Raw genomic sequence first — 113958 nt, 5'->3', positions numbered from 1 at the left:
TCCCGATGACGGTGTCCGGCAAGATCCGCAAGATCGAACTCCGGGAGAACTACGGGGGTTGAGCCGTCGTGGTCGACCGCCGGGGGCCGGTCTACGGTCCGCCGCGCGGCTGACCACCTCGGGCGCCGCCCGCGCCGCCCGCGCCCCCGGCGTCCAGCGCTGCCGCCGGGGTGTTGAGGGGGCGCGGTGTGCCCGTGGGGTCCAGCAGGAACAGTGGGACGGGCAGCCGGTCGGCGCCGGCGCGGGCCTCGGGGGCGTACCCGGCGAGGGAGAAGTACACGCACCGCGCCGACTCCGTCATGGCCGTGAGCCACAGGCACTCCACGTCCCGCAGCGTGGCCGGGCGGGCGCTCGGGTCCACCTGGGCCAGCAGTCCGCGCGCGGCGAGCCCGATCCCGGAGGTGGGCCGCTGGTCGGCCCGGCGGACGTCGTCGTGGCCGAGCCAGCGCAGATAGAGCGCGGCGGCCGTGACCGCGTCGAGCGCGCTGCGGATGGCGACGGACCGGAAGCCGCGCCGCCCGGCGTCGCCCGCCTCGCCGTCCTTCACCCCGCCGCCGTTCGCGCCGGTCACCGGTATGTGCAGCACCGTCCCGCAGGGGCAGCCCAGTTCGGGCCGCGGCCACTGGTCGCGGCGCCCGCAGGCCCCGCAGCGCAGGGTGATCCACTCCTCGTCCCACACCCGGCGGACGACGGCCGCCGGTGCCGTACGGCGGTCGAGCACCGGGGTGACGGGGGCACCGCACGCGCACGGATAGGACGGCGCGGTGTAGAGGCGCTCGCGCCGGCAGGCCGGGCAGCGCACCGGCACGCTCTCGGACATGGCCCCCATCGTCCTCCTCCGGCCCCCGCTTGTCCGTCTCTTGACGACCTTCGCGCACCCTCTTACATTGCTTCCAGATAGCAGAAACTAAATTCCGCGATACGGAAAACAACTAAGGGAGGGTGGGAGTACGCGATGGCTCGCATGACCGCTGCCCGCGCGGCAGTCGAGATCCTCAGGCGCGAGGGCGTCACCGCCGCGTTCGGGGTGCCCGGCGCGGCGATCAACCCCTTCTACGCGGCGCTCAAGGCGTCCGGCGGTATCCATCACACCCTGGCCCGCCATGTCGAGGGCGCCTCGCACATGGCGGAGGGCTACACCCGCGCCCACCCGGGCAACATCGGTGTCTGCGTGGGCACTTCGGGCCCGGCCGGCACCGACATGATCACCGGCCTGTACTCGGCGATCGGCGACTCGATCCCGATCCTGTGCATCACGGGCCAGGCGCCGACCGCCGTGATCCACAAGGAGGACTTCCAGGCCGTCGACATCGCCTCGATCGCGGCCCCGGTCACCAAGATGGCGGTCACCGTCCTGGAGGCGGCCCAGGTCCCCGGCGTCCTCCAGCAGGCGTTCCACGTGATGCGCTCGGGGCGCCCGGGGCCGGTGCTGATCGACCTGCCGGTCGACGTCCAGCAGACGGAGATCGAGTTCGACCCCGACACCTACGCGCCGCTGCCGGTCTTCAAACCGGCCGCGACCCGCGCCCAGATCGACAAGGCGCTCGGCATGCTGGGCGCCGCCGAGCGCCCTCTGATCGTCGCCGGCGGCGGGGTCATCGGCGCCGACGCCTGCGAACTCCTCGTCGAATTCGCCGAGTTGACCGGCGTCCCGGTGATCCCCACCCTGATGGGCTGGGGCGCGATCCCCGACGGCCACGAGCTGAACGCCGGGATGGTCGGCCTCCAGACCGCGCACCGCTACGGCAACGCCACCTTCCTGGAGTCCGACTTCGTCCTCGGCATCGGCAACCGCTGGGCCAACCGCCACACCGGCCGCCTCGACGTCTACACGGCGGGCCGCACCTTCGTGCACGTCGACGTCGAACCCACCCAGATCGGCCGCATCTTCGCCCCCGACTACGGCATCGCCTCCGACGCGAAGGCGGCGCTGACCCTCTTCGTGGAGGCGGCGAGGGAACTGCGGGCGGCGGGCCGGCTCCCCGACCGCTCCGCCTGGGCGGCCGCCGCGCAGGAGAGGCGGGCCACGCTCCAGCGCCGTACGCACTTCGACGACGTCCCGATCAAACCGCAGCGCGTCTACGAGGAGATGAACAAGGCGTTCGGACCGGAGACCCGGTACGTCACCACCATCGGCCTCTCCCAGATCGCCGGCGCCCAGATGCTGCACGTCCACCGGCCCCGGCACTGGATCAACTGCGGCCAGGCGGGCCCGCTCGGCTGGACGATCCCGGCGGCCCTCGGCGTGGCCAAGGCGGACCCGGGGGGCCAAGTCGTCGCACTCTCCGGCGACTACGACTTCCAGTTCATGATCGAGGAGTTGGCGGTCGGCGCGCAGCACCGGATCCCGTACATCCACGTCCTCGTGAACAACTCCTACCTCGGCCTGATCCGCCAGGCACAGCGCGCCTTCGACATCGACTTCCAGGTCAAGCTGGAGTTCGAGAACATCAACTCACCCGAACTGGGCGCCTACGGCGTCGACCACGTCAAGGTGGCCGAGGGCCTCGGCTGCAAGGCGATCCGGGTCACCGACCCCGCCGACCTGGGCGCCGCCTTCGAACGCGCGAAGAAGCTGGCCGCCGAGTTCCAGGTGCCGGTCGTCGTCGAGGCGATCCTGGAACGGGTCACGAACATCGCGATGTCCACGACCAACGACATAGGGAACGTCGTGGAGTTCGAGGAAACGGCGACCGAACCGTGGCACGCGCCGACATCGATCAGAACACTGAAGGTGTGACGGCGGCGTCCTCAGGACGACCCTCCGCAGGACGCCGCCCCGCCGCAGGAGAAGCCCGAACCGCCGCTGCTCCCGTTCCCCCGGGGAGCGCGGCGGTGGAAGGGCTTGTCCGACACCTCGACACGGGGGAGCAGTCCGGCCCGCAGCGCGAAGCGCGGCACGAGGAGACGCAGCGCCTCCTCGCCGTACAGGGCCACGACGAGCGTCACGTCCCCCTCGGGCACCTCGCCCCGGCCGGCGGGCAGCGGATGCGCGGCACGCAGGGCCCGCAGGGCGGTGCGGGCGGCCCGGCCGCGGTGCGGCGGCAGCGTGCGCAGCAGCCCCGCGGACCGCACTTCCCGCACCAGCCCGGTCAGCGCCCGGCCGACCCCCGGATCGGCGAGCAGCTCCGGCAGCCCGGCGGGCCGGTCGAGGGCCGCGCGCACGGCCGCGGCGAGCGGGGGAAGGGGAGACGATGCCGGTCCGGCCTCCTCGGGGGACGATCCCGAGGTCCGCAGTCGGCCGGGCCGGCCCGCCTCCACGACGCCCCGCAGATACAGCTCGACGACAGCCGTCGCGACGGCCGCGCGGGGACCTCCCCGCAACAGCGCGACCTCGTACGGACCGATCCCGGCCGAGCCGTCTCCGCCCATGGCGCACCCCCGTGACGGAGGCCCGCCGCCCCCGTGCCGGCGGGCCCCGCCTGACCACAATGTGCCCCGGGGCAGCGCCGGTTGAAGCCTGCTGACCGATGTTCAGAGGTTGATTTGAGGTTGGGGCGGGGTGGCTACGGTTCCGGTTGGTCGTGGTGTTCGGAGAGGCCGGGCCAGTCGTCCGGGCCGCCGCCCTGCCAGTCGATGAGGTCGCTCACCTCCACCTCGATCCGGTCCAGGTCGGCCAGCCGGAGGATCTCGACGACGTCGTCGAGGTGGGAGGCCACCCCGAGGACCGTGTCGCCGGAGGTGACGCGCCGGGAGCCGTCCAGCGCCGGCGGGTGGACCACGATGTGCGGAAACCGTGTCGGATTGCCCATGCCCTCAGCGTCCTGCGGGCGCCGCGGATCCGCATGTGGAGCGCCGGGAGAGGGGAGGGTGGCTGGGACCGCGGCGGGTGCGGGGCCGGTTCCGTCGTCCCTCAGGTCGGGAAGCGGGCCGGGCCCTCGCCACCGCACTGGCGTGCACTCCGCCGCGGTCCTTGCCCGGTCCGCACCGCGCGGGTCGTTCCGGCGGTGCGGACGGATTGGGGGAGGTGGTGACGTGGTGCTCCGGGCGGCGCTCCCGCCTTGGCGCGACAGGGCAGGTGTCGGCGGGGGCGCCGCCCGGAGGTGTGGTGGGGGGCGTCAGGCCCCGGCGCCGGAGAGGCGTTCGACCGTGCGCAGGAGTGCTGAGTGGTCGAGGCCGCCGTCGCCCTGGGCGCGCAGGCTCGCGACCAACTGGGCCACGACCGCGCCGACGGGCAGCGCGGCGCCGACGGTGCGGGCCGCGTCGGTGACGATGCCCATGTCCTTGTGGTGCAGGTCGATCCGGAAGCCGGGCCGGAAGTCCCGGCGCAGGAAGTTGTCCTTCTTCCTGGTCAGTACGGTCGACCCCGCGAGGCCGCCCGCCAGGACGTCGAGCGCGGCCGCGAGGTCCACGCCCGACTTCTCCAGGAAGACCACGGCCTCCGCGCACGCCTGGATGTTCACGGCGACGATCAGTTGGTTGGCGGCCTTCACGGTCTGGCCCGAACCGTGCGGACCGCACCGTACGACGGTCCGGCCCAGCGCCTCGAAGAGCGGCCGAGCCTCGTCGAAGTCGGCCTGGTCGCCGCCGACCATGATGGACAGGACGGCCTCGATCGCGCCGGCCTCGCCGCCCGACACCGGGGCGTCCAGGACCCGGATGCCCTTGTCCCGCGCGGCCGCCGCCAGGTCGACGGAGGTCTGCGGGGTGATGGAGGACATGTCGATCAGCAGGGCGCCGGCCCGGGCGTTCTCCAGGATGCCGCCGGGGCCGTACGCGACGGCCTCGACCTGCGGTGAGGCGGGCACCATCGTGATGATCACATCGGCGTCGGCGACCGCCTCGGCGACCGACGAGGCCGCGGTGCCGCCGGCGGCGGTGAGCCGGTCCAGCTTGTCCTGTTCCAGGGTGTGGCCGGTGACGTCGTAGCCCGCCTTGAGCAGGTTCTCGGACATGGGGGAGCCCATGATGCCGAGACCTATCCAGGCGATCTTGGGGAGTGCGTGGGTCATCGCGGGATGCCTCTCGGGAGTGGGATCAGCGGGGCAGCCAGTCGAAGGCTTCGGCGCTCGGACGGTCGCCCGGCTTGTACTCCAGGCCGACCCGGCCGTCGTAGCCCGCCTTCCGCAGCCGGTCGAGGAGGTCCGCGAGCGGGAGCGAGCCGGTGCCCGGTGCGCCGCGGCCGGGGTTGTCGGCGATCTGGACGTGGCCGGTGCGGTGGGCGTACGTGTCGATCACCCGCGGCAGGTCCTCGCCGTTCATCGACAGGTGGTAGAGGTCCATCAGGAACGTGGCGTTGCCGAGCCCCGTCACCTCGTTGACCCGGTCCGCGACCGCGACCGCGGCCGGTGCGCTGACCAGCGGATAGTGCGGTGACTCGGTCCGGTTCAGCGCCTCGATCAGCAGGATCGCGCCGATCCGGTCGGCGGCCCGGGTGGCCAGGACCAGGTTCTCCAGGGCGAGCGCGTCCTGCGCTGCCGGGTCGACGCCCGGGACGCGGTTGCCGTAGAGCGCGTTGAGCGCGGTGCAGCCCAGGGACTCGGCGAAACCGGCGGTCACCTCGACGTTGGCGCGGAAGCGCTCCGACTCCTCACCGGGCAGCGACAGGGCGCCGCGGGCGGGGCCCGGAAGCTGTCCCGCGTAGAAGTTCAGGCCGGTGAGCCGCACGCCCGCGTCCTCGATCGCCCGCCTCAGCGCGTCCAGCGCGGAGGGGGCGGGGGTGGGGGAGTCGGGCCACGGCCACCACAGCTCGACCGCGTCGAAGCCGGCCGCGGCGGCTGCCGCGGGGCGCTCCAGGAGCGGGAGTTCGGTGAAGAGGATCGACAGGTTGACGCTGAAGCGGTGGTCTTCGGCGGTGCCTGAGGCGAAGGTGCCCGATGCGAAGAGTGGCATACCGGGACGCGCTCCCTTCCGGGGCGAGCGGCTTACGTCGGAAACTTCCGTCATGCGGAAGTTGAATTCTGCTTATTGGAAGATTGCCGCCGGGGTTCCGGGCTTGTCAAGAGGGCTCGGCGGAAGGGTGCGGTGGGCGTTAGGTTGAGCGGGTGCGATTGAGAGTGGAGTTCACGACCGAGCCCTTCGATCTCGACGAGGCGCCCGCGCACGCGCTGGCCGCCCGGGCGGTGATCGAGGCGGCCGACCTGGACGCGGTGGACGTCGGACCGTTCGGCAACACCGTGGAGGGCGGCGCCGATGTCGTGCTCGCGGCCGTGGACACCCTGCTGCGCGAGTCCCTCGGCGCCGGCGCCACCCGGATCTCGCTCCAGGTCAACGTCCTGGGCGAGGGCGAGTGAGCCCCGCGGGCGACGAGCCCTTCATCGCGGCCGTCAAACCCCTGGTCGACGCGATGGGCGGCGAGCTGCTCCCGCCCGACGAGGCCGGCCCGGACGACGTCGTGCTCGTCTGGGAGGGTGCGGACGCCGTCGCCGTACGCCTGCCGCAGCTCGCCGACTCCCTCGATCACATCCTCGCCGCGATGGAGCGCAAGAGGGGCAAGCCGCTCGCCGACCTCGACCGCAAGGCCAAGCAGGAGGTCGTACGGATACTCGAGGCGCGCGGCGCCTTCTCCGTACGGCACGGCGTGGAGACCGTGGCGAGCGCGCTCGGGGTGTCCCGCTTCACCGTCTACAACTACCTGAATCGGGAGAAAGGGAGCTGAGTGACGGGGCTTGGCCCCGGCTCGGCGGCTCCCACGGCCCCGTAACCCGGAATTTTCAACAAAGTGTTGACGTGGTGTCGCGGGGAGGCGTTAGCTGACCCCGTGACGTCGACTTCCACGCCCGAAGGTCCGGCCCGGTTCAACGGCCTGGAGGAGTCCGCGGCCCGCGCCGCCCTCCTGGACGCCTGCGCCGCCACGGCCTGGGCGGACCGGCTGCTCGCGGCCCGCCCGTACGCCACCGTCGAGGACCTGTACGCCGCGAGCGACGCCGCCATGGCCGAGCTGACCGCGGCCGATCTGGCCGAGGCGATGGCCGGACATCCGCCGATCGGCCGCCCGAAGCCGGGCGACCCGGCCTCGGCCCGCGAACAGCGCGGGATGGCCGGCGCCTCCGAGGAACTGCGGGCGGAGATGCTGGAACTGAACCTGGCCTACCAGGACCGGTTCGGCCATGTCTTCCTCATCTGCGCCACCGGCAGGACCGGCGAGCAGATGCGCGACGCGCTCCGGGAACGGCTCGGGAACCCGCCCGAGCGGGAACGCGAGATCGTCCGCGCCGAGCTGGGAAAGATCAACCGTATCCGGCTCGCCCGTCTCGCCGGCCCCGTCGAAGAGGACCGAACGCAGGAGGTCTGAGAGCACCATGAGCACCGGCACCAGCACCGGCACCCCGGCCACCACCGCCTCCGTGTCCACCCACATCCTCGACACCAGCGTCGGCCGCCCCGCCCGCGGCGTCGCCGTCCGGCTCGCCGCCCGCGCCGGACGGGACGCGCCCTGGCAGCCGCTCGGCGGCTCCGCGACCGACGCGGACGGCCGCTGCAAGGACCTCCCGGCCCCGCCGGAGGGCACCACCCATGTACGCCTCGACTTCGACACCGAGCCGTATCTCCAGACGTCTCTCCAGACATCCGCGAAGAATCAAGCCGATGCGCAGCAGGACGCCCCCGCGAACCGGGACAGCGGTGCCGTGTTCTTCCCCGAGGTGACCGTCACCTTCGCGGTGACGGCCGGCGAGCACTATCACGTACCGCTGCTGCTCAACCCGTTCGGCTACTCCGTTTACCGAGGGAGCTAGCTATGGCAGACACTTCCCGCCCCGCCCGCCCGGTGCTGGGACAGAACCAGTACGGCAAGGCCGAGAACCGGGTCGTCAGGATCACGCGGCAGGGCGCCACCCACCACATCAAGGACCTCAACGTCTCGGTCTCGCTGAGCGGCGACATGGAGGAGGTCCACTACTCCGGCTCCAACGCCAACGTCCTGCCGACCGACACCACCAAGAACACGGTGTACGCGTTCGCCAAGGAGCACGGCATCGAGTCCGCCGAGCAGTTCGGCATCCATCTCGCCCGGCACTTCGTGACCTCGCAGGAGCCCATCCACCGGGCCCGGATCCGGATCGAGGAGTACGGATGGGAGCGGATCGAGCACGGCGGTGAGGGCGCGCACTCCTTCGCCCGCACCGGCCAGGAGACCCGGCTGACGCAGATCACCTACGACGGCACCTCGTGGGAGGTCGTCTCCGGGCTGAAGGACCTCGTCGTGCTGAACTCGACGGACTCCGAGTTCTTCGGGTACGTCAAGGACAAGTACACGACGCTCCCCGAGGCGCACGACCGGATCCTCGCCACCGAGGTCTCCGCGCGCTGGCGCTTCAACTGGTCCGACGACACAGGGCCGATGCCCGACTGGGAGACCTCCTACCGGGAGACGCGGCGGCATCTGCTCGCGGCGTTCGCCGAGACGTACTCGCTCTCCCTCCAGCAGACCCTGTACGCGATGGGCTCGCGCATCGTCGAACGGCGCGACGAGATCGACGAGGTCCGCTTCTCCCTCCCCAACAAGCACCATTTCCTGGTGGATCTGGCGCCGTTCGGCCTGAAGAACGACAACGAGGTCTACTTCGCCGCCGACCGCCCCTACGGCCTGATCGAGGCCACCGTCCTGCGGGACGGCTGCGAGGCGCGGATCCCCGCCGACCTCACCAACCTCTGAGCCGGACCCGGAAAGAAGAGGACGCACGATGACCCAGCGCATCGTCATCGAGAACTGTGCGATCGCGACCGTGGACGCCGACGACACCGAGTACGCGAACGGGTACGTCGTCATCGCCGGCAACCGCATCGAGTCGCTCGGCGCGGGCCCGGCGCCCGGCCAACTGGCCGACGTCGTACGGCGGATCGACGCCACCGGGCATCTGGTCACCCCGGGTCTGGTCAACACCCACCACCACTTCTACCAGTGGATCACCCGGGGTCTGGCCACCGACCACAACCTGTTCGACTGGCTCGTCGCGCTCTACCCGACCTGGGCGCGCATCGACGAGCGGATGGTCCACGCGGCCGCCCAGGGCTCGCTCGCGATGATGGCCCGGGGCGGGGTCACCACCGCCATGGACCACCACTACGTCTTCCCGCGCGGGGCCGGCGACCTCTCCGGCACGATCATCGGCGCGGCCCGTGACATGGGCGTGCGTTTCACCCTCGCCCGGGGCTCCATGGACCGGGGCGAGTCGGACGGCGGACTGCCCCCGGACTTCGCCGTGGAGACCCTGGACGACGCCCTCGCCGCCACCGAGGAGACGGTACGGCGACACCACGACGCCTCCTTCGACGCGATGACGCAGGTCGCCGTCGCGCCCTGCTCGCCCTTCTCGGTCTCCACCGAACTCATGAGCCAGGGAGCCGAGTTGGCCCGTCGGCTCGGGGTGCGGCTGCACACCCACGGCTCGGAGACGGTCGAGGAGGAGAAGTTCTGCCACGAGCTGTTCGGCATGGGCCCCACCGACTACTTCGAGTCCACCGGCTGGCTCGGCGAGGACGTGTGGATGGCGCACTGCGTCCACATGAACGACTCCGACATCGACGCCTTCGCCCGGACGCGGACGGGGGTCGCCCACTGCCCCTCCTCCAACGCCCGCCTCGCGGCCGGTATCGCGCGCGTCCCCGACCTGCTCGCGGCCGGCGTCCCGGTCGGCCTCGGCGTCGACGGCACGGCGTCCAACGAGTCCGGCGAACTCCACACCGAACTGCGCAACGCCCTGCTCATCAACCGCCTCGGCGCACATCGCGAGGCCGCCCTGAACGCCCGTCAGGCCCTGCGCCTCGGCACCTACGGCGGCGCCCAAGTCCTGGGCCGGGCCCGCGAGATCGGCTCCCTCGAACCGGGCAAGCTGGCCGACCTCGTCCTGTGGAGGATGGACACCCTGGCCCACGCCTCCATCGCCGACCCGGTCACCGCCCTCGTCTTCGGCGCGGCCGCCCCGGTCACGGCGTCCTTCGTCAACGGCCGCCAGATCGTCGCCGACAGCCACCTGACCCTCGCCGACGAGGACACCATCGCTCGCGCGACGCGGGAAGAGGCGCGACGGCTGGCGGGGCTCGCGGCGGGGGCGTGACGGCGGCTGGGCACCTGGCTTGAGCGGCTGGGGCCCGAGCTGAGGAGCGGGGGCTGAGCTGAGGAGCGGGGGCCGAGCCGAGGGGCTGGGTGGTCGGCTCAGTTCATGACGCCGGATTCGAGGGGCTTCGACGGGCGCCGGCGCTGATTCGCCTGGTCGGAGCTGGGCGGCTGGGCCGCCCGGTCCGAGAAGGCCCGGCTCGGGGCGCCGTGTCCGGGCCGCCTGGCTCGCGGTCGGCCCCGCTTGCCCGGGCTCACGCGCCCGGAGCGACCGTATGACTCCGATCGAGGGGGACGGCCCTCGGTCGGTGGCCGGGGTTCCCGTGCAGGGGGCCGCGGCGGCCGTGGCCGGGGTGCGTGCGTTCCGCGTGCGCACCCCGGGGCGGTCATCCTTCGGCGTCTCGTCGGCTTTCTCGGTCCCGCAGGACCGCCGCCGCCAGGAGCAGTGCCGCCGTCGCGATCACCGCTGCCGTGCGGAAGGCCAGGCGGTAGCCCTCCGCCGTCGCGGGGAGCAGTTCCGTGCCCGCGGTCAGCGCGTCGTTCGTGCGGCTCGCGGCCAGGGTGGTCAGGACCGCCAGGCCCAGTGAACCGCCCACCACCTGGGTGGTGTTGAAGAGACCCGAGGCCAGGCCGCCGTCCTCCGCGCGGACCCCGGACATCGCGAGCCCGGTCAGCGCGGGCATCGCCGCGGCGAAGCCGACGGACATCAGCAGCATGGCCGGCAGGAAGTCGACGGCGTAGGAACCCTCCGCCGGTGCGCGGCCGAGCAGTGCCATGCCCACGGCGATCAGCGCCAGCCCGGCGAGCAGCACCCGGTACGGTCCGAACCGGCCGACGGTCCGGGCCGACAGCCCGAGCATCAGCACGCCGATCACCACCGGTGCGGGGAGGAAGGCCGTACCCGTCGCCAACTCGCCGTACCCCAGCACGCGTTGCAGGTACAGCGCGCCGATGAACTGGAAGCCGTACATCGTCGCGATCATCAGGATCTGGACCGCGTTCGCCCCGCTGAGCAGCCGGGAGCCGAAGAGGCGCAGCCGCAGCAGCGGACGGGCGGCCCGGGCCTGGCGCAGCACGAACCCCGTGAACAGCGCGGCGGCGAGCAGCGCGAGGAGCGCGGTGGCAGTGCCGTCGCGGTCTCCGGCGCCCACGATGACGTACACCGTGAGCATGAGCGCCCCGGTGACCAGCGCCGCGCCCGGGTAGTCGGCGCCGCGGCCGAGCCCGGAGCCCTGTTCCGGGGCGAGGACACGCACGGCCGCCCACAGGGCCACCGCGCCGATCGGCAGGTTGATGAGGAAGATCCAGTGCCAGCCGACGAGTTGGGTGAGCGCCCCGCCGAGGAAGGTGCCGAGCGCACCGCCCGCCGCGCCGACCGCGCTGAACACCGCGATGGCGCGGGCCTGTTCGCGCGGTTCGGGGAAGAGCGTGACCAGCATGCCCAGCACCACCGCCGAGGTCATCGCACCGCCCACCCCCTGGAGGGCCCGCGCGGCGACGAGCATGCCCTGACCGGTGGCGACCCCGCACAGCACGGACGCGACCGTGAACACGGCGAGGCCCGCCGTGAACATCCGCTTGCGTCCGACCAGGTCGCCGAGCCGGCCGGCCAGCAGGAGCAGACCGCCGAAGGCGATCAGGTAGGCGTTGACGACCCAGGCCAGGCCCGCACCGCTGAACCCCAGGTCGTTCTGGATGGCCGGCATCGCCACGGTGACGATGTTGCCGTCCAGGATCGTCATGAGCGTCCCCGCGCACAGCACGGCGAGGGACGCCCGGCGGGAGCGGTCCCCCTCGGGGACGGATGTCGGTGTTCCGGCGAGGGCCGTCATGGCGGCGTGGCCTCCGTGTTTTCCATTGGTGCACGACTTGTAACGGGGAACATCGTGAGTGACCATGGAGACCGGCGTAAGGAGGCAGTCGGATGTCCCAGGGGAACACCGGTGTAACCGCCCAGGTCGTGAACGCGCACGCCTGCCCGGTCCGCGAAGTTCTTGACAGGGTCTCCGGCAAATGGAGCGTGCAGATCCTGGTCGCCGCCGCGCAGGGGCCGATCCGCTTCACGGAGCTGGAGCGCAGCATCGAGGGCATCAGCCGCCGCATGCTGACCCTGACCCTGCGCAATCTGGAGCGCGACGGGCTGGTCACCCGTACCGTGCACGCGACGGTGCCGCCCAAGGTGGAGTACGAACTGACGCCGGTGGCCGAGGAGTTGCACAAGACCTTGCAGCAACTCACGGACTGGGCCGAGCGCAACAGGGTCTATGTCGCCGAGGCCCGGGCCGCCTATGACGAGCGGCGCGAGAACGGCTGAGCCGTCGGGGCCGGCCCCGCGGCGCCTACAGCCCGAACAGGCCCGGCTCCGAGGCCAGTTCCTTGAAGTGCTCCCGAGGGTCGGTCAGCAGGCGCCGCTCCTTCAGGTCCAGCAGACCGCCGACCGCGGTGATCTCGGCGGACACCGTGCCGTCCGCCCTGCGTATCGTCTGCTCGATCCGGAACGTCTTCCCCTCGCCCCACAGGAAGGCACAGGTGATGTCGACCTCGTCACCGGCGAGCAGTTCACGGCGGTAGCGGATGGTCGTCTCCAGGGCGACCGGGCCCACCCCGCGGGCTTGCAGAGCGGTCTGGGTGATGCCCGCGGCGTGCAGCAGGGACCAGCGGGCGTGCTCGGCGTAGTTGAGGTACACGCTCTGGTTCACATGGCCCTGGGTGTCGGTCTCGTACCCCCGGACGGTGACCCGGACCGAGAACGGCTCCTGCATGGCTGTCCCTCCTGGACGGCGACTGGTGCGGACGATTGACGCGGACGACTGGTGTAGCGGACACCGATCTTGGCATGTCGCCTCATCTGCGGCGTGGGGAGGCCAGCAGATAGCGCGCCCTCGTCCGGGGCTCGGTGTGCGCGCCGGTCTGCCAGCCCGCCTTCTCCAGTGTCGCCGCGCAGGCGGCGAGTGTCCCGTCGTCCGGCGCGGACACGGCGACCGCCTCGGGCTGCGGGGTGGCGCGCACCCGGTAGCCCTCTGAGCCGTCCGGCCCGGCGGGCCGGTGCCCGGCCGCCTCCAGGGCCAGCGCCGCCGCCCGCACCAGATGCGTACGCTCCCAGCCGCACGGGCGGTCCGCCGCGCCGTCCGGATTGGTCATCCGGCGCAGCTCGAGGAGCCCCTGCCAGGCGCTGTGCACCTCCCGCGCGCGGGCGGGGCCGTCCGCGCCCGCCTCCGCCTCACCGCCGACCCGCGCGGCGAACACTCCGGTGTCGGCACTGTCCGGCGTCTCTGCGGCGGGCTCGGGTTCAGGGGGCGCCTCGCGTATCCGGTGCCCCGCCGGCGTCAGGAAGTGGTCGTGCGGCGGCCGCGGGTGCCGGAAGGCGAGCCCCCGTTTCACCAGCGCCGCGAGCTGCGCGGGCGTGCCCCGCAGTCGCCCGGTGACCGGTTCGGCGTCGTCGATCACACGCCGCTGCGCGGCGGTCGGCGGTCGGCTCACGGCGTGCCCCCTTCGTGCGTTCGGTTGCCCACTCGAAGGCTACGGCCCGGGTCTGACATTCCAGGCGGCGATCACCGGCCGCCCGTGCTCGGTGCCCAGCCGGGACAGGGTCCCGGTGGCGAGCTGGAAGTGCGCGCCCTCGGAGGCGGGCAGCCCGAGCCGCCGGGCGGTCAGCACCCGCAGGAAGTGCCCGTGCGCCACCAGCACCACGCACCCCTCGGTGTTGGCGTGCGCCGCGTCGACCTTGGCCAGTATCCGGTCGGCCCGCTCCCCGACCTCGTCCGGGCTCTCCCCGGGATGCTCGGGCGGCCCGGGCGCGACCCCGTCCGTGAACAGGAACCAGTCGGGCCGCTCCCGGTGGATCTGTACGGTCGTGACGCCCTCGTAGCCGCCGTAGTCCCACTCGTGCAGGTCGGCGTCGATCCGGAAGTCGCGCAGCCCGATCAGCTCGGCCGTCTCCCGCGCGCGCTGGAGCGGGCTGACGAACGCGGCCCCGATCCGGTGCGAGCGGATCATCGGCACCAGCCGCCGCGCCTCCTCCCGGCCGTGTTCGGTCAGCGGGACGTCCGTCCACCCGGTGTGCCGCCCGGACCGCGACCACTCGGTCTCACCGTGCCGCACGAGAAAGAGATCACCCATGCGGTCACCGTAAGCGCTCCTACTGCCGGTATCCGCTCAGGAACCTGCCGATCCGTCCGATGGCCGCCTCCAGGTCGTCCGCGTGGGGGAGGGTCAGGACGCGGAAGTGGTCGGGCGTCGGCCAGTTGAAGCCGGTGCCCTGCACCACCTGGATCTTCTCGCGCAGCAGCAGATCGAGGACGAACTTCTCGTCGTCGTGGATCGGATGCACCTTGGGATCGATGCGCGGGAACGCGTACAGCGCGCCCTTGGGCTTCACACAGGACACGCCGGGGATCTCGTTGAGCTTCTCCCAGGCCACGTCGCGCTGTTCATGGAGCCTGCCGCCCGGCGCGGTGAGGTCGCGGATGGACTGCCGGCCGCCGAGCGCGGCCTGGATGGCGTACTGGGCGGGCGCGTTGGCGCACAGGCGCATGGAGGCCAGCATGGTCAGGCCCTCCAGATAGTCGCGCGCGTGCTGCCGGGGCCCGGTCACCACCAGCCAGCCGGAACGGAAGCCCGCCACCCGGTAGGTCTTCGACAGACCGCAGAAGGTCAGCACCACCAGGTCGGGGGCGAGGGCGGCGGCCGAGTGGTGGACGGCGTCGTCGTACAGGATCTGGTCGTAGATCTCGTCGGCGAACACCATCAGGCCGTGCCGGCGGGCCAGATCGAGGATGCCCTCGACGATCTCCTTCGGATACACCGCCCCGGTGGGGTTGTTGGGGTTGATGATGACGACGGCCTTGGTGCGGTCGGTGATCTTCGCCGCCATGTCGTCCAGGTCGGGGTACCAGTCGGCCTGTTCGTCGCACAGGTAGTGGACCGCCTTGCCGCCCGCGAGGGTGGTGACCGCCGTCCAGAGGGGGAAGTCGGGGGCGGGGATGAGGATTTCGTCGCCGTCCTCCACCAGCGCCTGTACGGCCATGGAGACCAGCTCGGACACGCCGTTGCCGAGGAACACGTCGTCGACGCCGACCTCCAGGCCCAGGTCCTGGTAGCGCTGGGCCACCGCGCGGCGGGCGGAGAGGATGCCGCGCGAGTCGGTGTAGCCGTGCGCCTGCGGCAGCATGCGGATCATGTCCTGGAGGATCTCCTCCGGCGCCTCGAACCCGAAGAGCGCGGGGTTGCCCGTGTTGAGGCGGAGCACGCTGTGGCCCGCCGCCTCCAGCGCGTCGGCGTGCTCGATCACCGGGCCGCGGATCTCGTAACAGACCTCGCTCAGCTTGTTGGACTGCCGGAACTCCATGCGCGCTCGCCCCTCCGGTTCGTGGTGTCGCTTGGTTTTACCAAGTTCGAGCTTGGAAAGTCCAACAACATGTCTAGACTGCGTCGCATGTCACCGCGCCGAAGCTACGACCAGTACTGTTCCGCCGCCCGCGCCCTCGACGTCGTGGGCGACCGCTGGACCCTGCTGATCGTCCGGGAGCTGCTCGCCGGCCCGCGCCGCTACACGGATCTGCACGCCGACCTGCCGGGCGTCAGCACGGACGTGCTCGCCGGACGGCTGAAGGACATGGAACGCGACGGCCTGGCCACCCGGCGCCGGCTGCCCCCTCCCGGCGCGGCCTACGTGTACGAACTCACCGCCCGCGGCCGGGAGTTGCTGCCGGTGCTGCAAGCGCTGGGGGCGTGGGGCGAGGCGGAACTCGGCGAGCGCCGGCCCACCGACGCGCTGCGCGCCCACTGGTTCGCGCTGCCGCTGCTGCGCGCCCTGGAGGGGGAGGGGCTGGTCGAAGTCCGGCTGGAGGAAGGGGACTTCCATCTGTGGGTCGGGGCGCTGGAGGGGCCGGTCCACGGCGACGGCCGTGCGCCCCGGGAGCCCGACGCCCTGCTCACGCTCGACGCCGACACCGCGGCGGCCGTCGCCCGCGGGGAACTCGCCGTCCCGGACGCCGTACGCGCGGGGCGGATCGAGGTCACGGGCGACGGGACGCTGGCGAAGGAACTGCGCGAGATCTGACACCTGGTCATCCGGCGTGCGGCGCAAGAGGGGAGGCCCATCGCGCGGTCGCGCGACGGGCCTCCCGAGGCTCACGCCCTACGGGCGGTCACGCTCCCGGCGGCACCTGCCGGGGCCGGCCCGAGCCGCGGGTCAGGGTGTAGCCGCCGATGCCCGCCAGCGCGGCCAGCACCGCGCCGATCCCGGACCACACCCAGCGGTCGGACCACCAGCCGGACGCCCAGCCGTCGTCGGGCTCCAGGCTCGACAGCACGGCGGACGCCGACGAGTCGTCGTCCTCGTCCTGCGCGGCCGCCCGCACCGCCACGCCGGGGATCAGCGGCTCCGCCAGCGAGCCGTCGACCGCCGCCGCGCCGCCGATGTGCTTGGACTCCACGCGGAGTTCGGCGTTCATCGGCAGGCCCAGGTCGGACGCCTTCAGGCCGGTGGCCGTCAGCCGGACGTAGTACGTGCCCGGCAGCGGGTCGTTCGCCCACGGCTCCGACCAGGCGCGGACCGTGCGCAGCACACAGGTCAGCTCGACGGACGCGGTGCCCTCCGCGGCGGTGCGGGTCTGGGCGCCGTACTGGCACGCCTGACGGCGCCGCAGACCGTCGTACACGTCGACCTGCCAGGTCTGGGACGCGTGCTGCTCCGGCAGCTTCACCGTCGCCTGCACGGTGGGCCGTCCGCCCGAGTCGGCCGGGAACGACCAGTACAGGTAGTCACCCGTGGACGCGCTCGCGGTCGCCGTCCGGCCCTGCTCGACCTCCGTCGCCGTACGGAACGACGTGCCGGCCGAGGTGGGGCCCGAGGCGTCCTCGGACGGGCTCGCGGACGGGGTGGAGTCGGCGGCGGCGGGACCGGCCGCGAGCCCCAGCGCCAGCAGGGCGCCGCTCAACACTCGTGTGATTCGCATCAGTTGGTCCTCCAGACCGCGACACGCCAGCGGGACACCCAGCCCCAGACGACTCCGGCGAGGAAACCGACCAGCACCAGCAGGGCGAGCAGCCACCAGCCGCGGCCGAGACCGAAGGAGGCCACGTCGGACGCCGGGGACGGGGAGTCGACCACGTCCACGGTCAGCTCCACCGGCATGCCCGGCGTGGTCTTCACACCGGCCGCGGCCGAGTAGGAGTTGGTGACCTGGAGGCAGACCGCCTCGGCCGCCGCCTCGTCGTCGTCGCTCTCCGCCTTCGGATAGCGCAGACCGGTCGAGACGACGTCCGTACGGCCGATGCCCGACGCCTCGCCGCGCACGATCTCCCGGCCGTGCACGGTGACCGCCCGCAGCAGCACGCCGTAGTGGGGGTTCATGGCCCGGTCCGACGACACGCTGACCGAGGCGCGCAGTTCCTGGCCCGGCTCGACGTCGACCCGGTACCAGCGCTCCTGGCCGAACTCCTCACGGTCGGTGTAGAGACCGGACTTCAGGGTGGGCGCCTCGGCGCAGGAGTCCGCGCCCTCGGTGGCGACCGGGGTCACCACCGGGTCGGCCGCACGGTCCACCAACTGGTTGACCTTGTCGGTGAGTTCGTCGGTGTGCTCGACCGAGGTGTAGGTGCCGCCGGTGGCCTCGGCGATGCAACTGAGCTGCTGCCGCATCTTGGTGTTGGGCACCAGGCCGAGGGTGTCGATGGTCAGGCCGATGCCCTTGGCGGCGATCTCGCGGGCCACCTCGCACGGGTCGAGCGGGGCGCAGGTGTCCTCGCCGTCGCTGATCAGCACGATCCGCTTGGAGCCGGAGCCGCCGTCGAGGTCGTCGGCCGCCTTCAGCAGGGCCGGGCCGATCGGGGTCCAGCCCGTCGGCGACAGGGTGGCCACCGCCGCCTTCGCCTCGGTCCGGTCCAGCGGGCCCACCGGGTAGAGCTGGGCGGTGTCCTTGCAGCCCGTCTTCTGGTCGTCGCCGGGGTAGTTGGCGCCCAGCGTGCGGATGCCGAGCTGGACCTCCTCGGGGGTCGCGTCCAGCACCTCGTTGAACGCCTGCTTGGCCGCTGCCATGCGGGTCCCGCCGTCGATGTCCTTGGTCCGCATGGACCCGCTGACATCGAGAACCAGGTCGACCTTGGGCGCGAGGGCGGATATCTCGTCGGCGGCGGCCCCGGCCGGGAACGCGAGTCCCGCCGTGAGCGCGGCGAGCAGGGCACAGACGCCCGCCGCCAGCCGTTGTGTTCTGATCATCGGCGGATCCTAGTGATCAGGAGTGTCCGGCCACAAAACGGGGTCGGCCATGGAGGTCAACCCGTCTTCCCGTTCAGCGGGTTGGGCAGGTTCGTCCACTGATCGCCGGGGCTGCCGGGGGACAGACGCATCAGCGTCAGTGCCTTCACCGGGAGGGGTTCCTCGCGCAGGGCCGCCAGATCGGGGCCGGGCGGCAGATCCCGCACCGCCGCCTCCAGGGCCGTCGCGAGACGCGCGCCGCTGCCCAGGGTGGCCGCGAGCGCGCCGCAGACCAGGGAGCCGAAGAGCTTGCGCCGCAAGGCCGTCACCTCGTCGGTGCGGATACGGGCGGGGAGTTCGTCGGACAGGGGGATCCCGGCGGCGGCCAGCCGGGCCGGACCGACCCGGATGTCGGCCAGGTCGCGGTAGACCAGACGCAGGGGAGCGCCGGACGGGGACAGGACGACCAGCAGGTTCTGCCCGTGCGCTTCCAGCGCCACGCCCAGCTCCAGCAGCCGCAGCCCGACCGTGAGACACAGCCGCGCGAAGTCGGCCGACCAGGCAGAGGAGTCGGGCAGACCGGTGGTGGCGAGGGCGGCCACCGGGACGACATGCTCGCCCGGACCGCCGTAGACCGCGGGGGACTCGCGCAACACCGCCGCCAGGTCGGGGGAGTCGGCCGTGGCCGCACCCAGCGTCCGGGTCACGTGCAGCAGTCCGTCCGAACGGGCGGCCAGGATCTCCCCGAACGCCGACAGGGCCGCCGAGGCGGCCACCGAGCCCACGGAGATGTCCCGGACCGAGGACGTCAGACGCGTGCTCAGGGCCGTCTTCACATGCGGTCCGTCCGGCAGTGCGAGCGTACGCAACGACATCAACGGGTGTGCGGAGAGGCCCTGTTCGCAGGTGCGCTTGAGGACGTGCGCCGCCTGCCACGGATGCACCGGGAGCACCAGCCGCCGTCCGTCCCGCAGTTCGGCGGGCCACTCGCCCGACACCAGACACTCCGCCGCCGGCACCGGCAGCAGCCCCAGCCGTACGACGGGCCCGTGCTCCGGACCGTAGGCCAGCTCCTCCGCCACCGTGAAACCGGGCCGGGAACGGCAGTTGGGGTGGTAGGGGTGCCCGTCGACGACCCTGCGCTCCCACTCCCAGTCGTGCACCGGCCACTCCTTCGAGTGAACCTCGGCGGCCGAGTGCTCGGCCCGATCCCGCTGCCCGGCTCGATCCGGCTCCCCCGCCTGTTCCGGCTGCCCGGCCCGTGACAGTGCCAAGGACGCCACACTGTGGCCGAGTTCGACCCCGAAGCCGTCGCCGTGCGGCACCCCCAGCGCCGCCGTCAGCCGGGCGGGATCGTCGTACGCCACCTCGTCCAGCCGCACTCGGTCCACGTACGCGGTGGTGGCGTACGGGTCGGACAGCGGGCCGTGCAGCCGGCGGCCGTCGCGCAGCCGCAGCGTGAGGCCCTCCGCGCTCCGCTCCCGCTCCGTGATCCAGGGGAGCGGCTCATGCGCCAGGGCCCGCCACAGCCGGGTCAGCACGGCCGCCCGGGCACCGGGCAGCGCGGCCGTGTACCGGGGGCCGAGGCCGGGCCGTACGACGGCGAGTTCGGCGGCCACCTCGGCCTCGGCGGCGGTGGGGGGACGGTGCACAGGCGGACTCCTCGGTGCGGAGGTGGAATCAGACACGGACGCGGATACGGCGACGGATCAGGGTACGAATACAGGCACAAGTCGGGTACGGACCGTTAAGGCCATCCCGCCACGGCGAGGTCGCGACGGCAGCGATACTGATCGTCTCCGCACGAATGAACCGTAGGGAACCGTGGACCGCGCCGATCTCAGCCCCCCGTCCGCCGAGGCCGCAGCACCCGCGGCGGCTCCCGCAGAGGACGGCGCGGCCGACGCCTACGCGGCCGCGCCGCTGCTCAACTGCCTGCTGCGGGAGGTCGCCGAGCCCCTGCCGGAACATCCGGAAGGGCACGGCCGGTTCGTGTACCGGCTCCCCGGCACCGGCCGATTGCTGCGGGTGCGCGGCACCCGGCGCCCCGCCGACCCCGAGGTGAACGCGGACGGCACCTGGCACCCGCTCGGGCATCACGCCCTGGTCGAGCTGATCGCCGAGGAACTGTGCCGCCGCACCGGCCTGTCCAACGACGAACTGCCCACCGAGATCATCGACAGCAGGGACGTGGTCGCCGCCCTGCTCGCCGCACGCGCGCGTGCCGTCCCGCCCGCCGACCCGTACCGGCGCTCCGAGCAGTCCCTGGTCACCGGCCACCCCCACCACCCCGCCCCCAAGGCGCGTGGCGGCGCACCGGCCGCCCGCCGGCTGCCGTACGCGCCGGAGGCGTACGCCCGCTTCCCGCTCGTGCTGCTGGGGGTGCGCGAGGACACGGTCGTCGAGGAGGGCGACACGTCCGCCCTGGACGCGCTCGGCGCGGCCCCGCCCGGCTACCGGCTGCTGCCCGCCCACCCCTGGCAGCTCGACCTGACGGGCGCCCGGCTGGCCCCCGCCCTCGCCGACGGCCGGCTGATCCGGCTCGGCACCACCGCCTTCGACACCTGGCCGACCGCCGCCGTCCGCACGCTGTACGCGCCCGAGCGGGACCTGTTCCTGAAGTTCAGCCTCGACGTGCGCATCACCAATGACATCCGCCGACTCTGGCGGCACGACCTGCTGCGCCTGCGCCGTACCGACGAGGCCGTCGCGAAGGCGTTCGAGGCGGGCGGCGGTCCCGCGGCCTGGCTGAGCGACCGCGGCTACCGCACCGCCGGATTCGCCTTCGAGGAGCTGGCCGTCCTGGTCCGCGACGGACTGCGCGGCCACCTCCGCCCCGGCACGACCCCGCTGCTCGCCGCCGGGCTCGCGGAGGGCTTCGACGGCAGCCCGCTCGCCGCGACGACGGACCCGGCCGCCTGGTGGGAGGCGTACCTGGCCGCCGTCGTCCCGCCGGTGCTCGCGGCCTTCGCCGACCACGGTGTCGTCCTGGAGGCGCATGTCCAGAACACGCTGGTCGCCGTCGGCCCGGACGGTACGCCGGAGCAGGCGCTGTTCCGGGACGCCGAGGGCGTGAAGCTGCTGCCGGAGGTGGACCGTGCCGCGGGCTGGGAGCGGCTGGTGTACTGCCTGGTCGTCAACCACCTCCTGGAGATCGCCGCCGCCCTCGCCGAACGGCACCCCGGGTTCGACCCCTGGCCGGCCGTCCGCCGCGAGCTGGTCCGTCACGACCTGCCCGAGGCGCACGCCCTGCTCACCGCGCCCACCCTGCCCGGCAAGACGAACCTGCTGCTGCGCTGGACCGGCGCGGACGGGGCGGACGCGCGCTATGTGCCACTGCCGAATCCGTTGGTCGGTGCATGACACACCTTCCGGTGCATGACACATCTACAGGAGCCGGCGCCCGGTTGCGCCACCCGGCCCACACCCCGTCACCCGCCCGGGGCTTCCTCCCCTGACGTCACCCCCCTCCCCGTGTCGATTACCCGATGATCGCGGCGCGGCTGGCACGCTCACTGCTCGTCCTCACCAGGTCACGGACAGCAGGGGAGTTCACACATGTGGAGCAAGGTGCACTGGGGTGTGGCGGGGGTCGTCGCGATCGCGTCCCTCCAGGCGTTCCTGCCGTCGGCCCACGGCCAGGACCGCCCTCGGACACCGGCCTCGGCAGGGGCGCGCAGCGAGGAGCGGGCCGTCGTGGTCACGCCCGACAAGCGCGGTGCCGTCCTGCGCGCCGCCGCCACCCGGCCGTTCAGCATGCTCGGCGTCACCTGGGACGATCCGGCGGTGCGCCTCGTCGGGACCGTGGAGGTGCGCACCCGCGCCGCCGACACGGGCGAGTGGTCGGAGTGGCGCACGCTGGACAGCGAGGAGGGCCAGGGCGACGAGACGGCACTGCGCGGCGGCACCGACCCCCTGTGGGTGGGGCTCTCCGACGGCGCGGAGGTCCGGGTCGCCGCGTCCGCCGACGACGTGTCCGCCCTGCCCGCCGGGCTGCAACTCGACCTGATCGACCCCGGGCGGGACGCGCCCGCCCCGCAGTCGGCCCGGCTCCCGGCCGCTCCCGCGCAGGGCGCCCCCGGTACGGCGTCCGCGCCCCGCCCGGCGATCGTCCTGCGCGCCGGATGGGGCGCGGACGAGTCGATCAGCCCGGCGGCCCCCGCCTATCTCGCGGGCGGCAAGGTCAAGGCGGTGGTCGTCCACCACACCGCCGACTCCAACAGCTTCACCTGCGCCCAGGCGCCGGCCGTGCTGCGGGGCATCTACGCCTACCACGTACAGCAGTTGGGCTGGAAGGACATCGGCTACAACTTCCTCGTCGACCCCTGCGGCACGATCTACGAGGGCCGCAAGGGCGGCGTCGACCGCCCGGTGCTCGCCGCCCACGCGTACGGCTTCAACTCCCAGACCACCGGCGTCGCCGTCCTCGGCACGTACACCACCGCCGCGCCCAGCGAGGCGGTCCTCAGCTCGGTGGCCCGGCTCGCGGCCTGGAAACTCGGCCAGTACGGCGTCGACCCGACCGGCACCACCACGCTCACCGCCGGGGCGGACGGCACCAACTACTTCCGCAAGTCCTGGAAGCTGGGCGCCCAGTTGAACTTCTCCACCATCCACGGCCACCGCGACGGCTACAACACCCTGTGCCCCGGCGACCAGCTCTACGCCGAACTCCCCACGATCCGCGCCCTGGCCGCGAGCAGCACGGTCAAGACGGCGGACGAGCAGCCGGTGCCGACGCCGGTCCCGGGGAGCGGTGACTGACGACGGCGTTCCGCACCGGGGCCCGCCCCTGGTTACGATGGTCGCCCAGCGACGAGATCGGCCTGAGGACATGCTGAGAGAGGTCACCGCGACCCGGTACATCGCACCCCTGCGGTCGGGCGGCTCCGTGCCCGCGGTGGTCGAGGCGGACGACCTGGGGACGTACGTCGTCAAGTTCACCGGGTCGGCGCAGGGGCGGAAGGCGCTGGTCGCCGAGGTGATCGTCGGGGAGCTGGCGCGGGCGCTCGGGCTGCGCTTTCCCGAACTGGTGTTCGTGGAGTTCGATCCGGCCGTCGCCGACGAGGAGCCGCACCAGGAGGTGCGCGACCTGCACGGCGCGAGCGCGGGACGCAATCTCGGCATGGACTTCCTGCCGGGAGCCCGTGACTTCACCCCCGAGGTCGCGAAGACGTTCCCGGTGGACCCGCTGGAGGCCGGCCGGATCGTCTGGCTCGACGCCCTCACCGTGAACGTCGACCGGACGGTCCACAGCTCCAACCTGATGATCTGGCCGACCTTCGGGACCGTGCCCCCGCGCCTGTGGCTCATCGACCACGGCGCGGCGCTGGTCTTCCACCACCGCTGGGACGCCTCCGACCCCGCGAAGTCCTACGACTTCCGCCATCACGCCCTCGGCCACTACGGCCCCGACGTGCGCGCCGCCGACGCGGAACTCGCGCCGAAGGTCACCGAGGAACTGCTGCGCGGGATCGTCGCCGAGGTCCCGGACGCCTGGCTCACCGACTTCGCGACGCCCGACGAGGCCCGGGAGGCGTACGTGACGTACCTCCACGCGCGCGTGCGGGCCTCCGCGGAGTGGCTGCCCACCGACTTCCCCAGCCGGGAGGAACTCGCCGCCGAGCAGGCCCGGCGTGCGGCGCGGACGGAACGAGAACGGCCGGACTGGCTCAAGCGGGTCCCCGACCTGCACGGCAAGCCGGCCGCCGAACAGGATTGGTCGGTGCACCTCACATGACGGACGAGCGGCGGGTCGAGATCGAGTACTGCACCCAGTGCCGCTGGCTGCCGCGTGCCGCCTGGCTGGCCCAGGAGCTGCTGACGACCTTCGAGGCCGAGCTGACCGAGCTGTCGCTGAAGCCGGGCAAGGGCGGTGTCTTCGTCGTCCGGGTCGGCGACGAGGTGGTCTGGGACCGCCGCGAGCAGGGCTTTCCGGAGCCGACGGCGGTCAAGCGCCTGGTCCGCGACCGAGTGGCCCCGGGGAAGTCCCTGGGCCACTCGGACACACCCGCGTGAGTGCCTTTCGGCGTCAGCCGCGCAGCAGGCGGTAGGCGGGCAGGGTGAGGAAGTCGGCGTAGTCCTCGTCGAGCGCCACCTCCAGCAGCAGATCGTGCGCCTGCTGCCAGTGCCCGGCGGCGAACGCCTCCTCGCCCAACTCCGCGCGAATGTTGGCCAGTTCGTCGGCGGCGACCTCGCGGGCCAGCTCGGGGGTGGCCTTCAGGCCGTTCTCGAACTCCACCCCGGCGTTGATCCACTGCCAGATCTGCGAGCGGGAGATCTCGGCGGTGGCCGCGTCCTCCATGAGGTTGAAGATGGCGACCGCGCCGAGACCGCGCAGCCACGCCTCGATGTAACGGATGCCGACCTGAACGGCGTTGACCAGGCCCGGGTACGTGGGCTTCGCGTCCAGCGAGTCGACCGCGATCAGGTCGGCCGCCTCGACGTGGACGTCCTCGCGCAGCCGGTCCTTCTGGTTCGGCCGCTCGCCCAGGACCCGGTCGAAGGACTCCAGGGCGATCGGCACCAGGTCGGGGTGGGCGACCCAGGAGCCGTCGAAACCGTCGTTCGCCTCACGGTCCTTGTCGGCGCGGACCTTCTCGAAGGCGACCTTGTTGACCTCGGCGTCCCGGCGGGAGGGGATGAAGGCCGCCATGCCGCCGATGGCGTGCGCGCCCCGCTTGTGGCAGGTGCGCACGAGGAGTTCGGTGTACGCGCGCATGAACGGCGCCGTCATCGTGACGGCGTTGCGGTCGGGGAGGACGAACCGGGTGCCGCCGTCCCGGAAGTTCTTCACGATGGAGAACAGGTAGTCCCAGCGGCCCGCGTTCAACCCCGAGGCGTGGTCGCGGAGTTCGTAGAGGATCTCCTCCATCTCGTAGGCGGCTGTGATGGTCTCGATCAGGACGGTCGCGCGGATCGTGCCCTGCGGGATGCCGAGGTGGTCCTGCGCGAAGACGAACACGTCGTTCCACAGGCGGGCTTCGAGGTGCGACTCGGTCTTGGGCAGGTAGAAATAGGGGCCCTTGCCGAGGTCGAGCAGCCGCCGGGCGTTGTGGAAGAAGTACAGCCCGAAGTCGACCAGGGCGCCGGGCACTTCCTCGCCGTCCACCTGGAGGTGGCGCTCGTCCAGGTGCCAGCCGCGCGGCCGCATCACGACGGTGGCGAGTTCGCCGGCGTCCTTCAGGGCGTACGACTTGCCGGAGACCGGGTCCGTGAAGTCGATACGGCGGGTGTAGGCGTCGGTCAGGTTGAGCTGACCGAGGATCACGTTCTCCCAGGTCGGCGCGGAGGCGTCCTCGAAGTCCGCGAGCCAGACCCGGGCGCCCGAGTTGAGGGCGTTCACGGTCATCTTGCGGTCGGTCGGGCCGGTGATCTCCACCCGGCGGTCCTCCAGCGCCGCCGGGGAGGGCGCCACCCGCCAGGAGTCGTCGGCGCGGATCGCTGCCGTCTCCGGGAGGAAGTCCAGGGTGGAGGTGCGGGCGATCTCCGCGCGGCGCTCGGCGCGGCGGGCGAGCAGCTCGTCACGGCGCGGGGTGAAACGCCGGTGCAGCGCGGCCACGAAGGCCAGGGCCTCCTCGGTGAGGACCTCTTCCTGCCGGGGCAGGGGCTCGGCGTCGACGATGGCCAGCGGGGACGGCGCTGGTGCGGACATGAGCGGTCACTTCCTTCAGCGAGCGTGGCACCGGGTGCCGGGAGGTTCCGTGCTTCCGATCGGTGGATGTTTGTGGATAGTAGTTTCCTCATCGTGGAAGATCAATGGTCTGTCGATGTCGAGAGACCTGCCGGGACGCCCGGGTTCACTCCAGGCGGGCGAGGTCCGCGGGCGTGTCGATGTCGTACGGCCGGGCCACGTCCCCGCACTCCACGAGCGTGATCGCCGCCTCCCGCGCCCGGAGGTAGGCGCGCGCCCCCTGGTCGCCGGTCGCGCTCGCCGCGACCCCCGCCCAGTGCGCGGCGCCGAACAGCACCGGATGCCCGCGCACCCCGTCGTAGGCGGCCGACGCGAGGGTCTCCTCGCCCCGGAACGCGGCCCGCACCCGGGCCGCCGCCTCCGCGCCGATGCCCGGCTGGTCGACCAGCGACACCAGCGCCGCCTGCGCGCCCGACCCGGTGACGGAATCGAGCCCGCACCGCAGTGACGTGCCCATTCCCTCCTCCCACTCCGGGTTCTCCACCACCACCCACCCCTCCTCTTCGAGCCGGGCGGCCTCCCGTACGACGCCGGCGGCCGCCCCCAGGACCACATGCACCCGGGTGCAGCCGGCGGCGCGCAGCACCCCGGCCGCGTGCTCCACCAGCGGCCGCCCCCGGTACGTCAGCAGCGCCTTGGGCCGCCCGCCGAGCCGCCGGCCCCCGCCGGCCGCGAGCAGCAGTCCGACGACTTCGTCCTCCGTGTAGGTCATGGCTCCTGCATACCGCACCCGGCGCACTCACGATCACTCAGCGCAGCAAGGCGATGACGCAGCGGACTGGCGCAGGGGGCCCGAAGTGGCGTTAACTGGGCGCCTGAGGGGGAGGCGCACAACGGCGTGCGAGGGGGAGGGGACACGTTGCGGAGCGTGGAGCAGAGAGCTGTCGCCGACGGTGGTGAGGACCGGCGGGCGTCGGAGTTGTGGCACGCGGTGTCCCGGCTGCGTCGTGAACTCGCCGCGCACCCGGCCGAGTTCGCGGACCGGGACATCGCCGAGGAGGAACTCGCCGCGCTGGCCGCCATGGCCGCCGGCGGCGCACCCGAGATACCGCGCCTGCGCCGCTCCCTGCTGCTCGTCGCGGGCGCGATCGGCTCGGTCAGCGCCCTGACGCGAGGTCTGGCGGAGGTGCGCCGGGCGGTGGAGCTGTTCGGGGGCTCGCCGCGGCCGACCGACTGAGCGCCGCCGTAAGGACAGGTCCTGGCCGGCGAGGGCCTCAGTGCCGCCGTCAGGAGGGGTTCTGGCTGGCGAGGGCCTCGGAGAGTTCCGCCGCGACCTGCTTCAGCACCGGCACGATCTTGTCGGTGGCCGCCTCCGTGACCCGTCCCGCCGGGCCCGAGATGGAGATGGCCGCCGCCGTGGGGGAGTCGGGCACCGACACCGCGAGGCAGCGCACGCCGATCTCCTGTTCGTTGTCGTCCACGGCGTAGCCCGTCCGCCGCACCTCGGCGAGCGCCGCGAGGAACTCCTCCGGGGTGGTGAGGGTCTTCTCGGTCGCGGCGGGCATGCCGGTGCGCTGGAGCAGGGCGCGCACCTCGGCGTCGGGGAAGCCGGCGAGCAGGGCCTTGCCGACGCCCGTGGAGTGCGGCAGCACCCGCCGGCCGACCTCGGTGAACATCCGCATCGAGTGTTTGGACGGCACCTGCGCCACGTACACGATCTCGTCGCCGTCGAGCAGCGCCATGTTCGCCGTCTCGCCGGTCACCTCGACCAGCCGGGCCAGATACGGCCGGGCCCACGTGCCGAGCAGCCGGGACGCCGACTCGCCGAGCCGGATCAGCCGGGGGCCCAGCGCGTACCGCCGGTTGGGCTGCTGACGGACGTACCCGCAGGAGACCAGGGTGCGCATCAGCCGGTGGATGGTCGGCAGCGGCAGCCCGCTGTGCGCGGACAGCTCGCTCAGGCCGACCTCGCCGCCCGCGTCGGCCATGCGCTCCAGGAGATCGAAGGCGCGCTCGAGGGACTGGACGCCTCCGCCGGTGGACTTGGCGGAGTCGGTGGTGCTGGCGCTCGACCTCGGCACGGCGCGTTCCCTTCGGACCTGGCAGGACTCGGAACTGGCGGAATGACTGGCTGAATCACTGGCGGAAGAGCTGAAGCGTACCCGGCGGCCCCCGGGCACCCTGGTGGCGCGTTATCCGCCTTCTGCCCCGCTTCTGCTCTGCGGAATCATAATTTCACTGCACGGAAACATCCAGTGTGGCGACGGTGGGGCACTCTGGAGAAGTGTGCTCTTGACGGGGTGAGAGCCGGAGATGAAGACTTCTTCAACAGAACGTTGAACGAGAGGGGGTCCCCGGTGTCCGACGCCGAACTGGTGCTGCGCTCGACGCGGGTCGTCACCCCGGAGGGGACACGCGCCGCGTCGGTCGCCGTCTCCGCCGGACGCATCACGGCCGTCCTGCCGTACGACGCACCCGTCCCCGAGGGCGCCCGGCGCGAGGACTTCGGCGACGACGTCCTGCTGCCCGGCCTGGTCGACACGCACGTCCACGTCAACGACCCCGGCCGCACCCACTGGGAGGGCTTCTGGACCGCGACGCGCGCGGCGGCGGCCGGCGGCATCACCACCCTGGTCGACATGCCGCTCAACTCCCTGCCGCCGACCACCACGGCCCGACACCTGGGCGTGAAGCGGGAGGTCGCCGCCGACAAGGCGCACATCGACGTCGGCTTCTGGGGCGGCGCCCTGCCCGACAACGTCAAGGACCTGCGCCCGCTGCACGACGCCGGGGTCTTCGGCTTCAAGGCGTTCCTGTCGCCCTCCGGCGTGGACGAGTTCCCGCACCTCGGACGGGACGAACTGGCCCGCTCCCTCGCCGAGATCGCCGGTTTCGGCGGTCTGCTGATCGTGCACGCGGAGGACCCGGACCACCTGAACGCCGCACCGCAGCACGGCGGTTCGAAGTACGCCGACTTCCTCGCCTCCCGGCCGAGGGACGCCGAGGACACCGCGATCGCCGCGCTGATCGCCGAGGCCGCCCGACTGCACGCGCGCGTGCACGTCCTGCACCTGTCCTCCGCCGACGCGCTGCCGCTGATCCGCGCGGCGAAGGCCGAGGGCGTGCGCCTCACCGTCGAGACCTGCCCGCACTACCTCACCCTCACCGCCGAGGAAGTCCCGGACGGCGCCAGCGAGTTCAAGTGCTGCCCGCCCATCCGCGAGGCCGCCAACCAGGATCTGCTCTGGCAGGCACTGGCCGACGGGACGATCGACTGCGTGGTCACCGACCACTCCCCGTCCACCGCCGACCTCAAGACCCCCGACTTCGCGACCGCCTGGGGTGGCATCTCCGGCCTCCAACTGAGCCTGTCCGCCGTCTGGACGGCGGCCCGCGCACGCGGACACGGCCTGGAGGACGTGGTCCGCTGGATGTCGGCGCGCACGGCGGAACTCGTCGGCCTCGACGGCCGCAAGGGTGCCGTCGCACCGGGCCACGACGCCGACTTCGCCGTCCTGGCGCCCGACGCGGCCTTCACCGTCGACCCGGCCGCCCTCCACCACCGTAACCCTGTCACCGCGTACGCCGGCCGCACCCTGTACGGCGTCGTGCGGTCGACCTGGCTGCGCGGTGAACGCGTCTACGCGGACGGCGAGTTCACGGCGCCGCGGGGCGAACTCCTCACCCGCACCGTCCCCTCTCGCTCCGGCCGACCCCTGGAAAGGAAGACCTGATCACCGTGGCAGCGATCCCGCACTTCACCGGCGACGCGAACCCCTACGGCGGCGGCGACCCGTACGCGGACTACCGCACGGCCGACTTCCCCTTCACCCACCACGCCGATCTCGCCGACCGGCGGCTCGGCGCGGCCGTCGTCGCCGCCGGGGACGAGTTCTTCGCCCAGCGCGAGAACCTGCTGCTGCCCGGACGCGCCGAGTTCGACCCCGAGCACTTCGGCCACAAGGGCAAGATCATGGACGGCTGGGAGACCCGCCGCCGCCGGGGCGTCTCCGCCGACCACCCGTGGCCCGCCGACGACGACCACGACTGGGCCCTGGTCCGGCTGGGCGCGCCCGGTGTGGTCCGCGGGATCGTCGTCGACACGGCCCACTTCCGCGGCAACTACCCGCAGGCGGTCTCCGTCGAGGGCACCTCGGTCGCCGGCACCCCCTCCGAGCGGGAACTGCTGGGCGGCGACGTCAAGTGGACGACCCTGGTCCCGCGCACGCCCGTCGGCGGGCACGCGGCGAACGGTTTCGCCGTCTCCGTGGAGGAGCGCTTCACCCACCTGCGGGTCAACCAGCACCCGGACGGCGGCATCGCCCGGCTGCGCGTGTACGGCGAGGTCGTCCCCGATCCCGCCTGGCTGGCGGTCCTCGGCACCTTCGACGTGGTCGCCCTGGAGAACGGCGGCCGGGCCGAGGACGCGTCCAACCTCTTCTACTCCCCGGCGTCGAACACCATCCAGCCCGGCCGCTCCCGCAAGATGGACGACGGCTGGGAGACCCGGCGCCGCCGCGACCGGGGCCACGACTGGATCCGCTACCGGCTGGCGGCGCAGGCCGAGATCCGCGCCCTGGAGATCGACACGGCGTATCTGAAGGGCAACAGCGCGGGCTGGGCGTCGGTCTCGGTCCGGGACGGCGGGGACGACGCGGGCGGTGAGTGGGAGGAGATCCTTCCGCGCACCCGCCTCCAGCCCGACACCAACCACCGTTTCGTGCTCCCGGCCCCGGTCGTCGGCACCCACGCGCGCGTGGACATCTACCCCGACGGCGGCATCTCGCGGCTGCGGCTGTTCGGTTCGCTCACCGAGGAGGGCGCGGCCCGGCTGGCGGCGAGGCACCAGGAGCTGGGCGGCTGACCCGCGCGGGCCGGCCGTCTCCCGACGCGCACCGGCCGGACCGATGAGTTGCGGGGCCGGGCGGGGTCTGAGCTGATGACAGACGACCCCGCATCCGGAAGCAGGCGATCACCATGGGCAAGCTCGTCTCCCAGATCTTCGTGACACTCGACGGCGTCTACCAGGCACCCGGCGGCCCCGGAGAGGACACCCGCGGCGGCTTCGAGCACGGCGGCTGGAGCTTCCCGTACGGCGACGAGGACTTCGGCCGGTTCGTGGACGAGGTCTTCGGCAGGGTCGGCGCGTTCCTCCTGGGCCGCCGCACCTACGACATCTTCGCCTCCTACTGGCCCAAGGTGACCGACCCCGACAACCCCGTCGCCACGAAGCTGAACGCGCTGCCGAAGTACGTCGTCTCGACCACCCTCACCGACCCGGAGTGGAACGCCACCACGGTCGTGGACGGCGACCTCGTCAAGGAGATCACGGCGCTCAAGGAACGCACCGACGGCGAACTCCAGGTCCACGGCAGCGGCGCCCTCGTCCGCTCCCTGCTGGACCTGGGGCTCCTCGACACCATCCATGTGCTGACGTTCCCGGTGGTGCTGGGCTCCGGCCTGCGCCTGTTCCCCGAGGGCACCGTGCCGACGGCCTTCCGGCGCACGTCCGGCCGCGTCACCCCCGCCGGTGTCTCCCTCCAGACGTACGACACGGACGGCAGTCCGCGGTACGGCACGTACGCGCTGCCGGACGACGAGTGACGTTCGGCGGGCCGTCGGCCGTCACCGCGCGTCGAGGGCGGCGGCGACCCGGTCCATGACGTGCTGCCAGTGCGTCCGCCGCCGTTCGCGCTCCTCGGCGCTCGTCAGATGCTCCTGGTGGAAGCGGAGCATGGTGCGGGCCCCGTCGGCGGCGGGGGCCAGGGCGACCTGGACCGTGGTGGTGCCGTGGGTGACCCGGATGCGGTCGGCGGGGCGGTAGCCGCGCACCTCGCCCGTGACCCCGTCGGCCGTCCGGTACGGCGTGCCGCGTTCCGGCGTGAGGTCCGCGCCGGGGCCGAGCCAGAGGGCGAGTCCCTCGGGGCCGCTGACGAACTCCCAGACGACGGCCACGGGGTGGGGCAGGGTGCGGGACACGCCGATCTGCCAGCCGGCGTCCTTGGTGAGTCCTGTGGGCATGACGGTCATCCTTCCTCGGTGTGACGGGCGCGCAGGGCCCTGACCTTGTGGCGGTTGCCGCAGTGCTCCATCGAGCACCAGCGGCGGCGGCCGGGGCGCGAGGTGTCGACGTAGATCAGATGGCAGTCCTCGGCGGCGCAGGTGCGGATCCGGTGCGCGAAGGGTCCGGTCAGCAGCTCGACGGCGTCCCGTGCGACGGTCGCCGCGAGCTGCGTCCCGGTGGGAGTGCCGGCCCACTCCCGGCTGCCGTCCGGCGCGATCGCGGGGGCCAGGGCCGGACGGGCGGCCGCCGCGTTGAGGATCTCCAGGTCGCGGGGCGGATACGGCTCACCGCGCGTATGGGCGTCGACCACCCGGAACAGCGCGTCGCGCAGCTCGCGCAGACCGGCCACCTCCGCCTCGGACACCTCCGGCACGGGCGTCGGCTCCAGCCGAGACCGCTCCGCCCACGCACCCACGTCCACGGGCGTGTGCAGCACCTCGTACCGCCGGTACGGACCGGGTCCGCCGGTGGTCAGCAGCTCCAGACACAGCGCGCCGGGATCGAAGCGATAGGCGACGCCTGTGTGGGAGCGGAGGGTGAGGCCCTTGGCGGCGGAGTCCATGTAACCACTATAACCGGTTACGTGAGGGCAGGGCAGGGGAACATCGGAAGGGGAGGTGACCGTGGTGCCGCTCAGGCGCCCCGGTTCCAGTCGAGGCGGAGGACCGCGAGGTCGTCGGAGTGGCGGCCGGCGTTGAGTTCGTGGGTTCTGCGGATGAGGTGGTCGACGTGGGTGACCGGGTCGGTGTGGGGGAGGTCCTCGATCAGGGCCAGGAGTCCTTCGACGCCGAGCCGGCGGGTCGTCTCGCCGTCGTGGCCCTCGGTGAGGCCGTCGGTGTACAGGGTGAGGGCGCCGCTCGCCGGGAGCGGGACGACGGTGGCGGGCCAGTGGCGCTGTTCGGGGAGGATGCCGAGCGCGATGCCGTGCGCGGCGCTCAGTTCCCGGGTGCCGTCGGCCGTCGTGAGGAGGGGTTCGTGGTGGCCGGCGAGATGGAAGGTGGCGCTGGGGGAGTCCTGGTCGAGGGTGAGGAGGGTGCAGGTGGCGAAGAGCTGCTGGCTGCCGCGTTCGGCGATCAGGATGCGTTCCATCAGGTGCAGCAGGTCCTCGCCGCGGTGTCCGCCGAGCACGAGGGAGCGCCAGGCGATGCGCAGGCAGACGCCGAGCGCGGCGGCGTCGGGGCCGTGTCCGCTGACGTCGCCGACGACGGCGTGCAGCAGACCGTCGTCGCCCTCCACCACGTCGAGGAAGTCGCCGCCCAGCAGGGCGAGCGCGGTGCCGGGCAGATAGCGGGAGGTGACGCGCACCGTGGAGGTGCCGAGGATCGGCTGCGGCAGCAGACCGCGCTCCAGTCGGGCGTTCTCCTCCGCGCGCAGCCGCGCGGCCTGCGCCTCGGCGCCCGCGCGTTCGGTCTGGCTGCGGTAGACGGCGTAGCGCAGGGTGCGGTGCAGCAGGTCCGCCTCGACCTTGCCCTTGACCAGGAAGTCCTGGGCGCCGGCGGCCATGGCGTCGGTGCCCGCCTGGGCCTCGGAGAGCCCGGTCAGGACGATGACCGCGGTGTGCGGGGCCATGCCGCGGACGGCGGCGACCGCGTCGATGCCCGACACGTCCGGCAGGTGCAGGTCGAGCAGGACGCAGTCGATGGGCGCGCCGGCGAGCGCGGAGCGGGCCGCGGCCAGCGTGGTGCGGACGGTCAGCTCGAACCGCATCCCGGTGTCGTGCAGGAGTTCCTCCACGAGCAGGGCGTCGCCGTCGTCGTCCTCGATCAGAAGGATGCGGTACACCGGTTCGTCGGGCGCCGCCTCGGGGCCCGTCCTCATGACCGCGGTCTGCGCGTCTGCTCCGCGCCGGGGCCCTCGGCCTCCGGCAGGACCGGGCGTACGGGGCTCTCCGGCGGCTCGGGGGCCAGGGTGAACCCGATCCGGGTGCCCTCCCGGTACTCCGTGTCGACGGCGATGGTGCCGCCGTGGAACTCGACGATCTTCTTGCACATCGCGAGCCCGATGCCGCTGCCGGTGAAGGAGTCCTTCGTGTGCAGCCGCTGGAAGATCACGAAGACCTTGTCGGCGTACTCGGGCGCGATGCCGATGCCGTTGTCGGTGACGGAGAACCGCCACAGGTCGCCGTCCCGTTCCGCCGTCACATGGATCGCGGGCGCCCGGTCGGGGCGGCGGAACTTGACGGCGTTGCCTATCAGGTTCTGCCAGAGCATGCCCATCTGGGTCGGGTCGGCGACCAGGGTCGGCAGCGGATCGTGGGTGATCGTCGCGCCGGCCTCCTCGATGCCGATGCTCAGCGCGGACACGGTCCGCTCGAAGACCTTCTCCAGGTCCACACTCTGATGGGTGTTGTGCATCCGCCCGACCCGGGAGAAGTCCAGCAGGTCGTTGATCAGGGTCTGCATCCGGTTGGCGCCGTCGACCGCGAACTCGATGTACTGGTCGGCCCGGGTGTCGAGTTGGCCGCCGTAGCGCCGCTGGAGGAGCTGGGTGAAGCTGGACACCTTGCGCAGCGGCTCCTGGAGGTCGTGCGAGGCGACATACGCGAACTGCTCCAACTCGGCGTTGGACCGCTGGAGTTCCGCGGCCTGCGCGTCCAGCCGCTGCCGTGCCTCCTCGGTGAAGGCCAGCTCCCGTACGAGACGGCGGCGCATGGAGTCGATCTCACCGCTGAGGCGCCGCAGGTCGGCGGGGCCGGTCGGGGAGATGGGGTGGCCGAAGTCGCCGTCGGTGATCACCCGTGCGTCCGCGGCGAGTTGCTCCAGCGGCCGGTTGATGCCGCGCCGCAGCCCCTCGAAGACGAAGGCCGTCAGCACCACGATGAGGACGGCGATGGCGCCGAACACGCCGTTGCGCAACGCCGTGACGGACATCAGGTCGTCCCGGGCCTGGACCCGGTCCGCGCGGAGCCGCTCCTGCTGTTCGCCCAGGGCAGCCCGGACGTCGTCGAAGGCGCTCTTGCCCTCCGCCGCCCGCTCGGTGGCCAGCGGCGACGGCGCACCCGGCGGCGCGGCCGCGATCGGCCGCGCGATCCGCTCCTGCCACCGCTCCACGGCGTCCTGTACGGCCTCCAGGTCCGCCAGCCGGGCCTTGTCGCCCTGGAGCAGCCCGGCGAGCTGCGCCGTGCGCGTCTTCTCCTCGGCGAGGCCCTCGGTGTAGGGGACCTTGAACGCCGGTGTGCCGGTGGCGCCGTAACCGCGGATGCCCGTCTCCTGGTTGAGCAGCGCCGACTCCAGACGGATCGCCGCGGTCAGCGCGGGGGAGCGGACGTCGACGAGGTCGTTGCTGATCGTCTCGGTCCGCGCCAGGACCCATGCTCCCGCCGTGCCGAGGGCGGCCAGGACCGCCAGGGACACGGCCGCCCCGACACGAAGCCATCGCCGGGTCGTCCACCTGGCGAGCCACGGTGCACGCGGTGGTCTGGTGTTGCCGGTCATCCTGGGAGGGCTCCTCGCTGCGACAGCCGCCCGAAGGCGCGGCCAGCACACTCTAGAGGGCGACAACGGTTGTTGTCGCGGGTGGTCCCGGGAGCCTAGAGTGCCGGGCATGCCTGGCAAGAACTTCCACCTGCGGACCACCCCGCAGGAGACGGCCGTCGTCGCCGACGACGCGGTCGGCGACCTTGTGCGGCGCCTCTCCGACCAGCTCCTCAAGGCTCCCGGGGACCCGCCGACGGACGACCCGGCCCAGGCCCTGGCCCTGCTCCACCTGCTGGACCACGTACGGCGGGCCGCCGAGCGGCTCCAGCGGGAAGCGGCCGTGGCCGCCGCCCGCGCCGGCGCTGGCTACCCGCAGCTCGGCGCCGCCTGCGGCATGACCCGGCAAGGAGCCCGGCGCCGCTGGCCGGGACTCTTCCACCACTCCGACGAACAGCCCACGGAGCTTCCGATGATGACCACCCCTGCCCGCCCGTTCGACGTCCTGCTCGTCGAGGACGACGTGGCCGACGCCATGCTCATCGAGGAAGCCCTCGCGGAGCGGGGAGCCCGCAACCTGGTCCAGGTCACCGACGGAGTCGCCGCGCTGGAGCACCTGCGCGGCGACGGCAACGCGCGCCCCGACCTGATCGTCCTCGACCTCAACATGCCGCGCATGAACGGCCGTGAGCTGCTGAAGATCCTCAAGTCGGACGAGGACCTCCAGACCATCCCGGTGGTCGTCCTCACCACGTCCACCGCCCCGGACGACGTCACCGGCGCCTACAGCAGCCACGCCAACGCGTACGTCACCAAGCCGGTCAACCTGGAGGAGTTCGAGCAGGCGGTGCAGAGCATCGACGCGTTCTACCTGGACACGGTGACGCGGCCGCGGCCCTGACGGGACGCTCATCCGCGGGCCAACCTCAGGAACCGCTCAAATCTCTTTCGATCCGTACTCCGGCTGATGAACAATCGTCGAAAACACTGGCAGGTGCGGAGAATTCTCGGCGAGATGACGATGCAATCCGTGCGTTATGACCGCGAGCAGAAGAGATTTCATCTGCTCCAGTGGGCGGCCGGGTGGAACGGTGATGCGACAGGTGAAAGCCTGTGGTCCTATTCGCTCAGGCTGGGCGGCTCGCACGCCCTTCTGAACGGCTGGGTGAAGAACGCCGGAATAAGGAACATCCTCACCGTCGAAGAGAACAGATCCCTGGAGGCGGCGCTCGCCAAGTCGATGCGTGCGCGCGCTGACGGCCCGAAAAGGCGACAGGAGCCGCGCCGAAAGTAGGTCCCCACTGCGACCTTCGGCCACGTCCCCGCTCCTTCGGTAGGCGATCCGGTCCACGGGGAGGTGGCGGGGCCCTTCGCTGCGTAGATTTGTCGACCATGAGGGACCGCCATGAGGGTTGACGACAGCGCGATGCGTACGGCGCCGAGGTTCGCGCGGCACCGGTGGCTGCTGCCGTCCGCCGTGGTCGCGGAGCTGGATCCGGACGCCGGGCGTCCCGGCCGGCCGCCCCGGCGTACGGCCCGGGACTGGGTGGTCGACCTCACCTGCTTCCTGATCGCCGTCGGCATCGCTCTGGCCGCCGCCGAGCCGCTCACCAGCGACCAGGACCTGCCCCAGGCGCTCGTCGCGGTCGACCTGCTGCTCGGCGCCCTGTCCTGCGGCGCGGTCTGGCTGCGCCGCCGCTGGCCGCTCGGTCTGGCCGTCGCCACGCTGCCCCTCGCCTTCGTCTCGACCACCTCGGCCGGGCTCGGCGCGGTCGCCCTGTTCACCCTCGCCGTGCACCGGCCCTTCCGGTACGTGGCCTGGGTCGGCGGCGTACAGATCGCCCTGCTCCCGCTCCTGATGTGGGTCCGCCCCGACCCCGAGCTGGGCTACGGCCCCGCCGTGGTGTTCAGCGCCGTCCTCTGTGTCGCGGTCATCGGCTGGGGGATGGTCGTACGGTCCAAACGGCTGCTCATGGTCAGCCTGCGCGACCGTGCGCGGCGGGCCGAGACCGAGGCGCGGCTGCGGGCCGAGCAGGCGCAGCGGCTGGCCCGGGAGGCCATCGCGCGCGAGATGCACGACGTGCTCGCCCACCGGCTGACCCTGCTCAGCGTGCACGCGGGCGCGCTGGAGTTCCGGCCGGACGCGCCCCGCGAGGAGATCGCGCGGGCCGCCGGGGTGATCCGGGAGAGCGCCCACGAGGCGCTCCAGGACCTCCGCGAGATCATCGGCGTCCTGCGGGCCGGCGAACCCGACGAGCAGGGCGGCCGGCCGCAGCCCACCCTGGCCGCCCTGGACGCCCTCGTCGGCGAGTCCCGCGAGGCCGGCGCCAAGGTCACCCTCGACCAGCGGATCACCGACCCGGGCTCCGTGCCCGCCTCCGTCGGACGCACCGCCTACCGCATCGCGCAGGAGTGCCTCACCAACGCCCGCAAGCACGCGCCGGGCGCCGAGGTCGCCGTGACCGTCACCGGCGGGCCCGGCGAGGGCCTCTCCCTGACCGTGCGCAACCCGGCCCCCGAGGGCCACGTCCCGCACGTGCCCGGCTCCGGCCAGGGCCTCATCGGGCTGACCGAACGCGCCACGCTCACCGGCGGCAGCCTGGAGCACGGCCCGCGCGCGGACGGCGGGTTCGAGGTACGGGCCTGGCTGCCCTGGCCCGCGGCGGCGCCGTAGCCGTCCCGGGCTCAACTCGGCGGCCGCAACCGTGATTACGTAAGGCACATGACTGCGATCAGACTTCTGCTCGTCGACGACGATCCGCTGGTGCGGGCCGGTCTGTCCTTCATGATGGGCGGCGCCGAGGACATCGAGATCGTCGGCGAGGCCGCGGACGGCGGCGAGGTCGAGGCGCTCGTCGAACGCACCCGGCCCGACGTCGTCCTCATGGACATCCGGATGCCGGCCGTGGACGGCATCGTCGCCACGGAGCGGGTACGGGCCCGGCCGGACGCCCCGCAGGTCGTCGTCCTCACCACCTTCCACGCCGACGAACAGGTGCTGCGGGCGCTGCGCGCGGGCGCCGCCGGGTTCGTCCTCAAGGACACCCCGCCCGCCGAGATCCTCGACGCGGTGCGCCGGGTCGCGGGCGGCGACCCCGTCCTGTCACCGACCGTCACCCGTCAGTTGATGGCGCACGCGGCCGGCACGGCGGCCGACACCCGCCACGCACGCGCGCGTGAACGGCTCGCCGGCCTGGGGGAGCGCGAACGCGAGGTCGCCGTCGCCGTCGGCCGGGGACTGTCCAACGCCGAGATCGCCGCGGCCCTGTTCATGAGCGTCGCCACCGTCAAGGCCCACGTCTCCCGCGTCCTGGCCAAACTCGACCTCAACAACCGCGTCCAGATCGCCCTGCTCGCCTACGACGCGGGCCTCCTCGACGAGGACGGGCACTAGGCCGGGACGTTGGGGCGAACGGCGCGGTGGCCCGCGCGCACGGCACCTCGCCCGCGCCCCGGCTCACCCGATCCCGGCTCACCCGATCCCGGCCGTCGCCCCCGGGATCTCCGCCATCGCCACCGCCCGGCGCTCCCGGCGGGACGTCTCGCACGCCTCGGCGATCCGCAGCGCGTGCAGCGCCTCGCGGCCGTCGCACGGGTTGGGGCGCTGGCCGTGCAGCACCTCCACGAACGCGATCAGCTCCGCCTCGTACGCGGGCGCGAAGCGCTCCAGGAAGCCCGTCCAGGGCTTGTCGGCGGCCGGTGGGCCGGTGGGCTCGGTGGAGGCGATCGGGGTGCGGTCGTCCAAGCCGACGACGATCTGGTCCAGCTCACCGGCCAGCTCCATGCGCACGTCGTAGCCGGCGCCGTTCAGCCGGGTCGCCGTGGCCGTGGCGAGCGTGCCGTCGTCCAGCGTGAGGACCACGGCCGCCGTGTCGACGTCCCGCGCCGCGCGGAACATCGCGGGCCCCGCGTCGGACCCGGTCGCGTACACGTCCCGCACCTCGCGCCCGGTGACCCAGCGCAGACAGTCGAAGTCGTGGATGAGGGCGTCCCGGAAGATGCCGCCGGAGACCGGCAGCCAGTCGGCCGGCGGCGGCGACTGGTCCGAGGTCAGCGCCCGTACGGTGTGCAGCCGCCCGAGCCGTCCGGACCGCACCGCCTCCCGCGCCCCGGCGTACCCCTTGTCGAAGCGGCGCTGGTAGCCCATCTGGAGGATCGTTCCCGCGGCCTCCACCTCGGCGATCGCCTGGAGCGTGCCCGTCAGGTCCAGGGCGATGGGCTGCTCGCAGAACACCGGGAGCCCGCTGCGCGCCGCCCGGCCGATCAGTTCGGCGTGCGCCGCGGTGGAGGCCGTGATCACCACCGCGTCCACGCCCCAGCGGAAGATCTCCTCCACCCCGGGGGCGGCCGTCTCGCCGAGCCGCAGCGCGAGCGCCTGCGCCCGCGCGGGGTCCGAGTCCGTGAGGATCAGGGACCCGACCTCGCGGTGACGGCTGAGCGTGTTCGCATGAATGGTGCCGATGCGGCCCGTCCCGATGACCCCGATGCGCATGAGAACAAAGTGACCTCGCAGACGGGGCTGTGTCAATGTGTATGTCCGGACAATCGAACTACACAACTTCCCGTCAACAGCGCCCGGAGCTACGCTCGGCGGGTGCAGAAACCAGAAGTGGACCCGACCGTGACGCTCGACCTGCGTGTGGACCGTAGCTCACCGGTCCCCCTGTACTTCCAGCTCTCCCAGCAGTTGGAGGCGGCGATCGAGCACGGATCGCTCACCCCGGGCAGCCTGCTGGGCAACGAGATCGAGCTGGCGGGCCGGCTCGGCCTGTCCCGCCCGACCGTGCGCCAGGCGATCCAGTCCCTCGTCGACAAGGGCCTGCTGGTGCGCCGCCGCGGTGTCGGCACCCAGGTCGTGCACAGCCAGGTCAAGCGGCCCCTGGAGCTGAGCAGCCTCTTCGACGACCTGGAGGCGGCCGGCCAGCGCCCCGCGACCACCGTCGTGGTCAACACCGTCGAGCCCGCGTCCGCCGAGGTCGCCGCCGCGCTGTCGGTCGCCGAGGGCAGCGAGGTGCACCGGGTGGAGCGGCTGCGCCTCGCGCACGGCGAACCCATGGCCTACCTGTGCAACCACCTCCCCGCCGGCCTGCTCGAACTGGACACCGGCCGGCTGGAGGCGACCGGCCTGTACCGGCTGATGCGCGCCGCCGGGATCACCCTGCACAGCGCCCGCCAGTCCATCGGCGCCCGCGCCGCCACCGCCGCCGAGGCCGAGCGGCTCACCGAGGCGGAGGGCGCCCCGCTGCTCACCATGCAGCGCACGACCTTCGACGACACCGGGCGCGCCGTGGAGTTCGGCGACCACATCTACCGGCCGAGCCGCTACTCGTTCGAGTTCCAGCTTCTCGTACGGTCCTGAGCGCGCCGGGCCGCCTCCGGGGCTCGCCTTGATCGTCGTATTGTCCGGACAATGCGACCGGAAGGGGCCTTCCTCCCCTGTACGGCACCCGCCGTACGCGTGAGGCAGAATTTGGCCTTGATGAGCACCTACGGCAACTTCACCGCCCCCATCGGCTCCCGTCGCGCCCCCGCCCTGCGCACGGTGGGCACCAGGGAGCGCCGCTCGCACCTGACCGCACCCCGGGTGCCCACGGTCGGCATCGACATCGGCGGCACCAAGGTGATGGCCGGTGTCGTCGACGCCGACGGCAACATCCTGGAGAAGGTCCGCGCGGAGACCCCGGACAAGTCCAAGAGCCCGAAGGTCGTCGAGGACACGATCGTCGAACTCGTCCTGGACCTCTCCGACCGCCACGACGTGCACGCGGTCGGCGTCGGCGCCGCCGGGTGGGTCGACGCCGACCGCAACCGCGTGCTGTTCGCGCCCCATCTGTCCTGGCGCAACGAGCCCCTCAGGGACCGGCTCTCCGACCGGCTCGCGGTGCCCGTGCTGGTCGACAACGACGCCAACACCGCCGCCTGGGCCGAGTGGCGCTTCGGCGCCGGCCGCGGCGAGGACCACCTGGTCATGATCACCCTCGGTACCGGCATCGGCGGCGCCATCCTCGAAGAGGGCCAGGTCAAGCGCGGCAAGTACGGTGTCGCCGGCGAGTTCGGCCATATGCAGGTCGTCCCCGGCGGCCACCGCTGCCCGTGCGGCAACCGCGGCTGCTGGGAGCAGTACAGCTCCGGCAACGCGCTGGTCCGCGAGGCCAAGGAGCTGGCCGCCGCCGACTCCCCGGTGGCCTACGGGATCATCGAGCACGTCAAGGGGCAGATCGGCGACATCACCGGGCCGATGATCACGGAACTCGCCCGCGAGGGCGACGCGATGTGCATCGAGCTGCTCCAGGACATCGGCCAGTGGCTCGGCGTCGGCATCGCCAACCTCGCCGCCGCCCTGGACCCCTCCTGCTTCGTCATCGGCGGCGGGGTCTCGGCCGCCGACGACCTCCTCATCGCGCCCGCGCGGGACGCCTTCAAACGCCAGCTCACCGGCCGCGGCTACCGCCCCGAGGCCCGGATCGTGCGCGCCCAGCTCGGCCCCGAGGCCGGCATGGTCGGCGCAGCCGATCTGTCCCGGCTGGTCGCCCGCCGCTTCCGGCGCGCCAAGCGCCGCCGCGTGGAGCGCTACGAGCGCTTCGAACGGTTCACCGAGGCGGCCCGCCGCGCCCGGGACACCGCGTGACCGCCGCGCTGCCCCGCCAGGCCACACCGCCCGACGAACCGCCCCGCCCGCCCGAGGACCGCCGCCATGTGATCCGCCGCAGGGCGCTCACCCTGCTGATCATCGTGCTGCTCATCGGCGTCCCGGCCGGCTACCTGGTGATCTCCGCCAACCAGAGCCGCGACAGCGGCAAGGACAAGGAGGCCAAGTACTCGGCGACCGGGCTGACCGAGGGCTGGCCGTCCAAGGTCCAGCGCCGCCTCTACCAGGTGCCGGTCCCGCACCCCTCGAACCAGGTCGCCTACTACGAGACGAACAACTGGAAGACCAGCCGGCTCTACGTGCAGTTCCAGACCACGCACGCCGGACTCGACCAGTTCCTCTCCGACATCGGCGTCAGCCGCGACGACCTGCGCAAGGACGACATCACGATCAGCGCCCGCGACCGGGACATCACCGGCTGGCGGTTCTCCGGACCCGGCGCGCGCACCGGCGAGTACTACGGCCTGGTCCGCGAGCGGAAGAACCCGACGCCGACCCTGGACGTCGTCGTGAACCACCAGAACCCGATATACCCGATGGTGTACGTCGTCTCGCGCACCGTGCCCTGACCGGCCGCCGGGGCCGGGCGCGCGCCGCTCGGACAGGCCGCCGGGGCCGATTGTCGGACCCCGCCCGTAGAGTCGGAGACGAGTGATCCGACAGGAGGGCGGGAGGTGGACGATGCGTACGACAGAGCGCGGTGCGGCCGTACCCGTGGCCGCGCACGCCGCCGCCGTACGGCTCGCCGCCGTCTTCCTGCCCGCGCCCCTCCCGCGCGACGGCCGGATCGCCCTGTGGGACCCCGACGGCGGCCCGCTGCCCGACACCCCGCACGCGGAGCCCACCGAACTGACCGTCGTCCGCCCGCACGGCGCGTCCGTGCGCCGCAGGGCGGCGCCCGCCCTGTCGCTGCCCCTCGACAAGGCGCTCCCGCTGCTCGTGCACGCCCGCCGCGACCCCGCCGCTCATCCCGCCACCGCCTGCTGGGGCGCCGCCGCGCTGCACGCCCTGCGGCTCACCGCGCGCGGGCGTCTGCTGCCCGGTCTGACCCCGGCGGGGCACGACGCCTGGCGGGCCGGCCCGCTCGACCCGCAGGACATCGCACACCTGCGCGCCGTCGCCGCCGCCCTGCCCCCCGAGGGGCACGCCGTTCCGCTGCCCGGCCCCGGCGCGCTCCGGCTGCCGCAGCCCGAGGCCCTGATGCGCTCCTTCCTGGACGCCGTCGCGGACACCCTGCCCCGGACCCCCGCGGCGCCGCACGCGTGCGGGAAGCCCTTCGCGGACCGCCCGCCCCAGCGGCTGCCCGGCCCCGCCGCCCACGACTGGGCCGCCGAGGTCGCCGCCGGCATGGACGCGGGCGTGCGGATCTCGCTCCGCCTGGACCTCTCGGCCTACGACCTCTTCGACGACGGGGAGTCGGCGCGCCGCGCGGGCGCCGCGATCGTCCAGGTGCACAGCCTCGCCGACCCCACCCTGGTGACGGACGCGGCGACCCTGTGGGCGGGCGCCGCCGACGCCGCCTTCGGGCCCCGCGCGCGGGTCGACGCCGCGCTCGCCGTGCGCCGCGCGGCCCGCGTCTGGCCGCCGCTCGCCCGGCTCGCCGACCAGGACGCCCCCGACGTCCTCGCCCTGTCCGAGGAGGAACTGGGCGATCTGCTCGGCGTGGCCGCGACCCGCCTCGCGGCCGCCGGGGTCGCCGTGCACTGGCCGCGCGACCTCGCCCAGGACCTGAGCGCCGCCGCCGTCGTACGGCCCGCTCCCGGCTCGGCGACCGACGGCACCGGCTTCTTCGAGAGCGACGAACTCCTCCAGTTCCGCTGGCAGTTGGCGCTCGGCGGCGATCCGCTCAGCGAAGCCGAGATGGACATGCTCGCCGAGGCCCACCGGCCCGTCGTCCGCCTCCGGGACCAGTGGGTCCTGGTCGACCCCGCGCTCGTCCGCAAGGCGCGCAAACGCGAACTGGGCCTGCTGGACCCGGTCGACGCCCTGTCCGCCGCGCTCACCGGCACCGCCGAGGTCGACGGCGAACCGGTCGAGGCGGTGCCCGTCGGCGCGCTGGCCACCCTGCGCGACCGGCTCACCGCGGGCGTCCGCCCCGCCGAGCCACCGCCCGGCCTCCAGGCCACCCTGCGCGACTACCAACTCCGGGGCCTGGCCTGGCTGGACCTCATGACCTCCCTCGGCCTCGGCGGCTGCCTCGCCGACGACATGGGCCTCGGCAAGACCGTCACCGTGATCGCCCTCCATCTGCGCCGGGCCCGCACCGAACCGACCCTGGTGGTCTGCCCCGCCTCCCTCCTCGGCAACTGGCAGCGCGAGATCCACCGCTTCGCGCCCGGCGTCCCCGTCCGCCGCTTCCACGGCACCGACCGCAGCCTCGACGACCTGACCGGCGGTTTCGTCCTCACCACCTACGGCACCATGCGCTCCGCGGCGCCCGCGCTCGCCGAACAGCCGTGGGGCATGGTCGTCGCCGACGAGGCCCAGCACGTGAAGAACCCCTACTCGGCGACCGCCAAGGCGCTGCGCACGATCCCGACGCCCGCGCGCGTGGCGCTCACCGGTACACCCGTCGAGAACAACCTGTCCGAACTGTGGGCCCTGCTCGACTGGACGACGCCCGGACTCCTCGGCCCCCTGAAGTCCTTCCGCGCCCGCCATGCGCGTGCCGTCGAGAACGGCGAGGATGCGGAGGCGGTGGAGCGGCTCTCGCGGCTGGTCCGCCCGTTCCTGCTGCGCCGCAAGAAGTCCGACCCCGGGATCGTGCCCGAGCTGCCGCCCAAGACCGAGACCGACCATCCGGTCCCGCTCACCCGTGAACAGGCGGCGCTCTACGAGGCGGTGGTGCGCGAGTCGCTGCTCGCCATCGAGACGGCGGACGGCATCGCCCGCCGGGGCCTGGTGCTCAAGCTGCTCGGCGCGCTCAAGCAGATCTGCGACCACCCGGCGCTGTACCTCAAGGAGGAGGCGACCGCCGTGGGCGACGCCCTCGCCGCCCGCTCCGGCAAACTCGCCCTGCTCGACGAACTCCTCGACACGCTGCTCGCCGAGGACGGGTCCGCGCTCGTGTTCACCCAGTACGTCGGCATGGCCCGCCTGATCACCGCGCACCTCGCCGCCCGCGCGATCCCCGTCGACCTGCTCCACGGCGGCACACCCGTGCCCGAACGGGAACGCATGGTGGACCGCTTCCAGAGCGGCGCCACGCCGGTCCTCGTCCTCTCCCTCAAGGCCGCCGGCACCGGCCTCAACCTCACCCGCGCGGGCCATGTCGTCCACTTCGACCGCTGGTGGAACCCGGCCGTGGAGGAACAGGCCACCGACCGCGCCTACCGCATCGGCCAGACCCAGCCCGTCCAGGTCCACCGCCTCATCACCGAGGGCACCGTCGAGGACCGCATCGCCGACATGCTCCAGGCCAAGCGCGCCTTGGCCGACGCGATCCTCGGCTCCGGAGAATCCGCCCTCACGGAACTGACGGACCGCGAACTGACCGATCTGGTCCGCCTGAGGAGGGAGGCGTGATGCGGGACCACTCGGACCCCGGCCCCCGCCCCGCGGACGAGGCCCGCCGTGCCCTGCGCGCCGCGCGCGACCGCGGGCGCCCTTCGACGGCGCCACCCGAGGAGGGAGCCTCCCGCCCCGAGCCCGGCCCGGGGGATGCGGTGCGTGCGGCGTTGCGGGGCGACTCGACGCCCGCCGACGCCGACGGCACGGCGGTTCCGGTGCCGAGTGTTGGCGGTGCGACGGACCCGGTGCCGGGTGTTGGTGGTGCGACGGACCCGGTGCCTGGTGAGGGTGGTGCGATGGGCACGGTGTCGGGCGCCGATCGTGCGACGGATCCGGTGCCGGGCACCGAGGCGGCGGACGAGTCCCGGCTGCCGGGCGAGTCCGGTGCGCCGGGCGGGCCCCGCGCGCCGAGGCCGGGTGATGCGGTGCGCGCGCCCTTGGGCGGCTTGGCGGGCTCCACCCCGGGTGCCGAGGCCGTGGACGGGCCTCAGCAGTCGGATGTGTCCCGAGAGTTGGGTGAGCCCCGGGCGCCGAAGCCGGGCGACGCGGTGCGCGAGGCCCTGCGCGGCCCGTCGGGCTCCGCCCCGGGAATCGAGGCCGTGGACGAGCCTCGGCAGTCGGACGCGCCCCGGGCTGCGAGGCCGGGCGACGTGGCGCGTGCCGCCCTGCGCGGCGTCGCGGCCTCTGCCCCCGGTATCGAGGCGGGGGACGGGTCTCCACAGCCGGATGTGCCCCACGAGCCGACCCCGCCCCGGACGCCCAGGCCGGGCGACGCTGCGCGCGCGGCCTTGCACGGCCCGACGGGCTCCGCCCCAGGGACCGGGGCCGCGGACGAGTCCCGCACGCCGGACGAGCCCCGCGCGCCGAGGCCGGGTGACGCGGCGCGTGCCGCCCTGCGGCGTCGGATGGCCTTGGCCAACAGTGGCGTGGCGGATGCCGTACCTTCCGGCGAGGTCCTGGACGCGTCCCAGGGGGCGGGCGAGACGAGGCCAGGGGACGCCGTGCGGGCGGCCCTGCGGCGCCCCGCCGGTTCCGTGTCGGCGGACGGTCACTCGGCCGAGTTTGTCCCACCCACCGGTCGTCCCGTGGACCCGGCTGCGGACGGGACCCCGGCGTCCGGTGAGCGTCCGTCGGAGAACCAACCCGCGGAGTCGGACGGTGCGCGGCCCGGGGATCTGGCTCGGGAGGCGTTGCGGGCGGCTCGGGCCCAGGCTCGTAGCGGGGAGGTGTCTGTTCCGCGGGTGGGGCGGACGCCCGCCGAGCGGGCCGTCGACGCCGTCGCGCGTGCCGGGGCCGGGGACGTTTCCCGGGAGCGGGCCCGGGCCGTGCGGCAGGTGCTCGCCGGGGCGTTCCGTATGCCGTCGGACGCCTCCGAGCCCGAGCATCTGCCCGAGCCCGAGCCGGACGTGGAGTCCGGGGTGGCGGCCCACGTTCCCCGTTCCATGGCCGCCCCCGCCCGGGACGGCGATCATCGGCGTACCTTCGCCGCCTTCGCGCCCCGGCCCGCCGCGTCACGGTTCGCCGAGACCTGGTGGGGGAACGCCTGGGTCGCCGCCCTGGAGGAAGGGGCGTTGGACGCCAAGCGGCTGGCGCGCGGGCGGAGTTACGCCGAGCAGGGCAGCGTGGACGCCATCACGGTCACCCCGGGGCTGGTCCTCGCGTACGTGCGGGGGAGCCGTCCCCGGCCCTACCGCGTACAGGTGCGGCTGCGTACGTTCGGCGCCGACGACTGGGAGCGGTTCCTGGACGCCGCCGTGGAGCGCCCCGCGCACATCGCCGCGCTGCTCGACAAGGAGATGCCGGAGTCGCTCGCCGAGTGCGGGGTGCCGTTGCTGCCCGGCCCCGGCGACCTCGATCCGCACTGCACCTGCCCCGACCGCGGCCACCCCTGCAAGCACGCCGCCGCCCTGTGCTACCAGACCGCACGTCTCCTGGACGCCGACCCGTTCGTCCTGCTCCTGCTGCGCGGCCGGGGCGAACGGGAACTGCTGGACGCCCTGTCCCGCCGTAACGCCACGCGGGCCGCCCGCGCCGCCCAGGAACAGGACCCGGCACCGCTGCCGGGCGTCCGCGCCACCGAGGCCCTCGCCGCGCGCCGACTCCCGCCGCTCCCGCCCCCGTTGCCCGCGCCCGCGCACCCCGAGCAGCCCCCGGCCTACCCCTCCGCGCCCGGCGGACCCGACGCCTTCCAGCTCGACCAGCTCGCCACCGACGCCGCCGCCCGCGCCCACGCCCTGCTGGCCACCGGCCACGACGAGATCGGCGAACTCACCCTGTGGCAGGACGCGGTACGGCTCGCCGCCGCTCGCCCCGGCTCCGGGCTGACCGCCGCCACCCGCTCCCTCTACGCCTCCCTCGCCTCCGCCGCCGGCCGCACCCCTGCCGACCTGGCGCGCGCGGTCGCCGCGTGGCGGCAGGGCGGCCCGGACGGCCTCACCGTCCTGGAGGAACCCTGGGACCCGCCGGCCGGCCGCTTCGACCGGGCCCGCCCGCTGCTCCTGGCCGCCGACCTCCCCGCCTTCCGGCCCTGGCGCAACCACCTCACCCACCCCCGGGGCGGTCTCCAGCTCCGCTTCGGCCGCGACGGCCTGTGGTACGCCTACGAGTCCGAGCCGGACCGTGACGACTGGTGGCCCCGCGGCACCCCCGACCCGGACCCCGTCGGCGCCCTCACCGGCCTCGGCGGCGGCGACTCCGAGGAACCCTGACGGCCCGCCCGAGCACACCGCCCGACTCCCGAACTCCCTGAAGCGCGGGCCGACTTCACCGCCGTCTCCTACCATGGCCCCGTGAACCTCGACACCCACCGCCCCGTTCCGCGGTCCCGCGCGTCACTGTCGCGCGGCTGTTGTTGAGTCACCTCTTCCCCACCCCACCTGCCAGGGACGTGGCCGCGGCACGCCCGTGACCGCCCGCCCCGGTCCAGGCATCCCCGCGCCACACCTCGCGCACCGCCCCTTCCCGCCCCGGAAAGGCAGGCCCCCATGCCCGTCTCCACGTCCGAATCCGCCTACGACCGCCGCAGACTGCGCCAGTGGCTGGCCGGCGAGGCCCGCGCCGACGGCGTCGCCCGCCGCGACATGCTCCGCCTCCTGGCCGCCGCGGGACTCGCGAGCGGCGGCGCCCTGCCCGCATTCGCGGCCCCCGCCTTCGCCGCCCCCACGAACACCACCGCCCCCGGCATCGTGAAGCCGCTCCCCGACGACCGCTTCACCGTCCGCGGCACCAACGCCGAGTCGAAGTTCGCCTCCTTCGCCGGCACCGGCTACCACACCCCCGCCGACCGCTTCTTCGTCCGCAACCACACCTCCACGCCCGTCCTGGACGCGGCCGACTGGCGGCTCACCGTGCACGGCGCCGGACTGCGCGGCGGCCCCGTGGACCTCACCCTCCGCGACCTCAAGCGGCTGCCCGCCGTCACCCGCACGGCGTTCGTGGAGTGCGCGGGCAACGGCCGCAGCTTCTTCACGAGCCAGCAGGGCCAGCCGGTCAGCGGCACGGCCTGGACGCTCGGCGCGATCGGCACGGCGAGCTGGCGCGGGGTGCGGCTCGCGGACGTCCTCAGGCGCGCCGGCCTGCACCGGCGGGCCGTGGACGTGCTGCCCCGCGGCCTCGACCCCGACTACGTCACCGCGGACGGCACGAACCTCGGCCGGGTCCGCCGCCCGCTGCCGCTGTCCAAGGCCCTCGACGACGTCCTCCTCGCCTACGAGATGAACGGCGAACCGCTGCCGTACGACCACGGGTTCCCGGTCCGGGTCGTCGTGCCGTCCTGGATCGGCATCGCGTCGGTCAAGTGGGTCGGCGACATCGAGGTGGCCGACCAGCCGCTGTACTCGCCCTGGAACACCGACTTCTACCGGCTGTTCGGCGCCGCGTACCCCGAGGGCGGCAGCGCCCCGCTGAGCCGGCAGACCGTCAAGAGCGCCTGGGAGCTGGACTGGGACGCGGCGCTCGACGCGCGCGTGGCGCACCGGCTGACCGGACGCTCCTGGTCGGGGGCGGGCGGTGTCGTCCGGGTCGAGGTGAGCACCGACGGCGGCGCGTCCTGGCGGCGGGCCCGGCTGCACGACACCCCGCGCCGGCACGGCTGGGTCCGCTGGTCCACCGACTGGCGTCCCTCGGCGCCGGGTTCGTACACCCTGCTCGCGCGGGCGACCGACAGCGCGGGCCGTACCCAGCCCGACACCACCGTCCCCAACACCCAGGGCTACCTGTTCGACGCCGTCGTACGGCACCCGGTGCGCGCGGTCTGACCAGGGGCGGCGGCGCGGGTGACACCGCCGAGGCCCGGCCTGTGGACCGTCACCGACCGGGCCCGTCCTGGAGGCGGGGGGTTATTCAGGCGGACGCGTATTCAGGCGGACGCGGCCTCAGGCCGACGCGGACTCAGGCCGACGCGGACTCGACCCCGCCGCGCCACGGCGGAGCCGCCGCCCGCCGGTCGTCCCGTCCGGCGTGTGCCGCCTTGTCGGTCCGGCGGCGCAACCGGTCCTGGAGCTGGTCGACCAGCTCGCGCCCGGTGGCCTCCTCGGCGAGGACGACCACCTCGTGCCGTCCGACGTGGAGGGCGGCCGTCGCCGCCCAGGGCCGGCCCGCGTGCGGGGCGGACGACCTCGTGATGTGCACCTCGCCGCTGACGGCGGGCAGTCCCGGCCGGCCCACCACCGCGTCGATCTTGGTGCGGGCGTACGCCAGTGTGTCCGCGTCCACCTCGCCGTCCGCGCGCAGCAGCACGCCGGAGGCGGGGGCGGTGGGGCGGATGTCCTTGCCGGTCATGACAGTTCCTTTCCTGGAGTGCGGTGGGACGGCCCCGTGCCGTCCGGTCAGTGTCGTTCGGGCCGTGTCGTCCGGTCCGTGTCGTTCAGACCGTGGCGCCGGGCAGCCACAGGTCGGGGCCGAACACCTCGTAGCGGATGCGCCGCGCCGGGATCCCCGCGCCGAGGAGCTGCGCGCGGGCGTCGCGCATGAACGGCAGCGGCCCGCACAGGAACACCGTTGCGTCCGAGGGCAGTTCGACATCCGCCAGGTCCATCAGGCCCTCGTGGGCCGTGCCTTCCTCCGAGCCGGGGCGCTCGTACCAGAACTCGGCACGTCCATGCGGCAGTTGATCGACCAGGTCGTGGGTCTCGGCGCGCAGGGCGTGGTCGGCGGGGGAGCGGTCGGCGTGCAGGACCAGCACCGGGCGGGTCGAGCCGAGGGCCGCGAGATGGGCCAGGATGCTCGCCATGGGGGTGCCGCCGATGCCCGCGGAGACCAGGACGACCGGGGTGGCGGCGTCGGCCGGGTCGTCGAGGAAGACATCGCCGAAGGGCGCGGAGAGGGTCAGTTCGTCGCCCTCGCGCACCTGGTCGTGCAGCAGCGCGGACACCTCGCCGTCGGGCGCGCCGCCGGTGCCGGTGACCCGTTTGACGGTGATCCGCCGCAGGTCGCCGCCCGGGTCCGAGGACAGGCTGTACTGGCGCGGCTGGCGCACGCCGTCGCCCATCAGGACCCGTACGCTCACGTACTGGCCCGCGCGGGCCCGCGGCGCCGGCAGGCCGTCGGCGGGGCGGAGCAGGAACGACACCACGTCGGGGGTCTCGGTGCGCCGCTCGACGACCGTCCACTGCCGCCACACCTTGCCGGGCGCGACCTCCGCGTCCTGGTACAGCCGGGCCTCCCGGCCGATCAGCGCGCCGGCCATCAGCCAGTACACCTCGTCCCAGGCGGCCGCGACCTCCGCGGTGACGGCGTCGCCGAGCACCTCGGCTATCGCGCCGAACAGGTACTTGTGCACGATCGTGTACTGGTCGTCGGTGACACCGACCGCCGCGTGTTTGTGCGCGATCCGGTCGAGGAGCGTGTCCGGGCGGGTGTCCGGATCGTCGAGCAGCGCGGTCGCGAACCCGGCGATCGAGCCGGCCAGCGCCTGCCGCTGGGCCCCGCTGGCCTGGTTGCCCCGGTTGAAGATCCCGTCGAGGAGTTCCGGCCGGTCGCGGAACATCGTGCCGTAGAAGCGGGTCGTGATCTCGTCGAGCGCTCCGGCCACGGCGGGCAGGGTGGCACGGACCACGGCGGCGGATTCTGCGGACAGCATGAGGGCCTCCACGGGCAGGGACGGAAGGAAGAGCGGGGGACGGGCACCGCGGTCGGTTCCGGCGGGCGATCTCCTGTCTAGCAGCCACCCGCCGGTGTTTCGGCGCCGTTGACCGGAGTTGGCCCAAGAGGGGCCGAACGGCCCCATGAGCCGGGGCACTTCGGTCCCCGGAACTGCCCACTGCCGGGCCACTCGGCACCGGGACGGCCTCCGTTCGGCCCTGCGACAGGGGACCTGCGGGCTCTGCACCGGGCCCTTCCCGCGCCGCCACCCTGAAACCGGAAGCCGGCCGCACCGACCCGGGGACGACGGCCGCACCGACCCAGGGAGTGAGAACCATGGACGCACCGGCCGCACGAGCCCTCCCCAGGCCCCTGGTCGTGGGCGTGGACGGTTCCGAGCCGAGCCTGCGGGCCGTCGACTGGGCCGCCGACGAGGCCGTCCTGCGCGGGGTGCCGCTGCGGGTGGTGTACGCCTGCCTGTGGGAGCGGTACGAGGGTGCCGCGCTCGCCCGGGACATCGGCAGGCCGTCGGCGGTGCCGCCGGCCGAGGACGTCGTCGGCGCCGCCGCACAGCGGGCGCGCGCCCGGCAGCCCGCCCTGCGGGTCACCGCCGACGTGGTGCTGGAGGAACCCGAGTACGCCCTCGTGCGCGAGGGCCGGAACGCCGCCGCGCTGGTCGTCGGCACCCGTGGCCGCGGCGGCCTCGCGGAGGCGCTGCTCGGCTCCGTCGGCCTCGCCGTCGCCGCCCACGCCGACTGCCCGGTCATCGTGCTGCGCGGCGGTCACGACCACCGGCCGACGCCCCCGCTCCGCGGCCGCGTCCTGGTGGGCGTCGGCGACGGGACGAAGGACTCGCCGGTCGTGCGGTTCGCCCAGGAGGAGGCCCGGCGCCGTGGCGTGCCGCTGGACGCCGTACGGGCCTGGCGGTGCCCCGCGCGGGAGAGCACCGACCACCCGCTGCTCGCCGGTGAGCCCGCCCGGCTGCACGAGGAGCAGGCCGCCGAGGAGCTGGAGGCGGCGCTGCGGGACGTCCCGGCGGACGTCGACGTACGCCGCCGTACCGTCGAGGGCCCCGCCCGCCGGGTGCTGGTCGACGCCTCGCACGAGGCCGATCTGCTGGTCGTCGGGGCGAAGCGCCGCGGGGGCCGCTTCGGGCTCCAGCTCGGACGGGTCGCCCACGCGGCACTGCACCACTCCGCCTGCCCGGTGGTCGTCGTACCGCACCCGGCGACGACGGACGACCCGGCGCGGTGGACGGACAGGAGGTGAGCGGGGTGACCACGTCACACCCGGAGGCCCCGTCCCGGGCCTGGGAGTCCTGGAAGCCGTACGCGGTGCTGCTCGTGCTCTCCACGGCGGTCGCCTACCTGCTCGGCGCGGTGCGCGACGCCCTGGCACTGCGCCACAACCCATCTGTCGCGCGCGACGCGTGAGGAGGACGTCATGCCGAGCACCACCCTCGACGCCGTGACCCCGGAGACACAGACCTGGGTCTCGGCCGCGGCCGCCGCGCCGTCGATCCACAACACCCAGCCGTGGGCGTTCCGCCTGGACCCCGCGTCGGGCACCTTCCAGGTGCGCGCCGTCCCCGAACGCGGCCTGCGGTACACGGACCCGGCGGGCCGCGCCCTGCATCTCTCGGTCGGGGCGAGCCTCCTGAACCTGCGGGTCGCGATCGCGCACGGCGCCCGGTCCCCGGTCGCGCGACTGCTGCCCTGTCCGCAGGACCCCGGCCTCCTCGCGGTCGTCCGCCCGGCGGGGACCGGCGTCCGCCGCCCCACCGGCCACCGGGCCGACCTCTACGAGGCGATCTGGCGCCGGCACAGCAGCCGGCTCCCCTTCACCGGGCAGCCGCTGCCCGCGTACGTGCGCGGCGAACTCGGCGAGGCGGCCCGCGCGGAGGGCGCGCGGCTGTGGTTCCCGGACCCCGTCGAGACGGCGCGGCTGCTGCGGCTGACCGCGGAGGCCGAGCGCCGCAACCGCGCCGACCCCGACCGTGCGGCGGAGAGCAACCGGTGGGTGCACCAGGACCTGCGGCCCGCTCCCGGCACGGGCCTGCCGCGGGCCGTTCTCGGTCCCCAGGACGCGTGCGAACGCATCCCCCTGCGGGACTTCACCGCGCGGCGGCACACCGAGGAGCTGGTGGCCCGGCCGTTCGAGGCGGAACCCGTCGTCGCCGTGCTGATCACCGAGCACGACCGGCGCGCGGACTGGTTGCGCGCCGGGCAGGCGCTCCAGCACGTGTGGCTCCTCGCCACCGCCCACGGGCTGCGCGCCTCCCTGCTGCACCAGGGCCTGGAATGGCCCGACCTGCGCCGCTCCCTCAGCCCGACCCCCGGCCGCACCAGCCACGTCCAGATGCTGATCCGCCTGGGATACGGCCCCGAAGGCACCGCGAGCCCGCGCCGCGACCCGGACACGGACCTCGGCCGAGGGCGAGGCGCCGTCCGGACGAACCCGAGCACCGCACCGAAGAAGGGAACAGGCCGATGACCGACCGTCATGTGGTCGTGGGAGTGGACGGTTCGCCGGTCTCCGTACGGGCGCTGGACGCGGCCGCCGAGGAGGCGGTCCGGTACGGCACCACACTGCGCGTCGTCTACGCCGTACCGGACCGCGACGAGTCCGGGCCCGTGCTGGCGTCGGCCGCCGACCGGGTCCGGGACCGCCATCCGGGTCTGCCCGTGGAGACCAGGGGCGTGGAGGGCGGCGCCGTACGGGTGCTCGCGCGGGAGAGCGAGAGCGCGGTGCTCACCGTCGTGGGCACCCGGGGGTTCGGCAACGTCTCCGGGCTGCTGGCCGGCTCGGTGAGCTGGCGCCTGGCCGCCCGGGTGCACGGTCCGCTGCTCGTCGTCCGCGGGGACCGCACCGGCGGCCAGGGCCGGGAGGTGCTGCTCGGCCTGGAGAGCGACGCCGACGCCCCGGCGGCCGTCCACGCCTTCCGGGAGGCGGCGCGCCGCGGGGTCCGGCTGCGGGTCGTGCACGCCGTGACGCACCGGTTCACCACCCCCGAACTGCCCTCCCTGGTGGCCGCGACCAGCCCCGGCCAGGAGCGCCAGGCCCGCGAGGACCGGGCGGAGGAGGCCGTGCCGCGGTTCGGCGTCGCCCGCCTGCGCGAGGAGTACCCCACCGTCGAGGTCGACGTCCGCACGGTCCGCACCGGCCCGGCGCACGCCCTGCTCGCCGGGACCCGCGAGGCCGATGTCGTCGTCATCGGCACCAGCCGGGGCGGGGCCGTGCCCGGCCCGCCGGTCGGCCCGGTCGCCCATGTCCTGCTGCACCACTCCCACTGCCCCGTCGTCCTCGTGCCCACGAGCTGAACGCGAGGAGCCCGGGTGACAACCCGGCCTGGATCCCGCCCCGGAGAAGTCGGTAGGGTCCGACAGACCCCGGCTGTCCGGTCCGGGACCATGAACAAGGAGCGTTCCGATGGCGGACGGCGAGCAGCCCGGTCCCGACAACCCGATCCGGGTCTTCCTGCTGGACGACCACGAGGTGGTCCGGCGCGGGGTGCACGACCTGCTGAACGACGAACCGGACATCACCGTCGTCGGCGAGGCCGCCAACGTCCAGCAGGCCCTGGTCCGGGTGCCCGCGCTGCGCCCGCACGTCGCGGTCCTCGACGTCCGGCTGCCCGACGGCGACGGCGTGACCGTCTGCCGGGAGCTGCGCTCGCAGATGCCGGAGCTGGCCTGTCTGATGCTGACCTCGTTCGACGACGAGGAGGCCCTGCTCGACTCGATCATGGCGGGCGCGTCCGGATATGTGCTGAAGCAGATCCAGGGCTCCGACCTGGTCTCCGCCGTGCGCACGGTGGCCGCCGGGCAGTCCCTGCTCGACCCCAGCGCCACCGCCCGGCTGATGGCCCGGCTGCGCCAGAGCCAGGAGCCGGAGCCCGAGCCCGACGCGCTGCCCGGTCTGACCGAGCGGGAGCGGGAGATCCTGGCCCTCATCGGGGAGGGCCTGACCAACCGCCAGATCGGCCAGCGCCTCTACCTCGCCGAGAAGACCGTCAAGAACCACATCTCCCGGCTGCTCGCCAAGCTCGGCGTGGAGCGGCGCATCCAGGCCGCCGTCATCGCCACCCAGGCCCAGGACAGGCTCCGGCAAGAGGGGCACTGACCTCCGGTTGCCGGACGTCCGGCGGCGAGCGACCATCCTGTGAGGAGGGCGCCATGGCATCGCGACTCGATGACAGGACGGTGGTGGCCCTGGTGGCGGACGCCACCGCGGCCCCGTCCATGCACAACGCGCAGCCGTGGCGGTTCCGCCGTGCGACCGGCGGGCGCCGCCTGCTGCTGTACGCCGACCTTGAGCGGGCCATGCCGCACTCCGATCCCGACGACCGGGCGCTGCACATCGGCTGCGGCGCGGCCCTGTTCAACCTCCGGGTCGCCGCCGCGCACGCCGGCCTGGTCCCGGAGACCCGGCTGCTGCCCGAACCGGGGGACCCGCTGCTGCTCGCCGCCGTCGACCTGGCCGACCCCGACCCGGCCGTCGGGCGGCTGCCCGACGACGAGCTGGCGCGGCTGCACCCCGCGATCCGGGAGCGGCACACCAGCCGGAACCCCTTCGCCGACAAGGAGGTGCCCGAGGAGCTGCGGGCCACTTTGCGGGAGGCCGCCGTACGGGAGGGCGCCGAGCTGCTGTTCCCCGGCGCCTGGCACGCCGAGACCGTGCTCGACCTGGTGCGCGACGCGGAGAACCGCGACGCGATGAACCCCGAGGTCAACGAGGACGTGGTGCGCTGGACCCGGCTCGGCCCGGAGGCGGACACGGCCGTCGACGGCGTCCCCGAGTACGCCTTCGGGCCGCGTGAACGGGACGGCAAGGCCCCCCGGCGGGACTTCGCCGGACGCCGGCGGGTGGCCGACCGCGGCACCACCTCCTTCGAGCACACCCCGCACCTGGCCCTGCTCAGCACCCCGGGCGACCGTCCCGCCGACTGGCTGCGCGCCGGCCAGGCCATGGAGCGCGTCCTGCTGGAGGCCACCCTCGCCGACCTGGCCACCTCGCTGACCTCGCACGCCCTGGAGGACCGCGAGCTGCGCCTGCTGGCCCGCGACCCGGGCGCGGGCACGGGCCTGGTCCAGATGGTGCTGCGCATCGGCTACGGCCCCAGGGGCCCGGTCACGCCGCGCCGCCCGGTGACGGACGTCCTCGACGACGCCTGACCCGGCGGCCCCTCGAACCGGTCTCACGCCGGTCTCACGCCGGTTTCACGCCGCCGGGAGCGCCCCGGCCCCGGGCAGCATCGTCAGCAGCATCACGCTCGGCTCGACGGCGCGCACGCTGTGCGGCAGCCGCGCCGGCAGACGGATCCAGCTCCCCGGCACCGCCTCGGTCTTCTCCTCGCCCAGGACGAGGTCGAGCCGGCCCCGGACGACCTGGATGACCACGGGCAGGGCGGACGTGTGCTCGGTGAGTTCCTGGCCGGCGGCGAAGGCGAAACCGACCACGCGCAGCCGGTCGTCGCGGTACAGGACGCGGCTGAGCGTGCCGTCCTCGGGCACGGTCAGTTCGGCGGCCAGGTCGTTGATCACGGTGACGCTCATCGGGATGCCTCCTCAGGGCTCGGGCGGGGTGGGAACGGCGATCAGGCAGATCGCGCCCAGATGGGCGCCGTGCCGGCGGAAGACGCGGCGCATCCGCCGTACGCGGCGCAGGACGGCCGGGTCGCGCAGCGCCCGTCCGGCGATCCGCAGGGCGGGGAGCAGCCCCTCGTCGGCGACGAGCCGGCGCGGTTCGAGCAGGGCCATCGGGGCCGTCCTGCGGGCGGTGACGGTGAACCCCTCGGCGGCGAGGAGTCCGCTCCAGCCGGTCGGGGTCAGGGGGCGGGCGCCGACATGGAGGGCGTCCTTGAGGTCCGCGGCGATCAGCTCGGCGTGGGCGGGGTCCAGCCCGTCGGGCAGCAGGCACAGTTCGTGGACGGCGTACCGGCCGCCGGTGTCGTCGAGGAGCCGGCGCGCCTCCCGAACGACGCGCCGCTTGGCCGGTTCGGGCTGCATCGTCAGCATCGCCTCGCCGTACACGACGGTGGCCGTGCCGTCCGGCAGACCGGTGTCCGCGGCGTCCGACCGTACGGCCCGCACCTCGGTGGGGCCGGGGGCGGCGAGGGCGCCGAGCGTGGCCACGGCGGCGGGGTCGCGGTCGACGGCGGTGTAGGCGGCGGGGCCGCGGGCGAGGGCCAGCCGGGCGGTGGCCCCGAGCCCGGCGGCCAGCTCGACCACCCGGTCCCGGGGGCCGATGCCCGCGGTGTCCAGCATCCACCGGGTCAGCTCCACACCGCCGGGGCGCAGCACCCGCTTGCCCAGCCGGGCGAGCAGCCAGTGTCCGGGCATCCGGGCGGCGTCGAGACCGGCGCCGGGGAGAGGGGTGTGCCTCGGTCCGGCCGAGGGATTCGTCGATGCCATGGTCCTGCCTCGCCTTCTCTCGGGAGTGCGGTGACGGGTCAGAGCAGGCTGCTCCAGTACGGCCAGAAGCGGGTGAGGACGAGCAGGGCGATCAGCGCGTACCAGGTGACGAGCAGCATCCAGTGGGTGTCGCGCAGGACGTCCAGGAGACCCCGGGGCGCGGGGACGATCCCCTGTTCCAGGCAGTGCAGGGTCACGTACCAGAACAGGCCGATGGTGACGATCCAGACGACGGCGCAGTACGGGCAGAGCTTGTTCAGCTCGTACAGCGACTGCCCGATCAGCCAGTGCGCGAAGACCACGCCGGCCAGTGCCCCGGCGTCCAGCGCCAGCCACAGCCGGCGGGGCAGCCGCGCCCCGCAGAGCACGGTGACGCCCAGCGCGGTCACGGCGGCGAAGGCGCCCAGCCCGAGCAGCATGTTGGGGAAGCCGAACACGCTGCCCTGCGGGCTGGACATCACGCTGCCGCAGCTCACGACGGGGCTCAGGTTGCAGGCGGGCCGGTAGCCGGGATCGCGCAGCAGCCGCCAGTCGTCCACGGTGAGCTGGAAGGAGGCGAGCCAGCCGACGGCCCCGGTGAGGACCATCGCCCAGCCCGTGCGGCGGCTCGCGCCCACCGCGCGCGGGCGCCGGGCGTCCGTGGTGCCGTCCGGGGCGAGCGCGGGTCCGTGACTCATGCGGCCCGCCCGGTGCGGCCCCCGGCCGTCGGGGCGGCCGTCGGGGCGGTGGCGGCGGCCGGTGCGGTGCGCCGCCGGTAGACGAGGTAGGGCCGGGCCAGGTAGCCGACGGGCGCGCTCCACACATGGACCAGCCGGGTGAACGGCCAGGCGGCGAAGAGCAGACAGGCGGTCAGGGCGTGCGCCTGGAAGAGGAACGGGGCGTCGGCGATGGCCTCGGGCCGGGGCCGCAGCACGAACAGGCCGCGGAACCAGACGGACACGGTCTCCCGGTAGTCGTAGCCGGGGCCGAAGACGTTGTGGGCGGCGGTCGCGGTGATGCCCAGCAGGACGGTGGCGGTGAGCAGCGGGAAGAGGAGCTTGTCGCTGCGGTCGGTGCCGAGCCTGATCCGGCGGGTCAGCAGCCGGCGGGCGCACAGCATGCCCAGGCCCGCGACCATGGCGAGGCCCGCGACCGACCCGGCCCACACGGCGGTGGTGTGGTAGGTGTGCTCGGTGATGCCGACGGCCTCGGTCCAGGTGTCCGGCACGGCGAGTCCGACGACATGTCCGGCGATCACCATGAAGGCGCCCAGGTGGAACAGCGGGCTGCCCCAGCGCAGCCAGCGGTGTTCGAGGAGCTGGCTGGTGCGGGAGGTCCAGCCGAACTGGTCCTGCCGGTAGCGCCAGACGTGTCCGACGGCGAACACGGCCAGGCAGACGTAGGGGACGGCGACCCACAGGAGCAGTTCGGACGTGGTGTTCATCGGGGACCTTCCGTGGGGCGGGCCGGGGTGGGCGGCACGAACGTGCCCGGCGGGGCGAACTCCCCGTCCCCGTAGGCCCCGTACGCCCCGTAGGGGTCGAGTCCCACCGCCTCCTCCGGCGGCCCCTCCGCGACCAACCGGGCCACCGCCTCGCGGTCCGCCTCGGTGGCCGGCGGCAGCAGGCCGATCAGCGCGGCCAGGACGTGCCGGTACGGGGAGCCGGCGTCGGTCAGCGCCGCGTGGATCAGCTCCAGTCCGCGCCGGTGCTGACGCAGCGGTGCCTCACCGGAGCCCGGGCCCGCCAGGGCGGCGAACTCCAGGACGACCGGGAGATGGTCGGGCAGCTCCCCGCCGTCGATGACCCAACCGGCGGCCCGGTAGCGCTGGTTGAGGGTGAGCAGGGCCATGCCCCGGCGGCGGGTGTCGCCGTGCAGGTAGTAGGTGAGGTGGAGGCCGCTCCTGCGGCGCAGGTCGAACGTCTCGACGTAGTGCCGCTCCAGCGCCTCGGCGTCCTGGGCGGCGAACCAGTCGGTGAACCGGGCCAGATGCCCGGCCGCGGGCGTGTCCGGCAGCGCGGCCACCACGGTGCTCAACTCGTCCCTCGCGGAGACCAGTTCGGCGTCGGGGTACTGGAGGAGCAGGGACACGAGCCGCAGGGTGAGCGCGCGGCTCGCCGTCTCCTCGGGGGTGAGCCGGGCCGGGCGGCGCACGGCCGCGCGGACGCGGGTGCGGACCAGGGCGGGGATGGTGGCGGGGAGCGGGCTCACTTGCGGCCTCCGGCGGTGGTGTCGCGGCGCAGGGTGGGGATGCCGAGCATGATCTTGCGGGGTCCGGTGTCACCGGACGTCTCGACCGGGCAGCGGTTCTCCAGCGCGGTCAGCGCGGCGGCGTCCTCCTTGTGGGCGGCGGGGACGACGTACCGGTCCCGGTACTTGGCGACGGCGAGCAGCCGGTGCAGGTCCTCCGCCTCACGCGGGGTGAGACCGACGGCCTTCAGCACGGCCTCGTCGCCGCTCTCGCCGAGGGTGCGCTCCCGCATGTACGAGCGCAGGGCGGTGAGCTTCATCAGCACCCCGCCGACCACGTCGGCGTCCCCGGCGGTGAACAGCTCCGCCAGATACTCCAGCGGAATCCGCAGCCGGGTGACGGCCGCGAAGACATGGTCGGGGTCGTCCTGGTCGCCGCCCGCCGCGTCGACGGCGTCGAGGACGGGGGAGAGCGGCGGCACGTACCAGACCATGGGCAGCGTGCGGTACTCCGGGTGCAGCGGCAGCGCCACCCGGTAGCGGGCCACCAGGTCGTACACGGGGGACCGGCGGGCGGCGTCCAGCCAGTCCTCGGGAATGCCGGACTCCCGTGCGGCGGCGCGCACTTCGGGGTCGTGCGGGTCGAGGAAGACACCGCGCTGGGCGTCCAGGAGGTCCTTCTCGTCCGGGGTGGCGGCGGCCTCGCCGACCCGGTCGGCGTCGTAGAGGAGCAGGCCGAGGTAGCGCAGCCGGCCGACGCAGGTCTCGGAGCAGACGGTGGGCTGCCCGGCCTCGATGCGCGGGAAGCAGAAGGTGCACTTCTCGGCCTTGCCGGTGGCGTGGTTGACGTACACCTTCTTGTACGGGCACGCCGTCACGCACATCCGCCAGCCGCGGCAGCGGTCCTGGTCGACCAGGACGATGCCGTCCTCGACCCGCTTGTACATCGCGCCGGACGGACAGGCCGACACACAGGCCGGGTTGAGGCAGTGCTCGCACAGCCGGGGCAGATGGAAGAGGAAGGTCTGCTCGAACTCGAACTTCACCTTCCGCGCCCATTCCCCGCTGAGGTTGGGGTCGCCGCCGGCGTGCTCGGGCGCGCCGCCCAGGCCGTCCTCCCAGTTGGCGCCCCAGGTGATGGCGGTGGGCCGGCCGGTGAGGACGGAACGGGGCCGGGCGACGGGCATGTCCTCCTGGGCGGGGGCGCTGACGAGATGGTCGTAGTCGTAGGTGACCGGCTCGTAGTAGTCCTCGATCGACGGCAGGTCGGGGTTGGAGAACAGGGACAGCAGGCGCCTGATCCGCCCGCCGGAGCGCAGGACGAGCCGTCCGCGCCGGTCGAGCATCCAGCCGCCCTTCCACTGCTCCTGGTCCTCGTAGCGGCGGGGGTAGCCGACGCCGGGCTTGGTCTCGACGTTGTTGAACCAGGCGTACTCGACGCCGGTGCGGTTGGTCCACGTCTGTTTGCAGGTGACCGAACAGGTGTGGCAGCCGATGCACTTGTCGAGGTTCATCACCATCGCCACCTGGGCCATGACACGCATCCCGGTACTCCTCAGTACTCGACGTTCTGCGCGCGGCGGCGGATGACGGTGACCTCGTCGCGCTGGTTGCCGGTGGGGCCGTAGTAGTTGAAGGCGTAGGTGAACTGCGCGTAGCCGCCCGCGAGATGGGTGGGCTTGAGCAGCAGCCGGGTCAGGGAGTTGTGGATCCCCCCGCGCTTCCCGCCGACCTCGGTCTTCGGCACGTTCACGGTGCGGTCCTGGGCGTGGTACATGTACACGGTGCCCTCCGGCATCCGGTGGGTGACCACGGCCCGGGCGGCGACGACGCCGTTGCGGTTGTACGCCTCGATCCACTCGTTGTCCCTGACGCCGATCTTCTCGGCGTCGGCGGTGGACATCCAGACCGTGGGGCCGCCCCGGGACAGGTCGAGCATGTACTTGTTGTCCTGGTAGTTGGAGTGGATGGACCACTTGGAGTGCGGGGTCAGATAGCGGACGGTGACCTCCGCCCGGTCCCCCTCGTGCAGACGCTCGTCGCCGTAGTGCCGGGGTGTGTTCAACGGCGGCCGGTAGACGGGGAGTTGTTCGCCGAGTTCGGCCATCCAGTCGTGCTGGACGAAGAAGTGCTGGCGGCCGGTGAGGGTGTGCCAGGGCTTGAGGTGCTCGGTGTTGATGACGAACGGCGAGTAGCGGCGGCCGCCGGTCTCGCTGCCCGACCACTCGTAGGACGTGATCACCGAGCGGGGCTGGGTGCGGGTGTCGGCGAAGGTGATCCGCTCGGCCTCCCGTTCGGCGGCCAGTTCGACCAGCCCCTCGCTGCCGGTGCGGCGCTCCATCTCGCGGAAGCCCTCGGTGGCGAGCCGGCCGTTGGTGGTGCCGGAGAGGGCGAGGATCGCCTCGCACATGTCGGAGGCGGTGGCCAGCGACGGCCGTCCGGCGGCGATCCCGTCCCGGACGGTGCCGTTGCGGTGCCGCAACTCCTCGATCTCCCGGTCCGGGTGGACGGTGATGCCCTTGGTGGTGGTGCCCAGGGTGTCGAGGAGCGGACCGACGGCCCGCATCTTCTGCCCGATCACCGCGTAGTCCCGCTCGACCACGACCAGCTTCGGCATGGTCCGCCCCGGCACCGGCGCGCACTCGCCGGCCTTCCAGTCCCGCACCACACCGCCCGGCTGGGCGAGTTCGTCGGGGGTGTCGTGCAGCAGCGGCACCGCGAGGACGTCGGTCCGGGTGCCCAGGCGGTCGGCGGCCAGCTCGCTGAACCGGTCGGCGATCGTGAGGAAGGTGTCGTAGTCGGTGCGGGCCTGCCAGGGCGGTGCGATGGCCGGGGTGAAGGCGTGCACGAAGGGGTGCATGTCCGTGCTGGACAGGTCGTCCTTCTCGTACCAGGTGGCCGCGGGCAGCACGACGTCGGCGAGCAGACCGGTCGACGTCATCCGGAAGTCCATGCAGACCAGCAGGTCGAGCTTGCCCTCGGGCGCCTCGTCCCGCCACACCACGTCCTGGGGCCGCAGTCCGGGCGGGGTCTCCTCGGAGCGCACGGCCGCGTCGGTGCCCAGCAGATGGCGCAGGAAGTACTCGTTGCCCTTGCCCGACGAGCCCAGCAGGTTCGCCCGCCACACGGTCAGCACCCGCGGGAAGTTGGCCGGGTTGTCGGGGTCCTCGACGGCGAACCGCAGCCGTCCCGACGTCAGTTCGTCCACGATGTGGTCGGCGACCGGCCGGCCCGCGCGCGCCGCCTCGTCCGTCAGATCGAGCGGGTTGCGGTCGAAGCCGGGATGGCCGGGCGTCCAGCCGAGCCGTACGGCCTGCGCCAGACAGTCGGCGAACCCCTTGCCCGCGAACCGGCCCGCACCGAGCGGCGAGGCCAACTCGTCCGGCCCGAACGCCTCGTAGCGCCACTGGTCGGAGTTGAGATACCAGTAGGAGGTGCCCGCCATGTGCCGGGTGGGCCGCTGCCAGTCGAACGCGAACGACAGATGCTGCTGCCCGGTCACCGGGCGGACCTTCTCCTGCCCCACGTAGTGCGCCCAGCCGCCGCCGTTCACGCCCTGGCAGCCGGTCATCGTCACCAGCGCCAGGAACGCCCGGTAGATGGTGTCCGAGTGGAACCAGTGGTTGGTGCCCGCGCCCAGCGCGATCATCGAACGGCCCTTGGTGCGCTCGGCGTTGCGGGCGAACTCCCGGGCGATCCGGGCCGCCTGCCCGGCCGGCACCGAGGTGACGGTCTCCTGCCAGGCCGGGGTGTACGGCTCGGAGGCGTCCTCGTACGACTCCGGCCAACTGCCCGGCAGACCGGGCCGCTTCACCCCGTACTGGGCCAGCATCAGATCGAACACCGTGGTGACCAGGCGCCCGCCGACCTCGCGGACCGGAACGCCCCGGACCATCACCGAGCCGCCCTCCGTGCCGCCCTCGTCGAAGCGGGGCAGCGCCACGGTCACCATGTCCTCGGCCCGCCCGAGCAGGCTCAACTCCGGTGTGACGCCGTCCAGATCGAGGTTCCAGCGGCCCGGCTCGGCCTCCCCCCACCGGAAGCCGAGCGAGCCGCCGGGGACCACCGGCTCACCGGTGGCCGAGTCGAGCAGCACCGTCTTGGACTCGGCGTGCTCGGTGTCCCGTCCGAGATCGGCGGCGGTCAGGAACCCGCCCGGCACCAGCGCGCCCCCGGCGTGCTCCCGCAGGGCCACCAGGAACGGCGCGTCGGTGAACGTGCGCAAGTAGTCCTGGAAGTAGGGGACTTCACGGTCGACCAGGAACTCCTTGAGGATCACATGCCCCATGGCCATCGCCAGCGCCCCGTCCGTGCCCGGATGCGGTGACACCCACTCGTCGGCGTGCTTGACGTTGTCCGCGTAGTCGGGGCTGACCGCCACGACCTTGGTGCCGTTGTACCGGGTCTCGGTCAGGAAGTGCGCGTCCGGCGTGCGGGTGACGGGGATGTTGGAGCCCCACATGATCAGATAGCCCGCGTTCCACCAGTCCGCCGCCTCCGGGACGTCGGTCTGGTCGCCGAACACCTGCGGCGAGGCGACCGGCAGATCGGCGTACCAGTCGTAGAACGACAGCAGGGTCCCGCCGATCAGCGAATGGAACCGGGCACCGGCCGCGAACGACGCCATCGACATCGCCGGGATCGGCGAGAAGCCCGCGACCCGGTCCGGGCCGTACTCCTTCACGGTGTGCACCTGCGCCGCCGCGATCAGCTCGGCGACCTCGTCCCAGTCGGCCCGCACCAGCCCGCCCTTGCCGCGGGCCCGCTTGTACGCGCGCGCCTTCGCCGGGTCGGAGGTGATCTCCGCCCAGGCCGCCACCGGATCGCCCAGCCGCTTGCGGGCCTCGCGCCACAGCTTCAGCAACGCGCCCCGCACATACGGGTAGCGGACCCGGCTCGGCGAGTACGTGTACCAGGAGAACGACGCACCGCGCGGGCAGCCGCGCGGCTCGTACTCGGGGCAGTCCGCGCCGATCGACGGATAGTCCGTCGCCTGGTGCTCCCAGGTGATGATGCCGTCCTTGACGTACACCATCCACGAGCAGGAGCCGGTGCAGTTCACCCCGTGCGTGGAACGCACCACCTTGTCGTGCGCCCACCGGTCCCGGTAGAAGCCCTCCCACTTCGGGTCGCCCGTGCCGAACACGGCGCGTCCGTCGGCCGACACCTCGCCCCACGTCAGCAGCCGGCGGGCGGCCAGCGGCCAGTCCTTGCCGGTGCGCGGCTCGGCCCTGCGGGCGTTCTGATCGTTCTCCATGGCCGGAACGCTAGGGGCGCGGCCCCCGCCGCACCCGGGGCCGGCGGTCCCTGCCGCACGACCTTCCGGCCCCATCCGGCCGGCCGCGGCAGGGACCAATGGTCCCGGTGGAGGGACCCGGTCGGCCGGGGACCGCCCCTGGCCCGCGATGCATGCTGAGCCCTCCACCTCGCCGACGCATGAGCACAGAAAGGCACACGTCATGGACGCATCGCACCGCCGCGCCGCCACCCTGCTCGGGGCGGTCGGCACGGCCCTGGGCATAGCCGGACCGGTGATGGTGCTGCGCGGCCGCAGCGGCCGCGACGAGATCCGCGCCGAACTCGCCGCCCAGAAGATCACCTTCCCCGCCCGGGGGCTGCCCGCCGATCTCGCCGACCACGCCGGGCGCCGCGTGGAGACCGGCCCCGAGGCGCACGCCTACGCCGAGTTCATCAAGGGCAACCTCGCCCTCGCCACCGGCGGCCGCACCTACGCCGAGATCACCGAGGAACTGCACGCCTCCGGCGGCGACGACGAGAAACTCGCCAAGCTTCGCCAGACCGCGTTCATGGCCCAGTCCCTGCGCGGTTCGCTGATGTCCGCCTACCAGGCATGGCACCTCACGACCCTGGTCACCGGCCTCGGCGCCGCGCTGACCGGCCTCGGCGTCGCCCTGGTGGCCACCGCGGACGCCCTCACCGCCCCCTCCCCGAACCGCCCCTGACCCCTCGAACCGCCCCTGGCCCCGAACCGTCCCTGACCGAAAAGGGACCATCGGCCCTGCCGGAGGTGACCATCGGCCGCCGCGCCGGGCACCGCCGCCGGTGGAAGCTGACGGCGACCGATCCGGAGGTGTCCCGTGCACGACCATGTCGACCGCCGTCGAGGCCGATTCCACCGCTGCCGTTCATGGTGGGTGCCGCGCACGGTCCGGCCCGGCCACCGTCCGGCCGCCCGCCTCGTCTGCCCTGACTCCAGGGCGGCCGGACACAGCGTCAGGGCCTGGGGCAGGGCGGCACGATGAGCCCGCCCGCCCGGGCCGAGGGTCCACCCGCCGCACACGGTCACACCGCAGGCCCACCCGCCGCACACGGCCACGCGGCAGCCCCACCTGACGCCCACGGTCACGCCGCCGCCCACGCCGTCCGCCGCCAGCGGCACGACGCCGGCGAACGGCCGTTCATCGTCATCTGGGAGTCCACCCGCGCCTGCCCGCTGGCGTGTCTGCACTGCCGCGCCGAGGCCGTCCCCGACCGCGACCCGCGCGAGTTGGACACCGCCGCCGCCCGCGACCTGCTGCGCCAGGTGGCCGCCTTCGGGCACCCCGCCCCGCTGTTCGTGATCACCGGCGGCGACCCCTTCCTGCGCCCCGACCTGACCGAACTCGTCGCGTACGGCAAGGAGATCGGCGTGCGGGTCGCGGTCTCCCCGTCCGGCACCCCGACCCTCACCGCGCGGCGCCTGCGGGACCTGCACACGGCGGGCGCCGTCGGACTCTCCCTGAGCCTGGACGGATCCACCGCCGCGATCCACGACACCTTCCGCGGCGTGCCGGGGGTGTTCCGCTGGACCCTGGACGCCTGGGACGCGGCCCGCGCCCTCGGCATGAAGGTGCAGATCAACACCACGGTGACCCGGCACAACCTGCACGACCTCCCCGACATCGTGCGCCTGGTCGCCGACCACGGGGCGATGCTGTGGAGCGCCTTCTTCCTGGTGCCCACCGGCCGCGGCCGACAACTCGGCGCCCTCACCCCGGGCGAGGTGGAGGACATCCTCAACTTCGTGCACGACGTGGGCCTGACCGTGCCCGCCAAGACCACCGAGGCCCACCACTTCCGCCGCGTCGCCCTGCAACGCCATGTCCTCGCCGCCACCGGCGACGACCATGCGACGGTCCTCGCACTCGGCCCGCTGTACCGCGAACTGTCCGAGCGTGCGGCCGAGTTGGGCCTGAACTCCGAGGCCCGGAAGGTACGCAGGGTGCGGCGGCCGCCGCTGGACGTCAACGCGGGCCGCGGCTTCGTCTTCGTCTCGCACACCGGCACCGTGCATCCGAGCGGCTTCCTGCCGCTCGGCGCCGGAAGCGTCCGCGAGACACCGCTCACCGAGATCTACCGCACCTCGGAGCTGTTCGAGGGGCTGCGGGACGCCGACCGGCTGGGCGGCCGGTGCGGCGCGTGCGAGTTCCGCCGGGTCTGCGGCGGCTCCCGCTCCCGCGCGTACGGCGTCACCGGCGACCCGTACGCCGAGGAGCCGTGGTGCGGATACGTCCCCGGCTCCTTCCCCCGCCGCCGGGAACTGGCCGCGCTGCTGGAGGAGAACCGTGCACAGCAAGGAAGCTGACGGACCGTCAATGAATGTGGGCGTCCGTCCGCCCAGCAGGTTCAAGGCGTCCGGCCCGCGCCGCCGTCATCTGGCCGCCCATGGTCTGGTCGCGGCCTGGGTGGTGCTCGCGCTGCTCGCGGCGAGCGTGCAGCAGACCCTGCCCGCGGGCCGCTGGCTGGCCGTCCATCTGTTCCTGGTCGGCGCCGCCACCACCGCCGTCGTGGTGTGGAGCGAGCACTTCGCCGTCGCCATGCTCCACGCCCGGCTGCCCGACCGGCGCTGGAGCACCACCCGGCTGGCCGCCGTCAATCTCGGTGCCGTGGGCGTCCTCACCGGGATGTGGGCCGACCGGCCGCTCCTGCTCGGTGCCGGGTGCGCGCTGCTGATCGCCGCGATCACCGCGCACCTCGTCGTCCTCGTCCGGCTGGGCCGGGGCGCGCTGGGCGGACGGCTCGCCCCGATCGCCGACTACTACCGGGCCGCCGCGGCGGCGCTGATCGTCGGCGCGGTGCTGGGCTGGCTGCTCGCCACCGGCAGGGGCGGCCCGCAGCACTACGCCGGACTGAAGCTGGCCCATGTGCACGCCACCCTCCTCGGCTGGATCGGACTGCCCGTACTGGGCACCCTGTTCATGCTCTGGCCCACCGTGCTCGGCGTCCGCATGGCCGAGCACACCACCGTCCTGGCGCGCCGGGTGCTGCTCCTGACCGGGGGCGGCCTGCTGCTCGCCGTGGCCGGGCTCGCCGCCGGATGGCGCCCCGGCGCCGTGGCCGGTGTCGCCGGATACGCGGCCGGTGTCGCCCTCGCCGCCCACCTCCTCGCCCGGACGGTGCGCCGACGGCCCCCGATCTCGGCGGCCGCCGCCTGGACCCTGGCCGCCGCCCTGGGCTGGATGCTGGCCGGCGTGGTCGCGGACCTGGTCCTCCTCGCCGTACGGCCGCTCGACGCACTGCGGGACACCGGGGCCCTGCTTCCCGTCCTGCTCGTCGGGCTGGTCGCGCAGGTGCTGATCGGGGCGCTCACCTATCTGCTGCCCGTCGTGCTCGCCACCGGCCCCAAGGAGCGGGCCGCCCTGCGCGCCGTGCTCGAACGGGCCTGGCTGCCCCGCCTCGTCCTCCTCAACCTCGGCGTCGCCCTGCTCGCCCTCCCGCTGCCCGCCCCGGCCGGCACCGTCGGCGCGGTGTCGGCCGGGGCGGGTGCGGCCGCCTTCCTCGCGCTGGTCGTGCGCGTCCTGCTCCGCAGCGGACGGGGCCTCCTCCGGGACGCGGGTGAAGAGGCCGCCCCGGCGGCACGGCGTCCCGCCCTCTGGGGCACGGTCGCGGGCGCCGTCGTCATCGTGCTGGCCGTGCTCGTGGCCAACAGCGGCGGCACCGGCGGCGGCACGACGAACGCCGCGGGAACGGCGGGCCCCGGCGCCGGAACCACCCGCACGGTCGCCGTCACCCTCGCCGGCATGCGCATCCGGCCCGCCCGGATCGAGGTCGCCGCGGGCACCACGCTCCGCCTGAAGGTCACCAACACCGACACCCAGCGCCACGACCTCAAGATCGAGGACGGCCCCGCCACCCCGATGCTCGGCAGGAACGACACCCGCGTGCTCGACCTCGGCCCGGTCACCGCCGACCGGGAGGCGTGGTGCACCCTGCCGGGCCACCGGGCCGCCGGGATGACCATGGACGTCGTCGTGAAGGACGGCACCACCGACGGCGGCGGACACACGGGCCACACCACGACCGCCACGGACGATCACGGCGGTCCGGACCTCTCCGCCGACTTCTCCACCGGCTTCCGGGCCCGCGCCGCCGACCTGGCCCCCGTCCCCGGCGGAACGCTCCACAAGGTCCGACTGCGCGCCGTACAGCGCACGGTCGAGGTCGCCCCGGGGGTACGGCAGCGGATGTGGACCTTCGGCGGCACCGCACCGGGCCCCACCCTGCACGGCCGCGTCGGCGACGTCTTCGAGGTCACCCTCGTCAACGACGACACCGCGATGGGCCACGGCATCGACTTCCACGCCGGCTCCCTCGCCCCCGACCGTCCCATGCGCACCCTCCAGCCGGGCGAGCGCCTGGTCTACCGGTTCCGCGCCGAGCGCGCCGGGGCCTGGCTCTACCACTGCTCCACCGCACCGATGCTCCAGCACCTCGGCAACGGCATGTACGGCGCCGTCGTCATCGACCCGCCCGGCCTGGCGAAGGCCGACCACACCTACGTCCTGGTGTCCTCGCAGCTCTATCTCGGCACGCCCGGCTCCACGGCCCAGGTGGCCAAGATGCGCCGGAACACCCCCGACGCCTGGGTGTTCAACGGCGTCGCCGGCCAGTACGCCCAGCGGCCCCTGAAGGTGAGGGCCGGTGAACGGGCCCGCTTCTGGGTCGTCGCCGCCGGGCCCTCCGACGGGATCGCCTTCCACATCGTCGGCACCGTCTTCGACACCGTGTACAAGGAGGGCGCCTATCTGCTCCGGCCCGATCAGCCGGGAGGCGCGCAGGTGCTGGACCTGGCCGCGGCGCAGGGCGGGTTCGTCGAGACGACGTTCCCCGAGGCCGGCCACTACGCCTTCGTCGACCACGACATGCGGCACGCCGAGGCGGGAGCGCACGGCACGGTGGAGGTGACGGACTGATGGACACCGTCGGCTGGTGGTCCGTGGTGCGCTTCGCGCACGTGGCGGGGGCGGCGCTGTGGGTGGGCGGCCAACTGGCGCTCACCCTGGTCGTCCTGCCGCTGGCCCGGCGGCTGCTCGCCCCGGAGGCCAAGGACGCCTTCACCGCGGCGGCCGGCCGCCGGTTCGGGATGCTGACCGGTGCGGTGTTCCTGCCCGTGCAGCTCGCCACGGGCTGGGCCATGGCCCGGCACCGGGGCGTCACCTGGGCGTCCCTGGCCGAACCCGGCTACGGCCGCACCCTCGCCGCCAAACTCGCCCTGTTCGTGCTGGTCATGCTCGCCGCGGCCGCCCACGGCGTCGCCCACGCCAGGAACCGCCCCGACCTGGCCCGCGCCCTGGCCGTCCTCTCCCTCATGGGCTCCCTCGGCATCGTCCTGCTGGCAACGGCCCTGCCGGTGACGTGACGTGCCCGTCCAGGGGGCGCCCGGCGCCCGCGCGGCCGGGAGACCGGCCCCAGGACCTCCCTCCCCTCGAACTGAGGCCGTATGGCCCCCCGCCGGGGCCGGTCAACCCTCCTCCGGACGGCGCGCGCGGCGCAGAGTTGACGGAACGGAGGGGACATCGGTGAAGGAGCCGTCATGCAGAGCCGTGAAGTCGACGCCCCGGCGGTTCAGACCCTGCTGGCCGCCGCGGTGGCCGCGCCGTCGATCCACAACACGCAGCCCTGGCGGTTCGGCCTGGACCCGGACAGCAGGTCGATCCTGGTCCGCGTCGACCGCAGGCGGCCGCTGCCGATGACCGATCCGCAGGCCCGCGCCCAGTACCTGTCGGTGGGGGCCGCCGTCTTCAACCTGAGGGTCGCCGCCGAGCACCTCGGCTGGGAGCCCCTCGTCCGGCTGCGGCCCGCCGAGGACGATCCCGACCTGCTGGCCACCGTGCAGCTCACCGGGCCCGTCACCGGACCCTCGGCCCTGCGCGATCCGCGCGAGCTGTACGGGGCGATCGAACGCCGCCGCACCAGCCGGATGCCGTTCACGGGCCGTCCCGTGCCGGACCCGGTCGTGCTGGAGATGACCGGCGCGGCCCGCGCCGAGGGCGCCCACCTCGACGTCCCCGACATCGTGACGACCCGCCGTCTGCTGCGTCTGACCGCGGCCGCCGAGTCCCGCAACGCCGTCCACCCGGCCCGTACCGCCGAGGTACGCACCTGGCTCACCGCCCCCGGCGCGGCCGCCCCCTACGGCGTACCCCTGTCGGCCCTGGGCCCGCGGGACGCCTCAGGACGGGTCCCGGTGCGCGACTTCACCGGCGCGCCGCCCGCACCCCAGCTCCCCACCCTGCGCTTCGAGCGCCATGTCCAGCTCGCCCTGCTGTGGACCGGCCACGACCGCCGCGAGGACTGGCTGCGCGCGGGACAGGCGCTGGAGCGGGTGCTGCTCACGGCGACCGCGCACGGCGTACGGACCTCGATGCTGCACCAGGCCATGGAGTGGCCGGACCTGCGGCAGGCGATGGCCGGATCGCGGCGGCGCTGCCACCCCCAGTTGCTGATCCGCTTCGGCTACGGCCCGGACGGCGCCCGCACCCCGCGCGCGGCGGCGGACGATACGCCGTAGGTCAGCCGTAGGTCATCGGCACGCCTCAGGGCGTGCTCAGCCCGCCGTTGAGTTCGCGCCCCGTGACCATCTCGGACTCGATCCGCACGAAGACGACGTCCCGCAGCGGCATCCAGGAGGTGGGCCCGGTCTGCGTCAGCCGTTCGTGCTCGGCCGGGTCCGTGACCACGCCCGCCCGCCCGGTGACGACGACACTCCACCCGGACCGGGTCGCCGCGTTGAACTCGTCCGCCTCGAAGGCGACCACGACACCGTCGATGGCGTGTACGAGGTCCGAGCCCGGCGAGGTGCACAGCAGCACGGAGGCGTCCGTGTCCAGCGAGAAGTTGATGGGCAGCACCGCCGGCAGGGCCTGCCGGGTGTACACCACGCGGCCGACCGGCACCTTGGCCAGCATGCGCAGGCACTCCTGCCGGTCGAGTGCGCGAAAGCCGTCTGTCGGGAACATCGTCCCATCGTCGCTGGTGGGCGCGGCCCGGGGTAGGGCCGACCGGCCCTACCCCGGTGGCGTGCGCGGAGCGGCCCGGGCGCCCCGGGGAGACGATGGTGGGGGAGGGGCGTACGGGGTCGTCGGCGGGGGCCTGTCCGTCCCCCGGCAGGGACTGATGGCCCATGCCCGGCGTGCTTCCGGATGCGGACAGTGAGTACACGACGCCGTCGGGCGTCGTACCACCGTGCAGAGGCAGCCGAGGCAGCCGAGGAAAAGGACGGACACCATGGTCCAGCCGTCGAAGTCGAAGAGCGGCAGCTCACCGTCGGGCGCCCCGGTGCCCGGCCGGGCCTGGCTGATGCTGGCCCTGGCCACGATCGGTTTCGCCGTCAACTTCTGGGCCTGGGCGCTGCTGAGCCCCCTCGGCCCGCGCTTCAAGGACAGCCTCGACCTGTCGTCGTTCGAGCAGTCGCTGCTGGTCGCGGTGCCGGTCGTGGTGGGCTCCCTGGGCCGGATCCCGGTCGGGGCGCTGACCGACCGGTTCGGCGGCCGGATCATGTTCCCGATCGTCACGGCGGTCACCATCGCCCCGGTGCTCTACCTCGGTCTGGCCGGGCACTCCTCGCTCGCCGCCCTGCTGGCCGGCGGGTTCTTCCTCGGGGTCGGCGGCACGGCCTTCGCCGTCGGCGTGCCCTTCGTGAACGCCTGGTTCCCGCCGGAGCGGCGCGGCATGGCGATCGGTGTCTTCGGCGCCGGCATGGGCGGCACCGCGATCAGCGCCCTGACCACCGTGAAGCTGGTCGACGCGGGCAGCATGGCCACCCCGTTCGTGCTCACCGCCGTCCTGCTCGCCGTCTACGCCGTGACCGCCGCCCTGCTGCTGCGGGACGCGCCCGGCCGGACCGTCCCGACCGAGCCGCTGGCCCGGCGGCTGGCCGCCACCGCCCGCCTCGGCATCACCTGGCAGGCGTCCGCGCTGTACGCGGTCGCGTTCGGCGGCTATGTCGCCTTCTCCGTCTACCTGCCCACCTACCTCAAGACCGGCTACGGGCTCAGCCAGGCCGACGCCGCGAACCGCATGGCCGGTTTCGTGCTCCTGGCGGTGGCGATGCGCCCGATGGGCGGCTGGCTGTCGGACCGGCTGGGCCCGGTCCGGGTGCTGTCCGGCTCGCTCGCCGTGGTGGTGGCCGGTGCGGTGGTGCAGTCCTTCACCCCGGCGCTCGCCCCGGCCGGCACCCTCGCCTTCCTGGCCATGGCCGCCGCGCTGGGCGCGGGCAGCGGGGCGACCTTCGCCCTGGTGGCGCTGCTGACCCCGGCGAGCAAGGTCGGCTCGGTGACCGGTGTGGTCGGCGCCGCGGGCGGCCTCGGGGGCTTCCTCCCGCCGCTGGTGATGGGCTCCCTCTACGGCGCGTACGAGTCGTACGCGGTCGGTCTCGCCCTGCTCGCGGTCGTGGCCGCCGCCGCGCTGGTCTTCACCCTCACCCGGGTCCGCGCCGCCGTCGAGGGCGAGGACCGGGCGTCGGGACCCGGCCGGGGACAGCGCACCGGCACCGCGCACACCACCGTCTGACCACCCCCGAACACCCGCCGAAGGAGGGGAACCCCGATGTGCGAGTACTGCGGCTGCCAGTCCCTGGCGTCCATCGACGAGCTGACCCGCGAGCACGACGAGGTCGTCCGCCTGATCAGCCATCTCGGCCCCGCCCACCGCGCCGGTGACGTGGCCGGGATGGCCGGGGTCGCCCGGCGGATCGCGGACGTGCTCGGCCCGCACACCCAGGTCGAGGAGCACGGCCTGTTCCCGGTGATGGCCGAGGAGTTCCCCGAGCAGATCGCCGTCCTGGAGGCCGAGCACCGGCACGTCGAGTCGGTGCTCGCCGAGGCCGCGGACGGTGTCACCCCGGCGGACCCGGACTGGCCGCACCGGCTGATCGCGGCCATGGCGCTGCTGCGCGACCACATCCTCAAGGAGCAGGACGGCGTCTTCCCGGCCGCGCTCGCCGTCCTCGCCACCGAGGACTGGGAGGCGGTCGAGAAGGTCCGCGCCACGGCGGGCAGCCCCCTGTCCCGGACGGCTCCCTGACGCCGTACCTCCACCGCCGGTCACGGCGGAGCGGAGACCCACCCGGCCGGCCCGTCCGGCCGGGCGGGCTCGCGCACACCGTGTTCTGCTGGGCCGTGTACGACGGTTGACCTCACGGGGGACGGCGGTCGTAGAGTCGTTCGCGGCCGGACTTGATCACGACTCGTACGGGCCCGCGCGCCCGGGGCGGAGTGGCACGGTGGGCATGGATACCAGCCAGGCGCAGGCAGCGGGCATGGACGACGGGCTGACCGAGGCGCTGGTGCGCAGCCGCCGCTTCTTCACCCGGGCCGAGGTCTCCGACGATCTGCGGACCCTGCACAAGAAGGGCGGCCGTCAGGCGGACGCCTTCTACCGGGACCGCTGGTCGCACGACAAGGTGGTCCGCTCCACGCACGGCGTGAACTGCACCGGCTCCTGCTCCTGGAAGGTGTACGTCAAGGACGGCATCATCACCTGGGAGGCCCAGCAGACCGACTACCCCTCCGTCGGCCCCGACCGCCCCGAGTACGAACCCCGCGGCTGCCCGCGCGGCGCCGCCTTCTCCTGGTACACCTACTCGCCCACCCGGGTGCGCTACCCGTACGTGCGCGGCGTGCTGCTGTCGATGTACCGCGAGGCGAAGGCCCGCCTGGGCGATCCGGTGGCCGCCTGGGCGGACGTCGTCTCCGACCCCGAACGGGCCCGCCGCTACAAACAGGCGCGCGGCAAGGGCGGTCTGGTGCGGGCGAGTTGGGACGAGGCGGTGGAGATGGTCGCCGCCGCGCACGTCCACACGATCAAGGAGTACGGCCCCGACCGGCTCGCCGGCTTCTCGCCGATCCCGGCGATGTCGATGGTGTCGCACGCCGCCGGCGCCCGCTTCTACTCGCTGCTCGGCGGCGTGATGCTGTCGTTCTACGACTGGTACGCCGATCTGCCGGTCGCCTCGCCGCAGGTCTTCGGCGACCAGACCGACGTGCCCGAGTCGGGGGACTGGTGGGACGCCGGCTATCTGATCATGTGGGGCTCCAATCTGCCGGTGACCCGCACCCCGGACGCCCACTGGATGGCGGAGGCCCGCTACCGGGGGCAGAAGGTGGTGGCGGTCTCCCCGGACTACGCGGACAACGTGAAGTTCGCCGACGAATGGCTCGCCGCCCGGCCCGGCACCGACGGGGCGCTGGCGATGGCCATGGGGCATGTGATCCTCAAGGAGTTCTTCGTCGACCGGGCCACCCCGTACTTCACCGACTACGTCAGGACGTACACGGACCTGCCCTTCCTGGTCACCCTCGACGAGACGGAGATCGGGGGCGAGCCGGGCGCCGGCACCTACCGGCCGGGAAAGTTCCTGACCGCCGCCGACCTGGGCGGCGAGGCCGCGCGGGCCGAGCACGCCGAGTTCCGCACCGTGCTGCTCGACGCGGCCGACGGGCGGCCGGTGGTCCCCAACGGCACCCTCGGCGACCGTTACGGCGACACCGGCGCCGGCCGCTGGAACCTCGACCTCGGCGACATCCGGCCCCTGCTGAGCGCCGAGGGCGGCGACGAACCCCCGGTCGCCGTCGAACTGCCCCGCTTCGACGCCCCCGACGGCAGCGCGGGCCGGCTGCGCCGCGGCGTCCCCGTACGCCGGGTCGCCGGACGGCTGGTCACCACCGTCTACGACCTGCTGCTCGCCCAGTACGGCGTGGCCCGCCCGGGTCTGCCCGGCCGCTGGCCCACCGGCTACGACGACGCCGACGAGCCGTACACCCCCGCCTGGCAGGCCGCCGTCACCGGCGTGGAGGCCGCCAGGGCCGCCCGGATCGCCCGGGAGTTCGCGGCCAACGCGGAGGAGTCCGGCGGCCGTTCGATGATCGTCATGGGGGCGGGCACCAACCACTGGTTCCACTCCGACACCATCTACCGGGCGTTCCTGACCCTGACCACGCTCACCGGCTGCCAGGGCGTCAACGGCGGCGGCTGGGCGCACTACGTGGGCCAGGAGAAGGTGCGCCCGATCACCGGCTACTCGGCGATCGCGACCGCCGCCGACTGGAACCGTCCGGCCCGGCTGATGATCCAGACCGCCTACTGGTATCTGCACAGCGACCAGTTCCGCTACGACCCGTTCTCCGCCGACACCCTGTCCGCGGCCGGCGGCGGCCCGTTCGCCGGCCGGACCACGGCCGACGTGATCGCGCAGTCGGCGCGGATGGGCTGGATGCCGTCCTACCCGACCTTCGACCGCAACCCCCTCGACCTGGCCGACGAGGCCGCGGCGGCCGGACGCCCGGCCGGTGAGCACGTGGTCGACCAACTCAGGGCCGGACGGCTGGGGTTCGCGGGCGAGGACCCCGACAACCCGGCCAACTTCCCGCGTGTGCTGACGGTGTGGCGGGCCAACCTGCTCGGGTCCTCCGCCAAGGGCAACGAGTACTTCCTCAAGCACCTCCTCGGCACCGACTCCTCCGTGCGCGCCGCCGAGGCACCGCCGGACGCCCGCCCCCGGGACGTGGTGTGGCGGGACGAGGCCCCCGAGGGCAAGCTCGACCTGCTGCTCACCCTGGACTTCCGGATGACCAGCACGACCGTCTTCTCCGACGTCGTCCTGCCCGCCGCCACCTGGTACGAGAAACACGACCTGTCCAGCACGGACATGCACCCTTTCGTGCACGCCTTCAACCCGGCCATCGCCCCGCCCTGGCAGACCCGCACCGACTGGGACGCCTTCCACACGATCGCCCGGGAGTTCAGCCGCCAGGCCGCCGGACACCTGGGCGTGCGCACGGACTTGGTGGCCGCCCCGCTGCTGCACGACACCCCCGACGAACTGGCCAACCCCCATGGCCGGGTGCGCGACTGGAAGGCGGGGGAGTGCGAGCCCGTGCCCGGCCGCACCATGCCCAAACTGATCACGGTGGAGCGCGACTTCGGCGCCGTAGCCGACAGGATGGGCGCGCTCGGCCCGCTGCTCGACACCCTGGGCGCCACCACCAAGGGCGTCACCTTCGCGCTGGAACGCGAACTGGAGTACCTGCGCCACAAGAACGGCGTCGTACGCGGCGGCGCGGCCGACGGACGCCCCTCGATCGCCCGTGACGTGCACGCCTGCGAGGCGATCCTGGCCCTGTCGGGCACCACCAACGGCCATCTCGCCACCCAGGGTTTCCACACCCTGGAGGCCCGCACCGGAACCCCGCTGGCCGACCTCGCCGCCGAACACGAGGGCAGGCGGATCACGTTCGCCGACACCCAGGCCGCACCCGTGCCGGTCATCACCTCCCCGGAGTGGTCCGGATCGGAGACCGGCGGGCGCCGCTACTCGCCGTTCACCGTCAACGTCGAACGCCTCAAGCCCTGGCACACCCTCACCGGCCGCCAGCACTTCTATCTCGACCACGACTGGATGGCCGCCCTCGGCGAACAACTCCCCGTCTACCGGCCCCCGTTGAACATGCACGCCCTGTTCGGCGAACCCCGGATCGGCGACACCGGCGAACTCGGCCTGACCGTGCGCTACCTCACCCCGCACAACAAGTGGTCGATCCACTCCGAGTACCAGGACAACCTGTTCATGCTCTCGCTGTCCCGGGGCGGCCCCACCATCTGGATGAGCACCCGGGACGCGGACCGGGTCGGCGTCCGGGACAACGACTGGATCGAGGCGGTCAACCGCAACGGCGTCGTCGCCGCCCGCGCGATCGTCTCGCACCGCATGCCCGAGGGCACCGTCTACATGCACCACGCCCAGGACCGGCTGATCGACGTGCCCCGCACCGAGACCACCGGCCGCCGCGGCGGCATCCACAACTCGCTCACCCGGCTGCTGATCAAACCGACCCATCTCATCGGCGGCTACGCCCAGTTGACCTATGCCTTCAACTACCTGGGCCCGACCGGCAACCAGCGCGACGAAGTCACCGTGATCCGCCGCCGTTCCTCCCAGGAGGTGGAGTACTGAGATGCGCGTCATGGCCCAGATGGCGATGGTGATGAACCTCGACAAGTGCATCGGCTGCCACACCTGTTCGGTCACCTGCAAACAGGCGTGGACCAACCGCACCGGCGTCGAGTACGTGTGGTTCAACAACGTCGAGACCCGGCCCGGACAGGGCTACCCCCGCCGCTACGAGGACCAGGACACCTGGAAGGGCGGCTGGGAGCTGAACAAGCGCGGCAACCTCGCGCTGAAGGCCGGCGGCCGGTTCAAGAAGCTCGTCACGATCTTCTCCAACCCGGTGCTGCCCTCGCTCGACGACTACTACGAGCCCTGGACCTACGACTACGAGACCCTGACGAACGCGCCGCTCCAGGACCACACCCCGGTCGCCCGCCCCAAGTCCCTGATCACCGGCAAGGACATGAAGATCGCCTGGTCGGCGAACTGGGACGACGACCTCGGCGGCTCGGCCGCGACCCGCGAGAAGGACGTCGTCCTCAACGAGGTCTCCGAGCGGATCACCTTCGAGTTCGAGCAGACCTTCATGTTCTATCTGCCGAGGATCTGCGAGCACTGCCTCAACCCGTCCTGCGCGGCCTCCTGCCCCTCCGGCGCGATCTACAAGCGCGAGGAGGACGGCATCGTCCTGGTCGACCAGGACCGCTGCCGCGGCTGGCGGATGTGCGTGACCGGATGCCCGTACAAGAAGGTCTACTTCAACCACCGCACCGGCAAGGCCGAGAAGTGCACCTTCTGCTTCCCGCGCGTCGAGGTCGGCCTGCCCACCGTCTGCTCCGAGACCTGCGTCGGCCGGCTGCGCTACATCGGCCTCGTCCTCTACGACGCCGACCGCGTCCTGGAGGCCGCCACCACCCCGGACGACACCGGCCTGTACGAGGCCCAGCGGCAGGTCTTCCTCGACCCGGACGACCCCGAGGTGATCGCCGCGGCGGAGCGGGCGGACATCCCCCGGGACTGGATCGAGGCCGCGCAGCGCTCCCCGGTCCACGCCCTGATCAACACCTACAAGGTCGCCCTCCCGCTGCACCCGGAGTACCGCACCCTGCCCATGGTCTGGTACATCCCGCCGCTCTCCCCGGTGGTCGACGCCGTCCGCGACACCGGCCGGGACGCCGAGGACCACCGCACCCTGTTCGCCGCCGTCGACGCCCTGCGCATCCCCGTCGACTACCTCGCGCAGCTCTTCACCGCGGGCGATCCGGCCCCGGTGGACGCCGTCCTGCGCCGCCTGGCCGCCATGCGCTCCTACATGCGCGACATCAACCTCGGCCGCGAACCCGACGGCACCATCTGCAAGGCGGTCGGCATGGGCGAGGAGCAGATGTACGACATGTACCGGCTGCTGGCCCTGGCCAAGTACGACGAGCGGTACGTCATCCCGCCCGCCCACGCCGAACAGGCCCACCGCCTGGAGGAACTCGCCACCGAGTGCAGCCTGGACTACGAGGGCGGCCCCGGCATGGGCGGCTCAGGACCCTTCGGCGAGACCTCGGGCGGCGCCGCCCCCGTCGCCGTCGAGAACTTCCACGTCCTGCGCGACCGGCAGACCGCCGACACCCCCACCACCCCCACCGGCAGGGCCACCCGCGTCAACCTCCTCAACTGGGACGGCAAGGGCTCACCGCCCGGCCTGTTCCCGGGCCGGCCGTCCGGTGAGGGCGAAGGGGAGGGCGAGCCGAAGTCATGAAGTGGAAAAGCGCCCGCACCACCCTCCGCCTCCACCCCTGGCACCCCCACGCCTGGCAGGTCCAGTCCCTGCTGCTCGCCTACCCCGACGACCGGTTCGCCGGGCACCTGGACCTGGCCGCCCGGGTCGCCGCCACGCTGCCGGAACCCGTGGCCCGCCCCCTGCTCCGCTTCACCGCGCACGCCGCGCGGACCCCCACCGCCGACCTGGCCGCCGCGTACGTCGCCACCTTCGACCACCGCAAACGCTGCTGCCCCTACCTGACCTACTACGCGCACGGCGACACCCGGCAGCGCGGCACCGCCCTGCTGCGGCTGAAACAGACGTACACCGCAGCCGGCTGGCGCCTGGGCGACGACGAACTGCCCGACCATCTCGCCGTCGTCCTGGAGTTCGCTGCCGGCGCCCCCGACACGGGGGCCCGGCTGCTCACCGAGCACCGGGCCGGTCTGGAGCTGCTGCGCCTGGCCCTGACCGACGACGGCTCGCCCTGGGCCCCCGTCCTGGACTCCGTCTCGGCCACCCTGCCCGGCCTCGCGGGCGACGACCGCGAGGCCGTCCTGCGGCTCGCCGCGCAGGGCCCGCCCGAGGAGCAGGTCGGCCTGGACCCGTACGCGGCGCCGTCCTCGCCGCCCTCCTCGTCGCCCGTGTTCCTGCCCGACCCCGTCGTAGGAGGTCCCCGATGACCGCGCCCGCGCAGCCCCCCACCCTGGCGGCCGAGGCCGGCACCGGCGGCATCCTGCTGTGGGTCGTCCTGCCGTACCTCGCCCTGGCCGTCTTCGTCCTCGGGCACATCTGGCGCTACCGCTACGACAAGTTCGGCTGGACCACCCGCTCCTCCCAGCTCTACGAACGGCGGCTGCTGCGCATCGGCAGCCCGCTGTTCCACTTCGGCATCCTCGTCGTGATCCTCGGCCACATCGGCGGCCTGGTCGTCCCCAAGAGCTGGACCGAGGCGGCCGGGATCAGCGAGCACACGTACCACGTCACGGCCGTCGTCCTCGGCACGATCGCGGGCGTCGCCACGCTCGGCGGACTGGCCGTCCTGATCTACCGCCGCCGCACCGTCGGCCCGGTCTTCTCTGCCACCACCCGCAACGACAAGGCCATGTACGTCTCCCTGACGGTGACCATCGTGCTCGGCCTGTCCGCCACGGTGGCCGCGAACCTGGTCGGCGGGGGATACGACTACCGGGAGACGATCTCCCCCTGGTTCCGGTCGATCTTCTCCTTCCAGCCCGACCCGGACCTGATGGTGGGCGCGCCGGTGCTGTTCCAACTGCACGCGATCAGCGCGATGCTGCTCTTCGCGGCCTGGCCCTTCACCCGGCTCGTGCACATGCTCACCGCGCCGCTGGGCTATCTCACCCGCCCCTACATCGTCTACCGCAGCCGCGACACCCGCCTCGGCACCCGCCCGCCGCGCCGCGGCTGGGAACGCGTCGGCTGAGACGACGGGCTACAGGACCCGTGGGTCGTCAGGACAGCGGCACGGACCACTCCACCACCGTGCCCGTCGGTTCGTTCGACGTCAGGGTGAGGCTGCCGTCCAGCTCGGTGGCGCGCCGGCGGAGGTTGTCCAGGCCGCTGCGCCGGGTCACGGCCGGGTCGATCCCGGTGCCGTTGTCCGCGACGCGCAGCCGCAGTCGGCTGCCGTCGGTCTCGACGGTGACCTCGACGCCGGTGGCGCGCGCGTGCCGGGCGGCGTTCGACAGGGCCTCACGCAGCACCGCCAGCAGATGTTCGGCGTGACCGGGAGGCACCGCGGTGTCCAGCAGGCCGGTCATGCGCAGCGCCGGGGTGAAGCCGAGCACGGCCGCGGCCCGGTCGGTCTCGGCGAGCACCTTTGAACGCAGCCCGCCGCGTCCGTCGGTGCGGTCGCGTTCGTGGAGGGCGTAGATCGTGCCGCGGATGGTCTTGATGGTGTCGTCGAGGTCCTCGACGACCCGCTGCACCCGTTCGGCGACCTGCGGCCGGTCGGAGACCCGGCCGAGGACGGAGTTCAGGGTCAGCCCCGAGGCGAACAGCCGCTGGATGGCCAGGTCGTGCAGGTCACGGGCGATACGGTCGCGGTCCGTCAGCACCATCAGATGGTCCGCCTCGCGCCGGTGCTCGGCGATCTCCAGGGCGAGCGCCGCCTGGTCGGCGAAGCCGGTGATCATGGCCATGGTGGCGTCGGTGAACGCGTCCCCGCCGGGCAGATTGGCGACCTGGAGCACGCCGCGCACATGTTCCGCGCTGCCGAGCGGGAGCAGGAACCCCGGACCCAGCGCGATCTGCGCGGCGGAACCGCCGCCGCCCTGCGGTTCGTCGGACAGCGCGCCGCTGGTGATCTGTTGGTTGGAGGTGAACACCTTCGCGGCGAGCGTGGGGGCGGGCAGGACCAGGCCGTGCACCTGCTCGGCGCCCTCGCCGTCGGCCGCCTCGATGACCAGCTCGTCGCCGCCCTCGAACGGCACCGCGAGCGTCACCAGCGCGGCCCCGGACAGCGTCCTGACCGTCGCCGCGACCTGGTGCAGGACCCGGTCCGGGTCGGCGCCCGACAGCAGGCTGCGGGTCAGCTCGCTGCTGGCCGCCAGCCACTGCTCGCGGCGCCGGGTGTCCTCGTACAGCCGGGCGTTGTCGATCGCGACACCGGCGGCCGCCGCCAGGGTGCGCAGCACCGCCTCGTCGTCGTCGTCGAACTCCGCGCCGTCGCGCTTGTCCGTCAGATACAGATTGCCGAACACCTGGTCGCGCACCCGTACCGGCGCCCCCAGGAAGGTGGTCATCGGCGGATGCCCCGCGGGGAAGCCCACCGAGTCGGGATGGCGGCCCAGCTCCGGCAGCCGCAGCGGTTCCGGCTTGCGGATCAGCAGCCCGAGGATGCCCTGGCCCTCGGGGTAGTGGCCGATGCGACGGACCGTCTCGTCGTCCATGCCGACCGTGATGAACTGCCGGATCTTCCCCTCGTCACCGAGCACGCCCAGGGCGCCGTACTGGGCGTCCACCAGGGTCACGGCCGACTCGGTGATCCGCCGAAGGACCACGTCGAGATCAAGGTCGGAGCCGATGGCGAGGACCGCGTCCAGCAGCGTGTGCACCCGGTCCCGCGTCGCGCGGACCTGCGCGATCTGCGCCTGAAGCCCCTCCAGCAGCTCGTCCAGCCGCAACTGGGGTGCCCCCGGACGGCCCTCCCGCCCCTGCGCAGGACTCTCCGCCATTCCCGCTCCCTCCGGAAAAAGTGCCGCTGGCACCTCCAGAAAGATCCTATGGCCTCAAGCCCTCCGACCGAAGAGCACGTCCCACCGACCGCCGGATCGTTCAGCCCCGGTCGAACTCGCCCCTCTCGATGAGACCCACGATCGCCGACTGCATCGTCCCCCACTGCTCGACGAGCCCGTTGCACATGGCGATGCCGCTCGGCCCGAAGTACGTCAGCCCGTCGAAGAACATCTCGAAGCGGAAGTCCGGCCTGGCGTAGAGCGCCTCGCGCATCTGCGCCGTTTGCCCAGCGTCCAGGCCCGGCAGTGCACCGGCGTAGGCGTCCATCTGGCCCGCCAGCATCCTGTCGATCGCCGTCAGCACCTTCTCCACGTCCACACCGCCCGGCCGGTCCGCCTGCTTGGCCGCTTCGACGGCGAACGCCAGCACGTCGGGTGCGTCGGCCGCGAGGGGGCTCTGCTTCACCAGCGGGCCGGAGGACCAGTCCCGTGGTGCCGAGGAACGCTTGGACTTGCTTCCGAAGAACCCCACCATGATCTCCTTGGTTCCGTTCCGCTGTGAAAAGCCGTGGCCTGTCAGCCGTCGATGATCTTGCGTGCGCGGTTTCCGCGCTCACCGGCCTCCCGGTACAGGCGCTTGAGCAGGTCCAGTTCCTGCTGGTTGAGCTTGCCCCCGAACTCCGCCTTGCGGAGCACCCGTTCGTATTCCTCAGCAGTGGCCACGGCCACCTCCCCTTCGCCTTCGGTGCCCTGTCACCGACGGGCGGCCATCCCCCGAACGGCCGCCCGTCGTACGGTCATCCTGCCGCCGCGGCACCGATCGCGCTGTCCCCATCGATGGGGACAGCGGCAGGCGGGGCCATGACGCCGGCCGCGCGGGTGGAGACCTCCACCCAGGTGGATTCCGCACCGTCCTCGACGACCGCGGAGGTTCCTGTCAGGGCCCTGCGCAGGGCGGCGGCCCGCGCCGGATCCCCCGGCAGCGTCACCAGGCTGACCAGGAGCGCGTCCGGCCGGGGTGCCACGCTGAGGATCAGGTCCTGCGGGGTGGGGCCCGTGCCCAGCGCGCAGGTGAGGAGGGAACGCAGCAGATCCGGCGGGGGCGGATGGTCGGCGTCCGACTGGATGGTCACCACACAGCCCTCGGCGCGCGCCGCACCGAGCAGTTCACGAGTGGAGCGGCCGAGCGCACCGGGCAGGTGCAGTTCGTCGCGGACGGCCAGATCCAGCATCCGCGCCCTGACCCGGGTCTGCGACGCCTCCGGGGAGAACTCCCCCGAGGCGGTACGGCGCAGGAAGGACAGGATCTCCTCGTCGAGGTCGGCCAGGCGTCTGCGGTGCATCGCCTCACGGGCCTGCCGAGCCGATTCCGCGGCGACCGAGGCCGCCCGCTCGGCGTTGGCCCGCATCACCACCGCGCCCAGCCGGGCCACGGTCTGCCCGATGGCCAGCCCCATGCCCACACCCAGCGCCGGGGCGAACAGTGCCGGCAGGGCCTTGGCCACGCTCTCGCCCCACGAGCCGGCGAACGGCGGCCCGGTCAGCAGAACCAGGACGGCCCCCGCCTGTTCCAGGACCAGGGTCAGCAGGGCTTCCCAGGGCGGCCGGACGATCACCAGCACGGTCAGCAGCGGGGTGACGGCGCCGATCGGCCAGGAGGTGTCATCGGCGATGCCCGACGTGGGGATCACCAGGAAGCTGCCGACCGCCCCGGAGACGGCGAAGGCGCTCGCCGCTGCGGCCGCGCGCCCACTGATCGCGGTCCGGGCACGCACCAGCAACGCCACCGTCACCGCGGCCAGCAGCACGTACCACACCATCAGCCAGCCCACCCGTGGGGACCGTACGGTGTGGAGAGCGGCGACGACCCCCGTGGCGAGCAGATAGGGGACACACACGGCGGCCAGCGGCCGGCGGACGTCCCCGACCGCGGCGCGGATGCTCGCCATCCGGTCCGGGGTCTCCGCGACCGCCTCGCGGAACTCGCCCGTGCCCACCGCCCGCGCCCGGTCGCGCTGCCAGGCCAGCCGTACGGTGGTGCCGTCGCCGGGGGAGCTGTGCACCTCCGCGGTGCCCGCCACGTCGGCCATCCGCCGCAGCACCGATCTGCGCAGTCCCACCGAGGACACCCGCACCCCGGCCGGGGAGAACCCCACCCCGTCGTCGGCGACGGAGAGCACGAAGCCGTGCTCGTCCCCGCGCAGCCGCACCTTCAGCGTCTGCGCCTCGCCGTGCCGGACCGCGTTGCGCACCGCCTCGGCCGCCGCGCCCAGGGCGGCCTCGGCCACCTCGGCGGGCACCAGGACGCCACCCGAGACCTCGAGGCTCAGGGGCGGCCCGCCTCCGGCGGTGAGCCCGGTGAGCAGGGCGGCGAGGTCGGCGGCCTGCCCCGGTGCGGCGGGGGCCCGCAGCAGCGCGTCCACGGCGCTGCGGCACGCCTGCCTCACCCGCGGCGCGGCGATCCCCGGCATGCTGACCGCTCGCAACGCGGAACTCACCTCGTCGTGCAGCAGGTCCTGGAAGCGGTGGTGCGCCTCCCGGTGGGCCTTGGCGCGTGCGGCCGTGGCGCCTGCCGTCAGTGCCTGTTCCTGGGCGGCGTCGGCACGGGCCCCGGCGGTGCGCAGCAGTGGGCCGAGCACTGCGGCCGCCACCGCGGCGGCCAGCACCGGCCAGGTGCCCTGCACCGCGCCGGCCGGACCGTCCATCGGCCGACTCGCCGCGATCTGCGCGCCGATGACCGCCAGGGACACCGGCCACGCGAGCCGGCGCGGCCCGAAGCCGATCGCCAGCAGCACGGTGGCGACGGTGGGTTCGCAGCGAAGCCCGACGACGATCGGCGACGACCGCTCGACCGCGAACGTCGCGTCCATGGCGAGCGAGACACCCGCGGCCGCCCAGACGTCGTGCCGGCCCAGCCGGACGAGTGCGCCGCGCACCGTCAGGGTCGCCGCCAGCGCGGTGAACACCACGGCGGCGGCGAGAACGGCGGGCGTGAGCCGTCCGCCCGACGACACCAGCAGCATCGACCAGCTCACCGCGAACAGCGCCGCGACCGCCGCCATCGCGCGCTGGAGACCGGACCACACGCCGTGGCCGTAGGTACCCGGCCTCGGTGCCCCGGGGTGCGGTGTCACCACCCCGGGCTGTCCGGCAGGTCGTCCGCCGGGGCCGGCGCGAGGTCGATGTGGCCGTCGGCCACGGCGCGCCACACGAGCTGCCGGTTGTCCTCCAACAGCCCTTCGCCCGCGGCGGCGTACGCCTCGATGGCACGCTTGCGGTACGTGCGCACGGTGTCCTCGGTGATGTGCAGCATCCGCGCCACCTGACGGTGCGGCAGACCTCGGGCGATCAGCTCCAGGACACGGCGTTCCTGACCGCTGAGGCGGACGGCGCCACGCGGATCGGTGACGATGGCGTGCGCGAGCCGACTGGACAGATAGGGCTCCCCGCCGTGCACGGCGCGGATGGCGTCCACCAGTCGCCCCTCCGGGTCCTCCTTCAGCACCAGGCCCGCGGCCCCCGCGTCCAGCGCCCTGCGTACGGCGGCGGGCCGGTGCTCGGTGGTAAAGACCAGCACCCGCGCTCCGGCGGCCCGAAGGCGCCGGACGTTGTCGTCGACGGCGTTGCCGTCGCGCAGCCGCAGATCGAGCAGCACCACCGAGGGCATGGCCGGGGACGCCATCGGCAGGGCGCCGGGAGGCGAGTGCGGGTGCAGTCCGGCGAGGAGCGCGTCCACGTCGGGCGCCACATGCACCAGCTCGATGTCGGTGGTGTGCTCGGCGAAGTACGCCTGGAGGCCGAGCAGGACCACCGGATGGTCGTCGACCGCCGCCACGGCGATCCTGGCCTCGCTCCGTCCGCCGTTCCCTTGGTGTTCGTCCCTGAACGCCGACATGATCCCCCTCCGCCCGCTTCGCGCCCGAATGCTACCGGCCCGGACTGGGGCGGATCAGGTCAACGCCCGTGATGTGCACCGGCTTTGGACCTTCCACGCACAGGTCCCCGGAGGCCCCGCCGACATACCTGGGTTGTTCTGCCACGACGGGTGCGGGTCGGGATCTCCGTCCTGCAGTCGGGTCGGTCGCCTCCGCGATGGCTACGGTGTCGCGTTGCTACCCTCCGCACCATGCATCATGCGGCGCGGGAGATGCGCTCTCCGATCCTGTCGATCCACCCGTACATACCGGCCGTTGAGCAACACGACGACGTGATCTGTTCCATGGCCTCGCGCGGCCACTGCGACCACGAACTCGTCGCAGAAGTGCGCACCGAGTTCAGCGACGGCAGCATTCATCGCTGGCGGGTGTGCGGTGACTGGCTGACCGGTCATCCGTCAGCCGTCGCGCACATCAGGACGAAGGGCTTCCAGGAGCCCGGCATCCCGTGACGGACCGGCCCCGGCTGTGAGCGCCTCCCGAGCCGGCCCTGGACCACCCCTGCGCAGCCCTCGAAATGCCGATGATCCGGCATGATGACCGTCATGGTGGACGAAATGGACCTACGGGCGGCAGTGGCGGCATTCGACCGGAGCGGCGCGCCGGAGACCGAGACGGCCGCCGAGGACGAACGCAAGCAGGTGCTCTCTCGGTTCCCCTTGGAGGAGTGGCCGACACTGCCCCTGTCGCGCTACGCCCTGGGGCAGGCCGCGGAGTCCGGGAGTGGACCGACGTACTGCAGGCTGATGGAGTTCGGCACACCGAACCTCGGCAGCATCAAGGGCGGCAGCGCGGCGAAGCACATCATGTACCACCACAACTCCGGCGAGTGGCGGGTGGCCGCGCCGCTGCGCGGGATGGCACCGCAGGAGGCGTGGGAGGAACTGCGCGGACAGTTCGTGCGCGCCTTCGAGGCTGTCGCCGCAGGGGACTTCGAGGCCGTGGACGACCTCGAGGCGTTGCGGTTCGGTCCGACACTGGTGACCAAGTCCCTGGCCACCTACTTCCCCGAACACTTCCTGCCCATCTACGCCGGTGAGCACCTGCGTCGGTTCGTCACTCTGCTGGGCGGCTCCTCGCAGCCCGACGGGCCGGCCTGGCACAGCAACCGTCGGCTCCTGGAACTCGTCCGCCAGAAGCAGGAGTTCGACGGCTGGAGCGGACAGGAGGTCATGCGCTTCCTGTACGCGAAATTCGATCCGCGTCCGCAGCAGCGCACCGTCTGGAAGATCGCCCCCGGTGAACGAGGACGGCTCTGGGAAGAGTGCCGGGACGGCGGAGTGATCCGCGTCGGATGGGACGACCTCGGCGACCTCGGCCAGTACCAGAGCGACACCGAGCTGAAGCAGGCTCTCGACGCGTACTGGCCGCGCAGCAGCGGGGGCAGTCTGACGCTCGCCCGGCGACTGCTGGCGTTCCGGGACCTGGAGGCGGGGGACCGGATCGTGGCCAACCGTGGGACGGACGAGGTTCTGGCCACCGGTACCGTCAGTGGAAGTTATCGCTTCGAGGCCGACCGCTCCGAGTACCGGCACGTCGTCCCGGTGGCCTGGGACGTCTCCCACGCGCGGAAACTGCCGAAGCTCCAGCACGGCTGGCGGTCCACGTTCGCCAAGGTGCCGCCGGCACTCTTCGCCCGGATCACCGCGGGCCTCGCGGACACGGGCGAGGAGTCGACGGAGCCGTACACCGGCGGTCCCGTCACGCTGCCCGAGGATGTCGCTGGCGTGCTGGAGGCGCTGGAGCGCAAGGGCCAGGTGATCCTGCACGGACCTCCCGGCACCGGAAAGACCCGGCTCGCACTCGGCGCCGCCCTCGCCCTCGCCGGTCGTGCAGATGCGCTCAGCTCGGCCCCGGACCAGCGAGCCGCGGCCCAGGCCGAGATGTTGCGGGACGGCCGCATCCATATGGTGACCTTCCACCCGTCCTACGGGTATGAGGACTTCGTGGAGGGCTTCAAGCCGGACCTGAGCGCCACCGGCCCCGGGCTGACCCTGGCGCTCACCGACGGTGTCTTCCACACCCTGTGTGCCCAGGCCGCCGCACGCCCGGACGAGACGTTCCTGCTGATCATCGACGAGATCAACCGGGGCGATCTGCCGCGCATCTTCGGCGAGTTGGTCACCCTGCTCGAACTCGACAAGCGCGGCCTGCCCCTCGCCCTGTCCGTCAGCAGACGCACCTTCTCCGTGCCACCGAACGTGCGGATCATCGGCACCATGAACACGGCGGACCGCAGCATCAGCCACCTGGACGCCGCCGTACGCCGCCGCTTCGCCTTCCTCCCGGTAGGCCCCGACCCGGACGCCCTGTCCGGCACGGTCGGCCCCCTGGACCTGGCGCAGTTCTTCGAGTCCCTCAACACCCGTATCGCCCACCACCTCGACGCCGACCACCAGATAGGGCACGCCTACCTGCTGCGTGACGGCGAGCCGATCGCCACCGAGGACGACCTGGCCGCCGCCTTCCACCACGAGGTGATCCCGCTCCTGGAGGACTACTGCCTCGGCCGCGCCGACCTGCTGCACCGCATCCTCGGCAGCCTGGTCGACGCGGACACCGGACGCCCCGCAATGATGCCGCCGCAGGACCTCGCCGCCGCCCTGGCGACCGAGTTCACCAGCGGCACGCCGGGCCCCGATGCCTGACCGCACCGAGGTCCGGCTCGCAGAGTACGGATCTGTACTGCTCGGGGCCGACCGGCTCACACCCCGGGACGCCGAGCGGCTGCGCGCCCTCCAGACGCGCGCTTGCCTCAGCCTGGACCAGGTCCCGTCCGGATGGCGGCTCAAGGCCGACGCGACCGTCGGCATCCTGGTGCTCGATCGCATCCGCCTGGTCATCGAGCCCAAGTTCGCCGTCCCGGGCGAGCAGCTCATGCGCTGGCTCGCCTACGCCGTCGGCGCGCCCGCGCCGCTCCCGGCGACGGCACGGCGCTGGTCCACCGGCCCGGGAGGCTACGCCGACCTCGTTGGCGCGGCCCTGCTGGAGCAGTGCGAGCAACTGGTCCGAGAAGGGCTGCGTCGGGACTACGTACGCCGCCAGAGCCTGGAACCCGTCCTGCGGGGACGCCTCGACGTCGCGGCCCAGGTGTCCAGGCGCTACGGGCAACTCGATCAACTGCACGTCCGCACCTTCGACCGGGAGGCGGACATCGAGGACAACCGTGTCCTGGGAACCGCTCTGCGGGTGGCCGGCACCCTGGCCGCACAACCCGGCCTGGCCCGCGACCTTCACACGGTCGCCGACGCTTTCCCGCAGGCCCCGAGTCCCGACGCCGCCCTCCGTGCTCTGGACCGCACCCGGTACACACGCCTGAACGCCCGCTACCGCACCGCGCACACGTGGGCACGTCTGCTCCTGCGCGGCGGTGGTGTGACCGACCTCCTCACCGACGACGGCATGACGGCGGACGGCCTCCTGCTGGCCATGCCCGCCCTCTGGGAAGCCGTGGTCCGACGTCTGGCCACCGAGGCCGCCGCCCCGCACGGCGGGCATGCCGTCCCCAGCGGCGGTGCGACAGGCATCACCGTGCGGGGCGACCTCGGCAGTGCCTCGACCTTTCGGCCCGACGTGCTGCTCAGCCTTCCGGGGCGTGTCCCGTCGGCGCGCACCCTGCTGCCGGTGGACGCCAAGTACAAGCGCTACGACCTCCATGGCGTCGGTGCGGGCGACGTCCACCAACTTCTCACCTACGGTGCCGGCTACACCCAGAGCGCCGACCCGCGTGCAGTGATCGTCCACCCGTGTTCCGGTGGGCACTCCCACCGGACCCTCCGGGTCGGCGGACCGGGGGGTGCGCTCGGAAGCATCCACGTCCTCGGTGTCGACACGCACGCGTCCCCGGACCAGGCGGCCGTCTGGATCCGATCGGCACTGCCCTGGGCCGACCGGTGACCTCCAGCACTCCGGGCCCGCTTGGCCGGGACGGGGGCCGGCGCCCGGCGGTGAGCCGTGCGCCGACCCCGGGTCCGTGCGGTCGGAGCTGATCAGTACTTCGTGTACTTCAGCCGGTCGAAGCGGGCCGTGAGCGGTGTGCCGGGGTAGACGAAGGGTTCGAGCCAGCCGTCGACGCCGATGCCCGGCCAGAGGTTGGTCATGATGCGCATCGGGTGGGTGGGGAGCGCTCCGCGGGAGCCGTTCTCCTGGTGGACCAGCTTGCCGTCGACGAACCAGTTGATGGTCCCCTGGTTCCACCACTCGATGGCGTAGTCGTGGAAGCCGGCGGAGGCGTCGAAGCCGAGGTTGATGACGGTCTCGTGCCCGCCGACTCCGTTGGTGAAGTAGTTGGTCTGCATCTGGGTGGGGTTCTTGCCGAGGATCTCGACGTCGATCTCGTCCCAGGGCTGCCCGTCGCTCGGCCCGGTGTAGGTGAAGAAGCCGGTCACCGTGCCGGGACGCTTGACCGCCTGGAGCCGCGCCTCGAAACGCCCGTACGTGAACAGGTCGTTGGAGCGGTACTCGCCGGAGGCGTAGGGCTTGCCCGAGCAGCCGCTCGGGCAGGTGGCGTTGTCGAGGTTGATGCCCATGACGCCGCCGCTGAACCAGGCGTGGTCCGCGCGCCAGCCGACGTTGAACATGCTGCCGTTGGTCCAGTTGTCCGCCTTGTGCCAGCGGCCGGTGTCGAAGGAGTCGAGGTTGTCCGTGAAGCTGCCGCCGATGGCGGCGTCGGCGGTGGGGCTGAGCAGCGGGTTGAGGGCCAGGACGAGCGCGGCGAGCGGGGGGATCAGCCAGCGGCGGGCCTTGAACCGGCGACGGGGTGTGGTGGGGGAACGCATAGCGGCCTCCTCGTGGAGTGAATACGGCATGCGGGCATCGGGGCGCGCGTCGGCCACCGACGGCGCGGACGCGACGTCGTCATGTGGTGGGGGCGCGACCCGGGGCTTGTGCCGATGAAGCCGGGTGGGGACGTTCGGCGTCCTCGGACGGCGCGGATGCGCGGACGGGGACGCTTGCCGTGCTCAGGGCACGGCTGGTGCGCAGCCGACGATCGGGGGCGTCGGTGCGGCGGCAGGGTGCGGCGTGACGTGCACGGAACTCGTGGCGTGCACGGAACTGTCGTCGGATGCCGCTTCCCCGGCCGCGCGGCACGAAGGTGCGGGGAGGGATCCGACGGGGGGACAACGCGGTGCAGCGTGTGGTGGTGCACCGTGACAGGAGCGGAAGGTGGGGGTGGGATCGCTCCCAAATTGAAATTAACACCACGCCAACTGCCCTACAAGACTCGTGACTTACGTAGATGCAAGAAGCTCGAAATCTGCAGTTCACGCGGGAGCGGTGAAGCGGAACGGTGACGAGGGGACGCCGTCGGGAGGCTGGAAGCGGTACCAGTTCTGGCCCTCGGCGGCGCGGTCGGGTTGTCCGGCGTAGGCGGAACCGGCCTCGGCGGTCGCCTCGTCGAGGATCACCGGATCGGCGTCGGTGAGCAGCAGGCGGGCGAGGGCGAGTTGCTGCGCCTGCGCGTCGGTGAGCGGGTGTCCGCCGACCCCCACCAGGGTGTCCAGCCCGTCGGGGTGAACGTCGAGGACCGACGCGGCCCCGGTGGCGTACAGCGCCAAATGGAGGTCGCGGTCGGTGGCCTCGGGCGCGGCGAGGGTGAGGTTGTCGAGCAACCGCGACCCCTCGCCGTAACGGAAGGAGACCCTTCGCGCCGTACGGCGGTGCTCGCGGCCTGCGCCGGGACATCCGGCGGCGCGCCGCACGGAATCGTGACGACCCCGATCATGCGGCTCAGCGAGGCGAGGGCGGACTGGAGGGTGCCGCTGAACAGCGTGGCGCGGTGCGACGCGACGGTGACCCGGGAGCGGTGCTCGGCCGGGGACAGCTCCCGCGCCGCGACACCGTCGAGCCGCGCCTCGACCCCTCCCTCTGCCCGCGGGTCCAGCAGGGCGGCCTCGACCGGCGCCCGGTCCACAACTGCGACAAGTTCGTCCTGACCGGCGCCGACCTCCTGTACCGGCGCCGCAAACGGGAACAGTGGCGGCTGCCGGCCGAGAGCGCCCCCGGCGAGGCCACCGCCGACCACCTCCACCGCGACGTCAGCGTCGCCGCCGTCGCCCGGCGGGGAAACGTCTCACACACCTTCCTCCATGCCAACCCCGAGGCCGGTGAACGGCGGTCGGATCACCACCGAGATCTCCCCCCTCAAGGAGAGGGTCCGCCAACTGGCCGCCGACAACCGCACCCTCGACGAGCGGCTCAAGGCCGCCGTTCCGACCTCCGCTTCCAAGACCGCCGCGTCGCCGACCTCGAAGCCCGGATCGCCGCCCCGGGATCAGGCACCACCTGCCGGTGAGCGCGGACGGCCTACTGTGCGAGGGCCACCGTCCTCCATCCGACGAGCAAGGAGCATCAGGCTGTGAAGGTCGAAATCCAGCCGGACGTACGCGACATCGCCGCTCAGTTAGGGGCGGGTGTTCCCTACGCGCTGAAGGTCCTGGCAGGCCGGCTGGCCGACGACCCTGACATGGGCCGGCCCTCGAATCTGCCCGGTGTCCTGAACGTGACGGTCGACGGCGCCATGTTCGAGGATTGTCCTGACCTGTCCGTCGGCTACATCTGCGAGCCGGATCGGATCGAGATCCGGTTTCTGAGAGCGGTTCCCTCCACCGAGCCCTCCACGGGCGTGCGCGACCAGGAGCAGGGCCGAGGCCAGGACCAGCCTGCCGACCCTGCCGTCACCGCGGTCACCGTACGGGAGGTCGCCGATGCCTGGCGGCGCATCACCGGCTGGCTCAAGCACAACGCCCCCGACTCGTACGCCGCACTCCGTGCCGGCGCCAGTCCCGCCGCCATCGCTGCTCTGGAAGGCGAGCTCGGCATCCGGATACCCGTCGAGTTGCACGTCCTGTGGCTGCTGACCTCGGGCGACGACGGTGGCAACGGCTGGGGATGTCTCCCGGGAAACAGGGCTCTGATGACCCTGGACGCCGTGGCCGCCGCCTACCGGCTGAAGATGGACGCCCAGGCTCACGAGGACACCTTCAATACCGATCGCCCCGAGGAGGAGCGGATCACCGTATGGAAGGCAACCCGGATTCCGGTTGTCGCTCTGGGCCCGACTGACATCACCTCGGGCCTGTACCTGGACGCCGAGACGGGATATCTGGGCCGGTGGTCCCGCTACGACGAGGGTCCCGGTGAAGTACTCGACACCCTGGTCACCTACCTGGAAGGGGCCGCCGACATGCTTGAGGCCCCAGCCCTGGCCACGGTCGACAAACCCGGTCTGATCGGTGGGGCACTGGTGTGGCTCAGCGGTATCGACCCCGCACAGGAACACCAGTGGCAGCCCCTGACCGGCTGACGACGTACGAGACGCACGCCCGCACGGTGGGCCGGACACACCAACGTCCAGGCCACGAAACAGTGGTATGTGAAGCCGGACGGGAACGCGGACACCTGGCAAGGTCCGGCGAGCGTCTCCACCCCCGACCCCCCGGAGAGTGTGAGATGTGGGAGCGTGAGCGGGTGAGTGAGAACAACGTCCAAACCCTGCAATACCGCTTCGACGGCCCGGAAGACGCCCCGGTCCTGATCCTCGGTCCCTCACTGGGTACCACCTGGCACATGTGGGATCGTCAGATCCCCGAACTGGTCCAGCAGTGGCGGGTGTTCCGCTACGACCTCCCCGGGCACGGCGGTGCGCCCGCGCATCCGGCCGTTTCCGTCGGGGATCTCGCCGACCGGCTGCTCGGGACGCTCGACGGGCTCGGGGTGGAGCGGTTCGGATACGCGGGATGCGCGCTCGGCGGGGCGGTCGGTGTCCAGCTCGCGCTGCGGCACCCGGAGCGGGTCGCCTCGCTCGCGCTGATCGCCGCCTCGCCGCGGTTCGGCACCCCCGACGAGTTCCGTCAGCGCGGCGTGGTCGTGCGGACCAACGGACTGGACCCGATCGCCCGTACCTCGCCCGACCGCTGGTTCACCGCGGGCTTCGCGGCCGCGCAGCCCGCGATCACCGAGTGGGCCGTGCAGATGGTGCGCACCACCGACCCCGGCTGCTACATCGCGGCCTGCGAGGCGCTCGCCGCGTTCGACGTCCGGTCGGAGCTGGGGCTGATCGGCGTCCCGACGCTGGTCCTGGCCGGATCGGACGACCAGGTCACCGGGCCCGCCGAGGCCCGCACCCTGGTCGCCGGCATCCCCGACGCCCGGCTGGCCGTCGTACCGGGTGCCTCGCATCTGGTCCCGGTGGAGCAGCCGGCCGCCGTCACCGACCTGCTGGTGCGGCACTTCTCCACCGCCTGGCAGAGCGCGCCCGACGCCGGGCGGACCGTCGTCCCGGGCGTCCCCGTCCGGGCGGTGCTGAGCGCGCCCCCGCAGCCGGTGCCCGTCGCGGAGATCGCGCCCGCCCCGCTGGTCGAACCGCCGCGGTCCGACGGCCGCCCCGACCCGTACGACACCGGGCTGAAGGTGCGCCGCGAGGTCCTCGGGGACGCCCATGTGGACCGGGCGCTGTCCCAGGCCGACGACTTCTCCGGCGACTTCCAGGAGTTCGCCACCCGCTACGCCTGGGGCGAGATCTGGGACCGCCCCGGCCTCGACCGGCGCTCCCGCTCCTGCGTCACGCTGGGCGCGCTGGTCGCCGGCGGCCACCTGGAGGAGCTGGCCGTCCACACCCGCGCCGCCCTGCGCAACGGCCTCACCCCGGACGAGATCAAGGAGGTGCTGCTCCAGACGGCCGTGTACTGCGGCGTCTCGGCGGCCGGCAGCGCCTTCCGGGTCGCGCAGCGGATCATCCGCGAGGAGACCACGCCGCAGGAGTGAGCGCCCGCCGCGGGCCGCCGACGGCAGGATGGACCCATGACGACCATGAAGCTCACGAAGAAGACGCACGCGTGCGTCCGGCTGGAGAAGGACGGGCGCACGCTGGTCATCGACCCCGGCGCCTTCAGCGAGGAGGACGCCGCCGTCGGCGCGGACGTCGTCCTGGTCACGCACGAACACCCCGACCACTTCAGCGAGGAGCGGCTGCGCGCCGCCATGGAGGCCCGCCCCGGCACCGAGATCTGGACGCTGCGCTCGGTCGCCGACCGGATCTCGGCCGCCTTCCCCGGCCGCGTGCACACCGTGGGCCACGGCGACACCTTCACCGCGGCCGGCTTCGACGTCCAGGTCCACGGCGAGCTGCACGCCGTCATCCACCCGGACATCCCGCGCATCACCAACGTCGGCTACCTCGTCGACGGCGGCCGCGTCTTCCACCCCGGCGACGCCCTGACCGTCCCCGACCACGCCGTGGAGACGCTGATGCTCCCGGTCATGGCCCCCTGGAGCAAGATCTCGGAGGTCATCGACTACGTCCGCGAGGTGAAGCCGGAGCGCGCCTACGACGTCCACGACGCCCTTCTGACCGACCTGGCCCGCCCGATCTACGACAACCAGATCGGCGCGCTCGGCGGCGCCCGGCATCTGCGGCTGGCGCCGGGGGAGAGCACGGCCCTGTGAGTGTCGGTGGCGCCGGGTAGGTTGTCAGGCATGCGCATCGCGACCTGGAACGTGAACTCGATCACCGCCCGACTGCCGAGGCTGCTGGCCTGGCTGGAGAGCAGCGGCACGGACGTGCTCTGCCTCCAGGAGGCCAAGCTCGCGGAGGCCCAGTTCCCGTTCGACGCGCTGCGCGAGCGGGGCTACGAGGCGGCGGTCCACGCCACCGGCCGGTGGAACGGCGTGGCGGTGATCTCCCGCGCCGGTCTCGACGACGTGGTCAAGGGCCTGCCCGGCGACCCGGGCTACGACGGCGTCGTGGAACCGCGCGCGATCTCCGCGACCTGCGGCCCGGTCCGCGTCTGGTCGGTCTACGTGCCCAACGGCCGCGAGGTGGACCACGCGCACTACGCCTACAAGCTCCAGTGGTTCGAGGCCCTGAAGGCGGCCGTCGCCGGGGACGCGGCGGGCAGCCGCCCCTTCGCGGTCCTCGGCGACTACAACGTGGCGCCGACCGACGACGACGTGTTCGACGTGGCGGCCTTCGAGGGCCTCACCCATGTCACCCCGGCCGAGCGGGCCGCCCTGGCGTCCCTGCGCGAGGCGGGCCTGTCGGACGTGGTGCCGCGCCCCCTGAAGTACGACCACCCGTTCACGTACTGGGACTACCGCCAGCTCGCGTTCCCCAAGAACCGCGGCATGCGCATCGACCTGGTGTACGGCAACGCGCCGTTCGCGCAGGCCGTCAAGGACGCCTACGTCGACCGCGAGGAGCGCAAGGGCAAGGGCGCCTCGGACCACGCGCCGGTCGTGGTCGACCTCGACGTGTAGCCCGCACGGCAGGGCGAGATCCACGACAGCGGCCGGCGAGGCTAGGGACGGCGGGGGCGCGGGTCAACGCGCCATGCGTGTACGGCGCGGGAATTCGACCGGACGCGCCTGCCCGCGCGCCTGTGGTGCGCACGTCGGTGCGAATGACACGCTGGACGTATGAACATCCCTTTTCTGGGCAACAGGCGCAAGAAAACCGGTGAAGCGGTGATCGTTGCGGATCCCGAGGGGGTGGCCGAACTCCTCTCGGAGTGCGAGCTGCTGCGCTCGCAGGCGGCCCGGGCGGGAATCCGTCTGGACGACACCACGGCCTCCCTGGAGGCGCTCGACCAACTGCTGCCGCGCTGGCGGGACGACGCGGAGATCCTGCCGTGGCTCGGCAACGACGCCGGGCTCTATCTGGGCACGGTGATCGTGCGGACCGTGCGCGGCGCCGCGTGGGACTTCCGGCCGGACGGCCAGCCCGTCGTACGGCTGCTCTCCGGCCGGGAGTTCGACGTGGTGACGGCCGGTCAGGAGTGGGCCACGAGCGGCGTTCCCGAACTGTCGCAGCTCTACGGAGAGGTGGCGGAGACCTGATCACCGGCCGCTCGGGTGCCGGTTCGCGGACCGAAGGACTAGAGTGGGCCGTTCATCTCCCATGACCCGGGGCAGCGGTCACCGAGCCGTACCCGCCCGGCGACCGGCCGGAGATCACTGTTCGCGCAGCGGAACCGACACGTACGACGGGTCGTTCGCCGGCGAGGAGAAGGTCAACCGCGCGCCGGACGGGTTGTGCTCGATGTACAGCGGGTCGACCGTGTCGACGACCAGGGCGAGCCGATGCCCCGCCGGGACGTCGTAGGCCGTGGAGTACAGCTCCAGGTCGAGGCCGAACGGCTTTCCGGGCGTGCGCCCGTGGAAGGTGTACGGCGCGTGGGTGACCAGCTTGCCGAGGCCGAGCGGCCCCACGTCGTAGAGGTACGCGACGAGGGTGCCGCTCTCCTCGGTCGGGGTGACCGTGGTGTGCAACGCCGCCGTACCGCGCACCTGTTGGGCCGTGGTGTACCGCTCCGACTGCCATACGGCGGCCCAGGCGCGGGGGAGCAGCGGGATCGACGCCATCGGGGGCAGCCGGGCGATCTGGTCGAGGATGCTGGACAGGAACACGATGCCGCCGTCGGCGCCCGAGTTGACGTTCGCGTGGATCGTGGCGGTGTCCGCGAGGGCGATCCTGCGGCGGTCGGCGCTCACCGACTTCCAGTCCGGATAGCCCTCGTAGCCGCCCGCGGAACGGGACTTGAGCTGGACGGGCTGTTCGCGCTCGATGCCGTTGGCGGTGTCCTTGAGGTGGTGGTCGAGCCAGCGCCTGCTGTCGTTCCAGACGTCGTTGGGCATCCCGAACAGGCCGGTGAGTTCGGCGGTGGCGTGGTCGCCGGGCCGCAGTTCGAGGCGTTTGGGGCCGGTCAGCTTCTCGTAGAGGGCGACGGACTGGTTCGGCGGGAAGATCGCGTCGCCCCAGCCGCCGGCCAGCAGCACCGCGGTGCCGTTGCGGTTGAGCCGGTCCGCGTACGCCTCGGGGGAACGTTTCTGCCCCCAGGCGAGGATCTCCTTCTCCTTGGACAGGTCCGAGGAGTAGAACGCGGAGAACACCTCCTTGGTCTCCGGGCTCTGCCGCCCGGCGACCCGGCCCACGGTGTCGAGCAGCGCGGCCGCCTGGAGGTGCTGGGTGCGTCCGGAGTAGATGGAGTCGATCAGGTCGCCCCAGCCGCTGAGCGCGGCGACAGCCCTGACGCGCGGGTCGTGCGCGGCCGCCAGCAGGCTGATCCCGGCGCCGTAGGAGACGCCCGCCATGCCGACGCGGTCCGGGTCGGCGGGGGTGTGGGCGAGGGCCCAGTCGAGCACCGTGCGGGCGTCGGCGACGTCGAGCGGGCCGGCCACGTCGATCCCGCCGCCGGACTGCCAGAACCCGCGGACGTTGTAGCTGAGCACCACATAGCCGGACGCGGCGAGTTCCTTCGCCTGCGCCAGGTACTCGATCTGCGGGAAGCCCCAGCTCGTCGGGAGCACGACCAGCGGGTGGCGGGTGCCGTCGGAGGCGCCGGGCGGGGCGATGACGTTGGCCTTGAGGACGGTGCCGTCGGCCGCGGTGATGTCGACCCAGCGGACGTCGAGGCCGACCCGGGCCGCGGCGGAAGCGGGGGCTCCGGCGGCGTGCGCGTCCGGGGTGAGGGCGAGGACGCCGCCGGCGATCAGCGAGGCCGAGAGGGCTCCGGCGGCGGTCGTACGCAGGGCGGTGCGGCGCGATCGTCCCACGGGGCACACTCCTAGGCGTGTCTCGTCGCAAAGTGACCCGACAGTAACCTTCGCGCCGCAACTGTGGTAACCCGTCGGTAAGTTACGAGGCGGTAACGTTTTCCGGTTCCGGTAGCGGAGCCTGTGCCGCGCGTGTCACGTCGGCCACCAGGTCGACCACATCCGGGCCGTACGCCGCGGAGTTGACGACCTTCAGCAGCAGCACGAAGGAGTTGTTGCCGTGCTTGCGCGCCAACCGCTCGTGATGGCGCACCAGATAGCGGGTCGCGGCCTGGTTGGTGATCGCCCGCTGGCCGCAGAACAGGAACACCGGCCGCCCGCCGCGCCGCCGCCCGGCCGTGAGCCGGGCCAGCAGCACGTACTCGGTGACCCCCGACTCCATCCGGTAGTGCTCGGCGCCGACCTGGAACGCCAGCTTGTCCGGGCCGGGTTCGGGATCGGTGTTGATCCGCACCCCGGGCAGCATGGCGTTGATGTGGGCCGCCATCCGCCGGTTCGAGCCGGGCCCGCCGACGCAGAACTCCGTCCGCTCCCCGAACCCCTGACGGGCCGCGTCCTGCGTGATCACCTCGGCGTTGGCCCCGCAGTCCTTGATGAGCGCGGACAGCTCCAGCAGCGCGAACACGTCATGGCGGTGCACCGCGAGATCGGCGCTGCCCGCGTCACGGTTGACCACGAGCAGGCACTCGGAGTTCTCCGGCAGCCCGAAGAACGCCTGCTTGCGCCGGAGTTTCCGGCGCCACAGATAGGTCCGGGCCACCCAGCCGAGCGCGGCACTGATGCCCGCCGCGACCACACCCAGGACGATGTTGCGCACGTCGTCGTTCATGGGCGCGCATGGTAGCGGTCCCTCATGCGATCGGCGTACCCGTGTTCGAGGTGTGGCAGTCGTATGACAGCGCGCGCAGGCACCCTGTCGGGGCCCCGGTGATGTGGTTACGCTGCGCGGACGGTCCCGGACTGGAGGTACGGATGCGTCGCCCTGCCGCGCGGAAACTGTCGGTCCTGGCGGTCTGCGCCGCCACGGTGTCGGTGGGGGCGGCCGCGCCACCCGCCGCCGGCGGCAGACCCGCAGACCCCGTCGCCAAGGTGCCCGTCGCCGTCGGCTACGGCGGCGCCGTGGCCAGCGTCGACGCGGACGCCTCCGCCGCGGGCATCGAGGTGCTGCGCAAGGGCGGCAACGCCGTCGACGCGGCCGTCGCCACCGCCGCCGCCCTCGGCGTCACCGAGCCCTACTCGGCAGGCATCGGCGGAGGCGGCTACTTCGTCCACTACGACGCCACGTCCCGTACGGTGCACACCATCGACGGCCGCGAGACCGCGCCGCTCACCGCCGACTCCGGCCTCTTCCTGGAGAACGGCAAGCCGCTCGCCTTCGCCGACGCCGTCAGCAGCGGCCTCGGCGTCGGCACCCCGGGCACGCCCGCCACCTGGGCGACCGCGCTCGACCGCTGGGGCAGCCGGCCGCTCGGCACGCTGCTCAAGCCCGCCGAACGCCTGGCCCGCAAGGGCTTCACCGTCGACGACACCTTCCGCTCCCAGACCGCCGCCAACGAGACCCGCTTCCGCTACTTCCCCGACACCGCCGAGCTGTTCCTGCCCGGCGGTCAACTCCCCGTCGTCGGCTCCACGTTCAAGAACCCCGACCTCGCCGCGACCTACGCCGAACTGGGCCGCAAGGGCGTGCGCGCCCTGTACCGGGGCGCCCTCGGCCAGGACGTCGTCGACACCGTCAACCACCCGCCCGTGGACCCGGCTTCGCAGTGGAACGCGCGCCCCGGCCGGCTCACCACCCGCGATCTCGCCGCCTACCGCGCCAAGGTGCAGGCGCCCACCCGGACGGCCTACCGCGGCCTCGGCGTCTACTCCATCGCGCCCTCCTCCTCCGGCGGCACCACCGTCGGCGAGGCCCTCAACATCCTGGAGAACACGGACCTTTCGAAGGCCGGCCAGGCGCAGTACCTGCACCGGTTCATCGAGGCCAGCAGGATCGCCTTCGCCGACCGCGGCCGCTGGGTCGGCGACCCCGCCTTCGAGAACGTCCCCACCGGGCACCTGCTGTCGCAGAAGTACGCCGACTCCCGCGCCTGCCTCATCAGCGACGACGCGGTCCTCACCAGCCCGCTCGCCCCGGGCGACCCACGCCGCCCGGCCGCCTGCGCCGCCGGCGGCACGGCCGCCCCGACGACCTACGAGGGCGAGAACACCACGCACCTCACGGTCGCCGACAAGTGGGGCAACGTCGTCTCCTACACGCTGACCATCGAGCAGACCGGCGGCAGCGGCATCACCGTCCCCGGCCGCGGCTTCCTCCTCAACAACGAACTGACCGACTTCTCCTTCGCCCCGGCCAACCCGGCCGTCCACGACCCGAATCTGCCCGGCCCCGGCAAGCGGCCGCGGTCCTCGATCGCCCCCACGATCGTCCTCGACAAGCACAACAAGCCCGTGGTGGCGCTCGGTTCGCCCGGCGGCGCGACCATCATCACCACCGTCCTCCAGACCCTCACCGGCTTCCTCGACCGCGGTCTGCCGCTCGTCGACGCGATCGCCGCACCCCGCGCCAGCCAGCGCAACGCGGCCCAGACCGAACTCGAACCCGGCCTCTACGACAGCCCCGTACGGGGGCAGTTGGAGGCGATCGGGCACTCCTTCCGGCTCAACCCCGAGATCGGCGCCGCCACCGGTGTGCAGCGGCTGCCGGACGGCAGATGGCTGGCCGCCGCCGAGACCGTCCGCCGCGGCGGCGGCTCCGCCCAGGTGGTGCACCCGGCGCCGTAGAACACGTCAGGGTTCTCACGGGTCTTGCGGGTCTTGCGGCTCTGCTGTGGGGGCGGGCGGCGGCAGCGTACGGAACGCCAGCCGCCCGTCCTCCACCTCCACGCGCACCCGCTCGCCCTCCTTGACCCGGCCGTCGAGCAGCAGCCGGGAGAGCCGGTTGTCCACCTCGCGCTGGATCGTCCGGCGCAACGGCCGTGCCCCGTACTCCGGTTGGTGGCCGCGCTCGGCCAGCCAGTCGACGGCCTCGTCCGCGAACTCCACCTGGATGTCCTGGGCGCGCAGCAGCCGCCGGGTCTGCTCCAGCAACAGGTCGGTGATCCGACGCAGTTGGGCGTCGGTCAGCCGGTCGAAGACCACGATCTCGTCGATCCGGTTGAGGAACTCGGGACGGAAGTGGTCGCGCAGCGGCCGCAGGATCCGCTCCCGCCGCGCCTCCTCGTCCGCCTCCGCGCCGCCCGACCCGAAGCCGATGCCGGACCCCTGCTTGCTGATCGCGTCCGAGCCCAGGTTGCTGGTCATCACGATCACCGTGTTGGTGAAGTCGACCGTGCGGCCCTGGGAGTCGGTGAGCCGGCCGTCGTCCAGGACCTGGAGCAGGACGTTGAAGACGTCCGGGTGCGCCTTCTCGACCTCGTCGAGCAGCAGCAGCGAGTACGGGTGCCGGCGCACCACCTCGGTGAGCTGCCCGGCCTCCTCGTGGCCCACATAGCCGGGTGGAGCGCCCACCAGCCGGCTCACCGTGTGCCGTTCCTGGTACTCGCTCATGTCGAGCCGGACCATCCGCTCCTCGCTGCCGAACAGCGCCTCCGCGAGCGCCCGGGCCAGCTCGGTCTTGCCGACGCCCGTCGGGCCGAGGAAGAGGAAGCTGCCGATCGGCCGGTCCGGGCTGGCCAGCCCGGCGCGCGAGCGCAGCACGGCGTCCGCCACCACGCGGACGGCCTCCTCCTGGCCGACGACCCGCTCGTGGAGATGCTCCTCCAGGCCCAGCAGGCGGTCCTTCTCCTCCTGGGTGAGCCGGGCGACCGGGATGCCCGTCTGCCGGGACACCACCTCGGCGATCGCCTCGGCCGTGACCTCCAGGTCCAGCCCCTCGTCGGCCGCGTCCTCGCCGCTCTCCTCGGCGATCCGCTCCTTCAGCTCGCCGATCCGGTCCCGCAGCCGGGTGGCCTGCTCGTACTGCTCGTCCGCGACCGCCTGGTCCTTGTCCAGGAGCAGCCGCTCCATCTCGCGCTCCAGCGCGCGCACGTCGGTGCCCTTGGTGCGGGCGCCCAGCCGCACCCGGGCGCCCGCCTGGTCGATCAGGTCGATCGCCTTGTCGGGCAGCCTGCGGTCGGTGAGATAGCGGTCGGACAGCTCCACGGCCGCGACCAGCGCCTCGTCGGTGTAACGGACCTGGTGATGGGCCTCGTAACGGTCGCGCAGCCCGCGCAGGATCTCGATGGCGTCCGCCACCGACGGCTCGGGGACCAGGATCGGCTGGAAGCGGCGGGCCAGCGCCGCGTCCTTCTCGATCCTGCGGTACTCCTCCAGCGTCGTCGCGCCCACGATGTGCAGCTCGCCGCGGGCCAGCGCCGGCTTGAGGATGTTCCCGGCGTCCATCGCGCCACCCTCACCGCCGCCGCCCGCGCCGACGACGGTGTGCAGCTCGTCGATGAACACGATCAGCGCGTCGGAGTGGGCGCGGATCTCGCCGACGATCGCGTTGAGCCGCTCCTCGAAGTCGCCGCGGAAGCGGGTGCCGGCCACCACGGCCGTCAGGTCCAGGGCGACCACGCGGCGGCCGTCGAGGACGTCCGGCACGTCGCCGTCCACGATGCGCTGCGCGAGGCCCTCCACGATGGCCGTCTTGCCGACGCCCGCGTCACCGATCAGCACCGGGTTGTTCTTGCCGCGCCGGGAGAGCACCTCGATGGTCTGCTCGATCTCGTCGTCGCGTCCGATCACCGGGTCGATACGGCCCTGGGCGGCCAGGCCGGTGAGGTCACGGCCGTACTTGTCCAGGGTGGGGGTGTCGGTGGGCCGCTGCCGTTCGGGATGGACCTGCGTGGTCTCGGCGCTCTCGGGCGGCAGGGACGGCGCCGCGAACCGGGCCGCGTTCAGGATGTGCCCGGCCGCGGAGTCCGGGTTCGCGGCCAGCGCGCTGAGCACGTGCTCGGGGCCGATGTGACCGGCGCCGCGCGACCTCGCCAGGTCGTGGGCGTCCAGCAGGGCGCGCTTGGCGGCGGGGGTGAGGGACAGCGACGTCGGCGGCGGCACCTCGCCCGGCGGGTGCTGGACCGGGCCCGAGCGTTCGTCGATCTGCGAGGCGAGCGAGTCCGGGTCGGCGCCGGCCCGGCTGAGCAGCCCCCGGGTCGGCTCCGCGGACAGGGCCGCGCGCAGCAGGTGCTCGGTGTCCAGGTCGCGGCTGCCGTGCTCGGCGGCGTACTGGGCGGCGCCGCGGACGAGGTCCCGGGCGGGGCGGCTCAGGAGCTGCCCGATGTTGATCTGGCGGGGGCCGGGGCGGGGCCCGCCGAAGAAGCGGGCCAGGAACTCACCGAAGGGGTCGCCGTAGCCCTCCGGGCTGGGGTAGCCGCTGGTCATGGCGTTCCGATCGATCGACGCGTACGGGTGTCCGTGCCGGGCTACACCACGATTGCACGTTCACCTGGGACCGGCATGTGCGGCAGGGTGTGCGGTCCCGGGGTTTTCGGCTGCGGGTGCGTGGGGGTTGATCGCGCAGTTCCCCGCGCCCCTGGGTGGGGGCTCCGGCCGTCGGGAGTGAGTGCGGGTGCATTGGGGCTGGTCGCGCAGTTCCCCGCGCCCCTAGGGGGTTGCAGTTGCCCGGCGGGAACGAGGCGGCGCTGGTTTCCGACGGCCAGACGTCCCACCCAGGGGCGCGGGGAACTGCGCGCCTGGCCCCCACGCACCCGCACTCGAAAACCCGGCCCAGCCCACTTCCCTGGGGGCGCGGGGAACTGCGCGATCAGCCCCCACCTACCCGCACCCGCACCCGCACCCGAAAACCGCTCACCGCACCGTCAGTACCCGCGGCCCCCCGTCCAAGATGGCCACCGTGTGTTCCGCGTGGGCCGCTCGGGAGCCGTCGTTCGTGACGAGGGTCCAGCCGTCGGACGCCGCGTGGTACCCGTCCGTCCCGCCCGCGATCACCATCGGCTCGATCGCGAGGACCATCCCGTGCCGCAGCCGCATCCCCCGCCCGGCCCGCCCCTCGTTCGGCACCCCCGGGTCCTCGTGCATCCGGCGCCCGATCCCGTGCCCCCCGAAGCCGTCCGGGATCCCGTAGCCCGCCGCACGGCACACCGTGCCGATCGCGTGCGCGATGTCCCCGATGCGGTTGCCGACCACCGCCGCCCCGATCCCCGCCGCCAGCGCCCGCTCGGCCGTCTCGATCAGCCGGGTGTCCTCCGGGCGGGCGGTCCCCACGGTGACGCTGAGCGCCGAGTCGCCCACCCACCCGTCGAGCTGCGCGCCGAAGTCGATCGAGAGCAGATCGCCGTCCCGCAGCCGGTACCCGGTGGGGACCCCGTGCACGATCGCGTCGTTCACCGAGGTACAGAGCACCGCCGGGAACGGCACCGGCGCGAAGGACGGCCGGTACCCGAGGAACGGCGACGTCGCCCCCGCCTCCCGCAGCACACCGCGCGCCACCTCGTCCAGCTCCAGCAGGGAAACGCCCACGTCGGCGGCGTCGCGCACGGCCGTCAGGGCACGTGCGACGACCTGGCCCGCCGCGTACATGGCGTCGATCGACGCGTCTGTCTTCAGTTCCACCATGCCAATTACTATACCGGTATTAGAATGGCGCCATGGTGCGCACCCCGTTGACCCCAGAAGAGCGCGAGCGCGGCGAACGGCTCGGCCGGCTGCTCCGCGAGTCCCGCGGCGGCCGGAGCATGGCCGAGATCGCCGCGGCCGCCGGCATCTCCGCCGAGACCCTCCGCAAGATCGAGACCGGCCGGGCCCCGACCCCGGCCTTCTTCACCGTCGCCGCGCTGGCCGGCGCGCTCGGACTGTCCATGGACGCACTGGCCGGAGCGTGCGCGCACGCCGAGGCGGAGGCGCCCGCCGTGGCCTGAGCCGTCCCGCGACCGGGTGGTCGCTTTTCGGTCGATGTATCGCCCGGCGCCCGTCGCGTCCCGGTTGAAAACCCGCTGTAGCCGCGCTGTAACACAGATGGTGTTTTCTTGCGGATCGGAGTGTTCCGGTCGGGCGGGAGTTGGGCGATGACTGTGGATCAACTCCCGGGCCGAGTGCGGGAGTTCGCAAGCTACCTGAACGGACTGCTGGTGCGCCTCGACCAGGGTTCCGGATGGTGCGCGGTGTTCTGGCGGCGCGACCCGGACGGCATGCGGGCCTGTGCCGAGGGACGCGAGGTGCCTCCCTGGGACGTGGTGGAGGCCCTGCTCCAGGACCTCGCAACCGACTACGGCGCCCCGGCCGCCGCCCAGGAGGCGTACCGCGTACGGCCGTTGCACATCGCGGCCCTCGCCGCCCACGACGCCCGGCCCGGCGGCCGTGACGCCCTCGCCGACCGCCTCGACGTCATGCTCCGCGAACAGCGCTACGCCGCCGAGCGCCAGGCCGAGTTGGGGCGCAGGCTCGCCGCCGCGGCCACCCGCGAGGAGGCCGACGCGCTCCGGGTCGACCTCGCCTGGGCCCAGGACGACCACGCCCGTGCCACCGCCCGCTGCGCCGAACTCCGGCACCGCATCGCCGAGTTCGACCGCCGCACGGCGAACGCCCTGCGCACGGGCGGCGGGCAGGCAAGGGGAAGCGCGGGGCGCTACGCCGCACCCGCCCCGTACGGGCCCTACAACACGTATGGCACACCCGGTCCGCACGAGACCGAGGCACCGCGAGCCCAGGCCGAGGCAGGGTCCGTGGCCGGATCCGAACCCCACCGCCCGGCCCCCGCCGAGACCGCACCCGAACCCGAGCCGGCCGCCTCCACCGCCCCGACCACCCCCGCCGCTCCCGCGAGTCCCCCCGCTCCCCCCACCCCCACCCCCACTCCCACCGTCCCCAAACAGCGCAAGCGCCGCCGCGGCAGCGCCCGTTTCGCCGGGATGGACTTCGCCGAGGCCGACGCGGAGGAGGCCGCCCCCGTCGTCGTACCGCCGAGCGCGGCACCGCCCGCCGCGGACCCGGCGGCCGTACCGCCCGAGGCCGTCTCCGCCGACGCCGCCCCCACCGCCGCTCCCGCCGCGCGCCGTTCGCCGCGCGGGGCCCGGTTCGCCGGTGCGGACGCCGAGGCGGACGCGTCGCGGGACGAGCCACGCCGCGAACCGCTGGACGCGGCGGCCCGGCAGGAGACCGTCGCGGCGGTGGAGCGGCTGGTCGCGCTGCGCGCCCAGGGCCTCAGCGGCGAGGCGCACGCCCTGCTCGCGGAGTGCGCCCACTGGCCCGCCGCCCGGATGCCGCTGCTCGCCGCCGAACTCCGGCGGGCCGGGCTCTCCGCGGACTGGACGACCCTGCTGTGGGAGGCCGCCTCCCTGCCCGCCGACCGGCTGGTCGCCGCCGCGGACGCCCTGGTCGCCGTAGGGCGCACGGCCGACGGCGAGCAGATCCTGCGCCAGGGCGTCGCCCGCCCGGCCGCCGAGATCGGGCACGCCGTGCTGGTGCTGGCCGCGGAGGGGCGCCACCGCGAGATGTCGGCGCTGCTCGACGCGTACGTCCGGGTCCGCGCCCCCGAGGAGGCGGTCCGCAGTGTCGTCCCGGACCCGCACACCCTCGTCCCGCTGCTCCTGGAGGCCGCCCGGGGCGTCTCCGACGAGTGCCACTGGGACCTCGTGCACGCGCTGCGGGTCGCCGGCCTCACCGCCTGAGCGGTCCCGCGCGGCGGGCCGGGACGTAGGCCGTCCGGCGTGCGACTCACCCACCGGAGTGTGAAACGCGATCGACTCCGCGGGTTAACGACGATGGTCTTGGCAAGCCCCTCCTGGAGGCTTACGTTCGTCCCTCTACGACCTTCGTCTACGGGCGTAGAGGCTCTGACGTCCCGTCGAAGGAGCAGCTCATGGCCAACGTCGTACGCGCCGCACTGGTTCAGGCCACCTGGACCGGTGACACCGGGTCCATGGTGGCGAAACACGAGGAGCACGCCCGCGCGGCGGCCGGGCGGGGCGCGAAGGTCATCGGGTTCCAGGAGGTGTTCAACGCCCCCTACTTCTGCCAGGTCCAGGACCCCGAGCACTACCGCTGGGCCGAACCGGTCCCCGACGGGCCGACCGTGCGGCGGATGCGGGAGCTGGCGCGCGAGACGGGCATGGTGATCGTCGTCCCGGTGTTCGAGATCGAGCAGTCCGGCTTCTACTACAACACCGCCGCCGTGATCGACGCCGACGGCACCTACCTCGGCAAGTACCGCAAGCACCACATCCCGCAGGTCAAGGGCTTCTGGGAGAAGTACTACTTCAAGCCGGGCAACCTCGGCTGGCCGGTCTTCGACACGGCCGTCGGCAAGGTCGGCGTCTACATCTGCTACGACCGCCACTTCCCCGAGGGCTGGCGCCAACTCGGTCTCAACGGCGCCCAGTTGGTCTACAACCCCTCCGCCACCCACCGCGGCCTGTCCTCCTACCTCTGGCAGCTCGAACAGCCGGCCGCCGCCGTCGCCAACGAGTACTTCGTCGCGGCCATCAACCGGGTGGGCGTCGAGGAGTACGGGGACAACGACTTCTACGGCACCTCGTACTTCGTCGACCCGCGCGGGCAGTTCGTGGGTGACGTCGCCAGCGACCGCGACGAGGAACTCGTCGTCCGCGACCTCGACTTCGACCTGATCGACCAGGTGCGGCAGCAGTGGGCCTTCTACCGCGACCGCCGCCCCGACGCCTACGAAGGGCTGGTGAAGCCGTGAACGACCTGTACGCGCGGCACCGCCGCGTCCTGCCCGACTGGCTGGCGCTCTACTACGAACAGCCCCTGGAGATCACCCACGGCGAGGGCCGCCACGTCTGGGGCGCCGACGGCACCCGCTACCTCGACTTCTTCGGCGGCATCCTCACCACCATGACGGCGCACGCCCTGCCCGAGGTCACCAAGGCCGTCGCCGAACAGGCCGGACGGATCGTCCACTCCTCCACCCTGTACCTCAACCGGCCGATGGTCGACCTCGCCGAGCGGATCGCCCAGCTCAGCGGCATCCCGGACGCCCGCGTCTTCTTCACCACCTCCGGCACCGAGGCCAACGACACCGCGCTGCTGCTCGCCACCACCTACCGGCGCTCGAACACCGTCCTCGCGATGCGCAACAGCTACCACGGCCGCTCCTTCAGCGCCGTCGGCATCACCGGCAACCGCGGCTGGTCCCCGACCTCGCTCTCCCCGCTCCAGACGCTCTACGTGCACGGCGGGGTGCGCCGCCGCGGCCCCTTCGCCCACCTCGACGACGAGGCGTTCATCGCCGCCTGCGTCGACGACCTCAGGGACCTCCTCGGCCACACCCGCCCGCCCGCCGCCCTCATCGCCGAACCGGTGCAGGGCGTCGGCGGTTTCACCTCGCCCCCCGACGGCCTCTACGCCGCCTTCCGCGAAGTGCTGCACGAGCGGGGCGTCCTGTGGATCGCCGACGAGGTGCAGACCGGCTGGGGCCGCACCGGCGACCACTTCTGGGGCTGGCAGGCACACGCCCGCAACGGCCCGCCGGACATCGTCACCTTCGCCAAGGGCATCGGCAACGGCGCCTCCATCGGCGGGGTGATCGCCCGCGCCGAGATCATGAACTGCCTGGACGCCAACAGCATCTCCACCTTCGGCGGCACCCAGCTCACCATGGCGGCCGGCCTCGCCAACCTCACCTTCCTCCTCGAACACGACCTCCAGGGCAACGCCCGCCGGGTCGGCGGCCTGCTCATCGAACGGCTGCGCGCCGTCGCCGCCCAGGACCCGGGAGTGCGCGAGGTGCGCGGCCGGGGCCTGATGATCGGCGTCGAGCTGACGAGACCCGGCACCGACCGCGCCGACCCCGACCGGGCCACCGCCGTGCTGGAGGCGGCCCGCGCCGGCGGCCTGCTGATCGGCAAGGGCGGCGGACACGACACCAGCGCCCTGCGGATCGCCCCGCCGCTGTCCCTGACCGTCGCCGAGGCCGAGGAGGGCGCCGCGATCCTCGAAAGCGCCCTGAGGAGCACCCAGTAGCACCACCCCGGCCCCCCGACCACCGAAGGAGCACCCCGGCACCCCGAACGCCGGTCGAGCAAGGGAACACCGCCATGACCACCACCCTGGAGACCTGGGGCCCCGTCGACCCCCTGGAACCCGCCCTGTCGGTCCGCCGGGTCCTCACCCTGGAACGGGTCCTCGCCGGGGAACCCGAGGTGGTGGCCGGCGCCGCCCAGCTCGACCGGCCGGTGCGCTGGGTGCATGTCGCCGAGGCCGCCGACGTCGGCGTCATGCTCACCGGCGGCGAGATGGTCCTCACCACCGGCGTCCTCCTCGCCGGCGACGACAACGCCCAGGCCGAGTACATCCGTTCGCTGCACCGCGCCGAGGCCGCCGCCGTCGTCCTCGGCCTGGGGCGCGCCTTCCCGACCACCCCGGACGTCATGCGGCGCGCCGCCGAGCGGTGCGGGCTGCCCATGGTCGTCCTGCACCGGCCCTTCCCGTTCGCCGAACTGACCGAGGAGGTCCAATCACGGCTGGTGCGGCGCAAGTTCGCCGCCGTCAGCCTCTCCGAGGCCGTACGCACCGCCCTGACCGGGCTGATCACCGCCGGGGCGCCGCTGCAACGGCTCCTGGACGAGATCGCCCATCACACCGGCTGCCCCGTCGTCGTCACCAACCTCGCCCACCGGGTCCTTGCCACCGCCGGGGAGCGGTCCGCGGTGGACGACGTGCTGCGCGACTGGGAGCGCATCGCCCGGCAGGCCGGAGGCAGCGAGGGCGACGGCTGGATCCGCGCCGAACTCGGCGGCCGCGGCGAACGCTGGGGGCAGATCATGCTCTGCGGCTACCGCGGCGACACCGCCGGCGGGAAGCTGCTCGCCGACCGCGCCGCCGAGGCCCTGGTGCTGCACCGCATGCTCGGCGGGAACGCCGCCCACAGTTGGGAGGAGCAGTCCGCGCAGAGCCTGCTCACCGACCTGCTCTCCGGTGTCGTACCGGCACGCCAACTGCTGCCGCGCGCCCGCGCCGCCGGACTCCCCGTCAACCGGCGGACGTTCGTCCCGCTGGTCGTCCCGGACGGCGAGCCCGCCCAACTGGAGCGGATGCTCAGGCTGTTGGGCCTGTCCGGCCTGGTGGCCGAGTGCACGCACGGCGCCACCGCCGTCCTGCTCAGCCTCGCCCGCGACCAGGACGCGACCGCGCTCGCCGCGCACTTCGCCGCCCGGCTGCGCACCGAGTCGGGGGAGCGGCACACCGTGGTCGCCGCCGCCGACCCGCGCACCGCCTGGGACGACGTCCCCGCCGGACTGCGTGAGGCCCAGCACGTCGCCGACGCCGTCGCCGACTCCTCCGCAGCCCTCGACCTGCCCGCCGTCGTCCGCCTCAAGGACGTCCATCTGCGCGGCCTGGTCCGCCTGTTGCGGGACGACCCGCATGTGCAGTCCTTCGCCGAGCGGGAGTTGGACGGACTGCTGTGCGCGACGGCCGCCGACGACCTCCTCGCCGTGCTGCGCACCTATCTCGCCACCGGCCGCAACAAGTCGCGCACCGCCCAGCTCCACCACGTCTCCCGGCCCGCCCTGTACCGCCGTCTGGAGGCGATAGAGGCGCGGCTCGGGGTCGACCTGGACGACTTCGAACAGGCCGCCTCCGTGCACATCGCGCTCCTCGCGCACGACGCGCAACAGGGCTGAAACCTGCCACGACCTGGGAAAACGGCGGTGAAACATGAGTCGGGAAAGACGTGACACGGTGACACGCCGCACTCCCGCAGACGTGACACGGTGCAACTCAAATGGGTCTTCAGGTCTTCCTAGGCTCCTCGCACACCGAGCGACCGGAGGTCCCGATGAGCCCAGTGATCCGTGCCGCCGTCTTCCAGACGGCCTGGACCGGCGACAAGGAATCGATGATCCAGGTCCACGAGCAGGCGGTCCGCGACGCGGCCGCGCAGGGCGCTCAGGTCCTGTGCTTCCAGGAGCTGTTCTACGGACCGTACTTCTGCCAGGTCCAGGACCCCGCGTTCTACGAGTACGCCGAGCGGATCCCCGACGGCCCGATCGTCCAGCGCTTCCAGGCGCTCGCCCGGGAACTGAACATCGTCCTCGTGCTGCCGATGTACGAGGAGGAGCAGCCCGGCGTCCTCTACAACACGGCCGCCGTGATCGACGCCGACGGCAGCTACCTCGGCAAGTACCGCAAGCACCACATCCCGCAGGTCAAGGGCTTCTGGGAGAAGTTCTACTTCAGGCCCGGCAACGTGGGCTGGCCGGTCTTCGACACGGCCGTCGGCAAGGTCGGCGTCTACATCTGCTACGACCGCCACTTCCCCGAGGGCTGGCGTGCGCTCGGCCTCGCGGGCGCCGAGATCGTCTTCAACCCGTCGGCCACCTCGCGCGGTCTGTCCGCCTATCTGTGGCAACTGGAGCAGCCGGCGGCGGCCGTCGCCAACGAGTACTTCGTCGGTGCGATCAACCGGGTCGGCACCGAGGAACTCGGCGACAACGACTTCTACGGGACCTCGTACTTCGTGGACCCGGAGGCCCAGTTCGTCGGCGAGGTGGCGAGCGACAAGGAGAACGAACTCGTCGTCCGCGACCTGGACATGGCCAAGCTGCGCGAGGTCCGCGACCGCTGGCAGTTCTACCGCGACCGCCGCCCGGAGGCGTACGGCCCGCTGACCGCGCCGTGACCGACGCGGTTCCCCGCACCCCGCGCACCCCGCGTACCAGGGGGCGCGGGGAGCCGCCCGCCCGACCGGGCATCCACCCGCCAAGGACCAACTACCGCTCCGGAGACGGAATATGAGCAGCCGTAAAATCATCCGCGGCGGACTCGTCATCACCGCGTCCGACGAGATCCACGCCGACGTCCTGATCGAGGACGGCCGTATCGCCGCCCTCGCCGCCTCCGGCACCCCGGCCGCGGACGCCTGGACCGCCGATCAGGTCATCGACGCCACCGGGAAGTACGTGATCCCGGGCGGGGTCGACGTCCACACCCACATGGAGCTGCCGTTCGGCGGCACCTTCGCCTCCGACACCTTCGAGACCGGCACCCGCGCGGCCGCCTGGGGCGGCACCACCACCATCGTCGACTTCGCCGTGCAGAGCGTCGGCCACACCCTCCGCGAGGGCCTGGACGCCTGGCACGCCAAGGCCGAGGGCAACTGCGCGATCGACTACGGCTTCCACATGATCGTCTCCGATGTGAACCAGGAGACGCTCAAGGAGATGGACCTGCTCGTGGAGGAAGGCGTCACCTCCTTCAAGCAGTTCATGGCCTACCCGGGCGTCTTCTACTCCGACGACGGCCAGATCCTGCGCGCCATGC

General features: G+C 73.1%; 104 protein-coding genes (2 of these 104 running past the window's edge). 62 read left to right on the top strand and 42 right to left on the bottom strand.

What is annotated here, in order from left to right; genetic code table 11:
* On the top strand, window positions 1–62 hold the final stretch of the coding sequence (locus tag G6W55_RS07995; protein WP_175520089.1) for an AMP-binding protein. The gene continues 1558 nt to the left of window position 1, outside the view; the window shows 62 of its 1620 coding nt (coding positions 1559–1620); its start codon lies beyond the left edge, outside the window; the stop codon is at window positions 60–62.
* Window positions 63–91: 29 nt separating this feature from the next.
* On the opposite strand, the gene G6W55_RS07990 is transcribed toward G6W55_RS07995, so the two are convergent.
* The gene (locus G6W55_RS07990; protein ID WP_175520088.1) at window positions 92–820 is read right to left on the bottom strand and encodes a hypothetical protein; all 729 of its coding nucleotides are present in this window, start codon (window positions 818–820) and stop codon (window positions 92–94) included.
* A 135-nt stretch (window positions 821–955) separates the two neighbouring features.
* On the opposite strand from G6W55_RS07990, the gene gcl reads away from it, so the two are divergent.
* Window positions 956–2740 carry a glyoxylate carboligase gene (gene gcl, locus G6W55_RS07985; protein ID WP_175520087.1) on the top strand — a complete coding sequence of 595 codons (1785 nt, stop codon included), beginning with the start codon at window positions 956–958 and terminating at the stop codon, window positions 2738–2740.
* A gap of 11 nt (window positions 2741–2751) precedes the next feature.
* On the opposite strand, the gene G6W55_RS07980 is transcribed toward gcl, so the two are convergent.
* From G6W55_RS07980 to G6W55_RS07965, 4 genes are all read right to left on the bottom strand, one after another.
* Window positions 2752–3372: a TIGR04222 domain-containing membrane protein gene (locus tag G6W55_RS07980; protein WP_175520086.1), complete on the bottom strand. Its 621-nt coding sequence runs from the start codon at window positions 3370–3372 to the stop codon at window positions 2752–2754.
* Between the two features lie 134 nt (window positions 3373–3506).
* Window positions 3507–3752, bottom strand: a complete 246-nt coding sequence (locus G6W55_RS07975; protein WP_175520085.1) for a hypothetical protein — start codon at window positions 3750–3752, stop codon at window positions 3507–3509.
* A 306-nt stretch (window positions 3753–4058) separates the two neighbouring features.
* A complete protein-coding gene (locus G6W55_RS07970) occupies window positions 4059–4952 on the bottom strand; it encodes a 2-hydroxy-3-oxopropionate reductase (RefSeq protein WP_175520084.1) in 894 nt (297 codons plus the stop codon).
* A gap of 25 nt (window positions 4953–4977) precedes the next feature.
* Window positions 4978–5832: a TIM barrel protein gene (locus tag G6W55_RS07965; protein WP_175520083.1), complete on the bottom strand. Its 855-nt coding sequence runs from the start codon at window positions 5830–5832 to the stop codon at window positions 4978–4980.
* Window positions 5833–5984: 152 nt separating this feature from the next.
* Here G6W55_RS07965 and G6W55_RS07960 point away from each other — a divergent pair, with 152 nt between their 5' ends.
* From G6W55_RS07960 to G6W55_RS07935, 6 genes are all read left to right on the top strand, one after another.
* Window positions 5985–6233: a hypothetical protein gene (locus G6W55_RS07960; protein WP_175520082.1), complete on the top strand. Its 249-nt coding sequence runs from the start codon at window positions 5985–5987 to the stop codon at window positions 6231–6233.
* Window positions 6230–6598, top strand: a complete 369-nt coding sequence (locus G6W55_RS07955) for a helix-turn-helix domain-containing protein (RefSeq protein ID WP_175520081.1) — start codon at window positions 6230–6232, stop codon at window positions 6596–6598. The genes G6W55_RS07960 and G6W55_RS07955 overlap by 4 nt, the downstream gene beginning before the upstream one ends.
* 102 nt (window positions 6599–6700) lie before the next feature.
* Entirely contained in the window at window positions 6701–7234 is a 534-nt protein-coding gene (gene uraD, locus G6W55_RS07950; RefSeq protein WP_175520080.1) for a 2-oxo-4-hydroxy-4-carboxy-5-ureidoimidazoline decarboxylase, read from the top strand.
* Window positions 7235–7241: 7 nt separating this feature from the next.
* On the top strand, window positions 7242–7676 hold the full coding sequence (gene uraH / locus G6W55_RS07945) for a hydroxyisourate hydrolase (protein ID WP_175520079.1): 435 nt from the start codon (window positions 7242–7244) through the stop codon (window positions 7674–7676).
* Between the two features lie 2 nt (window positions 7677–7678).
* A complete protein-coding gene (gene pucL, locus G6W55_RS07940; protein ID WP_175520078.1) occupies window positions 7679–8596 on the top strand; it encodes a factor-independent urate hydroxylase in 918 nt (305 codons plus the stop codon).
* Window positions 8597–8624: 28 nt separating this feature from the next.
* Window positions 8625–9998 (top strand): 8-oxoguanine deaminase, encoded by a 1374-nt coding sequence (locus G6W55_RS07935; RefSeq protein WP_175520077.1) that lies wholly within the window; start codon window positions 8625–8627, stop codon window positions 9996–9998.
* Window positions 9999–10383: 385 nt separating this feature from the next.
* Here the strand turns inward: G6W55_RS07935 and G6W55_RS07930 are convergent, their stop codons facing one another.
* Window positions 10384–11829, bottom strand: coding sequence for an MFS transporter (locus tag G6W55_RS07930; protein ID WP_175520076.1), 1446 nt, complete (start codon window positions 11827–11829; stop codon window positions 10384–10386).
* A gap of 92 nt (window positions 11830–11921) precedes the next feature.
* Between G6W55_RS07930 and G6W55_RS07925 the strand changes: the two genes are divergently transcribed.
* Window positions 11922–12311 (top strand): helix-turn-helix domain-containing protein, encoded by a 390-nt coding sequence (locus G6W55_RS07925; RefSeq protein WP_175520075.1) that lies wholly within the window; start codon window positions 11922–11924, stop codon window positions 12309–12311.
* Between the two features lie 25 nt (window positions 12312–12336).
* On the opposite strand, the gene G6W55_RS07920 is transcribed toward G6W55_RS07925, so the two are convergent.
* The 4 genes from G6W55_RS07920 to G6W55_RS07905 form a co-directional block, all read right to left on the bottom strand.
* Complete coding sequence (locus tag G6W55_RS07920) at window positions 12337–12759, bottom strand: acyl-CoA thioesterase (protein ID WP_175520074.1); 423 nt, start codon at window positions 12757–12759, stop codon at window positions 12337–12339.
* Between the two features lie 82 nt (window positions 12760–12841).
* On the bottom strand, window positions 12842–13477 hold the full coding sequence (locus G6W55_RS07915; protein ID WP_175520073.1) for a hypothetical protein: 636 nt from the start codon (window positions 13475–13477) through the stop codon (window positions 12842–12844).
* 39 nt (window positions 13478–13516) lie between these two features.
* On the bottom strand, window positions 13517–14116 hold the full coding sequence (locus G6W55_RS07910) for a histidine phosphatase family protein (RefSeq protein WP_175520072.1): 600 nt from the start codon (window positions 14114–14116) through the stop codon (window positions 13517–13519).
* 19 nt (window positions 14117–14135) lie between these two features.
* Window positions 14136–15344 carry a pyridoxal phosphate-dependent aminotransferase gene (locus tag G6W55_RS07905; RefSeq protein ID WP_175520071.1) on the bottom strand — a complete coding sequence of 403 codons (1209 nt, stop codon included), beginning with the start codon at window positions 15342–15344 and terminating at the stop codon, window positions 14136–14138.
* A gap of 87 nt (window positions 15345–15431) precedes the next feature.
* On the opposite strand from G6W55_RS07905, the gene G6W55_RS07900 reads away from it, so the two are divergent.
* Window positions 15432–16058 carry a winged helix-turn-helix transcriptional regulator gene (locus tag G6W55_RS07900; protein ID WP_175520070.1) on the top strand — a complete coding sequence of 209 codons (627 nt, stop codon included), beginning with the start codon at window positions 15432–15434 and terminating at the stop codon, window positions 16056–16058.
* Between the two features lie 88 nt (window positions 16059–16146).
* Here G6W55_RS07900 and G6W55_RS07895 read toward each other — a convergent pair whose 3' ends face one another.
* The 3 genes from G6W55_RS07895 to G6W55_RS07885 are packed head-to-tail and all read right to left on the bottom strand — an operon-like array spanning window position 16147 to window position 19849.
* Window positions 16147–16956 (bottom strand): hypothetical protein, encoded by an 810-nt coding sequence (locus tag G6W55_RS07895; RefSeq protein ID WP_175520069.1) that lies wholly within the window; start codon window positions 16954–16956, stop codon window positions 16147–16149.
* Window positions 16956–18218, bottom strand: a complete 1263-nt coding sequence (locus G6W55_RS07890; RefSeq protein ID WP_030792085.1) for a VWA domain-containing protein — start codon at window positions 18216–18218, stop codon at window positions 16956–16958. The genes G6W55_RS07895 and G6W55_RS07890 overlap by 1 nt, the downstream gene beginning before the upstream one ends.
* Window positions 18219–18274: 56 nt before the next feature.
* The gene (locus G6W55_RS07885; RefSeq protein ID WP_175520068.1) at window positions 18275–19849 is read right to left on the bottom strand and encodes an IucA/IucC family protein; all 1575 of its coding nucleotides are present in this window, start codon (window positions 19847–19849) and stop codon (window positions 18275–18277) included.
* Window positions 19850–20021: 172 nt separating this feature from the next.
* Here G6W55_RS07885 and G6W55_RS07880 point away from each other — a divergent pair, with 172 nt between their 5' ends.
* The 4 genes from G6W55_RS07880 to G6W55_RS07865 all read left to right on the top strand — a co-directional run bounded on the left by G6W55_RS07880 (window position 20022) and on the right by G6W55_RS07865 (window position 24215).
* Window positions 20022–21560: an IucA/IucC family protein gene (locus tag G6W55_RS07880; protein ID WP_175520067.1), complete on the top strand. Its 1539-nt coding sequence runs from the start codon at window positions 20022–20024 to the stop codon at window positions 21558–21560.
* Window positions 21561–21755: 195 nt separating this feature from the next.
* Window positions 21756–22961, top strand: coding sequence for an N-acetylmuramoyl-L-alanine amidase (locus G6W55_RS07875; RefSeq protein WP_175520066.1), 1206 nt, complete (start codon window positions 21756–21758; stop codon window positions 22959–22961).
* Between the two features lie 70 nt (window positions 22962–23031).
* Window positions 23032–23937, top strand: a complete 906-nt coding sequence (locus G6W55_RS07870; protein ID WP_175520065.1) for a HipA family kinase — start codon at window positions 23032–23034, stop codon at window positions 23935–23937.
* Window positions 23934–24215, top strand: a complete 282-nt coding sequence (locus G6W55_RS07865) for a SelT/SelW/SelH family protein (protein WP_078635611.1) — start codon at window positions 23934–23936, stop codon at window positions 24213–24215. The genes G6W55_RS07870 and G6W55_RS07865 overlap by 4 nt, the downstream gene beginning before the upstream one ends.
* 13 nt (window positions 24216–24228) lie before the next feature.
* On the opposite strand, the gene aceB is transcribed toward G6W55_RS07865, so the two are convergent.
* On the bottom strand, window positions 24229–25851 hold the full coding sequence (gene aceB, locus G6W55_RS07860) for a malate synthase A (RefSeq protein WP_175520064.1): 1623 nt from the start codon (window positions 25849–25851) through the stop codon (window positions 24229–24231).
* Window positions 25852–25996: 145 nt separating this feature from the next.
* Window positions 25997–26602: an NTP transferase domain-containing protein gene (locus G6W55_RS07855; RefSeq protein ID WP_175520063.1), complete on the bottom strand. Its 606-nt coding sequence runs from the start codon at window positions 26600–26602 to the stop codon at window positions 25997–25999.
* A gap of 147 nt (window positions 26603–26749) precedes the next feature.
* Here G6W55_RS07855 and G6W55_RS07850 point away from each other — a divergent pair, with 147 nt between their 5' ends.
* The gene (locus tag G6W55_RS07850) at window positions 26750–27067 is read left to right on the top strand and encodes a DUF5955 family protein (RefSeq protein ID WP_175520062.1); all 318 of its coding nucleotides are present in this window, start codon (window positions 26750–26752) and stop codon (window positions 27065–27067) included.
* Between the two features lie 49 nt (window positions 27068–27116).
* Here the strand turns inward: G6W55_RS07850 and G6W55_RS07845 are convergent, their stop codons facing one another.
* The gene (locus G6W55_RS07845; protein WP_175520061.1) at window positions 27117–27911 is read right to left on the bottom strand and encodes an IclR family transcriptional regulator; all 795 of its coding nucleotides are present in this window, start codon (window positions 27909–27911) and stop codon (window positions 27117–27119) included.
* Between the two features lie 276 nt (window positions 27912–28187).
* On the opposite strand from G6W55_RS07845, the gene allB reads away from it, so the two are divergent.
* The 3 genes from allB to G6W55_RS07830 all read left to right on the top strand — a co-directional run bounded on the left by allB (window position 28188) and on the right by G6W55_RS07830 (window position 31434).
* Entirely contained in the window at window positions 28188–29564 is a 1377-nt protein-coding gene (gene allB / locus G6W55_RS07840; protein ID WP_175520060.1) for an allantoinase AllB, read from the top strand.
* A gap of 5 nt (window positions 29565–29569) precedes the next feature.
* On the top strand, window positions 29570–30694 hold the full coding sequence (alc, locus tag G6W55_RS07835; protein ID WP_175520059.1) for an allantoicase: 1125 nt from the start codon (window positions 29570–29572) through the stop codon (window positions 30692–30694).
* 113 nt (window positions 30695–30807) lie between these two features.
* Window positions 30808–31434 carry a dihydrofolate reductase family protein gene (locus tag G6W55_RS07830; RefSeq protein ID WP_078635623.1) on the top strand — a complete coding sequence of 209 codons (627 nt, stop codon included), beginning with the start codon at window positions 30808–30810 and terminating at the stop codon, window positions 31432–31434.
* Between the two features lie 21 nt (window positions 31435–31455).
* Here the strand turns inward: G6W55_RS07830 and G6W55_RS07825 are convergent, their stop codons facing one another.
* The 4 genes from G6W55_RS07825 to G6W55_RS07810 all read right to left on the bottom strand — a co-directional run bounded on the left by G6W55_RS07825 (window position 31456) and on the right by G6W55_RS07810 (window position 35328).
* Window positions 31456–31851, bottom strand: coding sequence for an SRPBCC domain-containing protein (locus G6W55_RS07825; protein WP_078637139.1), 396 nt, complete (start codon window positions 31849–31851; stop codon window positions 31456–31458).
* A 5-nt stretch (window positions 31852–31856) separates the two neighbouring features.
* Window positions 31857–32456, bottom strand: a complete 600-nt coding sequence (locus G6W55_RS07820; RefSeq protein ID WP_175520058.1) for an ABATE domain-containing protein — start codon at window positions 32454–32456, stop codon at window positions 31857–31859.
* 71 nt (window positions 32457–32527) lie between these two features.
* Window positions 32528–33712, bottom strand: coding sequence for a PP2C family protein-serine/threonine phosphatase (locus G6W55_RS07815; RefSeq protein WP_078635644.1), 1185 nt, complete (start codon window positions 33710–33712; stop codon window positions 32528–32530).
* Window positions 33709–35328 (bottom strand): ATP-binding protein, encoded by a 1620-nt coding sequence (locus G6W55_RS07810; RefSeq protein ID WP_175520057.1) that lies wholly within the window; start codon window positions 35326–35328, stop codon window positions 33709–33711. The genes G6W55_RS07815 and G6W55_RS07810 overlap by 4 nt, the downstream gene beginning before the upstream one ends.
* 109 nt (window positions 35329–35437) lie before the next feature.
* On the opposite strand from G6W55_RS07810, the gene G6W55_RS07805 reads away from it, so the two are divergent.
* The 4 genes from G6W55_RS07805 (at window position 35438) to G6W55_RS07790 (ending at window position 38701) form a co-directional block, all read left to right on the top strand.
* A complete protein-coding gene (locus G6W55_RS07805; RefSeq protein WP_175520056.1) occupies window positions 35438–36208 on the top strand; it encodes a response regulator in 771 nt (256 codons plus the stop codon).
* Window positions 36209–36274: 66 nt separating this feature from the next.
* Window positions 36275–36601: a hypothetical protein gene (locus tag G6W55_RS07800; RefSeq protein ID WP_175520055.1), complete on the top strand. Its 327-nt coding sequence runs from the start codon at window positions 36275–36277 to the stop codon at window positions 36599–36601.
* A gap of 111 nt (window positions 36602–36712) precedes the next feature.
* A complete protein-coding gene (locus G6W55_RS07795; RefSeq protein WP_244367746.1) occupies window positions 36713–37981 on the top strand; it encodes a histidine kinase in 1269 nt (422 codons plus the stop codon).
* A 48-nt stretch (window positions 37982–38029) separates the two neighbouring features.
* The gene (locus tag G6W55_RS07790) at window positions 38030–38701 is read left to right on the top strand and encodes a response regulator transcription factor (protein WP_175520054.1); all 672 of its coding nucleotides are present in this window, start codon (window positions 38030–38032) and stop codon (window positions 38699–38701) included.
* A 78-nt stretch (window positions 38702–38779) separates the two neighbouring features.
* Here the strand turns inward: G6W55_RS07790 and G6W55_RS07785 are convergent, their stop codons facing one another.
* Window positions 38780–39799: a Gfo/Idh/MocA family oxidoreductase gene (locus G6W55_RS07785; RefSeq protein ID WP_175520053.1), complete on the bottom strand. Its 1020-nt coding sequence runs from the start codon at window positions 39797–39799 to the stop codon at window positions 38780–38782.
* A gap of 129 nt (window positions 39800–39928) precedes the next feature.
* On the opposite strand from G6W55_RS07785, the gene G6W55_RS07780 reads away from it, so the two are divergent.
* From G6W55_RS07780 to G6W55_RS07755, 6 genes are all read left to right on the top strand, one after another.
* Entirely contained in the window at window positions 39929–40666 is a 738-nt protein-coding gene (locus tag G6W55_RS07780) for a GntR family transcriptional regulator (protein WP_175520246.1), read from the top strand.
* Window positions 40667–40786: 120 nt separating this feature from the next.
* On the top strand, window positions 40787–41935 hold the full coding sequence (locus G6W55_RS07775) for an ROK family glucokinase (RefSeq protein ID WP_030792201.1): 1149 nt from the start codon (window positions 40787–40789) through the stop codon (window positions 41933–41935).
* Complete coding sequence (locus G6W55_RS07770) at window positions 41932–42525, top strand: hypothetical protein (protein WP_030792203.1); 594 nt, start codon at window positions 41932–41934, stop codon at window positions 42523–42525. The genes G6W55_RS07775 and G6W55_RS07770 overlap by 4 nt, the downstream gene beginning before the upstream one ends.
* A 112-nt stretch (window positions 42526–42637) precedes the next feature.
* Window positions 42638–45481 (top strand): DEAD/DEAH box helicase, encoded by a 2844-nt coding sequence (locus tag G6W55_RS07765; protein WP_175520052.1) that lies wholly within the window; start codon window positions 42638–42640, stop codon window positions 45479–45481.
* A gap of 890 nt (window positions 45482–46371) precedes the next feature.
* On the top strand, window positions 46372–48174 hold the full coding sequence (locus G6W55_RS07760; protein ID WP_254876151.1) for an SWIM zinc finger family protein: 1803 nt from the start codon (window positions 46372–46374) through the stop codon (window positions 48172–48174).
* A gap of 276 nt (window positions 48175–48450) precedes the next feature.
* Window positions 48451–49722: a sulfite oxidase gene (locus tag G6W55_RS07755; protein ID WP_175520051.1), complete on the top strand. Its 1272-nt coding sequence runs from the start codon at window positions 48451–48453 to the stop codon at window positions 49720–49722.
* A 133-nt stretch (window positions 49723–49855) separates the two neighbouring features.
* On the opposite strand, the gene G6W55_RS07750 is transcribed toward G6W55_RS07755, so the two are convergent.
* Both G6W55_RS07750 and G6W55_RS07745 read right to left on the bottom strand, forming a co-directional pair.
* Complete coding sequence (locus G6W55_RS07750) at window positions 49856–50245, bottom strand: hypothetical protein (protein ID WP_175520050.1); 390 nt, start codon at window positions 50243–50245, stop codon at window positions 49856–49858.
* Between the two features lie 85 nt (window positions 50246–50330).
* A complete protein-coding gene (locus G6W55_RS07745) occupies window positions 50331–51545 on the bottom strand; it encodes a globin domain-containing protein (protein ID WP_175520049.1) in 1215 nt (404 codons plus the stop codon).
* Between the two features lie 338 nt (window positions 51546–51883).
* Here G6W55_RS07745 and G6W55_RS07740 point away from each other — a divergent pair, with 338 nt between their 5' ends.
* The 6 genes from G6W55_RS07740 (at window position 51884) to G6W55_RS07715 (ending at window position 56721) form a co-directional block, all read left to right on the top strand.
* Window positions 51884–52816, top strand: a complete 933-nt coding sequence (locus G6W55_RS07740) for a universal stress protein (protein WP_175520048.1) — start codon at window positions 51884–51886, stop codon at window positions 52814–52816.
* 5 nt (window positions 52817–52821) lie between these two features.
* Window positions 52822–52980, top strand: a complete 159-nt coding sequence (locus tag G6W55_RS07735; RefSeq protein WP_175520047.1) for a hypothetical protein — start codon at window positions 52822–52824, stop codon at window positions 52978–52980.
* A 10-nt stretch (window positions 52981–52990) separates the two neighbouring features.
* Entirely contained in the window at window positions 52991–54040 is a 1050-nt protein-coding gene (locus G6W55_RS07730; protein ID WP_175520046.1) for an Acg family FMN-binding oxidoreductase, read from the top strand.
* Window positions 54037–54867 carry a universal stress protein gene (locus G6W55_RS07725; RefSeq protein WP_175520045.1) on the top strand — a complete coding sequence of 277 codons (831 nt, stop codon included), beginning with the start codon at window positions 54037–54039 and terminating at the stop codon, window positions 54865–54867. The genes G6W55_RS07730 and G6W55_RS07725 overlap by 4 nt, the downstream gene beginning before the upstream one ends.
* A gap of 109 nt (window positions 54868–54976) precedes the next feature.
* Window positions 54977–55669 (top strand): response regulator transcription factor, encoded by a 693-nt coding sequence (locus tag G6W55_RS07720; RefSeq protein ID WP_175520044.1) that lies wholly within the window; start codon window positions 54977–54979, stop codon window positions 55667–55669.
* A 53-nt stretch (window positions 55670–55722) separates the two neighbouring features.
* Window positions 55723–56721, top strand: a complete 999-nt coding sequence (locus G6W55_RS07715) for an Acg family FMN-binding oxidoreductase (RefSeq protein ID WP_175520043.1) — start codon at window positions 55723–55725, stop codon at window positions 56719–56721.
* Window positions 56722–56766: 45 nt separating this feature from the next.
* Here the strand turns inward: G6W55_RS07715 and G6W55_RS07710 are convergent, their stop codons facing one another.
* From G6W55_RS07710 to G6W55_RS07680, 7 genes are read right to left on the bottom strand one after another with little or no spacing between them, the layout of a single operon-like run.
* The gene (locus G6W55_RS07710; RefSeq protein ID WP_175520042.1) at window positions 56767–57102 is read right to left on the bottom strand and encodes a cupin domain-containing protein; all 336 of its coding nucleotides are present in this window, start codon (window positions 57100–57102) and stop codon (window positions 56767–56769) included.
* A 12-nt stretch (window positions 57103–57114) separates the two neighbouring features.
* The gene (locus G6W55_RS07705) at window positions 57115–57960 is read right to left on the bottom strand and encodes a class I SAM-dependent methyltransferase (protein WP_175520041.1); all 846 of its coding nucleotides are present in this window, start codon (window positions 57958–57960) and stop codon (window positions 57115–57117) included.
* A 38-nt stretch (window positions 57961–57998) separates the two neighbouring features.
* Window positions 57999–58637, bottom strand: a complete 639-nt coding sequence (locus G6W55_RS07700; protein ID WP_254876150.1) for a vitamin K epoxide reductase family protein — start codon at window positions 58635–58637, stop codon at window positions 57999–58001.
* Window positions 58634–59383 carry a respiratory nitrate reductase subunit gamma gene (narI, locus tag G6W55_RS07695; protein ID WP_175520040.1) on the bottom strand — a complete coding sequence of 250 codons (750 nt, stop codon included), beginning with the start codon at window positions 59381–59383 and terminating at the stop codon, window positions 58634–58636. The genes G6W55_RS07700 and narI (G6W55_RS07695) overlap by 4 nt, the downstream gene beginning before the upstream one ends.
* Window positions 59380–60150: a nitrate reductase molybdenum cofactor assembly chaperone gene (gene narJ / locus G6W55_RS07690; protein WP_175520039.1), complete on the bottom strand. Its 771-nt coding sequence runs from the start codon at window positions 60148–60150 to the stop codon at window positions 59380–59382. Before narJ (G6W55_RS07690) ends, narI (G6W55_RS07695) begins: the two co-directional genes overlap by 4 nt.
* Window positions 60147–61673 (bottom strand): nitrate reductase subunit beta, encoded by a 1527-nt coding sequence (gene narH / locus G6W55_RS07685; protein WP_175520038.1) that lies wholly within the window; start codon window positions 61671–61673, stop codon window positions 60147–60149. The genes narJ (G6W55_RS07690) and narH (G6W55_RS07685) overlap by 4 nt, the downstream gene beginning before the upstream one ends.
* An 11-nt stretch (window positions 61674–61684) precedes the next feature.
* Complete coding sequence (locus tag G6W55_RS07680; protein ID WP_175520037.1) at window positions 61685–65386, bottom strand: nitrate reductase subunit alpha; 3702 nt, start codon at window positions 65384–65386, stop codon at window positions 61685–61687.
* Window positions 65387–65588: 202 nt separating this feature from the next.
* Between G6W55_RS07680 and G6W55_RS07675 the strand changes: the two genes are divergently transcribed.
* The 5 genes from G6W55_RS07675 to G6W55_RS07655 all read left to right on the top strand — a co-directional run bounded on the left by G6W55_RS07675 (window position 65589) and on the right by G6W55_RS07655 (window position 71920).
* Entirely contained in the window at window positions 65589–66092 is a 504-nt protein-coding gene (locus G6W55_RS07675; protein WP_175520036.1) for a hypothetical protein, read from the top strand.
* 296 nt (window positions 66093–66388) lie between these two features.
* Window positions 66389–67714 (top strand): TIGR04053 family radical SAM/SPASM domain-containing protein, encoded by a 1326-nt coding sequence (locus G6W55_RS07670; RefSeq protein ID WP_175520035.1) that lies wholly within the window; start codon window positions 66389–66391, stop codon window positions 67712–67714.
* 16 nt (window positions 67715–67730) lie between these two features.
* Window positions 67731–70322 (top strand): multicopper oxidase domain-containing protein, encoded by a 2592-nt coding sequence (locus G6W55_RS39380; protein ID WP_217686644.1) that lies wholly within the window; start codon window positions 67731–67733, stop codon window positions 70320–70322.
* Window positions 70322–70768, top strand: a complete 447-nt coding sequence (locus G6W55_RS07660) for a hypothetical protein (protein ID WP_175520033.1) — start codon at window positions 70322–70324, stop codon at window positions 70766–70768. Before G6W55_RS39380 ends, G6W55_RS07660 begins: the two co-directional genes overlap by 1 nt.
* A 174-nt stretch (window positions 70769–70942) precedes the next feature.
* Window positions 70943–71920, top strand: coding sequence for an Acg family FMN-binding oxidoreductase (locus tag G6W55_RS07655; RefSeq protein ID WP_175520032.1), 978 nt, complete (start codon window positions 70943–70945; stop codon window positions 71918–71920).
* Window positions 71921–71945: 25 nt separating this feature from the next.
* On the opposite strand, the gene G6W55_RS07650 is transcribed toward G6W55_RS07655, so the two are convergent.
* Entirely contained in the window at window positions 71946–72368 is a 423-nt protein-coding gene (locus G6W55_RS07650) for a pyridoxamine 5'-phosphate oxidase family protein (RefSeq protein ID WP_175520031.1), read from the bottom strand.
* Between the two features lie 268 nt (window positions 72369–72636).
* Here G6W55_RS07650 and G6W55_RS07645 point away from each other — a divergent pair, with 268 nt between their 5' ends.
* The 6 genes from G6W55_RS07645 to narI (G6W55_RS07620) all read left to right on the top strand — a co-directional run bounded on the left by G6W55_RS07645 (window position 72637) and on the right by narI (G6W55_RS07620) (window position 81498).
* Complete coding sequence (locus tag G6W55_RS07645; RefSeq protein ID WP_175520030.1) at window positions 72637–73920, top strand: MFS transporter; 1284 nt, start codon at window positions 72637–72639, stop codon at window positions 73918–73920.
* 36 nt (window positions 73921–73956) lie between these two features.
* Entirely contained in the window at window positions 73957–74433 is a 477-nt protein-coding gene (locus G6W55_RS07640; protein WP_175520029.1) for a hemerythrin domain-containing protein, read from the top strand.
* Window positions 74434–74638: 205 nt separating this feature from the next.
* A complete protein-coding gene (locus G6W55_RS07635; protein WP_254876149.1) occupies window positions 74639–78361 on the top strand; it encodes a nitrate reductase subunit alpha in 3723 nt (1240 codons plus the stop codon).
* 1 nt (window position 78362) lies between these two features.
* Window positions 78363–80048, top strand: coding sequence for a nitrate reductase subunit beta (narH, locus tag G6W55_RS07630; RefSeq protein WP_175520028.1), 1686 nt, complete (start codon window positions 78363–78365; stop codon window positions 80046–80048).
* Window positions 80045–80734: a nitrate reductase molybdenum cofactor assembly chaperone gene (gene narJ / locus G6W55_RS07625; protein ID WP_175520027.1), complete on the top strand. Its 690-nt coding sequence runs from the start codon at window positions 80045–80047 to the stop codon at window positions 80732–80734. Before narH (G6W55_RS07630) ends, narJ (G6W55_RS07625) begins: the two co-directional genes overlap by 4 nt.
* Window positions 80731–81498, top strand: coding sequence for a respiratory nitrate reductase subunit gamma (gene narI, locus G6W55_RS07620; RefSeq protein ID WP_175520026.1), 768 nt, complete (start codon window positions 80731–80733; stop codon window positions 81496–81498). The genes narJ (G6W55_RS07625) and narI (G6W55_RS07620) overlap by 4 nt, the downstream gene beginning before the upstream one ends.
* A gap of 28 nt (window positions 81499–81526) precedes the next feature.
* Here the strand turns inward: narI (G6W55_RS07620) and G6W55_RS07615 are convergent, their stop codons facing one another.
* From G6W55_RS07615 to G6W55_RS07595, 5 genes are all read right to left on the bottom strand, one after another.
* Window positions 81527–83251 (bottom strand): GAF domain-containing sensor histidine kinase, encoded by a 1725-nt coding sequence (locus G6W55_RS07615; protein WP_175520025.1) that lies wholly within the window; start codon window positions 83249–83251, stop codon window positions 81527–81529.
* Window positions 83252–83351: 100 nt separating this feature from the next.
* Window positions 83352–83783: a hypothetical protein gene (locus G6W55_RS07610; RefSeq protein ID WP_175520024.1), complete on the bottom strand. Its 432-nt coding sequence runs from the start codon at window positions 83781–83783 to the stop codon at window positions 83352–83354.
* A 44-nt stretch (window positions 83784–83827) separates the two neighbouring features.
* Window positions 83828–83974, bottom strand: a complete 147-nt coding sequence (locus tag G6W55_RS07605) for a hypothetical protein (RefSeq protein WP_175520023.1) — start codon at window positions 83972–83974, stop codon at window positions 83828–83830.
* A gap of 74 nt (window positions 83975–84048) precedes the next feature.
* Window positions 84049–86337 carry a sensor histidine kinase gene (locus G6W55_RS07600; RefSeq protein WP_175520022.1) on the bottom strand — a complete coding sequence of 763 codons (2289 nt, stop codon included), beginning with the start codon at window positions 86335–86337 and terminating at the stop codon, window positions 84049–84051.
* 44 nt (window positions 86338–86381) lie between these two features.
* Entirely contained in the window at window positions 86382–87146 is a 765-nt protein-coding gene (locus G6W55_RS07595) for a response regulator transcription factor (RefSeq protein ID WP_175520021.1), read from the bottom strand.
* Between the two features lie 231 nt (window positions 87147–87377).
* Here G6W55_RS07595 and G6W55_RS07590 point away from each other — a divergent pair, with 231 nt between their 5' ends.
* The 3 genes from G6W55_RS07590 to G6W55_RS07580 all read left to right on the top strand — a co-directional run bounded on the left by G6W55_RS07590 (window position 87378) and on the right by G6W55_RS07580 (window position 91083).
* Window positions 87378–87638, top strand: a complete 261-nt coding sequence (locus G6W55_RS07590; RefSeq protein ID WP_175520020.1) for a hypothetical protein — start codon at window positions 87378–87380, stop codon at window positions 87636–87638.
* Window positions 87639–87731: 93 nt separating this feature from the next.
* On the top strand, window positions 87732–89834 hold the full coding sequence (locus G6W55_RS07585; RefSeq protein WP_175520019.1) for an McrB family protein: 2103 nt from the start codon (window positions 87732–87734) through the stop codon (window positions 89832–89834).
* Entirely contained in the window at window positions 89827–91083 is a 1257-nt protein-coding gene (locus tag G6W55_RS07580; protein ID WP_175520018.1) for an McrC family protein, read from the top strand. The genes G6W55_RS07585 and G6W55_RS07580 overlap by 8 nt, the downstream gene beginning before the upstream one ends.
* 92 nt (window positions 91084–91175) lie before the next feature.
* Here the strand turns inward: G6W55_RS07580 and G6W55_RS07575 are convergent, their stop codons facing one another.
* Window positions 91176–91964, bottom strand: coding sequence for a glycoside hydrolase family 16 protein (locus G6W55_RS07575; protein WP_175520017.1), 789 nt, complete (start codon window positions 91962–91964; stop codon window positions 91176–91178).
* A 486-nt stretch (window positions 91965–92450) separates the two neighbouring features.
* Window positions 92451–92798: an ABC transporter ATP-binding protein gene (locus G6W55_RS07570; RefSeq protein WP_175519976.1), complete on the bottom strand. Its 348-nt coding sequence runs from the start codon at window positions 92796–92798 to the stop codon at window positions 92451–92453.
* Between the two features lie 167 nt (window positions 92799–92965).
* On the opposite strand from G6W55_RS07570, the gene G6W55_RS38515 reads away from it, so the two are divergent.
* From G6W55_RS38515 to G6W55_RS07535, 6 genes are all read left to right on the top strand, one after another.
* Window positions 92966–93481 carry a hypothetical protein gene (locus tag G6W55_RS38515; protein WP_254876148.1) on the top strand — a complete coding sequence of 172 codons (516 nt, stop codon included), beginning with the start codon at window positions 92966–92968 and terminating at the stop codon, window positions 93479–93481.
* A 63-nt stretch (window positions 93482–93544) separates the two neighbouring features.
* Window positions 93545–94492 carry a hypothetical protein gene (locus tag G6W55_RS07555; protein WP_175520016.1) on the top strand — a complete coding sequence of 316 codons (948 nt, stop codon included), beginning with the start codon at window positions 93545–93547 and terminating at the stop codon, window positions 94490–94492.
* Between the two features lie 164 nt (window positions 94493–94656).
* The gene (locus tag G6W55_RS07550; RefSeq protein WP_309243655.1) at window positions 94657–95952 is read left to right on the top strand and encodes an alpha/beta fold hydrolase; all 1296 of its coding nucleotides are present in this window, start codon (window positions 94657–94659) and stop codon (window positions 95950–95952) included.
* A gap of 45 nt (window positions 95953–95997) precedes the next feature.
* Window positions 95998–96633 (top strand): MBL fold metallo-hydrolase, encoded by a 636-nt coding sequence (locus tag G6W55_RS07545; RefSeq protein ID WP_175520242.1) that lies wholly within the window; start codon window positions 95998–96000, stop codon window positions 96631–96633.
* A gap of 30 nt (window positions 96634–96663) precedes the next feature.
* On the top strand, window positions 96664–97443 hold the full coding sequence (locus G6W55_RS07540; RefSeq protein ID WP_030798191.1) for an exodeoxyribonuclease III: 780 nt from the start codon (window positions 96664–96666) through the stop codon (window positions 97441–97443).
* A gap of 159 nt (window positions 97444–97602) precedes the next feature.
* Window positions 97603–98022: a DUF6278 family protein gene (locus G6W55_RS07535; protein WP_175520014.1), complete on the top strand. Its 420-nt coding sequence runs from the start codon at window positions 97603–97605 to the stop codon at window positions 98020–98022.
* 114 nt (window positions 98023–98136) lie between these two features.
* Here G6W55_RS07535 and G6W55_RS07530 read toward each other — a convergent pair whose 3' ends face one another.
* Both G6W55_RS07530 and G6W55_RS07525 read right to left on the bottom strand, forming a co-directional pair.
* The gene (locus G6W55_RS07530) at window positions 98137–99738 is read right to left on the bottom strand and encodes a CocE/NonD family hydrolase (protein ID WP_175520013.1); all 1602 of its coding nucleotides are present in this window, start codon (window positions 99736–99738) and stop codon (window positions 98137–98139) included.
* A gap of 82 nt (window positions 99739–99820) precedes the next feature.
* Window positions 99821–100567, bottom strand: a complete 747-nt coding sequence (locus G6W55_RS07525; RefSeq protein ID WP_175520012.1) for a hypothetical protein — start codon at window positions 100565–100567, stop codon at window positions 99821–99823.
* Between the two features lie 143 nt (window positions 100568–100710).
* On the opposite strand from G6W55_RS07525, the gene ggt reads away from it, so the two are divergent.
* Window positions 100711–102519 (top strand): gamma-glutamyltransferase, encoded by a 1809-nt coding sequence (gene ggt / locus G6W55_RS07520; protein WP_175520011.1) that lies wholly within the window; start codon window positions 100711–100713, stop codon window positions 102517–102519.
* Window positions 102520–102534: 15 nt separating this feature from the next.
* Here the strand turns inward: ggt and G6W55_RS07515 are convergent, their stop codons facing one another.
* Together G6W55_RS07515 and map are read right to left on the bottom strand one after the other, a co-directional pair.
* Window positions 102535–105099 (bottom strand): ATP-dependent Clp protease ATP-binding subunit, encoded by a 2565-nt coding sequence (locus tag G6W55_RS07515; protein WP_175520010.1) that lies wholly within the window; start codon window positions 105097–105099, stop codon window positions 102535–102537.
* A gap of 426 nt (window positions 105100–105525) precedes the next feature.
* Window positions 105526–106293, bottom strand: coding sequence for a type I methionyl aminopeptidase (gene map / locus G6W55_RS07510; RefSeq protein ID WP_175520009.1), 768 nt, complete (start codon window positions 106291–106293; stop codon window positions 105526–105528).
* A gap of 32 nt (window positions 106294–106325) precedes the next feature.
* Between map and G6W55_RS07505 the strand changes: the two genes are divergently transcribed.
* From G6W55_RS07505 to hydA, 7 genes are all read left to right on the top strand, one after another.
* Window positions 106326–106595, top strand: coding sequence for a helix-turn-helix domain-containing protein (locus G6W55_RS07505; protein WP_175520008.1), 270 nt, complete (start codon window positions 106326–106328; stop codon window positions 106593–106595).
* A gap of 147 nt (window positions 106596–106742) precedes the next feature.
* Window positions 106743–108344, top strand: coding sequence for a hypothetical protein (locus G6W55_RS07500; RefSeq protein WP_175520007.1), 1602 nt, complete (start codon window positions 106743–106745; stop codon window positions 108342–108344).
* 191 nt (window positions 108345–108535) lie between these two features.
* On the top strand, window positions 108536–109378 hold the full coding sequence (locus tag G6W55_RS07495; RefSeq protein ID WP_175520006.1) for a nitrilase-related carbon-nitrogen hydrolase: 843 nt from the start codon (window positions 108536–108538) through the stop codon (window positions 109376–109378).
* The gene (locus tag G6W55_RS07490; protein WP_078635699.1) at window positions 109375–110658 is read left to right on the top strand and encodes an aspartate aminotransferase family protein; all 1284 of its coding nucleotides are present in this window, start codon (window positions 109375–109377) and stop codon (window positions 110656–110658) included. The genes G6W55_RS07495 and G6W55_RS07490 overlap by 4 nt, the downstream gene beginning before the upstream one ends.
* Window positions 110659–110732: 74 nt before the next feature.
* Entirely contained in the window at window positions 110733–112319 is a 1587-nt protein-coding gene (locus tag G6W55_RS07485; RefSeq protein WP_175520005.1) for a PucR family transcriptional regulator, read from the top strand.
* Between the two features lie 155 nt (window positions 112320–112474).
* Window positions 112475–113317, top strand: coding sequence for a nitrilase-related carbon-nitrogen hydrolase (locus G6W55_RS07480; protein WP_175520004.1), 843 nt, complete (start codon window positions 112475–112477; stop codon window positions 113315–113317).
* Window positions 113318–113429: 112 nt separating this feature from the next.
* Window positions 113430–113958, top strand: partial view of a dihydropyrimidinase gene (hydA, locus tag G6W55_RS07475; RefSeq protein ID WP_175520003.1) — the 5' portion only. The gene runs 875 nt beyond the window's last position; 529 of the gene's 1404 nt are visible here — the first part of the coding sequence; its start codon is at window positions 113430–113432; its stop codon lies off the right edge, out of view.

Source organism: Streptomyces sp. CAI-85, assembly GCF_013363615.1.
Lineage (GTDB): Bacteria > Actinomycetota > Actinomycetes > Streptomycetales > Streptomycetaceae > Streptomyces > Streptomyces antibioticus_B.
This window is presented reverse-complemented; position numbering and strand designations above follow the sequence as displayed.

Bases quoted from the DNA above. Each gene is read 5' to 3' on its own strand.
- G6W55_RS07545 (WP_175520242.1), top strand. From the start codon at position 95,998: ATGAAGCTCACGAAGAAGACGCACGCGTGCGTCCGGCTGGAGAAGGAC.
- G6W55_RS07980 (WP_175520086.1), bottom strand. From the start codon at position 3,372: ATGGGCGGAGACGGCTCGGCCGGGATCGGTCCGTACGAGGTCGCGCTG.
- G6W55_RS07775 (WP_030792201.1), top strand. From the start codon at position 40,787: ATGAGCACCTACGGCAACTTCACCGCCCCCATCGGCTCCCGTCGCGCC.
- G6W55_RS07575 (WP_175520017.1), bottom strand. From the start codon at position 91,964: ATGCGTTCCCCCACCACACCCCGTCGCCGGTTCAAGGCCCGCCGCTGG.
- G6W55_RS07675 (WP_175520036.1), top strand. From the start codon at position 65,589: ATGGACGCATCGCACCGCCGCGCCGCCACCCTGCTCGGGGCGGTCGGC.
- G6W55_RS07635 (WP_254876149.1), top strand. From the start codon at position 74,639: ATGGATACCAGCCAGGCGCAGGCAGCGGGCATGGACGACGGGCTGACC.
- G6W55_RS07890 (WP_030792085.1), bottom strand. From the start codon at position 18,218: ATGATCAGAACACAACGGCTGGCGGCGGGCGTCTGTGCCCTGCTCGCC.
- narI (WP_175520026.1), top strand. From the start codon at position 80,731: ATGACCGCGCCCGCGCAGCCCCCCACCCTGGCGGCCGAGGCCGGCACC.
- G6W55_RS07715 (WP_175520043.1), top strand. From the start codon at position 55,723: ATGGCATCGCGACTCGATGACAGGACGGTGGTGGCCCTGGTGGCGGAC.
- G6W55_RS07670 (WP_175520035.1), top strand. From the start codon at position 66,389: ATGAGCCCGCCCGCCCGGGCCGAGGGTCCACCCGCCGCACACGGTCAC.
- G6W55_RS07965 (WP_175520083.1), bottom strand. From the start codon at position 5,832: ATGCCACTCTTCGCATCGGGCACCTTCGCCTCAGGCACCGCCGAAGAC.
- G6W55_RS07905 (WP_175520071.1), bottom strand. From the start codon at position 15,344: ATGGAGTTCCGGCAGTCCAACAAGCTGAGCGAGGTCTGTTACGAGATC.
- G6W55_RS07875 (WP_175520066.1), top strand. From the start codon at position 21,756: ATGTGGAGCAAGGTGCACTGGGGTGTGGCGGGGGTCGTCGCGATCGCG.
- G6W55_RS07655 (WP_175520032.1), top strand. From the start codon at position 70,943: ATGCAGAGCCGTGAAGTCGACGCCCCGGCGGTTCAGACCCTGCTGGCC.
- ggt (WP_175520011.1), top strand. From the start codon at position 100,711: ATGCGTCGCCCTGCCGCGCGGAAACTGTCGGTCCTGGCGGTCTGCGCC.
- G6W55_RS07925 (WP_175520075.1), top strand. From the start codon at position 11,922: ATGTCCCAGGGGAACACCGGTGTAACCGCCCAGGTCGTGAACGCGCAC.
- G6W55_RS07725 (WP_175520045.1), top strand. From the start codon at position 54,037: ATGACCGACCGTCATGTGGTCGTGGGAGTGGACGGTTCGCCGGTCTCC.
- G6W55_RS07855 (WP_175520063.1), bottom strand. From the start codon at position 26,602: ATGACCTACACGGAGGACGAAGTCGTCGGACTGCTGCTCGCGGCCGGC.
- G6W55_RS07590 (WP_175520020.1), top strand. From the start codon at position 87,378: ATGCATCATGCGGCGCGGGAGATGCGCTCTCCGATCCTGTCGATCCAC.
- G6W55_RS07720 (WP_175520044.1), top strand. From the start codon at position 54,977: ATGGCGGACGGCGAGCAGCCCGGTCCCGACAACCCGATCCGGGTCTTC.
- G6W55_RS07990 (WP_175520088.1), bottom strand. From the start codon at position 820: ATGTCCGAGAGCGTGCCGGTGCGCTGCCCGGCCTGCCGGCGCGAGCGC.
- narH (WP_175520038.1), bottom strand. From the start codon at position 61,673: ATGCGTGTCATGGCCCAGGTGGCGATGGTGATGAACCTCGACAAGTGC.
- G6W55_RS07580 (WP_175520018.1), top strand. From the start codon at position 89,827: ATGCCTGACCGCACCGAGGTCCGGCTCGCAGAGTACGGATCTGTACTG.
- G6W55_RS07810 (WP_175520057.1), bottom strand. From the start codon at position 35,328: ATGACCGGCAACACCAGACCACCGCGTGCACCGTGGCTCGCCAGGTGG.
- G6W55_RS07485 (WP_175520005.1), top strand. From the start codon at position 110,733: ATGACCACCACCCTGGAGACCTGGGGCCCCGTCGACCCCCTGGAACCC.
- G6W55_RS07805 (WP_175520056.1), top strand. From the start codon at position 35,438: ATGCCTGGCAAGAACTTCCACCTGCGGACCACCCCGCAGGAGACGGCC.
- narI (WP_175520040.1), bottom strand. From the start codon at position 59,383: ATGAACACCACGTCCGAACTGCTCCTGTGGGTCGCCGTCCCCTACGTC.
- G6W55_RS07535 (WP_175520014.1), top strand. From the start codon at position 97,603: ATGAACATCCCTTTTCTGGGCAACAGGCGCAAGAAAACCGGTGAAGCG.
- G6W55_RS07650 (WP_175520031.1), bottom strand. From the start codon at position 72,368: ATGTTCCCGACAGACGGCTTTCGCGCACTCGACCGGCAGGAGTGCCTG.
- G6W55_RS07760 (WP_254876151.1), top strand. From the start codon at position 46,372: ATGGCCTTGGCCAACAGTGGCGTGGCGGATGCCGTACCTTCCGGCGAG.
- G6W55_RS07935 (WP_175520077.1), top strand. From the start codon at position 8,625: ATGACCCAGCGCATCGTCATCGAGAACTGTGCGATCGCGACCGTGGAC.
- G6W55_RS07540 (WP_030798191.1), top strand. From the start codon at position 96,664: ATGCGCATCGCGACCTGGAACGTGAACTCGATCACCGCCCGACTGCCG.
- gcl (WP_175520087.1), top strand. From the start codon at position 956: ATGGCTCGCATGACCGCTGCCCGCGCGGCAGTCGAGATCCTCAGGCGC.
- G6W55_RS07710 (WP_175520042.1), bottom strand. From the start codon at position 57,102: ATGAGCGTCACCGTGATCAACGACCTGGCCGCCGAACTGACCGTGCCC.
- G6W55_RS07825 (WP_078637139.1), bottom strand. From the start codon at position 31,851: ATGCCCACAGGACTCACCAAGGACGCCGGCTGGCAGATCGGCGTGTCC.
- G6W55_RS07525 (WP_175520012.1), bottom strand. From the start codon at position 100,567: ATGAACGACGACGTGCGCAACATCGTCCTGGGTGTGGTCGCGGCGGGC.
- G6W55_RS07975 (WP_175520085.1), bottom strand. From the start codon at position 3,752: ATGGGCAATCCGACACGGTTTCCGCACATCGTGGTCCACCCGCCGGCG.
- G6W55_RS07660 (WP_175520033.1), top strand. From the start codon at position 70,322: ATGGACACCGTCGGCTGGTGGTCCGTGGTGCGCTTCGCGCACGTGGCG.
- G6W55_RS07785 (WP_175520053.1), bottom strand. From the start codon at position 39,799: ATGCGCATCGGGGTCATCGGGACGGGCCGCATCGGCACCATTCATGCG.
- G6W55_RS07830 (WP_078635623.1), top strand. From the start codon at position 30,808: ATGGGCAAGCTCGTCTCCCAGATCTTCGTGACACTCGACGGCGTCTAC.
- G6W55_RS07870 (WP_175520065.1), top strand. From the start codon at position 23,032: ATGCTGAGAGAGGTCACCGCGACCCGGTACATCGCACCCCTGCGGTCG.
- G6W55_RS07680 (WP_175520037.1), bottom strand. From the start codon at position 65,386: ATGGAGAACGATCAGAACGCCCGCAGGGCCGAGCCGCGCACCGGCAAG.
- G6W55_RS07700 (WP_254876150.1), bottom strand. From the start codon at position 58,637: ATGAGTCACGGACCCGCGCTCGCCCCGGACGGCACCACGGACGCCCGG.
- G6W55_RS07500 (WP_175520007.1), top strand. From the start codon at position 106,743: ATGACTGTGGATCAACTCCCGGGCCGAGTGCGGGAGTTCGCAAGCTAC.
- G6W55_RS07705 (WP_175520041.1), bottom strand. From the start codon at position 57,960: ATGGCATCGACGAATCCCTCGGCCGGACCGAGGCACACCCCTCTCCCC.
- G6W55_RS07585 (WP_175520019.1), top strand. From the start codon at position 87,732: ATGGTGGACGAAATGGACCTACGGGCGGCAGTGGCGGCATTCGACCGG.
- G6W55_RS07900 (WP_175520070.1), top strand. From the start codon at position 15,432: ATGTCACCGCGCCGAAGCTACGACCAGTACTGTTCCGCCGCCCGCGCC.
- aceB (WP_175520064.1), bottom strand. From the start codon at position 25,851: ATGTCCGCACCAGCGCCGTCCCCGCTGGCCATCGTCGACGCCGAGCCC.
- G6W55_RS07595 (WP_175520021.1), bottom strand. From the start codon at position 87,146: ATGTCGGCGTTCAGGGACGAACACCAAGGGAACGGCGGACGGAGCGAG.
- G6W55_RS07515 (WP_175520010.1), bottom strand. From the start codon at position 105,099: ATGACCAGCGGCTACCCCAGCCCGGAGGGCTACGGCGACCCCTTCGGT.
- G6W55_RS07800 (WP_175520055.1), top strand. From the start codon at position 36,275: ATGAACAATCGTCGAAAACACTGGCAGGTGCGGAGAATTCTCGGCGAG.
- G6W55_RS07790 (WP_175520054.1), top strand. From the start codon at position 38,030: ATGACTGCGATCAGACTTCTGCTCGTCGACGACGATCCGCTGGTGCGG.
- uraH (WP_175520079.1), top strand. From the start codon at position 7,242: ATGAGCACCGGCACCAGCACCGGCACCCCGGCCACCACCGCCTCCGTG.
- G6W55_RS07640 (WP_175520029.1), top strand. From the start codon at position 73,957: ATGTGCGAGTACTGCGGCTGCCAGTCCCTGGCGTCCATCGACGAGCTG.
- G6W55_RS07505 (WP_175520008.1), top strand. From the start codon at position 106,326: ATGGTGCGCACCCCGTTGACCCCAGAAGAGCGCGAGCGCGGCGAACGG.
- G6W55_RS07820 (WP_175520058.1), bottom strand. From the start codon at position 32,456: ATGGACTCCGCCGCCAAGGGCCTCACCCTCCGCTCCCACACAGGCGTC.
- G6W55_RS07895 (WP_175520069.1), bottom strand. From the start codon at position 16,956: ATGCGAATCACACGAGTGTTGAGCGGCGCCCTGCTGGCGCTGGGGCTC.
- G6W55_RS07795 (WP_244367746.1), top strand. From the start codon at position 36,713: ATGAGGGTTGACGACAGCGCGATGCGTACGGCGCCGAGGTTCGCGCGG.
- G6W55_RS07745 (WP_175520049.1), bottom strand. From the start codon at position 51,545: ATGCTGTCCGCAGAATCCGCCGCCGTGGTCCGTGCCACCCTGCCCGCC.
- G6W55_RS07480 (WP_175520004.1), top strand. From the start codon at position 112,475: ATGAGCCCAGTGATCCGTGCCGCCGTCTTCCAGACGGCCTGGACCGGC.
- G6W55_RS07750 (WP_175520050.1), bottom strand. From the start codon at position 50,245: ATGACCGGCAAGGACATCCGCCCCACCGCCCCCGCCTCCGGCGTGCTG.
- G6W55_RS07765 (WP_175520052.1), top strand. From the start codon at position 42,638: ATGCGTACGACAGAGCGCGGTGCGGCCGTACCCGTGGCCGCGCACGCC.
- G6W55_RS07930 (WP_175520076.1), bottom strand. From the start codon at position 11,829: ATGACGGCCCTCGCCGGAACACCGACATCCGTCCCCGAGGGGGACCGC.
- G6W55_RS07740 (WP_175520048.1), top strand. From the start codon at position 51,884: ATGGACGCACCGGCCGCACGAGCCCTCCCCAGGCCCCTGGTCGTGGGC.
- narJ (WP_175520027.1), top strand. From the start codon at position 80,045: ATGAAGTGGAAAAGCGCCCGCACCACCCTCCGCCTCCACCCCTGGCAC.
- pucL (WP_175520078.1), top strand. From the start codon at position 7,679: ATGGCAGACACTTCCCGCCCCGCCCGCCCGGTGCTGGGACAGAACCAG.
- G6W55_RS07970 (WP_175520084.1), bottom strand. From the start codon at position 4,952: ATGACCCACGCACTCCCCAAGATCGCCTGGATAGGTCTCGGCATCATG.
- G6W55_RS07865 (WP_078635611.1), top strand. From the start codon at position 23,934: ATGACGGACGAGCGGCGGGTCGAGATCGAGTACTGCACCCAGTGCCGC.
- narH (WP_175520028.1), top strand. From the start codon at position 78,363: ATGCGCGTCATGGCCCAGATGGCGATGGTGATGAACCTCGACAAGTGC.
- G6W55_RS07815 (WP_078635644.1), bottom strand. From the start codon at position 33,712: ATGAGGACGGGCCCCGAGGCGGCGCCCGACGAACCGGTGTACCGCATC.
- G6W55_RS07755 (WP_175520051.1), top strand. From the start codon at position 48,451: ATGCCCGTCTCCACGTCCGAATCCGCCTACGACCGCCGCAGACTGCGC.
- map (WP_175520009.1), bottom strand. From the start codon at position 106,293: ATGGTGGAACTGAAGACAGACGCGTCGATCGACGCCATGTACGCGGCG.
- G6W55_RS07495 (WP_175520006.1), top strand. From the start codon at position 108,536: ATGGCCAACGTCGTACGCGCCGCACTGGTTCAGGCCACCTGGACCGGT.
- G6W55_RS07920 (WP_175520074.1), bottom strand. From the start codon at position 12,759: ATGCAGGAGCCGTTCTCGGTCCGGGTCACCGTCCGGGGGTACGAGACC.
- G6W55_RS07645 (WP_175520030.1), top strand. From the start codon at position 72,637: ATGGTCCAGCCGTCGAAGTCGAAGAGCGGCAGCTCACCGTCGGGCGCC.
- G6W55_RS07615 (WP_175520025.1), bottom strand. From the start codon at position 83,251: ATGGCGGAGAGTCCTGCGCAGGGGCGGGAGGGCCGTCCGGGGGCACCC.
- G6W55_RS07730 (WP_175520046.1), top strand. From the start codon at position 52,991: ATGCCGAGCACCACCCTCGACGCCGTGACCCCGGAGACACAGACCTGG.
- G6W55_RS07910 (WP_175520072.1), bottom strand. From the start codon at position 14,116: ATGGGTGATCTCTTTCTCGTGCGGCACGGTGAGACCGAGTGGTCGCGG.